The organism is Rhodococcus sp. CH91 (assembly GCF_022554085.1).
Taxonomy (GTDB): domain Bacteria; phylum Actinomycetota; class Actinomycetes; order Mycobacteriales; family Mycobacteriaceae; genus Rhodococcus.
This window is the reverse complement of record NZ_JAKFYR010000013.1, coordinates 1-108,225: the sequence shown is the minus strand read 5'-3', so window position 1 is coordinate 108,225 and position 108,225 is coordinate 1. Positions and strand designations below refer to the sequence as shown.

The following is a 108,225-nucleotide window of genomic DNA, read 5'->3' as shown; positions in this document are numbered from 1 at the left end:
GGTGTGGGAGAGTAGGACACCGCCGAACACCCGTTCCGAAAAGGGACCCACGACAGTGGGTCCCTTTTCGTGTTTCTGCAGCCGGAAATGCAGCGGCAGCAAGTGCATTCGAGCGCCCGATGCGCTGCTTCCCGGCACTGTGCAATCCACCGGGAAGCAGCGGAAGACTACGGGCGCGGCGCCTTGGGCCGCGCGACCGGCCGCGGCAGCGCGCGAGTCAATCGCGGAGCCCAGCCGTGTGACGGCCAGCGTTTGAGGCCGAGACGATCCGGTGTGAGGCGGGTATTGACGAACGTCCTCTCGAGTTCGTCGTCGGCTTCTCCGATGAAGCGGTACAGAATCGTTCCGCCGTTCTCCTCCGTGCGAGCGGCCGCCTCCCACCCGGTGGCGCGATAGACCGCCCGCACGATGTTGTCTGCCACCACGACGATGGGCAGCCCGTCGATGGCGCGAGCCGCCGCTCCCGCCGGCCAGGCCTTGGAGGCGAGTTCACGCACCGCGGCAGGGGACGCCTTCTTCGCTTCGTTGATGCGCAGCACCACACACGGTGTCGGCAATTCGGGAGCAGGCGAGGCGGAATACTGACGCACGAGTTCGGCGATCGGAATCGCTGTGCGGTCGGCCTCGGACTCCTCCGTCGCTCCGGCGAGGTTGGTGAGAACCGCTTCGCCCCGATGCGGTTCGGTCAACCCGAGCGCGGCGATGACGGCTTCGGCTGTGACCACAGCGGTGTGCTCGGCGTCGGATTTCGGATGCAGCCCGTCGGCGACGACGAAATGCTCCACGGCGTAACCGGACTCGTAGACGGTTCGGATGCGCTGCAGAGCCGCCTCGGTCTCGGGAGTCGACAGTGGTGCCTTCTCGCCGGCTTCCGTGAGTTTCCCGGTCTCGCCGAGAGCGGTCCACACCAGAGTGAAGATCCGGTTTCCTCGTCCGGCACCCACGTAGAAGATGCTCCGGTCCCGAGGATCGAGCAGTGCGTAGACATACGCGCCGAGCTGGTCGCAGATGTTCTTCGGAAGCAGTTTCGGAGTGGGTGCACGGTCGTCGACCTGATTCACGAGGGCGCGCAGGACTGTCAGACGGAGCGCCACCGGCACCCTGCCGGCCGACCCGTCGAACAGCTCGCGGTTCGCTGCATCCACGGAGCCGAAGGTGCGTCCGATATGACGAGCGAGTGCGCCGAGCGCATGGGTGAACTCCGCAAGTCTCTGGCGTGGATCGTCCGCGGTGTCCGGCAGCTCGTTGCTGGTCAGGAACATCTGGATCTCGGGAGATTCCAGCAGAGTTTGGGCAATGTTCGGAGGAACTGTCCACACTGTGCGCATAGAGCGACTCTAGGCCACACAGCAGGTCGGGGCGTCGGTCCGCGCAGGCGCCGCGCCGCCGAATGTGCTCGGCGAACGCGACCGGGACGCCGAGCGGGATAAGGTCCGATCCATGACAGCGGTGACGACCCGTACCCATTCTCGGTTGCTGCGGGACGCTGCCTCGTCCGGGCAGGTCGAAGCGCTGCTGATCCTCGCGGTCGCCACCATTCTGATCACGCGCCTGTACCTGCACGTGACCGGTTATCCGCAGGTCGGCGGGGCCGTCCTGCATGTCGCTCACGTGCTCTGGGGCGGTCTGCTCATGGTGGCGGCGTTGATGATGTCGTTGACCTTCCTCGGACGAGCACCGCGCCGGATCGCGGTGGTCCTCGGTGGCATCGGTTTCGGTTTGTTCCTCGACGAGGTCGGCAAATTCGTCACGAAGACGAACGACTACTTCTTCCGTCCGTCGGTGGCGATCATGTACGTCGTGGTCGTGCTGCTGCTCGTGGCCAACCGCACGGTGCATCGTCGTCAGGGGCTTTCGCCCGACGAGTACCTGGCGAACGCGGCGGCGACCGCGACGGACGGGTTGGTGCACGGACTGACATCGACCGATCGGGATCAGGCTCGGGTCCAGCTCGACCGTGCGCGTGAGGGTGGGGTCGATCCCGAGGCCGTCGAGCAGATCGGAATCCTGCTGGATCGGTGTCGAGAGGCGCCCCCGCGACTGTCGGCGATCTCGCTTCGCTTGCCCGAGCAGTTGCGTGGTGAGCACAGCGTCCGGGTGGCGGCGGTTCTGCTGACGGTGTTCTCCGTCGGGATCCTCGTCAATGCTGCAGTCACTCTGGAAGGCGATCTTGCCGAGCGGTCGAGCGATGTCACGACGGTGATCCAGCTCGTCGGCTCCGCCGCCACGGTGCTGCTCTGCGTGGCCGGCACGGTGGGACTGTGGCGGGGCCGGCAGTGGGCGGTCCGCGCTTTGCGTGGCGCCGCTCTGATCACGGTGTTCTTCGTCGACGTCCTGGAATTCGCGGTCCGGGAGTTCGGCGCGCTGATCAACGTCGCCGTCGGTGCGGCGGCGTTGTCGGTCTTCTCCCACCATCTGCGCCGGGTCTCCCGGCGCGAGACGCCGGCCGACACGGCATAGACGTCAGGGGTGAATCACGGCACCGCTGCCCCCTGTGTGGGCTTCGTCGCTTAACGTATAGATCGTGAGCATCTCAGCCTCGGACGCCACCGGTTCCGCGTCGACCTGGCCCGCGCTCCTCACGTGGCGTGCGGTCGACGTACCTCGGATGGAGTCGGTACGAGTACAGCTTTCCGGCCGGCGGATCAAAGCCGCCGGACGCATCGTGGCTGCGGCGTGCGCAGACCATCCGGCATTCAGTGCGTCGTACGACCTGGTGACCGACGAGAACGGTGTCACGCGTCGACTGTCGGTACGCACGACACTTGCGTCGGGTGAGCGGCACATGTCTCTCACCAGGTCGGAAGAGGGCATCTGGATGTCCGACAACGGCATCAACCACCAGCGGTCCACCTTCGGTGGGGCGCTCGACGTGGATGTGGTGTTCAGCCCCTTCTTCAACGCGCTGCCGATCCGCCGATACGACCTGCAAGCCGGTGCGGACGATGTGGAGGTGCCTGTCGTCTACGTCGATCTCGTCGACCTGAGCTTCCAGGAGGCCACGATCGTCTACAGCAGCGCTTCCGACGGTATCCACGTGCTCTCGCCGCGTTCGTCGTCGTCGGTGACCGTCGACGGCGACGGTTTCGTCCTCGAGTATCGGGGTCTGGCCTCGCGAATCTAGGGCTGCCCGGAGCCCTCCACGGCGAGGGCCACGGCGAGCGCAGCCGATTCGGCGGGGTGACTGCCGTGCCCGTGGGTACCGCCGGTCAGTCCGACGACCTGCAGACCGACCGGCCTCGAACCTCCGTCCGGCGCCGGCACGGACAGCGCCGGAACTCCGAGCACGCTGAACGGAATGCACTTCTGCAACAGGGGCCCGCGGAGTTCGGCGGGATCACTCGTCAGAGGTGCTGAGCGCATGCCGGTCGTGACGGTGAGCAGCGCATCCAGTTTCTCGACGGTCCGCAAGCGGTGCACGACGTCGTGCCGCAGCTTCGTCACCGCTCTGGCCGCCCGGATGTACTCGTGTGCGGGCCGGTCGCGCTGCGCGGCGAGCAGTGCGGCCGTCGGGGGCTGATAACGGTCCGGATCGGCTTCGAACCACGCACGATGCGTCTCGTACGCTTCCGACCCGGTGACCACGGGATACAGCTCGAGCATGTCGTCGGTCTCGGGCAACTCCACGTCGACGACGCGGGCACCGAGGTCGGCCAGGGTGCGGCACGCCGTCTCGACCGCCTCGGCGAAACCGGGGTCGGACTGTTCCCAGATGCCGCCGCGCAGGCGCCCGATGCGGAGTTCGGAGACGGGGGTGCGGAGATGTGCGATACCGGGAAGTGCGCCCCAGGCGAGCGAGGCATCCAGGGCGTCCGCCACGAGCAGGCCGACGTGGTCGAAGGTGGTCGACAGCGGGAACACGCCCTGTTCCGGTAGCGCTCCGAAGCCGGGCTTGAATCCGACGATCCCGCACAGCGCGGCCGGAGTCCGCACGCTGCAGCCGGTGTCGGTGCCGAGCGCGACCGGCACGACACCTCGCGCGACCAGCACGGCCGATCCCGAGGACGAACCGCCGCTGATCAGATCGGGATCGTGGGGGTGTGCGGCAGGGCCGGACGCATTGACCAGCCCCGTGGGTCCGTAGGCGAACTCGTGGAGGTGGGTCTTCGCCACCACGACGGCACCTGCCTCCCGGAGCTTCTCGACGATGCGGGCGTCGCGGCGTGCTGCCGGGGCGGATTCGAGTACTGCACTACCGCATCGGGTGGGCATCCCGGCGACGTCGATGTTGTCCTTCACGGCGACGGCCACACCGTGCAGCGGCCCGATCCAGTTCCCTGCCGCGAGCTGCTCGTCGGCCGCTGCCGCTGCCTCGAGCGCTGCCTCGTCGTTCCGGGCGGCGACGGCGTTCTCCCAGGGCGTACCGGTCAGTGCGTCGAGGTCGGCGAGGACCGAACGGACATGCTCGGTGGAGGTCGTCCGGCCGGTGGTCAGGGCCGACGCCGTATCGCGCAGGTTCATCGCGTCCACACTCCACCGCGGCGTCCGGCTTCACGGAAGGCCGTGATCCAGCCGTCGTCGCCGGGTTGCGTCCCGCTGATGGGCTCGCGGCGCCGCTGCTCGTAGCGCGCCCGAGCTGCATGGCCGGCGCGGGTGAGATCGGACGTGCTGCCGTCGGCAAGGTGCTCCCGGGCCACCCTCAGTACGTCGAGAGTCTCGTCGAGGGTGACGAGCAGAGCGTCGGCGTTGCCCTCGCACATCGCGTCCACCAGGGCCGGGGCAGTCGCCGCGACCCGCGTGCCGTCCCGGAACGATCCGGCGGCGAGACCGAGCGCGAGATCGCCGCCTCCGGCGCCCGACAAGGCCAGTGCTTCGGCGAGCAGGTGGGGGAGATGCGACACTCGCGCCACTGCCGCGTCGTGTTCCGCCGATTCGGCGGGCACGACGACGGACCCGCAGTCGAGGGCGAGATCGGCGACCTGCCGCCACACCTCGGGATCGGTGCCGTCGTCGACAGTGACCACCCACACGGCGTCGCGGAAAAGTTCGGCGGTCCCGGCCGACCAGCCGGATTCGGCGGTGCCGGCCATGGGATGACCGCCCACGAAACGTCGCGACAGTCCGTGCGCAGCGACGGCAGCCGCGACCTGTGCCTTGACGCTCACCACGTCGGTGAGCGCGACCTCGGGTGCGTGCTCTGCCACCGCCTCGAGAATGCTGCCGACCGCCGGCATCGGCACCGCGATCACCACGAGGGCGTCGGAGGCGGCGGCCCGGCGCAGGGTCGCCGTCAGATCGGTGGACGCGTCGAAACCGTCGGCGACGGCAGCATCGACGACCTGCGAGGAGCGGTTGTAGCCCCAGGCTGGGCGACCGGTCGCCACGGCTGCGCGCAACAGGGAACCACCGATCAGACCGAGGCCGAGGACACAGACAGGCGGGGATGAGACGGCTGAGGACACCACATCAGGTTGGCATATCCCGTGCTGGGCTTCATTCACCGGACGCGGCAGACTACCGTTGCGCTCATGGCTGCACAGCGTGTAGGGAACAAGAGCCCTTCCGTGAATTCGAGCGGGAACCCCGCAGGTAGTTCGAGCGACGACCTCGACGGTTTCGCCGTCGCCGTGACGCGTGAGGAAGGTCGTTGGAAGTGCCGGGCGTTGTCCGGTACCGCACTGACGAGTCTCGACACCGCGGTGACGGAGCTGAGGGAGTTGAGAAGTTCCGGCGCGGTGTTCGGCTTGCTGAACGTGGACGACGAGTTCTTCGTCGTCGTGCGCCCCGCACCTGCGGGAACGCGACTGCTCCTGTCCGATGCGACGATGGCCGTCGACTACGACATCGCCGCCGACGTCCTCGATGCGCTGAACGTCGAGATCCCCGACATCGATCCGGACGAGCTGGACGAGATCGAGCCGTGGGAGGAGGGCGATCTCGGCATCCTGGCCGATATGGGTCTGCCGGAGCCCGTGCTGTCGGTGATCCTGTCGGAGACCGATCTGTATCCGGACGAACAACTCGAGGAGATCGCGCAACGTCTCGGTTTCGACGATGTGCTCGGTAAGACCCTCGACAGTCTCCGTTAGATGGGTCTGCGCGACGACGAGGAACTGATCCGGGTCGCGCTGGAGGCCGCCGCTGCCGCGCCTGCCGGTGATGTGCCGGTGGGCGCGGTGGTGTTCGCGGCCGACGGCACCGAGATCGCGCGGGCGGCGAATTCGCGGGAGGCCACCGGCGATCCGACCGCCCACGCAGAGGTGCTCGCCCTGCGTGCGGCCGCGCAGGTGTACGGGGACGGATGGCGTCTCGAGGGTGCGACCCTCGCCGTCACCCTCGAGCCGTGCACGATGTGCGCGGGTGCGCTGGTGCTCTCCCGGGTCTCACGCGTGGTCTTCGGCGCGTGGGAGCCGAAGACGGGGGCCGTCGGGTCGTTGTGGGACGTCGTGCGGGATCGTCGGCTCACTCACCGCCCGGAAGTGCGCGGGGGTGTGCTCGAAGCCGAGTGCGCCGCGGTGCTCGAAGTCTTCTTCCGAGACCGGCGCGGTTCGGCGACAGAGCTGTGAACAGGCGATTTCAGGATGGGGGATCCGATCCGCTAAAGTCGTCAACGGTGGCGTGACCGAGCGGCCGAAGGAGCGCGCCTCGAAAGCGCGTGACGGGTAACCCCCGTCCGTGGGTTCAAATCCCACCGCCACCGCCAGAAAGCCCCTCACCTGTTCAGACAGGTGAGGGGCTTTTTTGTCGGTGGGGTTGGTTCGAGCGCCAGCTTCGGGCACACATTGGGCACTTACGTGCGCGTACCGGGTGGGGGCTCGGCTACCACGATCCGGATCACTCTCGAGCAGGTCCGCGAAGGGTCGGTCGCGTGCCGGCGTTGGTTTCTCTTGTAGACCGGCGTGCCGCGGTAACGCCAAGGCGAGATATGACGAATTTAGATAGAGATATGTCCAGAATGCCTCGAATGTCCCTATGTAGGTGGGGGTGCCTGGCGACGAGTTCGAAAGCGATGAGTACATGGTGAACAAGTTTGGTTTGCGGGCGAGTTTGCTCTTCGCTGCAGTTCTAGTCGTGACTGGTTGTTCGAGCAATGGTTCCGCGATCCGTGAAGCGGCGTACCTCGACCAACTCGATGCAGCGAGAGGTAGTTATTCGGATGCCACTCTGATTACTGCAGGCCGAGAGGTTTGCGCGGACGTCGCCGATGGGAACGGTGATGCAGCTTTCGCGGGGCTTACCGAGCAGGTAGGCCTGGTGAACATGATGCGAGTAATGTCCGCCGCTTTCACTGAGCTCTGTCCTGATGTGGTGCCCGATGAGATGCAGGGCACCTTGAACGAACTGCAGAAGTCCGTCCGAGATCTCGATCAGTCTCTTCACGATTTCGGCGCCAAGTACGGAAGTTGAGGTTCGCGACAACTCGGTTGTCGCCGATGTTCTAAGTCCAGTCCCACCATCGGCGGACAAGCCCGACCGGTTCAGAAAATGGGGCGAATTCTTGCACCGTTAATCCTGGGTCGAGGGGGGTGTCGGCACCCATAGGGCTTTCTCGTTCGGCGAGCCACCCGCCCCCGCCGGTCGCTTCGGCCGGTCAGGCCGCGAGCATCTCCGCGACGGGCCGCCGCGGTGTGGCGGAGAGGGGCGTCGAGTTCTCGGGCCTCCAGCCGACCCGGATCATGGCCTGCGGATACGCGCAGTCGTGGAGCAGCCCGCTGCGAATTTCCTGCCGTGTCTCGGCGATGCCCAACGCCTCGGTCTGGACACTGGTGGCCAGACCCAGATGCGTGGCGGTGAGCAGAAGTGCGCTGACCGCTTCACCTGCCCGCAACTGGGCCCGCCGGTCGTCGTGCGGAGTGCCGAGTACGAGCCACTGTGCGCCGTCGGGCCGATCCGCCGGTTCCTCGAGCGCAGGGTCGGCGAAGCTGCGCACCGGTACGTTGCCGGCGAGCGGTGCAGTGGGAACGTTGCGCGAAGGGACGCCGTCGGTGATCCGATTACGTCCGCTCCAGGCCATGATTTCGCCCTGATAACCAGGATCGGTCTCGTGCAGGCCCGCGGCGCGAAGCATCGGCGCGGCGAGCAGGGGCAACATAGGAGCGGGTACCTGCCGGATGACCGCTCCGAAGGAGCCGACCTGGGTCGCGAGCGAGCGCATATGGCCGACCGGTATCGACTGAGGTACATAGTGACGCCGATCGGTGCGGCGCAGCGGGATGGCGGCCGCCTGGTCGATCCGGGATTCGCTCGGGTGCTGCCGAACGGTGCGAACCGTGGCCAGATGATCGGGAGCGGAACGGTCCGGAAAGTACTCGACGGTGGAGGCCCACCCCGAGGCGGACAGTGCGACGCGCAGGTGATGCAGCGTCGCACCGCAGCTCACAAGGAGGGAGCGCCGGGTGGAGTCGGTCACGGAGAGCTGACGGCGGGTATCGGCGAAGAGTTCGATCCCGGCGGTGGTCGGGCGCCATATCCACGGCTGCGTGTTGTGTATCGAAGGCGCTCGGACGGCCATCTCGAAGGCGTTTTCGAGGGCCTCGAGGTCAGGGGCCACATATGTCATCGACGGTCCTCCCCCCACGTGACTGCCGCTCGCTGTGGGGGTCGTGAGACGTCGAGAGGAGGCCGGACTCGGCGGCGGCGATGAAGGAGCGAACAACGCCCACCCTGCATCTGTCCGAGGCAGGAAATCGATTCGACCGCGGCCGGCGCCGGAGCCACCGGACGCCATCTCAGAGGGGTGGGGGCCACACCGACGGCGCGCTGTAATTCTCCGGTGATTACGCGCTGGCTCCATTGTGCTCGCTCTCCCCGCGTCCGGGAATGCGTTGAGAGGTTCGCCACGTGGCATTCGTGGTCATCCCTCACATTCCGGGCAGGTGAGGGCAGTTCGTCCCCGGGACCTCCGGATCAGGGACGCAGCAGCGCCTTGATCGCACGCCGCTCGTCCATCGCCCGGTAACCCTCGTCCGCCCGCTCCAGCGGCAGGTCGAGGTCGAACACCTTTCCCGGGTCGATCTCCCGATTCGGGATCAGTTCGATCAGGTGGGGCAGGAAGCGCCGCACGGGCGCCGGGCCTCCGTGCAGATGCACCTCGGCGAAGAAGAGTTCGTCTCCGGGCAGTTGTACGCCGTGGGACACCCCGACATATCCGACGTATCCGCCCGGCCGGGTGGACCGGATCGCCTGCATCATCGACTCCTGCGTGCCCACCGCTTCGACCACCGAATGCGCACCGAGACCGTTCGTCAGTTCCTTCACCCGCGCCACACCGGCGTCGCCACGTTCGGCGACGATGTCGGTGGCGCCGAACTCGCGCGCCAGGGCCTGCCGGTCGCTGTGGCGACTCATGGCGATGACGCGTTCGGCGCCGAGTTGCCGGGCGGCCAGGACCGCGAGAAGACCCACTGCGCCGTCACCCACGACGGCGACTGTTCTGCCCGGACCCGCGTCGGCGGCGACAGCACCGAACCAGCCGGTTCCGAGGACGTCGGACGCGGCAAGAAGTCCGGGGATCAGGTCGTCGTCGGGCATCGCGGGCGTGGCGACGAGAGTGCCGTCCGCCAGCGGGATCCTCGCGAACCCGGCCTGTGTACCGATGGCACCCATCGGTCTGGCGTCCACGCAGCGGGACTGATAGCCGGCACGGCAGACGTCACAGGTGTTGTCGGAGGCGAAGAAGGACCCGACGACGAAGTCGCCGACCTGCAGGGTTGCCACCTCGCTGCCGATCTCCCGGACCACTCCCACATATTCGTGGCCCATCGGGGCCGGACCGTGGACGTCCTCGACTCCTCGATAGGGCCACAGATCGGAACCGCACACGCAGGTCGCGTTGACCTCGATGATCGCGTCGGTGGGTTCGACCAGCACGGGATCGGGACGCTCCTCCACGCGCACGTCGCCGGGGGCGTGGATGATCACTCCGCGCATGAGGGGTCCTTTCTCCGGGAGGCTTGCTCGTCGATGGGAGGCATGCTCGTCGATCAGAGTTCGCGCCAGCCCCCGTCGTTCATGTCGTGTCCGTGCGCGGCCATGAGCATCAAGCCGCCGTCGACGGGGATCGAGCGGCCCGTCAGGTACGACGAGCGGGGGGAGGCGAGGAACGCGATGACGGAGGCGACCTCGTTGACGTGTCCGGGCCGTCCCGTGGGGTTGCCCGGTCGTTCCTCGTGGAAGGCTTCCGATTCGTCCATCCCCGTCATGGGTGTGGCGATCTCACCGGGAGCTACCGAATTGACGGTGATGCCGTATCTCGCCCATTCGAGTGCGAGGCACTGCGTGAGCATGCCGAGTCCGGCCTTCGCGGTGCAGTAGGCGGACGCGCCGAAACGAGGAATGTGCTCGTGGACGCTGGTGACGTTGACGATCCGGCCGCCCTTGCCGGAGGCAATCATGTGACGCGCGGCCTGTTGCGAACACAGGAAGGGACCGTCGAGGTCGGTTGCGAGCATCTCGCGCCACCGGTCGTAGGAGAGGTCGAGCGCCTCGTCGCGGTGGCCGGTGCCGGCATTGTTGACGAGTACTCCCAGTCCTCCGAGCCTGCCGGCGAGATCGTCGATCACCTCGGCGGTGTCCGGGCTCGTCAGATCCTGCCGGGCCACGAAACAGCGCCCACCGCGCTGTTCGATCGCGGCGCGTGTGTCCTCGGCCCCGGCCTCGTCGCTGTGGAAGGTGATGCCGACGTCGAAACCTTCGGCAGCGAGCAGTTCGGCGGTCGCCTTGCCCATGCCGGAATCGGCGCCGGTGACGATGGCGAGTCTGTCGTGAGCGGGGGTGGTCATGGACTGTGGTTACCCGCGGATCGGGGCGGCACACTGACCGTATGGAGTTGTTGCTGCTCGCGGATACCCACGTTCCCGCTCGTGCGCGCGATCTTCCCCCTCGGGTGTGGGAGGAGGTCGAGCGTGCCGACGTCGTCGTGCACGCGGGGGACTGGGTCGACGTCGCCCTGCTCGATGCGCTCGAGGAACGGTCGAGACGGCTGGTCGCGTGCTGGGGCAACAACGACGGTCCGCTCCTGCGCGACCGGTTGCCGGAGGTCGCGCGCGTCACGCTCGGGGGTGTGCGTCTGGCGGTCGTGCACGAGACCGGGGCGTCGGCGGGCCGGGACCGGCGAATGGCCGCGGCCTGTCCCGATACCGACGTTCTGGTCTTCGGCCACTCCCACATTCCCTGGGACTCGACCGCGCCGGGCGGGTTGCGCCTGCTCAATCCGGGTTCTCCGACGGACCGGCGCCGGCAACCGCACTGCACGTACATGACGGCGACGATCGAGGGCGGGACGTTGCGTGACGTCGAGTTGCGCCGGCTCGGTTGATCAGTCGCCCGCGCCGGTCAACCTCTTCACCACTTCGAGGAGTTCGTCGACGGCCTCCGGTGGTGTCGCGTTGGTCTCACCCGACATCGCGGCGCCGTAGTAGAGCCCGTCTCCGATGAGCATCACAGCACGGGCGGCAGCGGGATCGGTGACCTCGTCTGCGAGCGCGTCGAGCCAGCCTCGATGGATGCGCCGCAGGGCTTGCCGTGCCCGGGGGTTCGCGGTCTGGCTCAGGCGGGTGGTGGCGACGATCGCCCGGTCGAGCGGGGTGTCGGCGAAGACCGAGGTACGGATGTAGTAGGCCGTCGGTCCTTCGGGTGCTGCGCGCATCAGTTCGGCGTCGTCGGCTGCGAGTGTCTCGAGGTGTTCGGCGAGGCCGTCGACGAGGGCGTCCTTGGACGGGAAGTGGTAGAGCAGCCCGCCTTTGGACACACCCGCCGCCGCGGCGACGGCGTCGAGCGTGGCGGCGCGCTCACCCTGCTCGAGCAGGATCGTCACGAACGCCTCGAGGAGTTTGGCGCGGGCGGAGGGGGCAGGCACGCGTCCGATCGTACGGGCGCCGTTACTGTACCGTCCAGCTGGTATAGTAACGGGGGTTCGTCTCCGACTCCCGAAAGTTCGATACCCGTGGCGACAACCGTGCCTACCTCGGAACTCAGTGCGACAGCGCCCAAGGCCGGCGGTCGCGACTGGGCTGCACTCGCGGTGCTGATGCTCCCGGTGCTGCTCGTCTCGGTCGACAACACCGTCCTCTCCTTCGCCCTGCCCGAAATCTCGGCTGCACTGCAGCCCACCGGCGCGCAGCAGTTGTGGATCATCGACATCTATCCACTGGTGCTCGCGGGCCTGCTGGTGGCGATGGGCAGCCTCGGTGACCGCATCGGGCGTCGCCGGTTGCTGCTCGTCGGCGCGACCGGCTTCGCCGCCGTGTCGGTGGCTGCGGCCTATGCGCCCACCGCGGAGTTGCTCGTGACCGCTCGCGGTGTGCTGGGCTTCTTCGGAGCCATGCTCATGCCGTCGACACTGTCGTTGCTGCGCAACATCTTCCACGACGCCGCGCAACGCCGCCTCGCCATCGCCGTCTGGGCCTCGTGCTTCGCGGCGGGCGCCGCGCTGGGGCCGATCGTGGGTGGGTTCCTTCTCGAACATGCCTGGTGGGGTTCGGTCTTCCTGCTTGCGGTGCCGGTGCTGATCCCTCTCCTGGTGCTCGCCCCGATTTTCGTTCCCGAATCGAAGGATCCGAATCCGGGGCGCATCGACGTGGTGAGTATCGCGTTGTCGATGCTCGCGCTCGCTCCGATCGTCTTCGCGATCAAGAAGACTGCCGAAGGGGGCATCGGCATCGGAGTGCTCGTCCCGGCCGTGATCGGCGTGGTGGCGCTCGTGGCCTTCGTGCGGCGGCAGCTCCGGCGACCCGACCCGATGCTCGACGTCCGCCTGTTCCGTGTCCCCACCTTCTCCGGCGCCGTCGCGGTGAACCTGCTCTCGGTGGTCTCCCTCGTCGGCTTCCTCTTCTTCGTGTCCCAGCATCTCCAGCTGGTGATCGGGCAGAGCCCGATGCAGGCCGGTCTGAGCCTGGTGCCGGGACTGGCCGTGATGGTGGTGGCCGGCATGTCGGTGGTCGCGCTCGTGCGATGGGTGCAACCGTCGTCGATCATCGTCTCGGCACTGCTGTTATCGGCGATCGGATATGCACTGGTGTTCCTGCTCGCATCGCCGTCGGCGCTCACGCCGATCATCGTGGCGTTCGCCGTCCTCGGAGCGGGCATCGGTGCGGCCGAGACGTTGTCGAACGACCTCATCGTCTCGAGCGTCCCTCCGGCGAAGGCGGGTGCGGCCTCGGCGGTGTCGGAGACGGCCTACGAGATGGGCGCGGTCCTCGGCACGGCCGTTCTCGGCTCGGTGCTGTCCGCGTCCTACAGCGCGCACCTCACGCTTCCGTCCGGGCTCAGCATCTCCCAGGCCGAGGCCGCCCGTGAGACGCTCGGCGGCGCCCACGCCGTGGCGCAGGACCTTCCCGCCGACCGCGCCGACGCTCTGATCGCGGCCGCAGGCTCGGCGTTCGACAGTGGTGTCACCATCACATCCGGTATCGGGGTGGTGCTCATGGTCGTCTCCGCCGTGGTGGCCTGGCGCACGTTGCGAGAGCGTCGGAGCGAGGCGTCCCCCGAGAGAGCCCCGATCGTTTAAATTTGCAGCATGCGCAAACTCGTGTGGGCGCTCGTCGCCGTCGTGGTCGTCGCGTTGCTCGGCTTCTTCGTCGCGCCATGGATGTACGGGACGTTCATCGCGGAGGACGATGCTCCCGCCGCGTCCGTGTCCACCGAGGGTGCCCAAGCCGCGAGCGGGACACTCGACGGTCGGTGGGTCGTCGTCCCCGGTATCGAGCCCAATCGCACCGCCGCGGGCTACACCGTGCACGAGATCCTGCGTGGCGCCGATGTCACCGTGGTCGGCAGCACGGATCAGGTCTCCGGTTCCGCGACCGTCACGGACGGGACTCTCACCGCCGCGGAGGTGGTAGTTCAGGTGGACGGCATCACCACCGACAGCGGTCAGCGCGACAACCAGTTCCGCACCCGGGTGATGGACACCGCCCTCTACCCGACGGCGACATTCGTGCTCACCGAACCCGTGGAGCTGACGTCCCTTCCCGAGGACGGCTCCACGGGCACCGTGACGGCGACCGGCACTCTCACCCTGCGCGATCAGGAAAGGCCGGTGAGCGTCGACGTCGAGGTGCTGCGCACCGCCGACCGTCTCGTCGCATCCGGCAGCATCCCGACCACCTGGTCGGACTACGGAATCGAGGCGCCGAATCTGGGATTCGTGACGGTCGACGATGCGGGGAGCATCGACTTCCTCGTCACGCTCGAGCAGAGCTGACGGCCTCCGTACCGGTCTCGCCGGCAGCCGCCGGCCGCGGCGACCAGCCGGGAGGACCGAAGGCGTAGCCGAGCTTGTCGCGCAGGCGGCCGGCCGCGCGCCAGTCGCGGGCGATCGCACGGTACTCGTGGGTCTGCAGATCCCAGATGTTGTACGTACCGACCGGCGTGGTCAGGCCGTAGGTGGGACGGTGCTCTTCGGCCTTGAAGGTGCCGAACATCCGATCCCAGACGATGAGGATGCCCGCGTAGTTGCGGTCGAGATAGTCGGCATCCGAGCCGTGGTGCACCCGGTGGTGCGAGGGGGTGTTGAACACGAACTCGATCGGCCGGGGGAGTTTCCCGACTCGTTCGGTGTGCACGAAGAACTGGTAGACGAGGCTGACGGAGAACCCGACGAAGACCATCCAGGGTGGGATGCCGATGAGCGGAAGCGGCAGCCACATGACGATCTCGCCGCTGTTGTTCCACTTCTGGCGCAGCGCCGTGGCGTAGTTGAAGTACTCGCTCGAATGGTGCGCCTGGTGGGTGGCCCACACCAGCCGCACCCGATGCGCCATGCGGTGGTACCAGTACCAGAGGAAATCGATGCCCACCAGCAGGACGACCCAGGTGTACCAGGCGTCGGCCGGGAGGTGCCAGGGTGCGACGTAGACCCACAGCGCCGAATAGCCGACGAGGGCCAGGACCTTCCACGCCGCGCTGGTGGCGATGGAGACCAGCCCCATCGACAGGCTCGCCCGCGCGTCGCGCATCTCGTATCCGCCACGGGGCGGGCGCACCCGACCGTCGGGGCCGGGCTCGGCGTGCTCGAGTGCGCGAGCGGCGACCCATTCCAGGATCAGGAAGGTCAGGAAGGCCGGAATCGCCAGGGCCACCGGATCGTGGAGCGGTTCGAGCAGTGACTCCCACGACCGCACCAGGGTCTCCCGCATCGCGACACCCTTTCGGTAAGTGTGAACAGTGGTCCACCCTACCTGTGCTGTGGCCTGCATCACCAGAGCCGGAGCGGTGGCGGCGTCGATACCGGGCGTCGCGGGTTGCTGGTAGGAATTGAGCGTCCCGTCGGCAGTTGCGAGAGGCCTGGCATGCACATCACCGCGAGGGTCGACTACGCCGTGCGGACCATGCTCGAACTCGCGGCGATCGACGACGGACGCCCGGCGAAGGCGGAGGCTCTCGCGACGGCACAGACCATCCCGCACAAGTTCCTGGAGGCCGTGCTCGCCGACCTCCGCCGAGGCGGGCTGGTGAACAGCAGGCGAGGGCCCGAAGGCGGTTACTGGCTCGCCCGTCCGGCGGCCGAGATCTCCATCGCGGATGTCATCCGCGCGGTCGAGGGCCCACTCGCCTCGGTGCGCGGGGAGCGGCCCGAGGATGTCGCCTACCACGGAGTGGCGGAGACGTTGCAGAACGTGTGGATCGCAGTGCGGGTGAATCTGCGGGCCGTCCTCGAGGAAGTCACACTCGCCGACGTCGTCTCGGGTGAACTTCCCGGCGCTGTGGAGGAGCTCACGAAGGATGCGGGCGCCTGGGAGCGTCGCCGCGTGTGAGACCGGGTACCCGACAGGGTCGTATGTGGGCTATTTCATAATTTTGCAGAACTCTGCAAACTTGCACGACTCTGCAATTTCGGTACCTTCGAAGGAGTGACGACAGCTCCCGGCCTTCGCGACCGCAAGAAGGCAGCCACCCGCGCGGCCCTCGCTGCGGCCACTGCGGAACTGGCACGCGAACACGGTCTGCACACCGTGACGGCGGACGCGATCGCCGCACGCGCAGGCGTTTCCACCCGCACCTTCCACAACTACTTCGCAAGCAAGGAAGATGCAGTCCTCGTCTATCTCGAGAGCAGGGTCGAGGAATGGCTCGATCTGCTGCGTGATCGTCCCGCCGGCGAACACATCATGGATTCGTTGCTCACGGTGGCGCTGGAGATAGTCCGGAACACCGACTGGCCGTTCGACGAGATCGTCGCGTGCATCACGCTGCTCGAGGAGAGCAACGTGCTGCTGTCCCGGCAGATCGAGGTCGAGCGCCGTTCGTCGCAATTGCTCGTTGAGATCATCGCCGAGCGCACGGGTACCGATCCGGCTTCGGACGTGTACCCCTCGCTGCTGAACTACGCGGCGATGGGGGCGATGCGTGCGGCGATGGAGACCTACATGTGCGGAAGCACCGACAGGCCCGTCGAAGACCTCATCCGCGACGCCTTCACCCACCTCCGGCGCGGCTTCCCGTAGCCCGGGAACCGGCAGCACAGGACTCGGCCGTCCCCGACAGCCGAACCCCCGAACAGAGTTTTCCGAAAGAAAGGGTGCCTCGTGGCGACCTACCTGTACCGGCTGGGCAAGTTCGCCCACAGACGCAAGGGCGCGGTGCTGTCCTTCTGGATCGCGCTGCTCGTCCTGTTCGGGGTCGGTGCCGCGACTCTGTCCGGGCCCACCACCGATGCCTTCACGCTTCCGGGCACTCCGGCACAGAAGACCCAGGACCTGATGGCCGAACGGTTCCCCTCGGCCCAGGATCCGATGAACGGCCTCAGCGCGCGCTACGTCTTCGCGGCGCCCGACGGGCAGACGCTCGACGAACCCGCCAACATGGCTGCGATGGACGAGGTCCTCGCGGCGGTGCGCGGCATCGACCGTGTCTCGCCGCCCGCCAAGGTCGACCCCGCCACGGCGGCCCCGGAGGAGCAGGCGGGCGCACTCGTCAACCCGGTCCTCGCCGATGCCGGCCTCGTCGAACAGATGAAGGCCGTCGCCGCACAGCAGGGCACCCCCGAAGAAGCCGCTCTCGCCGACGCGGCGGCCCTGTCGCCGCTGAGCCCCGACCGGACCGTCGGCTTCGTCACCGTTCCGTTCGACGGTGAGATCACCGACGTCGATCAGGCGCTGCGCGATCAGATCCGCGACGCCGCCGAGATCGCCCGCGATGCGGGCCTGACCGTCGAGATCAGCGGTACCGCCGCCGCCGAGATGACCATGCCCGGTGGCACCGCCGAGCTCATCGGCATCGGCATCGCCGCCATCGTGCTCACCTTGACCTTCGGTTCGCTCGTCGCCGCCGGGCTTCCGCTGATCACCGCACTCGTCGGTGTCGGCATCGGCAGCCTCGGCATCACCATCGCCACGGGCTTCGCCGACCTCAGCTCGATGACCCCGACGCTGGCGATCATGATCGGCCTGGCCGTGGCGATCGACTACTCCCTGTTCATCGTGTCCCGCTTCCGGCACGAACTCACCATCACCTCGGATCGCGGCGAGGCCGCCGGACGCGCCGTGGGCACCGCCGGTTCCGCGGTCGTCTTCGCGGGCCTGACGGTCATCATCGCTCTCATGGCGCTGAGCGTCGTCGGTATCCCGTTCCTGTCGGTCATGGGTTACGCCGCCGCGTTCACTGTGCTCATGGCCGTGCTGATCGCGGTGTCGCTGCTGCCCGCCGTGCTCGGACTGTTCGGCGAGAAGGTCTTCGCCGGCCGTATCCCGTTCCTGAACAAGCGCGAGCACGGGGAGGACAATCCCGGAGCGGGTGCCAAGTTCGTGGGCGTCATCACACGCCGCCCGCTGATCCCGCTCATCGGCGGCGTGGTCGTTCTCGGCGCTCTCGCCCTGCCTGCCACCGGCCTGCAGCTGGCGCTGCCCTCGGAAGCCACCGCGGATCCCGCCACCAGCGCCCGTAAGGCCTACGAACTGGTCGACGACGGGTTCGGTCCCGGCCGCAACGGCCCGCTGGTGGTCGTCGCCGACGCCCGGGACGCCGATGTGGAGTCGCCGGTCGCCTTCGGTGCGGTCGTCGACGCCCTGTACGAGCACGACGAGGTCGTCAACGCCCAGATCGTCGCCGTGAACGAGGAGGGCGACACCGCCCAGATCCTCGTGACACCGCGCAGCGGCCCGACCGATCCCGCGACGATGGATCTCGTCCAGAGCATCCGTGACGACGAAGCCCCGCTGAACGAGGAGTTCGGCCTGTCCTACGGCGTGACCGGCCAGACCGCACTGGAAGGCGACGTCTCCGACAGCCTGCAGAGCGCTCTCGCGCCGTATCTCGCGGTCGTCGTCGGTCTCGCCTTCATCCTCCTGATGCTGGTCTTCCGATCGATCCTGGTTCCGCTCACCGCGACCCTGGGCTTCCTGCTCAGCGTCCTGGCGACCTTCGGCGCGACCGTGGCCGTCTTCCAGGACGGCTGGGGCGGTCTGATCTCCAACCCGCAGCCCATCGTGAGCTTCATGCCGATCATCCTCATCGGCGTCGTCTTCGGTCTCGCGATGGACTACCAGGTGTTCCTGGTGACGCGCATGCGCGAGGACTACGTGCACGGCGCGAGCGCGCTGGACGCCGTGCGCAGCGGCTTCGCCCACGGCGCACGCGTGGTGAGCGCAGCGGCGATCATCATGATCTCCGTGTTCGCGGCGTTCATCGCCGAGCCCGACTCGCTGATCAAGTCGATCGGTTTCGCGCTCGCCGCGGCCGTCTTCTTCGACGCCTTCATCGTCCGCATGGTGATCATCCCGTCGGTGATGGCGCTGCTCGGCGACAAGGCGTGGTGGTTGCCGAAGTGGCTCGACAAGATCCTTCCGAACGTCGACGTCGAGGGCGAGAAGCTCACCCGCGAACTCGCCACCACCGAATCGACACCGGAATCGGCACGCGTGTGACGATTCACCGGGCGGCCGCGCACCTCGCCGGGTGCGTGGCCGCCCGCCTGTCCGCGGACGTCCCCGCACGGAGGCGCAGGTAGCGTAATGCCCATGTTGCTACGGCTGTTGCGCCGCTTCCTGGCGCCCTACCGGGGCGCCCTCGTGGCAGTGGTGCTCCTGCAGCTGGTCGCCACCGGAGGCATGCTGCTGCTCCCGAGCCTCAACGCCGACATCATCGATCACGGCGTCGCCGCCGGCGATATCGACTACATCATGCGGACCGGCCTGATCATGCTCGCGATCAGCGCCGTCGAGATCGGTGCGGCGATCGGCGCGGTCTACTTCGCGGCGCGGGCCGCGATGGGTTTCGGCCGCGACGTGCGATTGGCGATGGTCCGTGGGGTCGGACGGTTCTCGGCGCGAGAGTTCGGTACCTTCGGTGCGCCCTCGCTGATCACCCGGAACACCAACGACGTGCAGCAGGTCCAGATGCTCGTCCTCATGACCTGCACCATCGTGGTCACTTCCCCGATCATGGGGATCGGCGGTGTGATCATGGCGTTGCGCGAGGATCCGGGAACCTCGCTCGTGCTGGTCGTCGCGGTTCCGGTACTGATCCTGACGATGGTCACGCTCATCGCGCTGATGCTGCCCGGCTTCCGGGTCATGCAGAAGCGCATCGACTCCGTCAACCGGGTGCTGCGTGAACAGATCACCGGTATCCGCGTCATCCGGGCGTTCGTCCGGGACGAGACCGAGCGTGGCCGCTTCGACCGGGCCAACGACGATCTGACCGCGACCGCCCTGCGCGTCGGTCGTGTGAACTCCGTGCTGTACCCGGCGGTGCTCCTCATCTCGAACGTGAGCACCGTGGCGGTCGTGTGGGTGGGCGGGCACCGCATCGACGCCGGCGAGATGCAGATCGGTTCGATCACCGCGATGATCACCTACATCGCCCAGATCCTCATGGCCGTGCTCATGACGTCGTTCGTCGCGATCATGGCGCCCCGCGCGGCGGTGTGTGCGGAACGCATCCTCGAGGTTCTCGACACCGAGCCGACGGTGGCCACGCCCGCCGAGCCCGTCCGCGCCCTCCCCCCGCGCGTCACCCTCGAACTGCGCGACGCCGGCTTCTCCTATCCGGGTGCCGATGCGCCCGTGCTGAGCGGGGTGTCCTTCCGGGCCGATCCCGGGACCACGACCGCGATCATCGGCGGCACCGGTTCGGGGAAGAGCACCCTGATGCGGCTCGTGCCGCGCCTGATCGACGTCACCGCCGGCCAGGTCCTCGTCGCCGGTGTCGACGTCCGGGCCCTCGACACCGCTGTGCTGCGTTCGCGTATCGCCGTGGTCCCGCAGAAGGCCTATCTGTTCTCCGGCACCATCGCCGACAACCTCCGCTACGGACGCGCCGACGCCACCGACGACGAGTTGTGGCACGCGCTCGAGATCGCGCAGGCCGCGGACTTCGTCAGCAAGACCGAGGACGGTTTGAACACCGTCCTGTCCCAGGGCGGGACCACCGTCTCCGGCGGTCAGCGGCAGCGACTCGCGATCGCGCGGGCCCTCGTCCGCCGGCCGGCCATCTATCTGTTCGACGACGCCTTCTCCGCACTCGACCCGGCCACCGATGCGCGGTTGCGCGCCGCTCTCGAACCCGAGACACGCGACGCGTGTGTCCTCATCGTCGCCCAGCGGGTGTCCACGGTGCAGGATGCCGACCGCATCGTCGTCCTCGACAACGGCATCATGGTCGACTCCGGGACGCATCTGGGGCTGCTGGGCCGGTGCCGGACGTATTCGGAGATCGTCGAGTCGCAGAGGATGGCCACGGTATGACGACTCCCGAAGCCGCCTCACCGTCGCGCCTGCGCACGATCCGCAGGGTTCTCGGTCTGCTGCATCCGCACCGCTACGCGGTGTACTCGGTGCTCCTCGCTGCCTTCCTGGGTGTCGTGAGCATGTCGATCGCACCCTTCGTTCTCGGCCGTGGCACCGACGTCGTCTTCAACGGTTTCGTGGGGATGCAGCTCCCGGACGGCCTGTCCAAGGAACAGGCGGTCGCGGGCTTGCGGGCCGACGGGCGCGACCAGTTCGCCGACATGGTCTCGGGTATGAACGTGGTGCCGGGCATGGGCATCGACTTCCCGGCGCTGACCCGGATCCTCGTCATCGCGCTCGCGCTCTATCTCCTCTCGTCCGGCCTGATCTGGGTCGCGGCCTACGGCCTCAACGAGATCGTGCAGCGTGTCGTGCGCGACATGCGGTCGCGGGTCGAACGCAAGATCCACCGGCTGCCGCTGCGGTATTTCGACACCCATTCGCGCGGCGACCTCCTCAGCCGCGTCACCAACGACATCGACAACGTCTCGGCGGGCATGCAGGAGTCCATCTCCCAGCTCGTCCTCGCCGTGCTGACGCTCCTCGGCCTCGTGGTGATGATGCTGTTCATCTCGCCGATGCTCGCGCTCGTCGCGATACTCACGGTCCCGGCATCGGTGGTGGCGACGATGCTGGTCGCGCGCCGCTCGCGCAAGCACTTCGCCGCGCAGTGGGAGACCACCGGCAAGCTCAACGGCCAGATCGAGGAATCGTTCACCGGGCACGAGCTCATCACCGCCTACGGACGGACGGAGGAGGTGCAGCGTCGCTTCACGGAGACCAACGAGTCGCTGTACCAGGCCTCCTACCGGGCGCAGTTCGTGTCGGGACTGGTGATGCCCTTCGTGACCTTCCTCGGCAATGTGGGCTACGTGGTGATCGCGGTTCTCGGTGGTCTGCGGATCGCCTCGGGAACCGCGACGCTCGGTGAGATCCAGGCGATGATCCAGTACTCCCGGCAGCTCGTGCAGCCGCTCGCCCAGATCGGCGCGATGGTGAACCTGCTGCAGTCGGCGTCGGCGTCGGCCGAGCGGGTGTTCGCGGTGCTCGACGAACCGGAGGAAGAACCGGAGGCTCCGGCACCGACGATGCCGTGGAGCCGGCACGGACTCGTCGAATTCGAGAACGTCTCGTTCTCCTACACGCCCGAGCGGCCCCTCATCGAGAACCTGTCGTTGCGGGCCGAACCCGGCCAGATGATCGCGATCGTCGGGCCCACGGGCGCGGGCAAGACCACGCTGATCAATCTGATCCTGCGGTTCTACGAGGTCGACGAGGGCAGGATCCTCGTCGACGGCGTCGACATCCGGTCCATGTCCCGCGACGAACTGCGTTCACGCATCGGCATCGTCCTGCAGGACACCTGGCTGTTCGGCGGGACCATCCGCGAGAACATCGCGTACGGCAATCCGCACGCCACGGAGAACCAGATCATGTCGGCGGCCCGCATGAGTTACGTCGACCGGTTCGTCCGGGCGCTTCCGGACGGATACGACACCGTCATCGACGAGGAGAACGACGGGAGTCTCAGTGCCGGTGAGCGCCAGCTCATCACGATCGCGCGCGCGTTCGTGTCCAAGCCGTCGATCCTCATCCTCGACGAGGCGACGAGTTCGGTGGACACCCGCACCGAACTGCTCGTCCAGCAGGCGACCGCCCGATTGCGCGACGACCGCACCAGCTTCGTCATCGCGCACCGGCTGTCCACCATCCGGAACGCCGACCGCATCGTCGTGATGGAGGAGGGGCGCATCGTCGAGCAGGGCACCCACGAGGGGCTGCTCGAAGCGGCCGGGGCGTACGCACGCCTGTACGACGCGCAGTTCAAGGCGCTCGTGGAGTGAGCGGGGAGCGGCCGGTGGTCAGGTCAGTGCAGCACTTCACGCGCGGTGCGGCGCACTGCGTCGGTCAGGGCGTCGAGCACGGGTGAGTCCAGTCGCCATCGCTGCCAGTACAGCGGCACGTCGAGCGGATCGTCCGGCGCGAGGCTCACGAGATCCGTTGTGCCCGTGATCATCGCGTCGGGAAGCATGGCCCAGCCCAGGCCGAGGCGCGCGGCCTCGACGAACTCGAGTGCACCCGGAACGTAGTTGCGTGGCGGATCGAGGCGCCGCCGCGTCCGTCGCCGGACGAAACGGTCCTGCATGTCGTCCTTCCGGTCGAAGGTGAGCATGGGTGCGTCCTTCAGTTCCGCGGCGGTCATCCCCTCCGGGAACCACCGGGCAGCGAAGTCCACGCTCGCCATCGCGTGATAACGCATGGCACCCAACCTCTCCGAGGTGCAGCCCTGGACCGGCTCGGGAACGGAGGTCACCGCCGCCATCGCGGTGCCGTTGCGCAGCAGCTCCGTGGAATGGAACTCGTCCTCGCGATGCAGTTCGAACAGCGCCCGGTGGCGGACGGGCATGCGGGCGAGCGCTCGCAGCGTCCAGGTGGACATCGAATCCGCGTTGACCACCAGCGGAACGGTGGTGTAGCTCTCGCCGTCCGCGCCGGAGCCGAGCTCTTCCGAGGTGTCCTGTTCGAGCCGGGCGACCTGACGCGCGAGCCGCTGCACGACCTCGCCGGCCGGTGTCGCGCTGACGGGCCGGGTGCGCCGGAGCAGGACCTGACCGACATGCTGCTCGAGCGACTTGATGCGCTGGCTCACTGCCGAGGGCGTGACACGCAGCACCGCCGCGGCGCCCTCGAAGCTTCCCTCGTCCAATACCGCTGTGAAAGTGCGAAGTTGAGCGAAGTCGACGTCCATATGAAGAAACTCTAATGCAGGTTAAGGAAAATCAACTTTCCTTGTTCACGCGGGCTTCCTAGCGTGGTCGTCATGTCCCTCATCGCTGCCGGATTCTTCACAGGTCTGTCCCTCATCGTCGCCATCGGCGCGCAGAACGCCTTCGTGCTGCGCATGGCCATCGCGCGACGGCATGTGCTGCCTGTGATCACCGTGTGCGTGGTGTCGGACGCGCTGCTCATCACCGCCGGTATCGCAGGCATCGCGACGATCCTCGACCACGCGCCGGGCGCGATCGACGTGATCCGCTGGGCAGGAGCGATCTTCCTGATCGGCTACGGGCTCTTCGCGGCACGTCGCGCACTGAGGCCGTCGGCACTGTCCGCGGCACCGGGTGGTGCCGTCACCATCGGTGCCGCGCTCGTGACCTGTCTGACCCTCACCTGGCTCAATCCGCACACCTATCTCGACACCGTGCTCATGCTCGGGTCGGTGGCCAACCACTACGGCAATCCCGGCCGGTGGTGGTTCGGTGCCGGGGCGATCGTCGCGAGCGTCGTCTGGTTCGCAGCGCTGGGCTGGGGCGCCCGCTACCTGCGTGCATGGTTCGCCAAGCCCGCCTCGTGGCGCATCCTCGACGGCGGGGTGGCGGTACTCATGCTCGGACTCGGTGCGGGACTGATCACCTCGGCGTGATCGGCGGGCACGTCGTCACGTCTGCTCGACCGGTACGGGTTCAGGTTCGAGGTGGCTGAACACCACGACTCCGGGCAGGGTCTCGGCGAGATCCGCTTCGATCCGGTCGAGCAGGTCGTGCCCTCGGCGGACCGTCAGATCGCCGGGCACCCGCACGGTGAGGTAGACGAATCGCTGGCGACCCGACTCCCGGGTTCTCGGGGGCAGGATGTCCACCCGGCCCGGCTCCCGGTAGCGGTCGAGGACGGCGTTCACCGCGCGCACGTCCTCCGGGGGCAGCACCGCATCGAGCATGCCCACCACCGCCTGCCGCACCAGGCCGAATCCGATCCGCAGGATGTTCAGCGCCACCAGGATCGCCACGATCGGGTCGAGCACGTCCCAGCCGGACAACGCCACCAGTGCCACACCGACGAGCACGCCGACGGACGTCCACACATCGGTGAGCAGATGTTTTCCGTCGGCGACCAGCGTGATCGACCGATAGCGGCGTCCCTGCCGGATCAGAAGCAGTCCCACCACGAGATTGAGCAGCGACGACCCGGCCGACAGGAAGAGACCGAATCCCACCTCGGTCACCGGCTGCGGTGAGATCAGTCGTTCGATCGAGGTCCACAGAATCGCCGTCGCAGCGGCGAACACCATGGTTCCCTCGACCGCGGCGGAGAGATATTCGGCCTTCCCGTGCCCGAAGTCGTGGTTGGCGTCGGCGGGCTTCGCGGCGAGGCGCAGCGCGGCGAGGCCGACGAGGGCCGCCACGAGGTTGACGCCGGATTCGAGGGCGTCCGACAGCAGACCCACCGATCCGGTGATCCACGCCGCCGCTGCCTTCAACAGCATCGTCGTGAGCGCCGCCGCCACCGACAGCAGCATGAACCGCATCAACATGCGGTGCTGCGACGACGTCGCCACGACTCAGTGCTTGACGAGGACGAGTCGCATCCCGGTGATCTCGGTGGCCGTCAACTCGACATAGTCGTACTTGGCAGTCGGAACCCAGGGCATCAGTCCGAGAGCATCGATCCGTGCCTCGTCCCCGAAACTCCGGATGAGCCGAGCGCGGCCGTGGACGACGACGCTCCACGCCGAGTCCTCATGGATCTCGTCGACCTCGAACGCCACCGTCGCGTGCACCACCAGTTCCGAGAGCTTGCTGCCCGCACCACTGCGGAAGTACACCCTGTGCTCGTCCGTCACGTAGTTGACGGGGTAGATCTCGGGCCGTCCCTCCACGACGGTGACGAGACGGCCCAGCTTGCCCGTCCGGAGCAGCTCCCAGCACTGCTCCTCGTCGAGCGGAACGACAGGATCGTCGGTGTTCGGGTTCTCGGTCATAGGGATCCGCTCCTTCGAGTCTGCGCCACGTCCAGCACATCACGAACAGGCTTCCGGCGCAGTGGAACGCTTCGGCGGTTACGGTGAGTTCGGAACATCGCCGAGTGAGGAGGGCCGATGTCCGCACAGGCTCCCGCGACGACCGCGCCTTGGCACATCCGTGAAGCGGCCGAAGTGGCCGATGCTCTCGCCGTCGATCCCGGACGCGGTCTGAGCGCGGACGAGGTCGAGAGGCGCCGTGCCGAATACGGACCCAACCTGCTCGACGAGGCCCCACGGGCGCCGGCCTGGCGACGGGTGGTGTCGTTGCTCGCGGACAAGATGACCCTCGTGCTCGTCGTGGCGGCAGTGGTCAGTGCCACCGTCTCGCGCGAGTGGGAGACGCCGGTCGTCATCTTCGCCGTGATCGCACTCAACACCGTGCTCAACTACGTGCAGGAATCCCGCGCCGAGAGCAGCCTGCAGGCCCTGAAGAACATGTCGGTGTCCACCAGTCGCGTCCTGCGCGACGGGCGCGGAACCGAAGTGCCCCGTGCCGAACTCGTTCCCGGCGACGTCGTGCTCATGGAAGCCGGGGACACCGTGCCGGCGGACGGGCGGCTCGTGACCGCCGTCCGGTTGCAGGTCGCCGAAGCCGCGCTCACCGGTGAATCCCAGCCGGTCGACAAACAGGTCGATGTCGTCGACGACCCGGACGCCCCGCTCGGCGACCGGTCGGACATGCTGTTCATGAACACCGAGGTCACCCGCGGGCGTGCGGCGATGATCGTCACCGGAACGGGCATGCGCACCGAAATGGGTGCGATCGCCACACTTCTCGGATCTGCCGGTACGGAGCAGACCCCCCTGCAGCGCCGGATCGGCCAGCTCGCTCAGACGCTGACGTTCATCGCGATCGGGACGGTCGCGGTGGTCTTCGTCCTCGGTCTCCTGCGGGGTCAGACGTGGTCCGAACTGCTCGTCACCGCCGTGTCGCTCGCGGTCGCGACGATCCCCGAAGGCCTCACGGCCGTGGTGGCCTTCACCCTGGCCATGGGAGCGTCGCGTCTCGCCGCCCGGGGCGCGATCGTCAAGCGGCTCGCGGCGGTGGAGACGCTGGGCAGCACCACGCACATCTGCACCGACAAGACCGGGACCCTCACGCTCAACGAGATGACGGTGCAGCGCCTGCTCGTCGCCGGTCGCACCTTCCGGGTCACCGGCACCGGTTACGGGACCGAGGGCAAGATCCTCGTCGGAGACGGCCTGCCCACACCGGACTTCACGGACGCGCTGCTCGGTATGAGCCTGTGCAACGACGCGACCGTACGGAACGGCACGCTCGTCGGCGACCCCACCGAAGGCGCCCTCGTGGTGCTCGCCGAGAAGGGCGGTATCGATGTCGACGGCGCCCGGGCCGCGCTGAACCGGATCGCGGAGGTGCCGTTCGACTCGGACTACAAGTACATGGCCACCTTCCATGTGCTTCCGGACGGCGGATATCGCGTTTTCGCGAAGGGGGCGCCCGGCGTGCTCCTCGAACGCGCCTCGTCGTATGCCGGGTCCGGTGGTCCGGTGCCACTCGACGACGACGCCCGGACGCGGCTCCGGCAAGCCGTGGAAGATCTCGCATCGGAGGGCCTGCGCACCCTGATGATCGCCGGTCGCGATCTCGACGTCGTTCCCCGCGGTGACGCGGAGGCATTGCAGGAGAAGGTATCCGAGCTGACGATCTACGCGATCGTCGGAATCGTCGACCCGCCGCGGGTCGAAGCCGAGGACGCCATCGCGGTCGCGCACGAGGCGGGGATCTCGGTGCACATGATCACCGGCGATCATCTCGTCACCGCTTCGGCGATCGCGAACGAACTCGGCATCCGCGGCTCGGCGGCCTCCGGCGCCGAGATCGACAAGATGACCGATGAGGAACTGCGGGTGCGGGCGAAGGAACTCGGCGTCCTCGCCCGGGTGTCCCCGGAACACAAGATCAGATTCGTGGAGGCGTTGCAGGCCGGCGGGCAGGTCGTCGCGATGACGGGCGACGGCGTCAACGACGCTCCCGCCCTGGAACAATCGGATATCGGTGTGGCCATGGGGATCACCGGCACGGACGTCTCCAAGGGCGCCGCGGACATGATCCTCACCGACGACAACTTCGCCACCATCGTCGCCGCGGTGTCCGGCGGACGCGGGATCTACGACAACATCGTCAAATTCGTGAAGTTCCAGTTGACGACCGCCTGGGGATTCGTCCTGATCTTCCTCACGGCGGGCGTACTGGGCCTGGCGGGAGGGGCGCCCTTCAGTGCGCTCCAGATCCTCTGGGTGAACATCATCATGGACGGGCCACCGGCACTGGCGCTCGGCATCGATCCGACCGAACCGGACGCCATGAAACGACCGCCGCGTCCGGCGAAGGAAGCCCTGCTCGAACGTTCCCGCGTCCAGCGCATCCTCGGGCTCGGCGTGGTGATGACGGTGGGCACGATCGCGGTCCTGCACTTCGGGCCGGAACTGTTCCCCGACAGCGCATCCGACCCGTTGTTCGCCACCACGCTGGCGTTCACGACGTTCGTCTTCTACCAGGTCTTCAACCTGTTCAACGTGCGCTCGGATCTCGGCTCGGTGTTCTCGGCGCAGACCTTGACCAACCACACCATCTGGATCGCCATCGTCGCCGTCGTCGTCCTGCAGATCTGTGTCGTGCAACTCGGCGCCCTGCAGGGAATCATGGACACCACCTCGCTCACGTCCGAGCAGTGGCTGCTGGCGATCGCCGTCGGCTCGTCGGTGCTGTGGGTGGACGAGGCCGGTAAGTTCGTCGGCCGTCGGCTGGCAGCGCGCAGAGCCGAACGGGCACCGGCGACGACCGCCCTGACCTGACCGCGCCGGGAATGGCGTAACTCACGTCGTCTCCGGGGAGAAGTGCGACGCGGGCTGCCCGAGAATGGACACTGCCCACGCGCCGCTCACCGAGCGCGCCCTCGTCCCGGGCCCCACCACGATCGGTTCCGGGAGCATCGACGATCGAAGGTTCCTCACCGATGACCACCACGGCTTCCGGCCGCCCGACAGACGATGCTGCCCGCGGCACGTCCGGACATCCCGCGCGCACCCTGGTGATGTGGGCGCTCGCACTCGGAGGGTTCGGTATCGGAACCACCGAGTTCGTCGCCATGGGATTGCTCCCCGAGATCGCGGCCGACGTGGGGGTGTCCGAACCCACCGCGGGACACGTGGTGTCCGCTTACGCCGCCGGAGTCGTCGTCGGCGCTCCGCTCATCGCCGCGATCGCCGCGCGCGTACCGCGCAAGACACTGCTCGTCGCGCTGATGGTGGCGTTCACACTGGGGAACGCGGCCACCGTGCTCGCCCCCGGCTACGGCTTCCTCGTCGCCTCCCGGTTCGTCGCCGGTCTTCCGCACGGCGCGTATTTCGGAGTTGCCGCACTGGTCGCGGCGCATCTGGCCGGTCCCGGCCGTCGCGCACGGGCGGTGGCGCTGGTGATGATGGGCCTCTCGGTCGCGAACGTCGTCGGCGTGCCCGCCGCATCGTGGCTCGGAATGGCGCTGGGCTGGCGCGCGGCATTCGTGCTGGTCGCGGTGATCGGCGCCCTCACGGTCGCGGCGCTCGCCGCGTGGGTGCCGTCACTGTCGATACCGACCACCAGCGTGCGCGTCGAACTCGGTGCTCTGAAGAGCAGTACGGTGTGGCTGACGCTCGCGGTGGCCGTCATCGGCTTCGGTGGCGTCTTCGCGGTGTACACCTACATCAGCACCACGCTCACCGACGTCGCCGGTGTTCCGAAATCGCTCGTGCCGGTCGCGCTCATGCTCTTCGGCGTCGGGATGGTCGTCGGAAACGCCGTCGGTGGCCGCATTGCCGACCGCGCCGTGATCCCCGGTGTCTTCACCTCGGTCACCGCGCTCGCCGTGCTGCTCGCCGTCTTCGTCGCCGCGGCCCACAATCCCTGGACGGCATTCGTCATGGTGTTCGGTCTGGGTGTCGGCTGCGCTGCCGTGGGACCGGCTCTGCAGGTGCGGTTGATGGATGTCGCCGAGGACGCCCAGACACTCGCGGCATCGCTCCACCACGCGGCGTTCAATCTCGCCAATGCGTTCGGTGCGTGGATCGGCGGGGTCGTGATCGCGGCCGGGCTCGGCTACACCGCACCGGCCGCCGTCGGGGTGCTGCTGGCGCTGGCCGGCGTCGCCGTGTTCGCGGTCTCGGTGCGCCGGCGTGACGCAGCCCCCGCTCGCCCACGTGATTGGATACGCAGGTGACCGATCCCAGCATTCCGGCCCCGCCCGATCCTTTCTTCACCGTCGGAGCGCGTCTCGACAACGGACTCGGCCGCACTGGCACGATCCACACCCCGCACGGGGACATCCGGACGCCGGCCTTCATCCCGGTGGGCACGAAGGCGACCGTCAAGGCCGTGCTGCCCGAGACGATGGCAGAACTCGGCGCGCAGGCATTGCTCGCCAACGCCTACCACCTCTACCTGCAGCCCGGCTCGGACATCGTCGACGAGGCCGGCGGGCTCGGCCAGTTCATGAACTGGCCCGGCCCGACCTTCACCGACAGCGGCGGGTTCCAGGTCATGTCGCTCGGAGCCGGTTTCAAGAAGGTCATCGCGATGGAGGCCGTGGGCGTACAGAACGACGATGTCATCGCGAAGGGCAAGGAACGCCTCGCACACGTCGACGACGACGGCGTGACCTTCAAATCGCATCTCGACGGGTCGCGGCACCGGTTCACTCCCGAGGTGTCGATGCGGATCCAGCACGAGCTCGGCGCCGACATCATGTTCGCCTTCGACGAGCTCACCACCTTGATGAACACGCGCGGCTATCAGGAACGCTCTCTCGAGCGGACGCAGGCGTGGGCGGTGCGGTGCATCGCCGAGCACGAGAAGCTCACTGCCGCGCGGGCCCACCGCCCCTATCAGGCATTGTTCGGAGTCGTTCAGGGCGCCCAGTACGAGGATCTGCGCCGGCAGGCCTGCCGCGGTCTCGAATCGATCGTCGGGGAGACCGGGCGGGGATTCGACGGTTACGGCATCGGCGGCGCGCTCGAGAAGCACAATCTCGGCACGATCGTGCGGTGGTGCACCGAGGAGCTGCCCGAGCACAAGCCGCGGCATCTTCTCGGCATCAGCGAACCCGACGACGTCTTCGTCGCTGTCGAGCACGGCGTCGACACCTTCGACTGCGTCAATCCGTCGCGTGTCGCGCGCAACGCTGCGATCTACCGGCCGGACGGCCGGTTCAACATCAACACGAGCCGCTACCGCCGGGACTTCACGCCGATCGACGAGAACTGCGATTGCTACACCTGCGCGAATTACACGCGGGCGTACATCCACCACCTGTTCAAGGCGAAGGAGATGCTCGCCTCGACACTGTGCACGATCCACAACGAGCGCTTCACGGTGCGACTGGTCGACGACATCCGGACGAGCATCGAGAACGGCACCTTCGCGGACTTCAAGGCCGAGACACTGGGCCGGTTCTACGCGGGCCGGCGTCAGGCGTAGGTGGGTTCACGCTTCTTGACGTACGCGATCACACGGTAGGTCACGGGCAGCACCACGATCTCGACCAGCGTCTTCCACAGGAAGCCGACGAGCACGAAGTTGACGAAGTCGCTCCAGGTCGTGATGCCGATGGCGCCCGCGGCGATCGAGCAGAAGATGAGGGTGTCGGCGAACTCTCCGACGACGGTCGAGCCGATCAGACGCGCCCACAGATGCTTCTCCCGGGTGCGTTCCTTGATGCGGACGAGGACGTACGAGTTGAGCAACTGCCCGACGGCGTATCCGGCGAGACCGGCGAGCAGCATCCGCGGCACCACACCGAGCACGTTCTCGAAGGATTCCTGACCGGCGTAGAACTCGGCCGGGGGAAGCTGCTGGGTGAGCCAGAAACACAGTGCGGAGAGCGCGACCGCACCGAATCCGTAGAACACGGCACGGCGGGTCGCGGCGAATCCGTACACCTCGCTGAGGACGTCACCGAGGATGTAGGCCAGGGGGAACAGGAAGAAACCACCGTCGGTGACGACCGGCAGGATCTGCAGCGGCCCGAGCACGAGTTCGGAATCGGCGAAGAAGGCGATGCCCTTCGTCGCGGAGATGTTGGAGATCATCAGCACCGCGGTGAACAGGACGACGATCCCCGTGTACGGGCTGCGGCCCACGCGCGCGAAGGTGGCGTGGTCGGCGGGGGCGGGGGAGGGCTTCGGTCCGTGCTCGGTCACCCGGACATCCAAACATCCTGCCGTGACGATCACGAAGTTGCGAACGGTCCGTACGCTGCGAATCCCCACATACGACGAGGGCCCCGTCCCGATGAGGACGGAGCCCGTGAACGCACGGGGATCAGGACTTGCGCACCTGTGTGCCCCCCGCGAACTTGTCGTGGAAACCCTGCTTGCCGCCGTCCTGCTCGATGGTGACCGCGATGCCGATCCATGCGGCGAGCGACAGCAGACTTGCGAGAAAGCCCAGCACCGGAATGCCGGTGAGGATCTGCAACGCGATGAACGCGTTGCGCTTGGCCGCTTGCTCGAGAGTGGGGTGACCCCCGCCGGGAGCGACCACCGACAGGCCGAGGAGCTTCTTGCCGAAGGTCGCGCCCTGGGTGGATTCGAGATACGTCCAGTAGCCGAACGCGACGACACCTGTGACAACCGTCATGAAGAAGCTCACGAAGCCGCTTCCGCCGCTCGCGAGAAGCATCACGAAGGTCAGGATCACCATCGGGATGCCCACGATCAGGGTGTCGATGATGCGTGCGCCGAGGCGGGGCAGCAGCTCACCGGGAGCTCCGCCGCCGAAGTTCGACTCCGGTCCGGGGTAACCGGGAGCGCCACCGATGGGCGCGCCGTACTGCGAGGACCCGTACTGGGGCCCGCCGTACTGCGGTGCGCCGTGCTGGGGCGATCCGTACTGCGGGGACCCGTACTGGGGTGCTCCGTACTGGTTGCCCTGCGCGCCGTACTGGGGAGTTCCGTGCTGAGGTGCGCCGTATTCGGGCGAGCCGTACTGGGGGAACTGGCGGGTGTAATCGGGCGGTGTCTCCCCGTACGAGGGGGAACCGCCGGGATAGCCGCCCGGTGCTCGCGGGTCCTGCGGAGGGGGTGGGTAGCCACCTGTGGTCACTTATGTCTCCCTTGTCGCGATCGGCATGGCAACGCGCCACGGTACAGCTTTCCGTGGCGCGTCGGTACATGCCGCCGCGGGGGCGGCGATCCGGTCAGGCGGCTACGGGGCCACCCGTGGTGACCCGATATGCATAGGTGACGGCGATGATCGAGACCGGTACGGAGACCAGGAGACCGACCAGACACAGCAGGGTGCCGGCGATGTTGATGCCCAGCAGTGCGAGAGCGAGCAGGAACAAGGTGCCTGCATTCGACCGGACGGCGTTGATGCTCGACTTGATCGCGGTGATCGCATCCTGATTGCGGTCGATGACGAACTGCATCGTCCACCACGTGAAGAATGCGAAAGCCAGGCCGGGCAGGATGCACAGCACGAAACCGATCGAGGTGCCGATGGCCACGAGAAGACCGGCGACGATGACCGCACCGATCGGGCCGACCTGGAGGAAGGTACCGAAAGCGGGCCGCTGCCCGTCGACCTCGCTCAGGGCGCCGCGCACGAAGGCCGCCTGGATCAGATAGCCCACGATGGCCGAGACGATGCTTCCGACGAAGTTCAGCAGGGTGAAGTCGGTCGTCTCCGTCGTGATGTCGATTCCGCCGTCGAATCCGTTGAAGATGCCGCTGATCAGACCTTGCACGAGGAATGCGATGAGCATGAAGACGATCCACACGCCGGGATTCCCGCGGAACTTCGACCAGCCGTAGGAGATCGCGTCCCCGACGGTCAACCGGTTCGTCGCCGGCCCGCCGATGCCTCCCGCGCCGTAGTCTCCGGGCGGCGGCGGATAGTTCCCGCCCGGAGGCGGGGGTGGGTAGCTCCCCGGTGGGGGATAGTCGCCCGGCGGGGGATAGTTCCCACCCGAGGGCGGCGGATAGCTGCCGGGCGGCGGGTAGTTTCCGGGCGGCGGATAGCTGCCGCCGGGCGGTGGCGGGTAGTTGCCGGGCGGTGGAAACCCACCCGGGTTCTTCGGATCCTGATTCGGGTCGTAACCACCGGTGGTCATGGCTGCCTCTCCTCGCCGGGACCGGACACCTCCGCGAGAGTACGTCCGCAGCGCACGCTCTGCACCCTCTACAGGCGCATCGTGTCCTATCGGATGCAGCCTCAGGAACCCTCGAACACCCAGGGTTCGCGGGGTAGGCGTGCAGGATCCCAGCGGTCGAGCAGCAACGCCGGGGAGACCGGCTCGCCGGGATCCGCCAGCCGCAGCGAGACCGCGATCGTGCCGAGCACGTCGGCGGTCGTGTGACCGAGCGCGAGCTGATCGGCGAGCGTGACCGCACCGTCCCGCTTGGCCAGCCGCTTGCCGTCGTGGTTGAGGGCGAGCGGCACGTGCGCGTAGACGACTCCCGGCAGGCCGAGAAGCTCGGCGAGACAGGCCTGTCGCGGAGCGGAGGTGAGCAGATCGTCGCCGCGCACCACCTGGTCGATCCCCTGCTCGGCGTCGTCGACGACGACGGCGAGGTTGTATGCCGGGGTGCCGTCGTTGCGGCGCAGCACGAGGTCGTCGACGATTCCGGTGAAATCACCGTGCAGCACGTCGTGGATCGTGTACCACTCCTCGGTCGCGCGCAGCCGGATTGCCGGCGCCCGTCCCGCGGCCCTGCGTTCGGCTCGTTCGGCGTCGGTGAGATCGCGGCAGGTGCCCGGATATGCGCCCGCGGGAGCGTGGGGGGCGGAGGTGGCCTCGAGGATCTCGCGGCGGGTGCAGTAACACTCGTAGGTCAGGCCGGCCTCGTCGAGACGAGCGATCGCCTCGTCGTACAGGCGGCGACGCCGGGACTGGTGGACCACCCGGCCGTCCCAGTCGAGTCCGAGAGCCGCGAGATCCGCGAGCTGGCGTTGCTCCGCGCCGGGACGGACTCGGTCGAGATCTTCGACTCGCAGCAGAAAACGCCGGCCCGTCGACCGCGCGAACAGCCATGCCAGGACCGCGGTGCGCAGATTGCCGAGATGCAGATCGCCGGATGGGCTCGGTGCGAAGCGGCCCGCTCCTGCATCGTCCTCGTCCGAAAGTGACACCTGTGCACTCTAGCGAGCGGTCCGGGGAAGCACTGCTCGCCGGACGCGCCCCCGATCTCGTCAGTGCACGTCGGCGCCGTCGAGGACGAGCCGGACCTGGGTGTGCAGAGCGTGGGTGAGATATTCGCGCGGGTAGAGATCGGGGCTCGACGCCGCATCGAGGGCGAGGCCGTGGACCGCGGAGAGCAGCAATGCCGCCCGGGTCTCCGCGTCGGGCGTGCCCGTGCGGATCAATACGCGTGCGATGCCGGTGCGGATCGTGAACAAGGTCGCCGTGCGGATGGCGCTCAGTGTGGGGGAGGTGACCGCCCGCACGGTGAACGCCGACATCACGTGGACCTCGCTGTCGCGCTCGTCGTCGAGGGGGAGCAGTTGACTCAGTGCCGAGAACAGGGTGCGTGCGGGATCGATGTCCGGATCGACGTTGGTCAGACGGGTCAGCACCCGGTCCGACAAGGTACGGAAGGAGTACGCGAGCATCTCGTCCTTGGTGGGGAAATGATGTTGCACCGCACCGATCGAGACCCCCGCTTCGTTCGCGACCTCCCGCACGCTCGCGGCGTCGAGACCATTGCGCGCGGCCACATCGAAGAGTGCCGCTGCGAGCCTGGTGGGGCTGGTGGTGGCATAGGGGCGCGTGCGCATGGATGCACCGTAGCCGAGCGGACTCCCGTACAGATGTACGGGGAGCGCGGGATCACACCCCGCCGGTGGTCTCGTGATCGGGGAGGAACTGCACCGTCACCGTCAGGATGGCGGCGAACGCTGCGGCGACCCCCAGCGCGTGCAGATCGAGGATGTGGTGGGCGAGTGCCCCGAGGACCGCGCCGGCCATCAGCCCTCCCCACAGACCCAGATACGGCAGCCAACTCCATCGCGGGCCTCCGAAGAACGCCGCCGCGACCCGCTGACCGATCTTCACGAGTGCGCCCGTCATGTAGGTGAGGGCGATGCTGGTCTCACCGTGTCGCCGGAACACCGAGTTCTCCGCCCCCATCGCAAGGGTCATAGTGACGATGGCGAGCGGTGTCCATCCCACGAAGGCGCCCACGGCGCCGACGGTCAGCAACGCCGTCACGACAGCGAGAACCGCGGTCTTGCCGGCACGTCCGTCACTGCCGGCCAGGTGCGCCACCACGCTGCCGAGGATCACTCCGAGTACGAAAAGTGCGATCACACCGCCGATCAGGGCGGCCGTCCTCCAATCGGCATTCGCCACCCCGACCGCGAGACGCGTGGAGTTGCCGCTCATGAACGACACGAATACTCCGCTGAGCGTGATGAAACCGAGCGCATCGACGAAGCCGGCGAGAGAGGCCAGAGCGATCGCGAGTCCTTGCAACTGCCTGCCGTAACCGACCACACCATGATGGTAGAACCGCGCGGAGCGGCGAGGGTCGTGACACGAGCCACGCGAGTACTTACGTCCTGTAACGAGGTGGTGTCACGACCGCGATGACACGGGGGGAGTCGAACCGGCTCCCCCGTTCTCAGGAGTCTCGCCGATGTCCTTGCCCCGCATGTCGTCCCGGCTGTCCTTACTCGTCGTCGCGACTGCCGTGGGCGTGACCCTCGCCGGTTGCCGGGCGGTCGCCGAGGACGCACCCGTCGCGCCCGCGGCATCGACCGAGCAATCCACGACGACCCGGATCGAACCGTCCCCGAGCACGACGTCGTCCACCGCGGCCGCCCCGACCACCACGGCCTCGCCGGCGCCTCGTCCCGGAGGGCAGGCATCCTCGGCGGATCCGTCGGCCGCCCTGGCCCGACTGGCGACCCTCCCGATCAAGGGACGCGCGCCCAAGACCGGTTACGGCCGGGATCTGTTCGGGCAGGCCTGGAGCGACGCGGTGTCGGTGGAATTCGGGCGCAACGGCTGCGATACCCGCAACGACATCCTGCGGCGCGATCTCGTCGACATCGTCTACAAGCCGGGTACCCGCGAGTGTGTGGTGGAGTCGGGCACGCTCCACGATCAGTACACGGGTGCGACCATCCCGTTCACTCGAGGGCAGGACACGTCGACGGCAGTGCAGATCGACCATGTGGTCGCCTTGTCGGATGCGTGGCAGAAGGGCGCACAGCAACTCGACCCCGGTACCCGGGCCGATTTCGCCAACGACCCGCGCAACCTCCAGGCCGTGGACGGGCCGACCAATCAGCAGAAGAGCGACGGTGATGCCGCCACCTGGCTGCCACCGAATCGCGCCTATCGCTGCACCTACGTCGCACGGCAGATCGAGGTCAAGTCCATCTACGGCCTGTGGGTGACGCAGGCCGAACACGACGCGATGGTCCGGGTTCTCACCGAATGCGGTGGTTCAGGGGTTCCGGCCGGCACGCCTGCACCCGCGCCCGCGCCCGCGCCTGCCACGACCACACCGACTCCCGCTCCTGCTCCCGCCCCGGCGCCTGCACCTGCCCCCGCCCCGGCGCCTGCCCCCGCTCCGGTGCCGGCGGCACCCGCCCAGTCCGCCCCGGCGGGGGTGTACTTCGAGAACTGCTCGGCCGCCCGGGCTGCGGGAGCGGCGCCGTTGTACGCCGGTCAGCCCGGCTACCGCCCGAAGATGGACCGGGACGGTGACGGGGTCGCCTGCGAGTAAGGGGCCCGGCGTGAGCTCCCCGTCAGCCGAAGCGGTCGGTGAGAGTGCGGCGCATGCGGTGGAGTTCGCGGAGCCGGGCGGTCTGCTTCTCGGCTTCCGCATCGAAGGTGCGCGCCCGGTCCACGGCCCCCGCGCGGTGTTCGGCCCGAGCCTTGCGCCGAGTCGTCTCCAGGGCTGCGGAGACATCGTCGATCTCCCGGTCGAGCATGTCCACCCAGACCGAGGCCTGCTCGCGGTCGGCATTGCCGGCGCGTGTGACGTCGTCGTCCGCGTTCACGAGAAGAATCGTGCCCGAGTCCCGGCGTGTATGCGAACGAACGCGCCGGGCCGCGATGTGCCGGAGAAACAGGAAAGCCCGTGGGACGCTGCAGCATCCCACGGGCTTCCGTGGCGGAGGATAGGGGATTTGAACCCCTGAGGGCGTTAACCCAACCCGCGTTCCAGGCGAGCGCCATAGGCCACTAGGCGAATCCTCCGTGGGGAAGCATACCGAATGGCGGCACCAAACTGCCAAACGAGCAGGTCGCTCCGCGATTCCGGGCGTCCCCAGGGGGCGGGTTGGCCGCTGAGGGGCATGGTCCTCTACACTTGCCGATGGATCCCGCGCGGCGCGCATCCTGTGAACTCCCCCAGGGCCGGAAGGCAGCAAGGGTCAACGGGCTCTGCCGGGTGCGCGGGGTCCTCTTAGACTCCGCCGATGCCCGTGTCGCCGTGCACGGTGAAAGGTCCCTCCGCATGCCTACGCAAACCCAGTACGGGTTGATGAGCCATGAGGAACTCGTTGCAGAGCACGAGCGCCGCTCCGCCGACTACGAGCGTCTGAAGTCGGAGAAGCTGACGCTGGACCTGACCCGCGGCAAGCCCTCACCCGAGCAGCTCGACCTCTCCGCGGAGTTGCTGTCGCTGCCCGGCCGCGACGACTTCCGCGACGGCAACGGCACCGACACCCGCAACTACGGTGGTCTGACGGGGCTGCCCGAGCTCCGTGCGATCTTCGCCGAACTGCTGAACATCCCCGTCGAGAACCTCCTCGCCGGCAACAACGCGAGCCTCGAGATCATGCACGACCTGGTCGTGTGGTCGCTGCTGCACGGAACCACCGACTCGCCGCGCCCGTGGTCGCAGGAGCCGGTCGTCAAGTTCCTGTGCCCCGCGCCCGGTTACGACCGGCATTTCGCGATCACCGAGTCGCTGGGAATCGAGATGATTCCGGTACCGCTGCGGGAGGACGGCCCCGACGTGCGACTGATCGCCGACCTCGTCGCGAACGATCCGCAGATCAAGGGCATGTGGGCCGTGCCCACCTACTCGAATCCCACCGGGGCGGTCTACTCCGAAGAGGTCGCCCGCGAGTTGGTGTCGATGCCGACAGCCGCTCCGGACTTCCGTATCTTCTGGGACAACGCCTACGCGGTGCATCCGCTGACCGAGCATCTCGCACCCGCGATCGACATCCTCGGTCTTGCGGCGCAGGCCGGTCATCCCAACCGGGTGTTCACCTTCGCGTCCACCTCGAAGATCACTTTCGCCGGCTCCGGTGTGAGCTTCTTCGGAAGTTCCGCCGAGAACCTCGCCTGGTACCAGAAGCATCTGGGCATCAAGACCATCGGCCCCGACAAGGTCAACCAGCTGCGTCATCTGCGTTTCTTCGGGGACGCCGAGGGCGTACGCGCCCACATGGCCGAGCACCGCAAGATCCTCGCACCGAAGTTCGCTCTGGTCCGACGCATCCTCGAGGACCGCCTCGGCGAGTCGAAGGTCGCATCGTGGACCGATCCCGAGGGCGGCTACTTCATCAGTCTCGACGTCGTCGAGGGCACGGCCGCCCGCGTCATCGCCCTGGCGAAGGATGCCGGCATCGCGCTCACGGGTGCCGGGTCGGCCTTCCCGTACAAGAAGGACCCGGAAGACAAGAACATCCGCCTCGCACCGAGCTTCCCGTCGCTGGACGAGCTCGAGAAGGCGATGGACGGTGTCGCGACCTGCGTGCTGCTCGCCGCGACGGAGAAGGCTCTCGCCGAGCGGTAGGCCTCGGCCCGAAGGCTCCTTTGCTCCCACCCTGTGGACAACGTTGTGCACAACACGTGGATGAGCGGTGGACAAACTCGGTCCGCCCTGTTCAGGGCGTCGTGGTGTGGCGGCGTCCCCGAGCGACAGGCATGATCGTCTCCATGTCATCGACGTTGAACCTGGTCGGCGATCCGGAAGCCGACGCCCTGCTGGCCGGCGATCCGCTGGCGCTCCTCATCGGCATGCTGCTCGACCAGCAGGTGGCGATGGAAGTGGCGTTCGCGGGGCCGAAGAAGCTGGCCGAGCGGCTCGGCGGTCTCGACGCGCACCGGATCGCGGACGCCGATCCCGACGACTTCGTCGCGGTATGCGCCCGGCAACCGGCCGTCCACCGCTTCCCCAAGTCGATGGCACAGCGCATCCAGGCGCTGTGCGCGGCGATCGTCGAGAACTACGACGGTGACGCGGCGGCATTGTGGACCTCCGGCGGGCCGGACGGCAGGGAGGTGCTGCGCAGACTGAAGACACTGCCCGGATTCGGCGACCAGAAGGCCCGCATCTTCCTGGCGCTGCTCGGCAAACAGATCGGTGTGCGACCCGAGGGCTGGCGGGAGGCGGCCGGCGACTACGGGCAGGAAGGTGCACGGCGGTCGATCGCCGACGTCGTCGACGAGCAGTCGCTGCAGGAAGTACGCGAGTTCAAGAGGTCGGCGAAGGCCGCGGCCACAGCGGCGAAGAAATAGGTATGCGGCGCGTCCTCGCGGTGTGCTGCGCTGCCGTCGCGTGCGTCTCCGGTTCTGTGGGAGTGGCCTCGGCCGGTGGCGGTGACGATCGGCTCGTCCTTCGTCCGGGTGACGGGATCACGTTCTCCGCGGAGCCGACACCGGGCTGGTGCTCGGTGGCCGCTGTCGGGCACGACGACGCGGGCAGACTCGTCGCGATCACGGCGGGCCACTGCTACCGGACGGGGACGTCACCGATCTGGAAGGTCGACGAACAGCACCGAGGCCCGATCGGTGTCGAAACCGATGTCGCGAGTACGGGTTCGGTGGATCCGCTCGGATTCCCCACCGACGAGAAGGCCGACTACGCGGTGGTTCTCCTCGACGAGACGCGGGTGCGGGGATCCAACACGTCCGTGCCGAACGACCGCGGTGAGCGCGTGGTCCTCGAATCGATCGCGGCCTTCGGTGAGGGCGAGCAGCCGGTCGGGACGCACTGTGCGGCGGGACGCAGCACCTCGGTGGCCTGTGCGACCGGCGACGTGCGGGTGGACGAGAACCTGATGTCGTCGCCGCTGCTCATGCGGCCGGGCGACTCCGGCGGGCCGCTCGTGCGCGCCGAGACCGGTGAGTGGCTGGGATTGTCGGTGGGTTACCGGTTTCCGCAGGCACCTGTGTCGGACGATCCCGGTCCGTTCGGCCGGGTTCCCGACACCCGGTTCGCCGTCTACCAGCGTGCCGACCGGATCCTCGCGGAGATCGACGCGCGCGGCGGGATCGGCGCGGGGTTCTGTCTCGTCGACACCCCCTAGCCCCTCCCGCCGCGGCCGAATTTCAGAGTGCGTCGAAACGCGGAATCAGATGTTCCGCAACGTTCTTCGCCTCGTCGATGAGTGGCCATCCGGCGAGGATCAGAGAGGTCAGCCCGGTCGCGTCGCGTAGGGTCCGCACGTGTCCGGTGATCTCGTCGGGCTCCCCGACGTAGTAGACGGCCGACGATCCCGTGCCGAAGATGTCCAGCGGCGACCACGCCGTGATGCCCGCGTACAGGCCGTCGCCGATGTAGAGGTCCTCCGGTTCGGGCAGTGAGCCGGCGTTGATCGTGTCGACCCAGCCCTGTCGCTGTGCGTCGCGCGCGGTGAAGGTCTTCAGATCCTGCTTTCCGTGGGTGCGGCGGCGGACGGCCCTGTCGAGTACGTCCTGGATCTGCTCGATGCCGGCCTTCTCGAACAGCGAGCGGAACCGCTCGATCGCTTCGTCGCGGTTCGGGCGCACGATCACGCCGGACAGCGCGCCGAAGTCGGTGTACTCGCGTCCCTCTACCTTTGCGGACTCTCGTGCCGCGGTGAACTTCTCGTCGACGAACGCGTTCTCGCGCAGCATGATCAGGTAGGCGTCGAGCACCTTCCCGGCGTTCTGCAGGCCGGCGGGGGAGTCGCCGGTTCCCCACAGCGGTACCGTGTGATCCGCCGGTGCGTCGATGCGGAGTGGGGTGTTGGGGAAGTTCGACTCGGTGCCCTCGGCATAGATTCGACGGAAGTCGTCCCAGTACTTCTCGCCGAGTTCGTACCGCCGGTCGTGCTCCACGTTCATGTCGTACTTGGTGAGGATGTTCTCCCGGCCGTTGACCGAGTTGATCATCAGGCGGCCACCGCTGAACGCGTCGAAGGTCAGGGCCTTCTCGGCGAGCAACCGGGCGGGTGTCATGTTGGCGTAGATCGCGACGAGGAACTTCATCCGGGTCGTGTGCGCCGCAGCCCAGGTTGCCGAGATGAACGGGTCGTTCGGCCAGGTGGCGACGAGTGCGCCCTCGAAACCGCCTTCGTCGATGGTCTTGGCGAGTTCTATCTGACGCTGTCCGTCCACCGGATACAACCCGTCCGGGCTCCAGGGGTAGTCGCCGTCGGCCTGGGTGAGATACCAGAAAGTCTTGATGGGCATTACTTCGTGTCCTCCGTCGGAAGGTCGAGCGGTTCGAGTCGGGCACGTGCCCGCAGTGTGTCGGCGTCGACGGCGTAGAGCGCATCGAGATAGGCGACCGCGAACGAGCCCGGGCCGCTGGAGTTCTCCTCGGCGATCTCGGCGGCGACCGCGACGTGGGCATGCGCCGTGGCGACTCCGATCAGCGGGGTGGCGGCCACCGCGAGATAGGCCGCGACCAGCCCGCCGAGCGAGCATCCGGTCGAGGTCACGCGCGGCAGCATCGCGCTCCCACCGGCGATACGCAGTCCGACGATCGCGCCGTCGCGGTCGCGGCCGACCAGATGGTCGACCGGTCCCGAGGCCGATACGGCCTGTGCGCGATCGAGCAGGGCCAGAGCGGCCGGAACGGCGGCAGCGGCCTCGTCGGCGCTGTCGACGCCACGCGTGTCACCGCCGAGGCCGGCCAGCGCGATGATCTCGGAGGCGTTGCCGCGGATCGCGGTGGGGCGGTGGTGCAGGAGATCGGCGGCGAGGGAGGTGCGCCAGGCCAGGCCACCCACGCCCACCGGATCGAGGACCCACGGGGTACCGGCCTCGTGCGCTGCTTCCGCGGCGCGGGTGAAGGCGGCCGCGGTTCCGTCGTCGGGGGTGCCGAGATTGACGAGCACCCCGCCGGCGATGCGCGCGAAGTCCCCGGCTTCGTGGGCATTGTCGATGTGGGCGTTGCTGGCGCCGGCGGCGAGCAGCACGTTGGTGAGGAAGTTGGCGGAGACGATGTTGGTGAGCGACTGCACGAGCGGTACCCGAGCGCGGAGCGCATCGAGGGTGGCTGCGAGATCGTCGACGGTGGGGGGCGTGGTCACGGTGGATCCTGTCGGGAGAAGAGCGTCGGGACGAAGCGGGTCAGGATCGCGGACATCGCATCATGCGCCGGCCTTCCCGTTCTCGAGGGTGCGCATCGGCAGGGCGGGATCGGCGGTCCACTCCTCGAGGGAACCGTCGTAGACGGCGAGATCGTCGTGCCCCGCCCGCACGAGTGCCAGTGCGAGCAGACATGCGGAGACGCCGCCTCCGCAGTACAGGATCAGGGGTCGTGGCGCCTCGGCGAGCGCGGCGTCGCTCAGTTCGGCCACCTGCCGGGCGGGACGGAGGAGGCCGTCGGCGAGCATGCTCTTCGCGGGTAGGTTCCGGCTGCCGGCGATGTGCCCGCGGCGCGCGTAACGGGTGGTGGCGGTCCCGGCGAACTGTTCGGGGTCGAGTGCGCAGACCAGAGTGCCCGGTGCGTCTCCGGACACCACGGCGAGCACGTCGTCGCGGTCGCGCCACAATCCCCGGTCGGTCAGCCCGGTCCGGGGCGTGACGGCGCGGCGTTCGGTGGCGTCACCGGATTCCACGGGCAGTCGCAGGGCGGCCCAGCGTGCGAATCCGCCCTCGAGCACCCGCGCCGCGATGCCGATGTCGCGCAGCATCCACCACAACCGGGACGCCCAGGTCATGCCGCCGTCGTCGTAGATCACGAGGTCGGTGTCGGGGGTGGCACCCAGGTCGGCCAGGGCGGCCGCGAGGTCGTCCGGCGTGGGACGGGAGAAGTGCAGGCCGGTGCCCGGGGCGCTGAAGCCGCCGAGCAGATCGGCGTGGACGGAGCCCGGGAGGTGCGCCTCACGCCAGGTGGCGTATCCGGATTCGGGCCGGTAGTCACCGTCGAAGCGAGGTTTGGGGAAGGACACCGTGGCGTGCAGGATCGTGTACGCGCCGGGGTCGAGGGCGAGCTCCTCGGCGCTGATCAGCACCGTCTCGTCTCGGGATACCGCCTCGGTCACGCGTTCGGTCCTCTCGTCGTGTTCGCGAACCGACGCTAAACGACGAACAACGTATACGCAAGTATGCGAACGTGGACGATGGCATAATCGGCGCACGTATCGCCACGCCGATCGGAGGGTGCAGATGACCGAGCAGGATGCTGCGGCAGAGTTGGAGAGCTCGCTCCTCGTCGAACCGCCGACCGGGCGCGACGACCAGACCTCCAAGCAGTACTTCCGCCTGCGCTCGGACATCCTCGCGGGGAAGTTCCCCCGCGGTGCCGCCCTGCACGAGACCCAGCTCAGCGAAACCTACGGAGCGTCGCGCACCCCGATCCGCGAAGCGCTGAACTGGCTTGCGCACGACGGACTGCTCGAACGGGCGAGCCGCGGCTTCCGGGTGCGTTCGGGGACTCCCGAGGACGTGATCGAGATCTATGCGGCGCGCGTCGCGCTCGAGTCGGAGGCGGCGGGTGCGGCAGCGATCCGGCACACGGACCTCGATATGGCCCGGCTCGAGCGACTGCACGATTCGTGCTGCTCCGCCGCGGACGACGCCGCAGTGCGCGTCGGCAACTTCCGGTTCCACGAAGCCCTGTGGCAGGCCGCGCACAACACGACGATCACGACACTGCTGGTGCGGCTGACCACCCAGCTACGGATCTACGATTCCGGTCCGCCGTCCAATTACGGCGAACCCGACCTGCTCAACGACGAACACGCGCAGATCCTCGATGCACTCCGGGCGCGGAACGAGACCGCGGCCCGGGAGCACATGCGCGCGCATCTCGAGCGCAGCCGCGAGCAGCGTATCCGCCTGTTCGCCCGCGGCTGAGCTGTTCTCACTCCTCGCCGGGCGTCTCGGTGTCGCCTGCGAGGATCCGGTACAGGGATTTCTTCGCCTCGGTCAGGACCGCGTGTGCGGCGGTGACCTCGGCGTCGGAACCGCTCATCGCCACCGAACGTGCCGCGCCCTGGAGTTCGCGGAGGGCGAGCCGCAGGTCGGGCGTGCCCGACTCCCGGTCGTGGCCGGCGAACGGGTCGCTCGACTCGTTCTGCGGGTCCTCGAGGAAGGCGCGGCCGAGGTCGGTCAGTGAAGCCAGTTTCCGTCCACCCTCCTTCTCGACCGTGACGAGTCCCTCGTCCTCGAGCTGGGAGATCGTGGGGTAGATCGCCCCCGGGCTCGGGCGCCAGGCGCCGCCCGTTCGTTCGGCGATCGCCTCCATGAGCTGGTAGCCGTGCATCGGCTCCGTGGCGAGCAGGCGCAGGACCGCCGCGCGGACGTCGCCGCGTTGCGCTCGGCCGCCTCGGCCTCGCGGTCCGCCACCTCGGTGCGGGTGCGGGCCGTACTCGTCGCGGGGCCCGTGATGCCCCCTGCGGTGCGGTCCGTCCGCCCGGAACGGGCCGCCGGGGAGATTCCGATCGTGTCCTCCGCGGCGAGGTCCGCGGTGATGTTCATGGGTTCGCATGTGCGTTCTCCTTTTCTGTCGATATTCTCACGATAGAACGCGATATATCGTTAATGCAAGGGTGGGTTCGGCCACAGGGCCGGCGAATCCGGGCCGTACCGGGCGTGGACGGTGGGGTACGTGGCCCGGGTGGGCCGACCTCCTTGCATGTCGGCCACCGCCGGTACGCTCGGCCCGTGGCTCTGTACCGGAAGTATCGACCTGCGACCTTCGCTGAGGTGGTGGGCCAGGAGCACGTCACCGTGCCCCTCAGCACGGCACTCGACACGGGCCGCATCAACCACGCCTACCTCTTCTCGGGGCCCCGTGGGTGCGGCAAGACCTCCTCGGCCCGTATTCTCGCCCGCTCGCTCAACTGCGAGAGCGGCCCCACATCGACCCCGTGCGGGACATGCCGGTCCTGCCTGTCGCTGGGGCCGGGTGGTGGGGGCAACCTCGACGTCACCGAACTCGACGCCGCGAGCCACGGTGGTGTGGACGACACCCGCGAACTGCGCGACCGCGCGTTCTACGCACCTGCCGAATCGCGCTACCGCATCTTCATCATCGACGAGGCGCACATGGTCACCACGCAGGGTTTCAACGCCCTGCTCAAGATCGTGGAGGAGCCGCCGGAGCATCTCATCTTCGTCTTCGCGACCACCGAACCCGAGAAGGTGCTGCCCACCATCCGGTCACGCACGCACCACTATCCGTTCCGGCTGCTCGCACCCACCGCGATGCGGGGTCTGCTCGAACAGATCTGCGGGCAGGAGAACGTGCCGGTCGAGGATGCCGTCTATCCGCTGGTCATCCGCGCCGGCGGCGGTTCTCCCCGCGACTCGCTGTCGGTGATGGATCAGCTCCTCGCCGGTGCCGGTCCGGAAGGCGTCACCTACGACCGAGCCCTGTCGCTGCTCGGTGTCACCGACGTCGCCCTCATCGACGAAGCGGTCGATTCGCTCGCAGCGGGCGACGGTGCGGCACTGTTCGGCACCGTCGAGAAGGTCATGGACGCCGGGCACGACCCGCGTCGTTTCGCCGTCGATCTCCTCGAGCGCCTCCGCGATCTCATCCTCGTGAAATCGGTCCCCGACGCCGCCGAGCGCGGCCTCGTCGACGCGCCCGGCGACGTGCTCGAACGGATGCGCGACGAAGCGACCCGCCTCGGCCCTGCCACCCTCACCCGCTATGCCGAGATCGTGCACGCGGGGCTGGGGGAGATGCGTGGAGCCACGTCGCCGCGGCTGTTGCTCGAAGTGATGTGTGCGCGCATGTTGCTCCCCGCCGCTTCCGAAGCGGAAACCGCTGTGCTGCAACGACTCGAACGTCTCGAACAGGGGATCGTCGCTGCGCCCGGTGGCGCGGTCTCGAGGCCGGCGCCGAGTGCTGCGGCACCGGCCGCGCCGCCCATCTCGCCCGACGAACCTGCGGCTCGTTTCCAGCGGCCCTCCCGACGTCGCGCCGAGGAGGCGCCTCCCGTCGCGCCCGTGCACGAGGAAGCTCCGGCTCCGCAGCCCCCTGCTACCCCGCAACCCTCTGCCGCCCCGCAGCCACCTGCGCCGGAACCTCCCGTCGAGTCGGACGCTTCACGGCCGCAGAGCGCTCCTGCGATCGAAGAGGTTGCCGTGCAGGAAGTTCCACCTCCCGCACCGGAGGTTGTGCGCGTCGAGGAGCGGGCGGCGCCCGTCGAGGAGCAGTCTGCACCGCCCATCGAACCCGCCATCCCGGCCGCCGCGGGCCCCGACGCCGCCCAGATGCGTGGCGTGTGGTCGGAAGTGCGCACGAAGGTCCGCGAGCGCAGTCGTACCGTGGAGGTCATGCTCTCGGGCGCCACCGTGCGCTCGGTCGAGGGCAGCCGGGTCGTGCTCGTCCACGATTCCGCTCCGCTGGCCAAAAGGCTCGCCGATCCGCGTAACGCCGCAGTGATCGCCGACGCGCTGCACGCGGTGTTCGGTGCGGAATTCGAGGTCACCTGCGTCCACGGCTCGGCCGCCGAAGCGCCCGTGAAGACCCAGGCACCGGAGAAGAACTCGCGTCCGTCGGGTCAGCCACGTTTCTCCCGCCCGAGTCAGGCCAAGAACGTCCCGCCGGCCGCGCCCGCCGAAACCCCCGCTGCACCGCAACGGCAGGCGGCTACCGTGGCCCCGACGTTCACCCGTCCCTCGGTCGAGAGCGCCGACGACATCCCGCCGCCCGAAGCGCCCGACCTGCCGGACGACCCGGGGCCGGATCCCGTCTACGACGATCCGACACCGCCCGATCCGTCGCAGATGACGGAGGCGGACGTCGAGGAGATGTTCGCCGAGGCCGCTACGCCCGGTGATCCGTCGACACGCCGCGATCCGGAGGACGTCGCGATCGAACTGCTCAAGGACATGCTGGGCGCGAAGCCGCTCGACGAGAAGTAGCCGGCGATTCGCACCTGCTGCGGCCGGGTATCGCCTCTGTATGAATCTGCACGAACTTCTGCGCGCCGTCGAATCCTTCGACGCGGTGGATCGACCCGCCGAGCGCGTCGCGCAGCGCATACGACGAGTCCTCGACGGCTCTGCCGTCGATCGCCTGCTCCGCGGTTCCTGGCTCGGGCACCCCGTCCATCCTCTGCTCGTCACCCTCCCGATCGGGTCGTGGGTGTCCGCAGCGGTGCTGGACGCCGTGCCCGGGCAGCGGGAGGCATCCCGGAAACTCGTCGCCCTCGGACTGGCCGCGACCGTTCCGACCGTGGTCACCGGCTGGGCCGACTTCTCCGCCCTCGATGTTCCCCAGCGCCGGGTCGGGGCGGTGCACGCCGTGTCCAACGCGATCGGGGCGGTATGTCTCGCGACCTCGTATCGGGAGCGCCGCGCCCGCCGTGACCGGGCGGGGACGGTGTGGACACTCCTCGGTCTCGGTGCCGTCGGCGTGGGTGGTGCTCTCGGCGGTCACCTCTCCTACGCCCTGGGCGGTGGAGTGTATCGCTGGCAGCGACCCTCCGAGAGCATCGATCTCGCAGCCGAACTCGAGAACGTCGCGTTGCGGAACTGAACCGTTCGCGGTCAGGTGGTGAGGACGGCGGTCAGCGCGATTTCGAGGGGCGCCGCACCGGGCAGGGTGTGGACACCCACAGCGGTGCGAGCGGGCAAGGCGTCCGGCCCGAGTTCGCGCTCGATCACGGCCGACGCGCCGTCCGCGACCACCGACAGGTCGGTGAAGCCGGGTGCGGTGGCGATGTAGACGATCATCTCGACGGGCCGGAAGGTCGTTCCGTCCCGGAGCGTCGAGCGGATCGCCGCCAGCGCGTTGTCCACGGCCAGCGCGGCTGCCGTGCGCGCCTCGTCGACGGTGACCTCGGCGCCGACTCGTCCGGTGAGGATCAGGGTGCCGTCGCGCCGCGGTGTCATCCCTGCCGTGCGGACGGTGTCGCCGGCCAGAACCGCGGGCACGTACCGGCCCTGGGGGCGAGGTGCAATCGTGGGTGCAGCACTGTGATCAGACACCGAGAGCGATTCCTTCCTGTCGCGGGTCGCTGCCTCCGCGCAGCACCCCGTCCTCGTCGAGCGAGATCACCTGAGCGCTCCCGTCGGCGCTCAGCGGTTCGAGTACTTCCACGCGGTGGCCCAGCTCGGTCAGCGCGTGGGGCACACCCTCTGCCACATCCGCTTCGATGCGCAGCACGGTGGGTTCGCCGAGCACGTTCGCATCCGATCCGGGGAAGACGGTGAACCGCGGCGCCGATACCGCCTCCTGAGGGTCTAGACCGTGATCGAGCAGGTGGGACAGCAACTGCATGTTCCACTGCACCTGGCCGTCGCCACCGGGGGTGTTGCCCACATGCCGCAACTCGCCCGCCGCATCGGTGACGATCCACGCGTTGAGGGTGTGCAGGGGTTTCCGGCGCGGCGCTATCTCGTTCGGGTGGCCTTCGATCAGATAGGCACCGCGGCCGAGTCGGTTGTTGAGCACGATTCCCGTGCCCGGGACGGTGAGTTTCGCACCGAAGGTGAACGCCAGCGAATGGATGAACGAGACCGCTCGCCCGTCCGCGTCCACCGCGACGAAGGACGTCGTGTCCCCGCCTGCCACAGCGAACGTCCCCACCGGCGCACGCTCGGTGATCCGGGCGTGCCCGGCGGCGATGTTGGTGTCGTCGAGCACCCGGGTGACGCCGTCGTTGTCCGATGCGCACCAGCGGAGCCTGTCCTCGAAGGCGAGGCCGGCTGCGCGGGCCATCCGGTCGATCGCCGCTGCTCCGAGCACGGGATGCGTCCGGAGCGTTCCGTCGCACAGGGCTGCCTGGTGCAGCACCATCCACCCCGGTGTGGGGAGCGGGGTCTGGTGCACCGTGTGCCCCGAGTACGTGCCGGTCAGTGCGGCTTCCGCCTCCACCGACGCCCCGGCCTGCCATTCGTCACCCGAGAACGGTGCCCCGCCCTCCTGCAGGGCATCCACGCACCGCTCGGCGAGTGTGCCGGTGTAGAAGGCGTGCGGATCGTGGGCCAGAGATCGGATCGTGCGGGCGAGGTCGGGTTGGGCGAGCACTTCGCCGACGCGGGGAAGCCGGCCGCCCGGAGCGAACACCGAGGCCAGCCCGGCGTCGGTGCGGATCGCCTGCAGTGCCGTCTGCACGTCCGTGCGGGTCTTCGCCGAACACGGCAGCCCGCGTTCGGCGATGCGCACGGCGGGTGCCCACAGGTCGGGCAGTGGCCTGCTCGCCCCGTGCCGGTGCAGTTCCGCGAGCGCGGCGGGCGCACCCGGCACGGTCACGGCGAGAGCGCCGTCGAGGGGAATCGCACCCAGTCCCCGGTCACGGTAGAAGCCCGGTGTGCCGCCGTCGGGTCCGTAACCACTGCCGTTGACCGTCCAGACGGACCCGTCCGGCTCGCGCACCACCGCGAACGCATCACCGCCGATCCCGCACTGCCCGGGCAGCGTCAGCCAGGTGATCGCCGCCATCGTCAGGGCCGCGTCCACCGCGTTGCCACCCTCGGCCAGGACGCGCGCCCCGGCCTGGCTCGCGAGCGGATGACTCGACGCGACCATGCCGCCGGTCGCGAGCGTGGCCGGTCGAGTGGTGCGCCGCCTCATGCCGATCGCATCCGGCGCCGGCGCGGGCCCTCCGGAGGCTCGGCCGGATCGATCCCGACGAAGATCTCGCCGTCGCGCTCCTCGCACGGGTACGTCTTGATCGGTTCGGTCGCCGGAGGGCAGATCGGTTCGCCGGTCTCCAGATCGAATGCGCTTCCGTGGCAGGAACATCCGATGCCGTCCTGGACCAGCTTGCCCGACGAGAGCAGGCAGTCCAGATGCGAGCAGTAGTTGGACGTCGCATACGCCTTGCCGTCCAGTCGGGAAATGGCGAACTCGTAGTCGTCCGCATAGAACCGGCGGACGATGCCTTCGGGCACCTGCCCGGATCGGGCCACTCGCTTGAACTCCATGGTCTTTCCTCCAGGCATGTGTGAGGTCTGCTCGACGATCAGGCGTCGGGGGAGAGGTAGACGGTCTTCTCGGATTGGTAGAACTGCATCAGTGTGGGGCCGGCCTGTTCCTTGAACGTCTGGGTGCTCGACTGCTTGTAACCGCCGAACGGTGCGTTCATGGCCATTCCGGTCGTGGGCTGATTGACCTTCACGAGTCCGGTCCGGGATCCGGCGACGAAACGATGTGCGTCGGCGAGGCTTCTCGTGACGACGGAGGCGCTGAGGCCGAAGGCGGTGTCGTTCGCCAGGGCGAGGGCCTCGTCGAAGGAGGCGGCTCGTTGGAAGGCCAGGACCGGGCCGAAGATCTCGTCGGTCAGCAGGCGCATCCCCGGAGCGGTGTCCGCGAACACGGTGGGCCGCACGAAGAATCCGTTGCGCAGTTCCTCGTCGTCGCACCGCACGCCGCCGCACACGAGGCGTGCGCCCTCGTCCGTGCCGATGGCGACGTACTCGAGGAACTTGTCGAGCTGCCCGCGACTCGCGAGCGGCCCCAGATCGACCTTCGCACCCGAACCGGGGCCCACCCGCAGTGCGCGGGTGCGCTCGGCGACCTTCTCGAGCAGCGCATCGTGGATCGCGTCCACGGCGACGACCCGGCTGGTGCCGGTGCAGGCCTGGCCCGACAGTCCGAATGCGCCCTTGACGACGAGCGCGGCCGCGGCGTCGAGGTCCGCGTCGGCGAGGACCACCACCGGGTTCTTCCCACCCATTTCGAGCTGGACGCGCCGGTCGGGGCCGACGCTGCGGTGGATGGCCCGCCCGACCTCGGTCGATCCTGTGAACGTGACCGCCGCGACCCGCTCGTCGGCGGCCACCGCGGCACCGGCCTTGCCGTCGCCGTGGACGAGAGCGACGGCTCCGGGTGGCAGACCGCCGGCCAGCAGCGCTTCGACGAGCCGCTGCCCCATCAGCGGGGTGATCTCGGACGGCTTGAACAGCACGGTGTTGCCGGCGGCCAGCGCGGGCCCGAGCTTGCGGGAGGGAATGTTGAGGGGGAAGTTCCACGGCGTGATCGCCCCGACGACCCCGATCGGTTCGCGCAGGGTGTAGATCGTCGTCGAACCGGGGGAGGGGAAGGTCGCACCGGTGGAGCGCAGCGCTTCACCCGCGTAGAACCGCAGGTTCATGGGCGTGCGGCTCACCTCCATCGACGCTTCGGCCCGGGTCTTGCCTTCCTCGCGGACGAGTTCGTCGACGAGTTCGGCCGAGTGTGCGGCGAGATGCTCGGCCGCCGCTTCGAGAATCGCGGCCCGGCGCTCCGGCGGGGTGGACGCCCAGTCGGGCGCGGCCTTGTCGAGTGCGTCGACGGCGTTGCGGACGTCGAGTGCATCGGAATCCGGGAAGGTGCCGATCAGGTCGGATTCGTCGGCGGGATTGCGCCGTTCGAAGACGGCTCCGGAAGCCGCCGGTACCCAGTCTCCGTCGATGTGGTTCAGACCGATGATCGTCATGCCGGCTCGACCTCCTCGTACATCTCCCACAGATCGGTGTCCTCGTCGGCGAGCAGCGCCGCGTCGACTCTGCGTCCGACGAGTTCGCGCGCCGCCATGATGTCCTCGCCGCGGTCCATCGCGAAGGCGGCGGCCAGTACGTCTCCCGCGAGATAGAAGACGGAGAACTCTCCACTGTCGGTATCGCCGCGGACGACGAGTTCTGTTGTTCCGGAGGCTGATCCGGCGAACTGGATATTGGTGTCGTATTGATCCGACCAGAACCAGTGCGGGTCGTCGGAGAGCGACTGCCGGCCGACGATCGTGTCGGCGACGACGGCCGCCTGCCGGTTCGCATTGTCGAAGTGCTCGACGCGGACGTGCCGGCCTTCCCGCGGGGAGAATCGCTTCGCGACATCACCTGCCGCGTAGATGTTCTCGACCGAGGTACGTCCGGTGGAATCGACCACGACCCCACCGTCGACGGTCAGTCCGCTCGTCGTCGCGATGTCGGTGTTGGGCACGATGCCGATACCGACCACCACGGCGTCGGCGTCGATGATGTCACCACCGGTGGTCGTGATCCGGACGCCGCTCTCGGAGGTGGTCACCGAGGCGACACCGGTGCCGGTGCGCAGGTCCACTCCGTTGCGGCGGTGCAGATCGGCGCAGTAGCGTCCGACCTGCTCGCCGAGGATGCCCCCGAGCAGGTGGCCCGCCTGCTCGACGACCGTCACCGTCACACCGAGTGAGCGTGCGGTGGCGGCGATCTCCAGCCCGATGAAGCCTCCGCCGACGATCGCGAGAGTCGATCCCGGGGTCAGCCGTGCCGCGAGTGCGGTCGCGTCGTCGAGCGTGCGCAGGTAGTGCACGAGATCGGGGCGGGATCCGGTGGTGGGGAGGGTGCGGGGGCGTCCACCCGTCGCGAGGACGATCGCGTCGGCCGCGATCTCGCCACCGTCGAACTCGACGGTGCGGCGCGCGGTGTCGATGCGTTGCACCTGCACACCGGTACGGATGTCGATGTCGTTGGCGTCGAGCCACTTCGGCGTCAGCAGAGCCAGGGATCCGACTCCTTCGCGACCGGCGAGGAACTCCTTGGACAGAGGCGGGCGCTGATAGGGTGCGTACGGCTCGTCGCCGAGCAGGACGATGCGTCCGTCGAAGCCGCGCCGGCGCAGTGTACGTGCGGCGACGGCCGCCACCTGGCCGGCACCGACTGTGACCACGGTGCGAACGGTCATGCCGTGCACTCCTTTCCGGAGGCGGGACGTGGGGTGGGATCGATGTGGACGGTCTCGTCGCGTACCAGGACGGGATAGACCGGCTGGCAGAGGTCCTGGTCCTCTTCGTATCCGGTTTCGAGATCGAAGCGCCACTGGTGGCCGGGGCAGATGACACGTCCGTGCAGGAGCGTGCCTTTCGCGAGGGAACGGTCCTGGTGGATGCACAGGTCGGCGAAGGCGTAGATGCGGTCGTTCGCATGGAACAGTGCGATCGCGAGGCCGTCGACCTCCACGCGGAGCTTGCGGCGGCGGGTCACCTCTTTCACCGTGGCGACGGCGACCCAGGCCGGGGACTCCGTTGCGGCGCCGGTGCCGGTGGTCCCGCTGCCCATGATTTCGGTGGACATGCTTCTCCTTCGCTCGTGTGCGGCGGGGGAGCGGAAATCTCGCTCGATTTCGGCTCCCCCGCAACGGATCAGGCGGACGCCAGCTCCAGATCGGGAGCGACGTAGGTGTCGTACAGGCCCTTGGTGTACGAGTAGCGCATCTCCGCTCCCCAGCGGACGAGCTGCAGGCAGCGCTGCTGCAGTTCGGGAGTGTCCGCGCAGTCCAGGACGATCTGGTAACCGCGTTCACCGTGCACCACATCGGAGGTGATGTGCAGGTCGAAGAACTCGATCTCGTCCTCGGTGAATCCGTACACCTCGCGCAGCGGGACGATCTGCTTCTTGTAGATGCTCGGCACCTGCGATTCGAGGCCCACGACCAGCGCTGCGGTGGCGACGACGAAGTGTTCCCGCTGGGACACCGCGTAGCACCACGCCTGCAGTCCGCGGGTGACGGCATTCATGTTGTTCGGATCCTCGACGCGTTCCTTGGTGGTTCCGCACGCCTCGGCGAACTTGATGAGCAGGTCGGTGTGCCGGATGTCGGCCAGTTCCTCCTCGTACATGTTCTGGAGGGTGAAGTCCTTGGCGTCGGTGTAGTGATCGGGCGTATTGGAATAGATGTTCGCCAGATAGTCGGCGAAGGGCCCGACGTAGTGGTAGTGGTTCTCGGCCCAGCGGGCGAAGTGGTGCTTCTCGAGTTTGCCCTCGGCCCATGCCTTGCTGAAGGATGCGTTCTTCGCCTCGCGTCCCTTGATGGCGTCTTCGAGTGCGGCGCGGAACTCGTCGCGTCCGAGCAGTTCGGTCATGATGATGCCTTTCGATGAGGAGGTTCGTGCGGAACGGATCAGGCGTTGATCGAGGAGGTGAGGGCTTCGAATTCGGCGATCATGGCGGCGCCGACCGCCTTGTCCTGCTCGCCGTTGCCCCCACTGATGCCGACGGCCCCGACGATCTGTCCGTCGTAGACGAGCGGGAAGCCACCGACGAAGATCGCGAACTTGCCGGGGAGCATGTGGCTGATGCCGAATGCCTCGTTGCCGGGCAGTGCCGGCCCGTTCGGGCCCTCGTTGAACAGGTGCGTCGCCCGCTCGTGGCCGGCAGCGGTGAACGCCTTGGCCATGGCGATCTCGACGCCGGTGAGACGCGCGCCGGGAAGCCGGTGCAGAGCAATCACATTCGCGCTCTCGTCGCAGACACACAGGGTCTGCTTGACGCCGATCTCCTCGGCCTTGGCGCGGCCGGCGGCGAGCAGGGGGAGCGCGTCGTCGAGGGTGATGCGGTGGATTCGATGCATTGGTCTCCACTTTCGAGGTCGGATGGGGGACGCTGTCGATTCGCTGCGCCGGGGCCGGAGGAAGTGGTGCGACCGGCGTGGGCTCATTTCTAACAGGGCGGGCGACGGATGGGGACGGTCATGATCACCGTCGTTTCGGACCTCGGATGTACACAGTGCACATGTGCGAGGGACTCATGACTCTGGTAACTGATGTAGAAAGTGCACACCGCCAGGGTGTCGGTGGACCCGTCTCGTGCGGGGCCGCCGCCGACGCTCCCGAGGGAAGCAGGTCCCTATGGAACCGAGTCCACGCCTGACCGTCCGAGGGTTGCTCGACGAACCGCTCATGGCCGGCGCCCGGGTGGTGCGCCGGGAGGTGGAGCTCGACAGAGCACTCACCTGGGTGCTGCCGTTCGGCGAGGTCATCGGCCGATTCGACGATCTGACGGCCGTTGCCGTCTACATACGGCCGGAATCGCTCGCCGAGGGCGCGCACGCCCTGCCGTCGCTCGCCGCCCGCGACGCAGCAGCACTGCTCGTGGACGGCGCGGTACCCGCCGGAATGGCGTGGCCCCCGGGGCTCGTCGTGATCGAACTCGACCTGCCCGTCGGATTCGCGGCACTGAACCGCCTGCTCGCCGAACGGTCGCTGATGCAGGAAGTCCACGTCATGCGCTATTCCGCGCACGTGCACTCGACGCTCGCCGGTCTGCTGCACCGCGGTGCGGGACTGACCCTGCTGGTCAAGGAGGTCGCCGCCCTCGCCCAGCATCCCGCGGTGGCGCTCGACGCGCGCGGTCACGCCGTGGCCTTCCACGGAGTGAATGCGGTCCAGGCGGAAGAGATCTCGGAGGTGCTGCACAAGCAGTTGTCGACCGCGACCGCCGCCGATCGTCACGCCCACCACGACACCCGCGTGGTACAGGAGATCGTGGGCGGCACGCACTGGACATGCACGGCGAGCATCATCCGGCTCGGCAAACGATTCGAGGGCTGGGTCGTGGTACTCGCCTCGGGAGCGTGTCCGGGCCCGCACGAACTGGCGCAGCACGCGGTCGTCACCGACCAGGCCACAGCGATCATCGGTTCGGAGATGCTGCGGCAACGCAGCGTCGACGAGGCCGAGGAACGGGCTCGTGGCGATTTCGTCCAGGCACTGGTGCACGGGAGCTTCACGAGTGCGCACGACATGCAGGCTCGTGCCGAGTACCACGACATCGACCTCACGTCGACATTCGCGGTGTTCGTGGCCCCCGGTTACGGCGAGAATCCCGTGCGCTCCGGTGGTGAGGAGGCGGGCGGCCTGTTGCGGCTGGCCCGATACGCGGCCAGCGTCCTGCCCCATCCGTCGGTACGTTCGTATGTCACCGTGATCGGTGACGTCCTGGTGGTGGTGCGTTCGCTCCGGTACCGCGACCCGCGCGACATCGAGCTCGAGATCAGCGAGTATGCGGATGCGGTCTCGCAGGATCTGTCCCGCCGGCGGGTACGCCCGGTGCCTGTGGCACACGGTGCTCCCGCCGTCGGAGCAGACCAGATCCGGGAGAGTTACCGCCAGGCCCGCGTGGCGCTCGGGATCGGGCAGCGGCTCGGGATGTCGGGATCGGTGGCCTACCGGGATCTGCGGGGTTACGGGGTGCTCGAGCTGGTCGCCGACACCGACCGCAGCCGCCGGTTCGTCGGGGATGTGCTCGGAGCGCTCAAGCCCGGGACCGATCTGTACGACACGCTGCTGGCGTATCTCTCCGCCGGCGGAAACGTCAATGCGGCGGCGCGGGAGTTGTCGGTGCACCGCAACACGATGCTGTCGAAGATCGACCGGATCTCCCGTGCGATGGCGATGGATGTCCGACTGCCCGAGAACCAGTTCACCGCGTGGCTCGCCATCAGGCTCGAACTTCTCGATCGCCTGCGCACCTCGGTGGAGAACGAGATCAACTATCGCTGAGGGCGGTCGAGCGGGACTCCGATCCGGTGTGCTCCTCCGGATCCGAACCGAGGAACGACGCGGCCAGACCCGCGCCCACGACCACGGCACACACCACGAAGAGCGGCCCGACGGTCCACGTCCCGAATGCCACCGTCACCCACGCCGCCCCGACGGCGGAGCCGCCGAAACGGACGAGATTGAACATCCCCAGCCCCGTCCCGCGTTCGCCCGCGGGAGAACGCGTCGATCCTGCGGCAGCGGGTGTCTGTACCGCGGCGATACCGGCGCCGGTCACGGCCAGGATCGCCGCGACCAGCCACAGTCGCGGCCGGTCCGCAGCGAGCACGACGGCGAGCGCGATCTGACCGAACAGCAGGATCACCAGACCTGCGCGCAGCATCCGCCGCCCGCCCACGCGATCGACGGTGCGGCCGACGAGCGGCGCGAGGGCGGCCATGACCGCGGGAAGAGCGAACAGGATCGCACCGGCCGTGGCGGTGGTCGCGCCCGTGGAGTGCAGGCGCAGTGGGACGGCCAGCAAGGCCGCACCCAGGCAGAACATCTGGGCGAACGCGGCGACCGCACTTCGTGCGAATCGGCTCTCGACCAGCAGTCGTACTTCGACGAACGGCTCGGTCGCACGACGGCAGTGCACGACGAACCCGACGAGGACGGCCACCGACACCGCCAGCACGATGCCCGCGGCGGACGGGGGAACGCCTGCCTGCCCGAACATGCTCAATCCCAGTACGATCCCGGCGGAACCGGCGGTGAGCGTGACCGCACCCGGCACGTCGAGGTTCATCGGCCGCCCGGGAAAGACCGGGATCCAGCGCAGGGTCCCGGCGAGGCCGACGAGAGCGATCGGAATCATCGGGACGAAGACCCACCGCCAGCCCCATTGTCCCGCAACGAAACCGCCCAGCGTCGGGCCGATCGCCTGGCCGAGTCCGTTCACGGTGGCCCACGCGCCCACCGCGCGTGCGCGCCGGCGGGCACCGAACAGCCAGGCGATCAATCCCATGACGGCCGGCGCGAAGGCCGCGGCGGCGAGCCCTCCGAGTGCCCTCCAGGCCACGAGGATCTCGAGGGTCGGTGCCGTCGCAGCCCCGGCCGCGCAGATCGCGGTGCCGAGCAGGGCTCCGCAGTAGACACGGCGCCGACCGTAACGATCACCGATGTACCCCGCGAGGGGCATCGACGCGGCGAACGTCAGAAGGAAACCCACGGCGAGCAGCGCGCCGTCTTCCAGGCTCGCATCGAAATGGGAAAGTATTTGCGGTAGAGGAACATTGAGAATGTTGTTGCTCAGCGTCCCGACCAGGGTCCCGGCGAGCAGGGCCGACAGCGCCAGAGGAGTGCCCGTGTCGGTCTCGGCGACGGGCGCTGCCGGAACATCGGTGCGAGTGGTCATCGAACTCCCCGGAACCTCGGAATCTGGCGGCACGGTTCGTGCCGTCGACCCACTGTCGCACTGCGACACCGCCGGATGCATCGCCGTCCCGCGGACAACATGCACACCGATCACGTGCGATCCGGTGCAGGGTGCACATTCACCGATCGTCCGGGGCCGGCGCCGGGCGCGCGACACATGTTCGTAGCAATTTGTCACATCCGATCGAGCTGACGACACGAAATCGCAAAAGAAGAACACAGTGCACAGCTAGCGTGACGGTCACTGTGCACGGTTCTCGTTGACCGGGCACGACGCGATACGGAAAGTTCCTCCACTACATCGAGTTCCGAAAGTCACCGTCTGCGAAACAGCCCGACTCGTTCCACCTCCTGTCGAAGGAAGCGCCTTGGACGTACAACTCACCGCCGCGCACTGGGTCTATCTGGCCGGCATCCTCGTCATCCTGGTCACCATGGCCCTGCGCAAGAACATCGTCGTTCCGGCAGTCGTCGCCACGTTCCTGACCGCCCTGACGTTCTCGGGCAGCATCGTCACGGGACTGTCCTCCATCTTCAACGCGAGCCTCGTCGCGGCGAAGGAACTGTTCAACATCTTCCTCATCATCGCGATGGTCACGGCCATGCTCGGCGCGCTGCGCCAACTCGGCGCCGACCGGATGATGGTCGCCCCCTTCCGGCGCGTCATGCGCGCGGGCACCAGCAGCTTCCTCGTCCTCGCCGCCGTCACCTACGTGATCTCGCTGTTCTTCTGGCCCACCCCGGCCGTGCCCCTCGTCGGCGCGGTGCTCATCCCCGTCGCGATCCGTGCCGGCATGTCCCCGCTGTCGGTGGGCATGGTCATCGCGATCTGCGGTCAGGGTATGGCGCTGTCGTCGGACTACATCATCAAGGTCGCCCCGGGCATCTCGGCGGCAGCGGCAGGCGTCGAAGCGGATGCCGTGGCCGACAAGGCTCTGGTCCTCTCGCTGATCGTCGGCGGCACGGCTTTGGTGATCACCTATCTGGTGCAGAAACGACATTGGCGGACGCCGTCCCCCGATCTGCTCGTCGAATGGGAGGCGGAGGCCGACCGCGGAATCGGCGACGCCCGTGGCGGCGGCGCTCCGTCGGGCGGTGGTGACAGCGGTTCCCGCACTCCGCGTCCGGAACCGGCCGGTGGCCCTCTCGGGGGTGGCGAACAGACGGCTGCAGCCACAGCGGTGCTCGTCGCTCCGTCGGATCCTGTCGCCGACCCCTCCGATCGTCACGATGCCGAGGCGGAGAAGGAGCGCCGCGGTACCGCGAAAGCATTCGCGATGCTCGTGCCGCTGGCCTATCTCGCCTTCATCGTCTACCTGATGCTGGGTAAGTTCACCGAGGTCGTGCCCCCTCTACAGGGCGGGGAAGCCGCCGCGATCGTCGGCGGGATCGCGGCCCTCATCCTGTTCGCCGCGGCCGCCTCGACCGACCGGGCGAGTTTCCTCGAGACCACTTCCGACCATCTCGTCGACGGCCTGGTCTTCGCGTTCAAGGCGATGGGCTGCGTGCTGCCGATCGCCGGCTTCTTCTTCATCGGCAACCCGGATTTCGCGGGTCCGATCCTCGGCCTGTCCGCCGATGCCGCGGGGCCGGCGATCCTGTTCGATCTCGTGACCTCGGTTCAGGCGCACCTGCCACAGAACGCCTTCGTCACCTCGTTCGGGATTCTGCTCATCGGCGTGGTCGCCGGGCTCGACGGCTCCGGCTTCAGTGGCCTCCCGCTCACCGGTGCGCTCTCGGGGGCACTCGGCCCCGCCGTCGACGTCGATCCGTCGACTCTCGCGGCGATCGGCCAGATGGGCAACATCTGGTCGGGTGGTGGCGTCATCATCGCCTGGTCCTCGCTGGTCGCCGTGGCCGGCTTCGCCCGGGTGCCCGTGCTGGATCTCGCCCGGAAGTGCTTCCTGCCGGTGATGGCCGGACTGGTCCTCTCCACCGTCTTCGCGGTACTCGTGTTCTGATGACGGACAGCTCCCGAATCCGGGCCGGCACAACACTCGATCGAGACCACCGACGGGTCAGCTCGGCCGGTCGCCACCGCTGTCGGCGGGAGCGTCTGCGGGTACTCGCGCCGCCACCGCGGGGGACGGCGAGAGGGGCGGATTCGAGGTGGTCGTGGGATCGACGACGAGAACGGGGACGGGACAGTGGGCGGTGAGATGTTCGGCGACGTTGCCGAGCATGCGGGTGGACATGCCGCGCCCCCGCTTGCCCACCACCAGGGTGTCGGCGCCGTGCTCCTGAGCGAACCATCGCAGACACGGCCCGGGCGGTCCGGCGAGCACGGCGTAACCGACCGCGACGTCCCCCACGGTGGCCGCGGCGTCGGCCAGTTTCCGTTTCACCTGGTCGAGTACGGCCGAGTCCGGATCGGTTCCGTCGTCGTAGGAGACCACGGCCACGAGCTCGATCACGGCTCCGGCAGATCCGAACAGGTGGAGCGCCGACTTCAGGGCATGGCGGGCTTCCGTCGAGCCGTCGTAACCGACCATCACACGAAGGCTGCCGGCATCGGAGGCATCGGCTCCCCATCGGGCGACCGGCACCGTTTCCACCGGGCGGGGTGTGCGTTCGATGCGTTCGAAGGCGATGGGCACGAACAACGGCCCGAGAATCACCGCGATGAGGGTCCAGCGGGGGTCGTGTCCGCGCCGGGCCATCCACAGACCGGTGACCAGTCCGGACAGCACCCACACGGCGACGAAGACGGCAAAGACGGTCCAGTTCACATTCTTCTCCTCGGAGGCGGCCCCGTACGGGAACGTTCGGAGACGGACGGGTCGGTCATCACTGCTGATAGACGTCGGGGATCCCGTCGCCGTCCTCGTCTCTCTGCTCGGCGGCGGTGATCGCGCGGTAGGTGCGGTTGCGGGCGACGAGCACGATCGCGGCGAGCACGGCACTGAGCAACGACCCGCACAGCACCGCGACCTTCACGTGGTCGGCGGCCTCCGTCCCCGGCCCGTAGGCGAGATCGCCGATGAGCAGCGACACCGTGAAGCCGATTCCCCCGAGCAGGGAGACTCCGAGCACGTCGACCCACCGCAGTTCGTCGTCCAGCCGGGCGCGGGTGAACCGCGCCACCAGATAGCTGACTCCGAAGATGCCGGTGACCTTGCCGAGCACGAGACCTGCGATCACCCCGATGGAGATGGGGTCGGTGAGTGCGTTGCTCAGGCCGGTGATCCCGCCGACGGTGACACCGGCCGCGAAGAACGCGAACACCGGCACCGCGAAGCCCGCGGACAACGGCCGGACCCGGTGTTCGATGTGCTCGGCGACCGGGATCGAGGTGTTGCCGACCCGACGGGCGACGGGTACGGCGAAACCGAGCAGCACCCCGGCGATGGTGGCGTGCACACCCGACTCGTGTACCAGCCACCAGGTGAGGACGGCCAGGGGAATCAGCAGCCACCATCGACCTGCCCCGCGTTGCAACGCGATGCCGAAGGCCAGCAGCGGAAGTAGCGCCGCACCCAGATACAGCAGGTTCAGTTCGTCGGTGTAGAAGACGGCGATCACGGTCACCGCGAGCAGATCGTCGACGACCGCCAGGGTGAGGAGGAAGGTGCGCAGGGCCGACGGAAGGTGGCTGCCGATCACGGCGAGGATCGCCACCGCGAATGCGATATCGGTGGCGGTGGGCACCGCCCAGCCGTTCAGCGCCTCCGCGCCGCCGCGAAGATTGACGGCCACGAAGATCACGGCCGGAACCACCATTCCGCCGAGTGCCGCGGTCACCGGCATCGCGGCGCGCCGCAGATCCCGGAGACTGCCTTCGACGAACTCGCGTTTGAGTTCGACGCCGACGACGAAGAAGAACACCGCCAGCAGCCCGTCGGCTGCCCACGCGCCGAGCGTCAGATCCAGGTGCAGGGCAGACGGGCCGACAGTGGTGTCCCGCAACGCGTGGTAGGACTCGGACCAGGCGGTGTTGGCCCAGATCAAGGCCGCGAGCGCGCCGATCAGCAGCAGCACGCCACCGACGGTTTCCTTGCGGAGAATCTCCGCGACGCGGCGGGATTCCTCCCACGATCCGCGGGACAGGAACGGGCGGCCGGAGAAGATACTCGACATCACATGTCCTCGAAATCGTGACCGGCGGCCGGTCGCCCGGGTCGCTGAACGGACGTCGCCCGTGGGAACCTCGTGCGCCCGACGAGGGCGATGATCACTCGGCGAAGTTCGAGCGGAAGCGTCGCGTTCACTGCGTCGGCGGTGCGTCGTGGTGTCCGGGACGGGTGAAGACAAGACAGATCGGCACACTCACGATGGTCCTCCGGGTCGACTACGACATCACGTACTTCGCCGACCAGACTTCCCGGCACACCGAATGCGACCCTATCGCATCGTCGCGTCCGTTCCCGGAGAACACCCGGCCGCTGTGCACCTCACTCCGCGCAGGAAGGACATACGAGGACGTGGGAGCCCGCCCGGGAGATGGTGTGAACGACACCTCGGTGGGTAGCCGAGGTATATGAGTGTCGACACGACCGACCATGTCGTCGACGGTGCTGCCACGGCGCGAGCCCACGGTGTCTTCAATGTCGTCGGGGGATTGTGGCCGCTGGTGCATCGCCGTAGTTTCGAGGCGATCTTCGGACGCAAACAGGACCGCTGGCTGCAGTACACCGTTGCGGGACTGCTCACCGGCAACGGTGTGGTGCAGTTGCTCGCGGCCGACACCGCCGAGGGCCGGCGGCATGCCCGTCGTGTCGGCGTGGTGACTGCGACGACTCTGCTCGCCATCGATCTGATCTACGTCCCCTCCGGCCGCATTCCCAAGACCTACCTGCTCGACGCGGCGATGGAAGCCGGTTGGCTGGCTGCGTGGGCGCGCTTCCGGTAGGGCCGAGGGCTCGAGCTCTGCGAACGATCGTCTGTCATCGACCCTCGTCCGAACGTCTCGGGCCCGGGGCCCGGCGCGCTATCTCGAGAGACAGCCGGCGGGTATTCCGTTCGACAGTGGCAGTGACGGGACCGGCCACCAACACGACCGAACTCACCGTCTCCGAAGGAGATGCACATGTCCACTCGCTCTCCGGTTTCCGTGCTCGGTTTGGGGCCGATGGGCCAGGCAATGGCTCGGACCCTGCTGCACGCCGGGCACCCGGTCACAGTCTGGAACCGCACTCCCCGTCGCGCCGAAGGCGTTGTGGCGGCCGGGGCACGCCGTGCAGCGACGCCGTCCGAGGCTCTGGCGGCCGGTGACCCGACCATCCTCAGCCTGACCGACTACCGGGCGATGCGGGACGTTCTCGGTGGCACGACAGCGTCTCTGCCCGGCCGCACCCTGGTCAATCTGAGCTCCGACACTCCGGACCGCACCCGCGACGCCGCGGCATGGGCCGCTGTGCACGGGGCGGCGTTCCTCGCCGGTGGTGTCATGGTGCCGGCACCGCTGGTCGGCACCGAGGCCGCGTATGTGTACTACAGCGGCCCCGAGGACGTGATGGAGCGGCACAGCGGGACACTCGCGGCGATCGGGACGCCGCGCTACCTCGGAGAGGATCCCGGACTGGCCCAACTGATGTACCTGGCCAACCTCGACGTGTTCCTCACTGCCTTGTCTTCACTGGCGCATGCTGTTGCACTGCTGCAGTCGGCAGGGCTGAACGCGAGTGATGCCCTCCCGGAGCTGATGCCGACCCTGGCCGGCATACCGGCCATGCTGGCGACGGGTGAGAGCCCGGCTGCGCAGATCGACGCCGGCGAACACCCGGGGGATCTCAGCACCGTGACCATGATGGGCGCGACTGCCGACCACATCGTCGAGGCGAGCGAGAAGGCCGGCGTCGATCTCGCCCTGCCCCGCGCGGTCCAGCGCCATTACCTCCGAGCGATCGGGGACGGTCACGGGGGTGACAACTGGACTCGGATCATCGACGGCATCCGTACCCCCTACGAGGGCGCGTGAGCACGTTCATCGGCGCACGATCAGTACAGGACCGGCGATCTCGGGATGCATCCGGGCAAGTGCGGACGGGTCAGTACGCTGCGTTGGCTCCGTATTCGGCCTGAGGGCGGATGAAGCCGTCGAATTCCAGCTGTTCGACCAGCCCCGACAGGGAGAACGACATCATCTCGACGTACTGCTCGGCGCTTCGCGCAGCCTGAATGTTCCAGTCCACGTTCAGCCGGTCCACCGCATACGTCGCATCGTCGGTGGAGAAACCGTCGAATTCGAGTTGATCGATCAGCCCGCTGCGGGAGAAGGCGATCATGTCGATGTACTGCTGGGCGGAGCGGGCGGCGTTGCGTTGACCGGAGGTGCTCTGCGGCTGGGCCGGAGCGGGGGCGACCGCGGGAGCGAGGGTAGCGGCGGCCGGTGCCGGTGACGGCGACAAGGACGCGAATGCTCATGCCGGAATGATCCGGCTTGCCCTACTTTTCGTTACCGGAACAAGAGATCGGATCCGCAGGGCTGCCCGCCCGAGGTCAGCGCACTACAGTTCGAACAGTGAGAATTGCGCTGCGTGCGCGTCGGTTTCGAGGTCCTGTCGGTAGCGGTCGGCCATCGCGCGGGCGACGGTCTCGTCGCAGCCGAGTTCACGGCCGATATCGCTCCACGTGTGGCCATCGTGATGCATCCGCCACGCCGTGTGATGCAACTGTTCGTCGAATTCCATGTGTTGTTCCCTTCGTGCGCGAAGCCGATCGGGGACCACTGTCGGGATGAGAACGTTGCAGGGCACGTTAACCCCGTGCGGGGGAGTGACGGTGGAGGCGCGCCGATCCGCGAGTGGGAACTATCGGCACCCTCCGGGAGCGACTTCGTGGGCATCTCGTCATCACACGGTGCCGTCCGTCGCGGCTCACTATCATTTCCCCATGGCGATTCAGCGGTTGCACGCACTCGGACTCGCCTTGGGGCCGGTGCTCTTCGCGCTCTCGCCGATCTTCTGGACCGACGGCCACTACGGCATTGCCGGTGGCATCCTGATCGCTGTATCGATGGTTCCCTGGGTCTACGGTCTGATCGGGGAGTACGAGAGACTACGCAGGCCGCTACCCGTCGTCGCCGGGTTGTGGCTGCTTCTCCTGCTGGTCGGAATGTTCGGGAGTATCGCTTTCGGACTGCAAGGATTCTTCGAGGGTGTCTTCGGTGTCACGCACCGCGCCGCCTTGAATGCCTTCGAGGACTATCCGCCCATCAGCGTCGTCCTGCTGGTAGCGGGACCGATCTTCCCGCTCGCCATCGGAGTTCTCGGAATCCTGTACTGGTTCACGGATTCGGCACCACGATGGGCGTCGATACTGCTGTGCATCGCCGCTGTGGCGTTTCCTCTGGCGCGAGTTGTGCGTCTCGAATGGGTCGCGATCGTCGCCGATGTGATCATGGTCGTCGCATTCTGGTATCTGGCCTGGATCCGCTGGCGGCGGGCCGGCCGGATGTTCGACGAGATACGAGTCGCATCGCACGAGTGAAACCGGTGCCGAGTTCGTCTGCGCGAGGGTGGACGACCTCCGGGGGTGCCCGGCGATTCGGGACACCGGTCCCTTCCGGCCGGGACACCGGGCACCGGATCGTTCCCTTCACGGCGCACGGGCGCCGGTCGACCGAAGGGACCGCGATGAACACACTCGGCACAGAGACCGAACCGCTCACGACACTCACCTCGGACCACGCCGGGCCCGGCTCGATCTGGGCATGGGCAGGAGCCGCGGCCGGGCTGACCGGCATCGTCGGCATCCAGGCGAGCATGGCGATGGGGGCGGCGTACAACGAGCAGACCGCCGGCGACGCGGTGGCGATCATGACCGAATTCGCCGGGCAACGCACCGCCATGCTGGTGATGCATCTGACGCTGATGGTCTCCACCGCACTTCTTCTCGTATTCGCAGCCGGTCTGCAGCGACGCCTGCGGGCGGGCGTGCCGGAATACGGCCTCACGCCCACGGTCGCGGCTTTCGGGCTCGTGCTGACCTCGGTCGCGACTCTCATGGGGACCGGGCTCGACACCGAATTGCTCTTCGGACTCGGGAACACCGACCGGATGGTTCCGGAGGTGGCGGTGTTCGCCTCGCACTGGATGGGCACCATCCCGTGGCTGTGGGTCGGCGCGGGAGTGAGCGGTGTCGCGGTCGCGGTGGCGGCACTGCGGCACCGTGCGGCGCCTCGATGGATGGGTTGGGCCGGTGTCGTTCTCGGAGGAGCGACACTGCTTCTGGGTGTTTCCCCGCTGCAGTACATGGCCGGTTTCACCGGTCCCGTCTGGGTGCTGGTGACGGGCCTGGGATTTGCTCTCGCGGATCGGCGATCTCGTTAGATCCGCGACGGACAGTCCGGCGGTGCATACTCACCGCATCAGGGACACCGACGCGACGAACGGGACGGCGGGTACCGGAGCTCCGGTACCCGCCGCCGTGGTGGCCGTGACGTCCTGGTTCCTTGCCGTCACGGCCGTCGTCGTGTTTCTCGCGGCCCGCCCCGAGCTCGATTCCGATCAGTTGTTCTTTCTCGTGGATGTGGTCGGTGCCGCCGTCTACGGGACGGTCGCCGGTGTGATCCTCGCGCGCAGTGTGCAGGCCGTTCCGATCCTGCTCGCCGTCGCATCGATCGGTGTGGGTCTTGCCGCTCTCTCGTACAGCTGGACCCGGCTCGCCGCAATGCGACCCGACCTGCCCGTCGGAATCCTCGGACCACTGCAGAACACCGCCTGGATCCCGGGAACTCTCGCGTTGTTCCTCGTGGTGCCGTGGCTCGTGCGGGACCGTGCGAGCGACACGGTCGTTCGTGCGGGTGTCGTCGCCGGAACCGTCGCGACCGCGTGGTTCTTCTGGGCACGCACGTTCACCGACATCGCCGATGTGTGGTTCGTCGGTCCCGTGGTGGCTGTCGGTTTCGCCACGGCCGCCCGCGTGGCGTGGCACCGCCGTCGCGGGCCGGTGGATGAACGGTCCGGGACGGGATGGCTCGCACTCGGTGGCGCGCTGATGACGGCGTCGTACATCCCGCTGGCGGTACCGGATGTGCCGTGGATGCTCACGCCCCTGCTCCACCTCGTGACGCAGGCGTTCTACCCGGTCGCCATCCTCGCAGTCGTACTGCGGCAACGGCTGTGGGGCATCGACCTCGCGGTCGGCCGCGCGGCACTCGCCGGCAGCCTCACCGCCGTGCTCGTCACCTGCTATCTCGCGGTGACGGTGGTGATCTCACTGGTCCTGCCCAACGAATCCGTCTTCGCGCAGGCGGTTGCCGCCACCGCTGTCGCCCTGGCCGTGCAACCGGCGCGTGTGTGGCTCGGCCGGCGGGTGCACCGCCTCGTCTACGGCGACGGTGTCGATCCGGTACGCGCGGTGCGGATCCTCGGTCGGCACTTCGCCGGTGCCGATTCGCCCGACCTGTTGTTGGGTGAACTCGCGGCCGGTATCGGTACCGCCCTGCGCCTCGAATCGGTGGAAGTGCGCCGCGGAGACGAGGTGCTCGCACGGTGGGGGGTCGCTTCGGGGCCCGTCGACGTGGTGCCGGTCGGTTCCGGTCCGGCCACCCTCGTCGTCTCGGCGCCCCCGGGCGAAACCCTCGGCGCACGCAGCCGACGGGCGCTCATCGAACTCGCGACGGTCGTGGAGGCGGGTCTCGTGGTGCTGCGGTCCGCCGAAGAGCTCGAGGAGGCCCGGCGCCGGCTCACCGAGGTCCGGCTCGAGGAACGTCGCACCGTCCGCCGCGAACTGCACGACGGGCTCGGCCCGTCACTCGCAGGGGTGCGGCTCGGTCTGCAGGGCGCACGCAATCTCGTCACGACGGATCCGGATGCCGCGGCGGAGCTGGTCGACGAGCTGCTCCGCGAACTCGACCGGCAGGTGGACGGTGTTCGTGAGCTGTCGCGCAGCCTCCTGCCACCGGTACTCGACGAACTCGGCCTCACCGCCGCGCTCGACGAACTCGTGATCACGCATGCCCGAGCCGGATTCCGGGTCGATCTGCAGGCGGACCTTCCCGCCGGGATGTCCGGACCGGTCGCGTGGGCCGCCTACGGCATCGCGTCCGAAGCGGTCATCAACGCGCGGCGGCATTCCGGTGCCGCCGAGTGCACGGTGCGGGTCGCGGCGGACGACGGCGTGCTCGCTCTCGAGATCGCCGACGACGGAACGGGGCTCGCCGCCGAAGCGCGTGTCGGCGTGGGCACGCAGAGCATGCGCGAACGAGCCCGGGAGGTCGGCGGAACCGTCGGTATCGAATCCGGCGACCCGCACGGAGTCGTGGTACGCGCGCGACTACCCTGGCACGAATCATGATCGACAACAGGGGGATACGCGTTGCGGTCGTCGATGACCATCCCGTCTTCCGGCTCGGTATGACGGCGTTGCTCGGCACCCTCGACGGGATCGAGGTGGTGTGTCAGGCCAGTTCGGCACGCGAGGCGCTCGAGGTCGTGACCGCGGACGTCGATGTGGTGCTCATGGACATCGAACTCGGTGACGGTTCGGGGATCGACGCCACTCGCACTATCGTCCGGCAGTCGCCGGGCACACGGATCCTCATGGTCACGATGCACGAGGACGAGGACATCCTGGTCGCGTCCATCCGTGCCGGCGCATCCGGTTATCTCGTCAAGGGGGCGGATCCGTCGGGGGTCGAACGTGCGATCCGGGCGGTCGCGGACGGGGAGATGATCGTCGGCGCCGCTGTGGCGGCGAAAGCGCTTGCGGCGGTGGCTGCGTCTCGTAACACGTCTGCGGCATTCCCGGATCTGACCGACCGTGAACGGGAAATTCTGGACCTCGTGGCGCGCGGACTCGACAACTCCGCGATCTCCCGCAGACTGGTACTCAGCCAGAAGACGGTACGGAACTACGTGTCGAACATTCTGGGCAAGATCGGTGCGTCCGACCGGGCGACGGCGATCGTGCGGGCGCGGGATGCGGGACTGGGAATCGACTGAGATGCCGTTCAGGCCGTCACCGTCGTGACGAACGACATCCGGTCGCCCCGATAGAGCGAGCGGCGGTGTTCGATCGGGACGTCGTTCTCGTCGTAGGAGATCCGGTCGAGCAACAGCATGGGAGTGCGGGTGTCGGCATCGAGCAGCGCCGCTTCGCGTGCGTCGGGGAGCGTGGTCTCGATTCTCTCGACGGCGCGCGCGAAGGTGATCCCGCGGTCGCGGATCGCAGCGTAGAGCGAGGACGCCGGGTCCAATGTCCGGCGGAGATCCGGGAAGCGCCGGGCGGGAAGCCGGGTGCGTTCGAGCCCGACGCGTACCTCGTCGGTGAGCAGGATTCGTTCGAGTTCGAGGACAGGATCTCCGGTTTCGAGCCCGAGGTGGGCGGCGAGTTCGTCGTCGGCGACGAGTTCGGTCCACGCGACGAGCACTCGCCCCGCGCTCCGCCCTTCGAGGAGTGCGGCTTCGGTGTAGGAGCCGATGACGAGTGGCTGGACGATCTTGGGACCGGCGACGACGGTGCTGCGTCCGCGGCGTTCGATCCGGCCGTCGACGAGCAGTTCCCGTAGTGCCTGCCGCACGGTTTCGCGGGCCACGTCGAATCGGGTGGCGAGCTCACGTTCGGACGGCACGTGATCTCCCACGGTGAGCTGATCGAGGAGGCACTCGACCTGGCGACGCACGACCTGGTGCTTGAGGGTCCGCGCTTCACGAACGACGGTGGACACTCCTACAGCGTAACCGAATTCCGGTCTATACCAACTGTTCACCGTCTGTTTGCCGAGACGCTCACTGCTGGTCTAGACCATGAGTCAGCGTGGGGGCATGCGAATCCTGATCATCGGTGGTGGCATCCTCGGCACAGCTCACGCCGACGCTGCCGTCCGTCGCGGACACGACGTCCTGCATCTCGAGCGCGAACCCGAGGCGCGTGGCGCGACCGTGCGCAATTTCGGGCTCGTGTGGGTGTCCGGCCGCACACGAGGCGAACTCGACGCCACCCTCCGGTCCCGCGAGTTGTGGGAGGACCTCGGCGCCCGGGTTCCCGGCGTCGGCTTCCGGGCGAACGGCTCGCTGACCCTCCTGCGCACCGATGCCGAGATCGCCGTCGCCGAGGACGCGGTCGCCCGCGACGATGCCGAACGGCGAGGTTTCACCCTGCTCGGCGCAGACGACGCACGTCGCCTCAACCCGGCACTGCGTGGAAAGTTCCTCGCCGCACTGCACTGCAGCACCGATGCCACCGTCGAATCCCGCATCGCACTCCCGGCGATCCGGCAACATCTCACCACTTCCGGTCGCTATCGGTTCCTTCCCTCCACCGAGGCCCGGGATGTCACCCGCACCCCGCACGGGACCGTCCGCGTGCGCGACGATCACGGCGCCGTGCACGAGGTCGATCTCGTCCTCGTCTGCCCCGGTGCGACACTCGGCGGCCTGGCCCGCGACCTCGCCGGAGATCTACCCCTGCGCCGGGTCCGGCTGCAGATGATGCAGACCGCGCCGCTCGGTGAACCGCTCACCACCTCGATCGCCGACGGCGACAGCCTGCGCTACTACCCGGGATTCGCCGGTACCGCCCTCGACGGGCTCATCGCGAGCGAAGAACAGCGGCCGGTCGCGGCGCGGCACCGGATGCAGTTGCTGTGCGTCCAGCGGCTGCACGGCGGCCTGACCATCGGCGACACCCACGCCTACGACGAGCCGTTCGACTTCGACGTCGACGAGGAACCCTACGACCATCTCACTGCCGTCACGGAAGAACTCCTCGGTCGCCGTCTGCCGCCCGTCGTCCGGCGCTGGGCAGGGGTCTACAGCCAGTGCGTCGACCCGACGGCGCTCGTGCACCGCGCGAAGGCCGACGAGGACGTGTGGGTGATCGCGGGTCCGGGCGGCCGCGGCATGACGCTCGGACCCTGTCTCGGCGAAGAGACCGCCGAACTTCTCGGACTCTGAACAACTTCCACGAACCCATCGGAGCATCGATCATGACCACCATCCGACTCGCCGTGCTCGACATGGCAGGTACCACCGTCGCGGACGACGGTCTCGTCGTCCGCGCTTTCGACGAGGCGGCCACGGCCGTGGGACTCCCCGGGAGCGGACCCGAACGAGACGACGCACGCCGATACGTACTCGACACCATGGGGCAGTCGAAGATCGTCGTCTTCCGCGCACTGTTCGGCAGCGACGAACGTGCCAGGGTCGCCAACGAGGCGTTCGAACGCGCCTACGAGCGCTTCGTCGACGCCGGAGACGTCACCGCGATTCCGGGTGCGGAGAAAGCGATCACACTCCTGCGCGAGGCGAACATCGCGGTCGCGCTGACGACCGGGTTCAGCCGGTCCACCCAGGACCGGCTTCTCGCTGCTCTGGGATGGACCGACCTCGCGGACCTCGCGCTGACGCCCGCCGACGCCGGTCGTGGCCGGCCGTATCCGGACATGATCCTCACCGCACTGCTTCGCACCGGAACGGACGACGTGCGTGAGGTCGCGGTGGTGGGCGACACCGCGGGCGATGTGCTCTCGGGCCGTCGGGCCGGCGCATCGGTCGTCGCCGGAACGCTCACCGGAGCGCACGACGAGGCGACGCTCCGCGACGCGGGCGCAACCCACATCCTGGGCTCGATCGCCGACCTGCCGGCACTGATCCTCACCTGACTCCCGACACGAAGGACACCCCCATGCGTTCCCTGTCGTATCGCCGCACTGTCGTCTCGGCCGGTCTCGCCGCCGGCCTCACACTCGCTCTGACCGCCTGCGGAGGGAGTTCGGAGAGCGAAACCCTCACCGATCGAGGTTTTCCCGAAACCCTCACGCTCGGTGCGATTCCCGCCGAGAACTCCTCCGACCTGAAATCCAGCTACGAGCCGTTGCTGAAGATGCTCGAGGACGAGACCGGCTCCACCGTCGAGTTCGTCCAGGCGTCCGACTACGCGGGTGTGGTCGAAGGCATGATCGCCGACAACGTCGATCTCGCCTTCTTCGGACCGTTCGCGTATGTCGTCGCGCAGATCAACGGTGCCGACACCACCCCGCTCGGGGCCGTCGTGCAGGATCCGGGCACCGAGCCCGGTTACCGCTCCTACGGTCTGACACGGTCCGGCAACTCCGAGATCGGCAGCATCGAGGATTTCGCCGGTAAGGACGTGTGTTTCGTCGATCCCGGTTCGACGTCCGGATTCCTGTACCCCTCGGCGGGTCTCATCGAGGCCGGGGTCGTCGACTCCGGTACCGAGCAGGATCTCGTGGCCGGTCTGACCCCCGTCTACGCGGGCGGCCACGACGCGTCCGCGCTGGCGATCGCGGCGGGGGACTGCGACGCCGGATTCGCCTTCGACAGCATGGTCGACAAGACCATGATCGAGAGTGGTGACCTCGAGGAAGGCGAGCTGAAGAAGGTCTGGGAATCCGAGACGATCGCCGGATCACTGTTCGTCGCCGACAACTCGCTCGGCAACGAGGTCGTCGAGAAGCTCGGCACCATCCTGACGGAGAAGGGCAACGCCGACTACCTGCGTGCGCACGGCTACTGCGACGGCGAATGCCGGATCACCGACGAGCGTGCCTGGGGTGTCGTGCCCGCGAGCGATGCCGACTACGACGGTGTCCGTCACGTCTGCGAGGTCACCGGATCCGAGAAGTGCAAGGGCTGACCATGATCACCGATCCCACCCACCAGGTCGCCGGTGACGACCTCGTCGTCTCGGCCCGCGGCGTCACCAAGAAATTCGGTGCCACCACGGCACTGTCCGGCGTCGACCTCGATGTGCACCGCAGTGAGCTCGTCGTCCTGCTGGGCCTGTCGGGCTCGGGGAAGTCGACCTTCCTGCGCTGCCTGAACGGCCTGCACTCCGTCACCGAGGGCAGCATCGAGCTCTCCGGGACACGCGTCGACCTCGCGTCGCGCCGCGACCTGCGATCGCTGAGACGGGGGGTCGGATTCGTCTTCCAGCAGTTCAACCTCGTCGGACGCCTGAGCTGCCTCGAGAACGTACTCGTCGGCGGTCTCGGCAGGTTGTCGCTGCCCCGCTACGGTGCGCTCAGCTACCCGAAGGCCATGCGCACCGAGGCACGGGAACATCTCGACCGGGTCGGGCTCGCCGACCTCGCCGATCGCCGTGCCGACACGCTCTCCGGCGGCCAGCAGCAGCGCGTCGCCATCGCCCGGACCCTCATGCAGCGGCCCGCGGTGCTGCTCGCCGACGAACCCGTCGCCTCCCTCGACCCGGAGAACGCCGGAGTGGTCATGGACCTGCTGTTCCGGGTGTGCATGGAGGACAAGCTCACGGTCGTGTGCACGCTCCACCAGGTCGATCTCGCGCTCGGCTGGGCGCACCGCATCGTCGGACTGCGGGAGGGACGCAAGGTGCTGGACCGGCCGGCGGTCGGATTGTCCCGGGACGAAGCCATGGAGATCTACCAGCGCGTCGAACCCGTCGCCGATCCACTCGGAGCCCGGTCGCCATGAGCCTCCTCGCCCCGTCCCGCGCGGAGACGAGTGCTCACGGCACCCACTTGGCTCGCCGACGCGCGATCACCGCCGGATGGATCGTCGTCGCGATCACGGTGTTCGGCTCCGCCGCCTATATCGACTTCGCTCCCGCGACGCTGCTCGACGGGTTCGACGCGACCGCCGGGCTCATCGAACGCATGCTGCCTCCGCGGCTCGACGACCCGGGCCGGATCGGCGTGCTCGCCCTCGAAACACTGCTCATGGCGGTCCTGGGCACCGTCCTGGCGGCGATCGTGTCCGTACCGCTGGCATTCACGGCGGCGCGCAACACGACACCGCACCCGGTGCTGTACCGCGCCTCCCGCGCGATCATCACGTTCTGCCGCGCCATGCCCGACCTGCTGTTCGCGGTGTTGTTCGTCCGCGCTCTCGGTATCGGTGTCCTGCCGGGTGTGCTCGCGTTGGCGCTCCACTCGATCGGCATGCTCGGCAAGCTGTTCGCCGACGCGATCGAGCAGACCGACGCCGGCCCGCGGGAAGCCGTACGCAGCACCGGAGCCGGGTACTTCCGCGAAATGATCAATGCGGTTCTGCCGCAGGTCGTTCCGTCCTGGGCCGCCAACTTCGTCTACCGGATCGACATCAATCTGCGGACCTCCGTCGTCCTCGGCTTCGTCGGAGCCGGCGGAATCGGGTTCGCGCTGCAGGACGCGCTGCGAGGGCTGGTCTATCCGCGCGCACTGGGAATCGTGTGCGTGATCCTGGTGATCATCGCCGCGATGGAAGTCGTCGCCGTTCTCCTCCGGCGTGCCCTGCTCACTCCGTCCACGAACGCACCTGGACGCGAAAGGATCTCGCGCGTCGCCTTCTCCGGAACCGTCGTCGGTGCCAGCCTGCTCGCGCTGATCACGCTCCGCATCGACCCGCTCGATCTGGTCACGTGGATCGGACCGTCCCTGGAGGTCTTCACGCGGCTCGTCCCACCGGACTTCACCGCGGTGGGGCCGGATCTCGTCGACGCGGTGCTGCAGACCCTCGCGATCGGCGCGGTCGCCACCGCCGTCGGCGCGGTGCTCTCGCTTCCGTTCGGCATCCTGGCAGCGAGCAACCTGTCACCGCATCCCACCGTCTATGCGGCTGCTCGGAGCGTGATCCTCGTCGTCCGCGCGATCCCCGAACTCATCCTCGCGGTGGTCTTCGTGGCCGCCATCGGGCTCGGTCCCGTCGCCGGGGCGTGCGCGCTCGCCGTCGGATCCGTCGGATTCCTCGGCAAACTCGTCGCCGATGCCGCCGAGGAGATCGACACCGGTCCGCTCGATGCGGTCCGTGCCGTCGGTGGTGGATGGTGGAAGACCCTCTTCGCCGCCGTGATCCCCCAGATGGTCCCGTCGGTCGTCGGATCGACGCTCTACCTGCTCGACGTCAACATCCGCACCTCGACCGTGCTCGGGGTCGTCGGTGCAGGTGGTGTGGGATTCCTTCTGTTCGAGGCGGTCCGGACGCTGAACTTCGAGTTCGCAGGCGCGATCGTGCTCATCGTGTTCGCTGTCGTCTACGCCATCGAAAGGGTGTCGGGATGGATCCGCTCGAAGGTCGTGTGAGCCGCACAGCGGTGTGGACGGGGACGGGCATCGAGATACGGGACGTGCCGATACCGGCACTCGGCCACCGCGAACTGCTCGTGCGTGTCGACCTCGCCACGGTGTGCGGGAGCGACCTGCACACCCTGTCCGGGCGGCGCTCCGGGCCGGTGCCCTCGGTGCTCGGGCACGAAGGAGTCGGGCAGATCGTCGCGGCCGGCCCGCACGCCGTCGCGGCCGTGGGGGAGCGGATCGTGTGGAGCGTGACGTGCGCGTGCCACGACTGCGATCGGTGCCGGGCCGGGCGCACCGCCAAGTGCCGCTCGGTGACGAAGGTCGGGCACGAACCGTTCACCGGGCCGTGGCCGTTGTCGGGAACCTACTCCCGGTACATCGTTCTGCCCGCAGGTGCGACGATCGTGCCCGTTCCGGATGCGCTGCCCGACGTCGTCGCCGCTCCGGCGTCGTGCGCGACCGCGACGGCTGCCGCCGCGATCGGTGTCGCGGGTGATCTCGCCGGCCGGCGGGTCGTGGTGTGCGGCGCGGGGATGCTCGGCATCGCCGCCGTGGCCATGTGTGCGGAGGCCGGCGCCGACGTGTCGATCGTGGACGTCGCCCCGGAGCGCGCGGCCCGCGCCGAGCGGTTCGGGGCGGTCGCGGACGACAGCGGTCCCGTCGACGTCGCCCTCGACTTCTCGGGTTCGGCGGAGGCGATCGCCTCGCTCGTGCCACGCCTCGACGTGGGCGGTCACCTCGTCCTGGCGGGATCGGTCGCACCCGGCCCCGCCGTCGCTGTGGACCCGGAGGCGATCGTGCGGGGATGGCTCACGATCAGCGGTGTCCACAACTACGAACCTGCCCACCTGCACGCCGCCGTGGCATTTCTCACCCGCACGGTCGCCGTCTATCCCTGGGACGAACTCGTCGAGGACCCCGTCCCGCTCGAGGCACTGGAGCAGGTCGCACGCCCCGGACCGGCGCTGCGTGCGGCCGTGAGGCCGTAGACACCGAGCGGGGCAGGTTCGGTTCGGTCACGGACACCGATCGCTTCGGTCCTTACCGCTGTGGGGCGTCCGCTCCTAACGTAGGGGAGGTTGGGCACGGCGGCCCTCTGCAGGGCCGTGGGTGCCGTCGCTCCGCAAGCACGGGAAGGAACCTGCGCACTGTGACCACCGAGGCATTCATCTATGAAGCCATCCGAACACCACGCGGCCGAGGCAAGAAGACGGGCTCGCTGCACTCCGTCAAGCCGATCTCCCTGGTTACGGGCCTGATCGACGAGCTGCGTGTCCGCTTCCCCGACCTCGACGAGAACCGGATCTCCGACCTGATCCTCGGTGTCGTGGGCCCCGTCGGTGATCAGGGTGCCGACATCGCCCGCACCGCCGTCACCATCGCCAACCTGCCCGTCACCACCGGTGGCGTCCAGATCAACCGCTTCTGCGCGTCCGGCCTCGAGGCCGTCAACATGGCTGCGCAGAAGGTCCGCTCCGGCTGGGACGAGCTCGTTCTCGCCGGTGGCGTCGAGTCCATGTCGCGTGTCCCCATGGGTTCCGACGGTGGCGCGTGGATGCTCGATCCCGCCACCAACTACGACAGCTACCTGGTGCCCCAGGGCATCTCTGCCGACCTCATCGCGACCATCGAGGGCTTCACCCGCGAGGACGTCGACGCCTACGCACTGCGCTCGCAGCAGCTCGCGGCCGCAGCCTGGTCCGGCGGTTACTTCTCCAAGTCGGTCGTCCCGGTCAAGGACCAGAACGGTCTGACGATCCTCGATCACGACGAGCACATGCGCCCCGACACCACCCTCGAGGGCCTGGCCAAGCTGCAGCCGTCGTTCGCGACCGTCGGTGAGATGGGCGGCTTCGACGCCGTGGCGCAGCAGAAGTACCACTTCGTCGAGAAGATCAACCACGTCCACCACGGCGGCAACAGCTCGGGCATCGTCGACGGCGCGGCACTCGTGCTCGTCGGTTCCGAGCAGGCCGGCAAGGATCTCGGCCTGACCCCGCGTGCCCGCGTCGTCGCCACGGCCACCTCCGGTGCCGACTCGACGATCATGCTCACCGGCCCCACACCGGCCGCGCACAAGGTTCTCGCCGCGGCGGGCCTGACGGTCGACGACATCGACCTGTTCGAGATCAACGAGGCGTTCGCCTCCGTCGTCCTGAAGTTCCAGAAGGACCTGAACATCCCGGACGAGAAGCTCAACGTCAACGGCGGCGCCATCGCGATGGGCCACCCGCTCGGCGCCACCGGCGCCATGATCACCGGCACGATGATCGACGAGCTCGAGCGCCGCGGAGCCAAGCGCGCCCTCGTCACCCTGTGCATCGGTGGCGGCATGGGTGTGGCCACCATCATCGAGCGCGTCTGACACCGGAAGGAATTCGAAAAACAGTGAGCGACAACATGATTTCCTGGGAGAAGGACGCCGACGGCATCGTCGTGCTGACCCTCGACGACCCCAACCAGGGCGCCAACACGATGAACGAGCTGTACAAGGCGTCGATGAAGGCCACCGTCGACCGCCTGTACGAGGAGCAGGACTCCATCACCGGTGTGGTGATCACCTCCGCGAAGAAGACCTTCTTCGCCGGCGGCGATCTGCGCAACATCATCGAGATCGGCCCCGACGACGCGCAGGCCGCGTTCGACGAGGTCCAGGGCATCAAGGCCGACCTGCGTCGCCTCGAGACCCTCGGTAAGCCCGTCGTCGCCGCCATCAACGGTGCCGCCCTCGGCGGTGGCCTCGAGATCGCTCTCGCGACCCATCACCGGATCGCGGCCGACGTCAAGGGTGTCCAGATCGGCCTGCCCGAGGCCAGCCTGGGCCTGCTCCCCGGTGGCGGCGGTATCACCCGCACCGTGCGCCTGCTCGGCATCCAGACGGCTCTGCTCTCGGTTCTGCTGCAGGGCAACAAGTACAACGCCGTCAAGGCCAAGGAGATCGGCCTGATCCACGACGTCGTGGGCAGCGTCGAGGAACTCGTCCCGGCCGCCAAGGAATGGATCAAGGCCAACCCCGAGGGCGGCGTCCAGCCGTGGGATGTCAAGGGCTACAAGATCCCCGGCGGCACCCCCTCCAGCCCGGCGTTCGCTGCGAACCTCCCGGCCTTCCCCGCGAACCTGCGCAAGCAGATCAAGGGTGCTCCGATGCCGGCTCCGCGCGCCATCATGGCCGCCGCCGTCGAGGGCTCGCAGGTGGACTTCGACAACGCCTCGACCATCGAGTCGCGGTACTTCGTCGAGCTCGCCACCGGCCAGGTCGCGAAGAACATGATCCAGGCGTTCTTCTTCGACATGCAGTCCATCAACTCGGGTGCCTCGCGTCCGAAGGACGTGCCCAAGCGTGAGATCAAGAAGGTCGGCGTTCTCGGTGCAGGCATGATGGGCGCCGGTATCGCATACGTCTCCGCCCGCGCCGGTTTCGAGGTCGTCCTCAAGGACGTCACTCTCGAGGCCGCCGAGCGTGGCAAGAACTACTCGGAGAAGATCGAGGCCAAGGCACTCTCGCGTGGCAAGACCACCGAGGAGAAGTCGAAGGCTCTCCTCGACCGCATCACGCCGACCGCCGACGCGGCCGACTTCGCCGGTGTCGACTTCGTCATCGAGGCCGTCTTCGAGAACACCGAGCTCAAGCACAAGGTCTTCCAGGAGATCGAGGACATCGTCGATCCCGACGCGCTGCTCGGCTCGAACACCTCGACGCTGCCGATCACCGGTCTCGCGACCGGCGTCAAGCGTCCCGAGGACTTCATCGGTATCCACTTCTTCTCGCCGGTCGACAAGATGCCGCTCGTCGAGATCATCAAGGGTGAGAAGACCTCCGACGAGGCGCTGGCCCGGGTGTTCGATTACACGCTCGCGATCCGCAAGACCCCGATCGTCGTCAACGACAGCCGCGGTTTCTTCACCTCGCGCGTGATCGGCACCTTCGTGAACGAGGCCATCGCCATGCTCGGCGAGGGCATCGAGCCCGCGACGATCGAGCAGGCCGGCTCGCAGGCCGGTTACCCGGCACCGCCGCTGCAGCTGACCGACGAGCTGAACATGAAGCTCATGCAGAAGATCGCGAAGGAGACCGAGGAGGCCGCCAAGCAGGGCGACACCAAGCTCGGCGCCACGCGGCATCCCGCGCTCGACGTGGTGGACTGGATGATCGAGCAGGGCCGCCCCGGCCGTCTCGAGAAGGCCGGTTTCTACGAGTACGACGAGAACGGCAAGCGTCTCGGCATCTGGCAGGGCGTGCGCGACCACTACAAGACCCGGGCGACGCTCGACGTGCCGCTGCAGGATCTGATCGACCGTATGCTCTTCGCCGAGGCGATCGAGACCCAGAAGTGCTTCGACGAGGGTGTTCTCGAGACCACCGCCGACGCCAACATAGGCTCGATCCTCGGTATCGGCTTCCCGGCCTGGACCGGTGGCGTCGCCCAGTTCGTCACCGGTTACCCGGGTGGCAAGGAAGGCTTCGTCAAGCGCGCCGAGGAGCTCGCGGCCAAGTACGGCGAGCGCTTCACCCCGCCGGCATCGCTGCGTAGCTGACACCCACGGTTCGACGAAGGGCTCCCGACGCATCCTGCGTCGGGAGCCCTTCCCGTTCGGCTGGTGAGAGCAGCTCGTCCTCTAGGCGACCCACCAGGGGCGCAGAGGAACTGCGGGAGCCTTGTCCTTGGCGAGCTTGACGCCGAGCACTTGGTGCAACTGCACGACATTGCGTTCGAAACCGAGACGGGAGCCGGCCATGTACAGCCCCCACAACCGGGCGGTGCCCTCACCGACTTCGGCGACGCAGGCATCCCAGTGCTTCTCGAGGTATTCGCACCAGCCCTTCAATGTCAGGGCGTAGTGTTCCCGGAGGTTCTCCTCGTGCACGACTTCGAAACCGACGTCCTGGGCTTCGGTGATGATCCGGCCGGAACCGGTGAGCTCCCCGTCGGGGAAGACATACCGGTCGATGAAGCCCCCGGCCTTGACCCGGCCTCGGTTCGTCGGACGGGTGATGCAGTGGTTGAGCAGCAGACCACCGTCGCGGAGCTTGTCGTGCAGGAAGCCGAAATAGGCGGGATAGTTGGCGACACCGATGTGTTCGGTCAATCCGATCGACGAGATCGCGTCGAACCCCCCTTCGGGCACGTCGCGATAGTCCGAATGCCGGATCTCGGCCAGATCGCTCAGGCCTTCCTCGACGATGGCCTTCTGCGCCCATTCCGCCTGCTCTCGTGAGAGCGTCACGCCGAGCGCCTTCACGCCGCGCCGTGCGGCATAGCGCACCATCCCGCCCCAGCCGCAGCCGATGTCGAGCAGCCGATCGCCCGGCCGCAGCCGCAACTTCTCGAACACCAGGCGGTACTTGTTCTCCTGGGCGTCTTCGAGGCTCTGGCTCTCGGAGTCGAAGACCGCACAGGTGTACGTCATCGACGGTCCGAGCACGTACTCGTAGAACTCGTTCGACACGTCGTAGTGGTGGTGGATGACCTCGGCGTCGCGCGCCTTCGAGTGCCTCAGACCTTCGGCGATCCGGCGCCAGCGCGGCAGATGCTCCTGCGGCGGCGGCGCGATCGGCTTGAGGAGTTCGGTCCCGAGCGACCGTGCGATGTGGGCGAGTACGCGGGCCGGTGGGCGTTCGAAGTGGAGGTCGCCGAGCGCCGCGAGGAGCGCGTACGGGTTGCCCGGGTGTACTCCGTCGGTCTGCAGGTCGCCCGAGATGTACGCCCGCGCCATGCCGAGATCGCCGGGAGCCGTCGCGATGTACGTCGCCCCCTTCGGGGTGGCGAGATGCAGTCCGTAAGGGGAAGTCTCGGGACCGGCGGACGAACCGTCGTATGCGGTGAACCTCAACGGCATCTCGCCACCGGTGACGATCTCGACGATCTGTGCGAGCGTGAGCTTTTCCTCGGCGGACCGGGTCCGCTCGGTCTTCAACAGGGTCATTTGCGTTGCACCGCCTTCGAGAAGAGGTCCAGTAGACGGGACCGCGGGTCGTATTTCTTCTTCAGCTCGGGGTACGTGCCCCCGCCGTAGTACAACTTCTCGAATTCGTCCCGGGAATAGAACGAATCCGAGTAGAGCGACTTGTGTCCGTCGAGTTCGGCGACCTTCTGCTCGATCAGCCGGTTGGCTGCGCCATCCTCGGCGCCGGGCACGACGGGAACCGACGACCAGAACCCGACGTTGACGTAGGTGCGTTTGGGTTCGAGCGGATACAGCGGCCACGGCCGCTCGGCATCCCACGACGCGGCGTGCCGTCCGTCCGATGACGATCCTGTGTCGCGCAACTTCAAGGGGCACAACCAGATCGGCTCGATCGGAATCTCCTCGAGAAACCACTCGACGAATTCCTGCGTCCGTTCGAGCGGCACCTCGATGTCCTGCACGACCCGCTCGCGGGGCGGATTGCCCTTGCGTGCCTCGAGGCGATCGGCCACCGAGTACTTGTGGTCGAGGGCGATGAGTTTCCAGTAGAAGCTGCTGCGCAGCAGCCGTTTCGGCCATATACGGCGGATCCGGGGATTCTGTGCGCCGAACGCCCGGGAGCACCAGAACCAATCGGTGTCCCAGCGCCAGAGATAGTCGCGGATCGTGAGCCGGTCGTGCTTGGGATGATTGACCGAGACGTGCTGGATCGACCGGTAGTAGATGTCCTGCCCGGTGTAGTCGCTCACGGGCCCCGGCTCGGAGGTCCGGGTCCCGAGCGTCAGATAGCTCTCACCCGGGGAGAAGACCACCCCGTCCAGATAATCCACCGGCACACCCGCCCAGACACGGGTGTCGACGATCCGGGCGAGAGCGTTCTGCAGTTCGGTGATCGTGTCGAACCGCAGATGGCGCAACCGGACGTACGGCTGCACCGGCTCGAGTTCGATACGCAGTCGAGTCGCGTACCCCAGGGATCCGTAGGAATTGGGGAATCCGCGGAACAGGTCGGCGTGCTCGCCGTCCTGTCGTGCGGTGACGATCTCGCCGCCTCCGGTGAGGATGTCCATCTCCAGTACGGATTCGTGGGGCAGGCCGTTGCGGAAGGACGTGGATTCGATGCCGAGTCCGGTGACGGCGCCGCCCAGCGTGATGGTCTTGAGCTGCGGTACGACGAGCGGGGCGAGGCCGTAGGGCAGCGTCGCATCGACGAGATCCTCATAGGTGCACATGCCGGCGACATCGGCGGTGCGCGACTGCGGGTCGACGGAGATGACACCGCCGAGACCGGAGACGTCGAGCCCCGGTGTGTTCACCGCGGCGCGGGCGCGGAAGAGATTCGAGGTCTTCTTCGCGAGCCGCACAGGGGCGTCGTCCGGAATCGCGCGGTACGAGCTCAGCAGTCGCTCGACACCCTCCCGGTGAACAGCATCCCCGTACGGGCCCTTCACACCTGACGATCTCGGCATCTGCATTCGACTCCTCGGAGCGGCGCATCGTTGGCACGTCCACAATAGACCCGGCGGTCGTGTCCGTCCCGGGACCGACAAGGCAGGATGGGACGAGGCGTATCGGACACATTCGGGCTCGGAGAAGGCAGAGGGAGTAGTTCCATGGCACAGGTCAGCGCAAGCAGTTCGATCCAGTTGACGGCCGCCCCGGAGGCGGTGATCACCGCGCTGGCCGATTACGAGACCGTGCGGCCGCGCATCCTGACCGAGCACTACCGCGACTATCGAGTCGTTTCCGGTGGGCGCGGGGAGGGCACGGTGGTGCACTGGATCCTGCAGGCCACCCAGAAGCGTCAGCGCGATGTGCAGGCCACGGTGTCGGTGAAGGGCAGTACTCTCACCGAGACCGACGCGAACTCGTCGCTCGTGACCACGTGGAGTGTGGTGCCGAACGGGACGGGCTCGACGGTCGTCGTCCTGACGCAGTGGACGGGCGCCGGGGGTGTGAAGGGCTTCTTCGAGAAGACGTTCGCACCGCTGGGCCTGAAGAAGATCCAGCAGCAGATGCTCGAGAATCTGAAGAAGGAGATCGGCTGACATCGCCGGTCGCGTCGGCCACGATCCTCATCGAAGGCCGGCAAGCATCCCGAACAGTCGCGTCGACCGCGGTGCGCGGAGACTAGGCTGGCAAACAACGTGCAGAAAGGACGTGTCCGTGCAACCCGGTGGAATGCCCGACATGCAGCAACTCCTTGCCCAGGCCCAGCAGATGCAGCAGCAGCTCGTCGCGGCGCAGAACGAGATGGCGCAGGCCGAGGTCACCGGCCAGGCCGGCGGTGGTCTCGTCACGGCGACGGTGAAGGGCACGGGTGAGGTCGTATCCGTGAACATCGATCCGAAGGTCGTCGACCCGGACGACGTCGAGACCCTGCAGGATCTCGTGGTCGGTGCGATCGCCGATGCGTCGGCGAAGGCACAGGAGATCGCAGCCGAGAAGCTCGGACCGCTCGCGGGCGGCCTCGGTGGCGGAATCCCCGGCCTGCCCGGTTTCTAGAGGTCGGCCTTGTACGAAGGACCGGTACAGGACCTCATCGACGAACTGGGCAAACTTCCGGGCGTCGGCCCGAAGAGTGCGCAACGCATCGCGTTCCACCTGCTGTCGGTCGAGCCGCCCGACATCGATCGCCTGCAGGCGGCGTTGCAGAAGATCCGCGACGGCGTGCAGTTCTGTGAGGTGTGCGGGACCGTCTCGGACCAGCAGCGGTGCCGCATCTGCTCCGATCCCCGACGCGACCGCACGGTGATCTGTGTGGTCGAGGAACCCAAGGACGTGCAGGCGATCGAACGCACCCGTGAGTTCCGGGGGCGCTACCACGTGCTCGGTGGTGCGCTCGACCCGCTCAACGGCGTCGGACCCGATCAGCTGCGCATCCGGGAACTTCTCACCCGGATCGGCAATCAGGAGGACGGCGTCGACGTCTCCGAGGTGATCATCGCGACCGACCCGAACACCGAGGGCGAGGCGACGGCCACCTATCTCGTGCGGATGCTCCGGGACTTCCCGGGCCTGAGCGTGACCCGCCTGGCGTCGGGTCTGCCGATGGGCGGTGACCTCGAGTTCGCCGACGAGCTGACTCTCGGTCGCGCGCTGTCGGGTAGACGGGCGATGTGACGGTGCGCGGCGGGGACCCGGCCGATCGGGGTGAGCCCGAGAGGCGTCGCCGGACCTCGGAGGAGACGAGGCAACTGATCCTCGACGCCGCCGGGAAGGCGTTCGCGACGCGTCCCTACCGCGACATCACCCTCAAGGACATCGCCGAGGAAGCGGGCGTCAGCGCCCCGTTGATCATCAAGTATTTCGGGTCCAAGGAGCAGTTGTACGAGGAACTCGTCGACTTCCAGTACGGCGCCCAGGTGCTGTTCGACGGGCCGCTGGAGAGCCTGGGGGAGCGGATGGTGGCGATGCTCGCCCGTCCGCTCGAGCCCTACAAGCCGTTGTCGATGAACATCCTCTTCATGAGCGGGGGCAGCGAGGAGAGCAACCGCATGCTCCGTGACAACTACTCGACGCAGATGATCGACGCGCTCGCGGCCCGGCTCTCCGGCCCGGACGCCCGCCTGCGGGCGGAGCTGGCGATGTCGGCGGTGATGGGTCTTGCGATCATGCGGCGACGCATGATGCAGGAACGAGCGACCGGCACGATCGACGAGGTGGTGGCGCTGTACGCGCCGTTGGTGCAGGCCTTGCTCGACGGGGACACTACTTCGCACAGCGAATGAGATCCATCACTCCTCTTGAGGGTAAACAGCCGTTCACCTAATGTGGGTGAACGGCTGTTTACCTATGAGGAGGGAGGGTGCCGGTGTCGATTTCGCTCCCTCTGCGCCTGCACGTACCGGGTAGATCGTCCAGTTCCGCCCCGGCGCATCCTGGCGGCCGGGCAGCAGAGAAGACGCCACGCGACCTCCGGCATCTCGTCTTCCCCGTCCTCGCAGTGGGCGCAGTCTTCCAGGCCATCATGCAGACCGTCATGGTGCCGCTCCTGCCGAGCATGCCGGAATTCACCGGCGCAGGCCCCACTGCAGTCTCGTGGCTGGTGACGAGCACCCTCCTCGTCGGAGCGGTGATGACGCCGATCTTCGGCCGTCTCGCCGACATGATCGGCAAGAAGAGGATGCTCCTCATCGCGTTCTCGCTCATGACGCTCGGTTCGATCGTCTGCGCCTCGACCTCCGACATCGGCCTGCTCATCCTCGCCCGTGGACTGCAGGGTGCCGGTGCGGCGGTGCTGCCGATCGGCATGGCGGTCCTGCGCGAGGTACTGCCGCGTGACCGGGTGGATCGATCGATCGCGGTGCTCAGTTCGACCCTCGGGATCGGCACCGCGATCGGCATCCCGTTCGCGGCCGCCATCGTCCAGTTCGCGGATTGGCATCTGCTCTTCTGGATCACCGCCGCCATCGGGGCCGGTGTGGCACTCGCAGCGTGGTTCGTCATCCCGGAATCGCGCACTCGTACCGGAGGCCGCTTCGACACCGTGGGAGCGGCAGGCCTGTCGGCCGCGCTCGTGTGCCTGCTCGTGCCCATCACCCAGGGCAGCACGTGGGGCTGGACGAGTCCCGCGGTGCTCCTGACGTTCGCGGCATCGGTGGTGCTGTTCGCGCTCTGGGGCGTGCAGCAGCTGCGCAACCGCAACCCCCTCGTCGACCTCCGTGTCTCGGTGCGCCGATCCGTTCTCGCCCCGCACCTGTCGGCGCTACTCGTCGGATTCGCCTTCTACGGCAACACCCTCATCACGACACAGTTGCTGCAGGCCTCGTCCGAACACGGCGCCGGATACGATCTGACCATCCTCCAGGCCGCGGCATGCCAGCTCGCCGCCAGCGTTGCGATGATGATCTTCGCGATCGTGGCCTCCCGCATCACCGAGCGCTTCGGCCCCAAGGTCACGATCATGACGGGGGCGGTCTTCCTGCTCGCCGGCTACTGTGTCCACGCCGTGCCCGCCAAGCCGCTGTGGATCGTGGTGGCCGCGATCTTCGTCGCGGCGATCGGGACGTCGCTCGTGTACTGCACGCTGCCGGTACTGCTGCTCGGAGCCGTGCCGCTGTCGCAGAACGCGGCCGCCAACGGCGTCAACGTTCTGCTCCGCACCGTGGGCAGCACGGTGTGCAGCGCGGTGGTCGCCTCCGTGCTCGCGGCCCACACCCTCGGAGGTGGACTCGGGATCGGGACCGCCGGATTCGTCATGGCCTATCTGGTGTGTGCGGGATGCGCCGTGATCGTGTTCGTCTCCGGCTTCGCGCTGCCCTCCCGTCAGGCCATGCGTCCCGTCGCCGAGTGACCCCTTCCGGTACTCCGCCGCCGCGACAGTTCCGGCCCCGCGCCCCGGTCGTGAACCGGAGTGCGGGGCCGAATCTCCTGTCCCCCCAGGTATCGGGTGCGGTCGTCAGTGCTCCACACCGAGATCGCTCGGACGGTATCCGAGGGGGTAACCCGGATACGTCCGATTCGTCGCGTTACCGGCCGAGAGCGACACCCGCCGCTTCGGCAGGCGCCGCACGAAGGCGGACCGTGCTCGCAGCGCCCCCTCGGTGATCGCCGTCATCTGCGGCGAACTCTTGGGGAAACCGAACGCCGAGGCCATACGGTCGTCGATGAGTGCGAAGACGACCTTCTCGATGCCCCTGCTCAGCACCTGCGGATACCACGACTGGAACAGTCTCAGCGTGTAGGTGCCGATCGCGTGGTTGTCGTCGGTGTAGGTGAACTTCTCGCGCTCGTACTCGAGCTTGAAGCGATGGAACTCCTGGAACGACTCCGGGATGTCCTTGATGCCCATGCGGATACCGACCTGGCGATAGAAGTGGAACGACGCCAGCCGCTCGTTCGGGTGCAGGCGGCGCCAGCCGTAACGGTCGATCCAGTCGAGCGGGTCGTAGATGAAGGTCGACAGCACGTACAGCATGTCGTCGTTGTCGATCGAGTACTTGCCGTGCATCCGGTTGATGGTGCGCAGCGACTCCCGGCCGCGTTCGGCGTCGTATCCGTGCTCGACGAGTTCGGCCATGAGCAGCGCGGTGTCGTCGTACCGCTTCTGCGGCCGCTTCTCGAACTCCCCGGTACGGGCCAGCAACTCCGAGACGGTCGGGACGCAGTACGTGCGGAAGAGTGCGAACTCGAGCGATCGCTGGTAGTCCCACGGGAACTCGTAACCGGCGGTGATGCGCACGATGTCCTGGTGCTGCGTGACCGGGTCGAGCTCTTCGATGACCTTGACCCAGCCCATCCGGCCCCGTTTCGGGCGCGGATCCCGGTTCGGGGGAGGGAACGAGGCGGCCTTCTCGACACGTGCCTCGGGAGCGGCGACGACGGCCGGCTTGCGGCTGCGGATGCGCGGGGGAGTGGTCGTCATCGCGTCACCTTCCGTGCATGTACTTGAGCATGAGCTGCGAGATCTTCAGGTCGCGCTCCGGACGTTCGAGGCTCATGAGCTTGAGCGGCGAGCTGAACTTGGCGACGGTGACGGACTTGGGCCGGCTGAACTCGCGCAGGCCGTCGGCGCCGTGGATCCGGCCGAAGCCGGACTCTCCGATGCCACCGAACGGCAGTGACGCGATGGCGGCGAAGCCGAGCACCGAGTTGACCGACACCATGCCGTTGCGCAGACGCTCCGCGAGCTGACGGCCCTTCTTCTTGTCGCGCGTGAAGATCGACGCACCGAGCCCGTAGGTGGTGCCGTTGGCGCGTTCGACGGCCTCGTCGAGATCGCGGACCCTGTTGACGACGACCGTCGGGCCGAAGGTCTCCTCGCACACCGCGCTCGAGGTCTCGGGCACATCGGTGAGGATCACGGGTTCGATGACCCGCTCCTGCACCGACTCGATCCCGCCGAGCACGGCCGTGCCACCGGAGGCGAGCGCGTCCTCGATGTGGCTGCGCACGATGTCGACCTGACGGGGGAGCGTCATGGGGCCGTAGGCCGAGTTCTCGTCGCCGCCCGGTTCGGCGCGCCGGACGGTCGCGGTGAGCTTGTCGAGGAACTCGCGGTAGACCGGATCCTCGACGTAGATGCGTTCGACACCCGCGCAGGTCTGGCCGGCGTTGCCGAAGGCGCCGAAGGCGGCGAACTCGACGGCTTCGTCGATGTTCGCGTCGGCCGCGACGATCATCGCGTCCTTGCCGCCGCACTCGGCGACGAGCGGGGTGAGCGACTCGGCGCACACCGCCATGACCTTGCGGGCGGTGGGGCCGGAACCGGTGAACGCGACCTTGTCGACGCCCGAGCGGACGAGCGCGGCACCCGTCTCGCCCAGGCCGGTGATCACCTGGAAGACGGGCTGGGTGGGAGCGATCGAATTCCACTTGTCCTCGAGCCACTTCGCGACACCCGGAGTGAGTTCGCTCGGCTTGAACACGACGGCGTTGCCGGCTGCGAGGGAGTAGGCGATCGACCCCATCGGGGTGTAGACCGGGTAGTTCCAGGGGCCGATCACGCCGATGACGCCGAGCGGCTTGTATTCGAGGGTGGCGGCCTGATTGAAGCTCGCGATGCCCGAGGGGACCTTTCGCGGCTTGAGAACCTTCTTCGCGTTCTTGGCGGCCCAGTCGAGATGCTCGACGGCGAGCATCACTTCGAGGAAGGCGTCGCCGAAGGGCTTGCCGGTCTCCTTGGACACCACCGATGCGAGCGAGGTGGCATCGGATGCGATGGCTTTCTTGAACTCGAGCAGCCACTCGCGGCGACCGCGGAACTCCTGCGCCTCCCACCACCGAGCGGCGACGCGGGCCCGCTCGACGGCAGCACGCACGGCTGCTTCGTCGGCGATCGGATACTCGGCGATCACCTCCCCGTTGCGGGGATCGAGGCTGGCGAAGGTGTCGCTGGTCGCCGCCACGGATGCCTTGTCCGAGGGCTTCTTCGCCTTCTTCGGACTGGTGAGGTTCTGGGTCATGTTCGACACTTCCTGGTGGACCACATCACATATATTTGATGTGATAACTGTAGTGGACATCACATTAGGCGCTCGCGGGTCGATTGGACAACCCCCGTGCGCAGTTGTCCGGATTCCTACAGGAGACACGATGGCGGCACCGACACACACCCCGGGGATCGCGACGGATCGTGCTGCGGCACCCCGACGTTCGGAAGGCCCGATGCGGCGCCGTCCGCAGCTTTCCGACGAGGTGGCAGGCCATCTTCGCGCGTCGATCATGTCCGGTGCGTTGCGTCCCGGGGATTTCATCCGGCTCGACGAGACCGCCGTCGAGCTCGGCGTGAGCGTCACTCCCGTGCGGGAGGCCTTGCTGACGCTGCGCGGTGAAGGAATGGTGGAATCCGCTCCGAACCGGGGGTATCGCGTCTCGCCGCTCACACGCGGCGACATCGACGACATCTTCTGGCTGCAGGGGCAGATCGCCGTCGAGCTCGCGCTCCGGGCGGTCGATCGGGCCACGCCGGCCGATCTCGCACGGCTCACCGAGCTCAACGAGCGGCTGCGCATGCTCGTCGTCCTCCCGGGCGGGGTGACGCCCGACGTCGAACGGATCGCCGATGCGGAGTTCGACTTCCATCGCGAACTCAACCGCGTGGCCGACAGTCCGAAACTGGCGTGGTTCCTCAACACCGCCTCGCGCACGATTCCGTATCGTCTCTACGCCCGCGACGTGGAATGGGGCACGCTGGCCGTTCGGTCGCACACGAAATTGATCGAGGCGATCGGTGCGCAGGACCACTGCGAGGTGATCTCGCAGACGCTCGTCCAGTTCGAGGACGCTGCCGCACGCCTGGTCGCCCATCGGAAGAAGACCGGCGCCGACCTCCCGGAGGGATAGGCACTTGCCTATCTGAGTACGGGTGTGCACAATTCGAAGGACAGTGCTGCATCCGTACTTTCACCGTCAGGAGATCTCCCATGACGACCCACGCCGAAGACCTCGCATCGAGCGCCGCCGCGCCCGACTCGGGTGCCGAGCTCGAGGAGCGCGACCCGGGCGTCGCGGTGTCCTCTGCGGCAGGATCGGTCGACCTGGCCGATTTCGTCGGTGAGTCGATGCTCCTGCTCGGCGCCGGCGCGACCGTGCTCCTGCAACTCGCCTCCCCCGGCGTGGGGCACGGCGTCGCCGATCACAGCACCACACTCCAGCGTCCCCTGGACCGGCTGCGCACCACGATGACCTACGTCTACGCCGTCACCCTCGGTACCCCGGAGGAGAAGAAGCAGATCGTCCGGATGGTCAACAAAGCGCACGTCCCGGTGCGTTCCGAGACCTACAACGCCTTCGATCCCGAGCTCCAATTGTGGGTCGCGGCAACGCTGTACCGCAACGGCGTCGAGATGTACCAGCGGATGTTCGGGCCGCTCACCGATGCCGACATCGAACGGCTCTACCACCAGTCCGCCGTCTACGGCAATGCCCTGCAGGTCAAGGAGGACATGTGGCCCCGCACGCGTGAGGAGTTCGACGAGTACTGGGACGAGATGATCTCGACCTTCGAGGTCGACGCCGAGGTGCGTTCCTTCACGCGCAACCTGCTCACCGGCGGCGATTCCCCACTGCCCGTCCGGGCGCTCATGCCCTTGCAGCGCTTCATGACCATCGGCCTACTCCCGCAGCGCATGCGCGACGAGTTCGCCCTGCCCTGGACCCCACGCGACCAGCGCCGGTTCGACCTGTTCTGGAAGGTCGTGCCGCCGATCTACCGCGCGGTCCCCAAGCCGATCCGTCAGCTCTCGGCCACCTATTACCTGCGCGACATGCGTCGCCGGATGAAGGCGCACGGGCGAGTCATCTGACGCCCCACGCACGACGACGTGGCCGGATCCGAGGTCCGGCCACGTCCGTGTCCTGCGCCGATCCGATCACACGGCGGTGTCTCGTTCGAGACCGAACCAGTAATGCTCACCGCCGTCGAACACCAACGGACCCTTGCCGTTCATCACCCCGATCACGGTGTTGTCTTCGACCTTCTTGAAATGGTCGAAGACGGGCATTCCGTCGTAGACCATCGTCGCCGTCACCTCGCCGCGGAAGACGACCTCCCACAGACTCGCCTCGCCCCTGCCGGTCTTCTTGTCGGAGAACAGTTGTCCGTCCTCGTCGTAGCACACGAGCGGCTGCACCTCGGACGCGGAGACGAAAGTCTTCCCGTACCAGCGGGACTTGCCGAGCAGGTCGTGGGTCCGGTGGCCGGTGTCGAAACTGAATCCGCGCCACCGGTATCCGACGAGGTCCTCGATGCGGGCAGGAGTGAGCCGGTCCCAGAGGGAATCGAGCTCACGAGGATCGATCCGATCGGTACGAGCACGCAGGTCCGAGAGTCGCTGGACGATGTCCATGTGTTCCCCTAGATGTCGAAGGTGAGTACTGCCTTGACGACCTCGCCGGAGGTGACGGCCGACAGGGCGTCGTCGAGTTTCGTGAAGTCGAAGGTCTGCACGAGTTCGTCGACGGGAAAACGCCCGTCGCGCCACAGTGCAGCCAGTTCGGGAAGGAACCGCTGGGGATCGGCGTCGCCCTCGATGACCCCGGTCAGGGTGCGACCGGACAGCAGATGGGTCTGGTCGACGGAGACGGGATTACGACCGGCCCTCAAGCCGAGCGTGGCACACACTCCGGGGCTGGCGAGAGCCGACAGCGCTTGCCGGATGACGGCTTCGGTGCCCACGGACTCGACGGCGTAGTCGGCACCACCGCCCGTGAGCCGGCGTACGCGGCGTCCGATGTCCTGCTCGTCGTGAGGCGAGAGCACTTCGGTGGCACCCAGTCTCCGCGCGAGGTCGTGCCTGCGCGGGTTGGGGTCGACGCCGACGACGGTCGCGCACTCGGCGATACGCGCCGCCATGATCGCCGCCATCCCCACGGCGCCGAGCCCGAATACGACGACGGACGAACCGGATTCGGGCCGCAGTACCCGCAGTACGGTTCCGGCGCCTGTCGCGATACCGCACCCCAGCGGACCCGCGATCGTCACCGGAACGTCCGCCGGTAACCGCACGGCATTGCGTTCGGTGGCTACGACCAGCGACGAGAACGACGACTGCCCGAACCAGTTGCCGTGCACCGGAGCACCGGCGGCATCGCGGAGGACGGTCGTCCCATCGTTCCGCACACCGCCGTAGTTGAGCGGGGCGAAATGTGTGCAGTAGGCGTGTCGGCCCCGTGCGCAGTTGCGGCACGTCCGGCACGAATCGAACCCCAGAACGACCCGATCCCCGACCGCGAGATCCGTCACGGCCGAACCGACTTCGTCGACCACTCCGGCACCTTCGTGACCGAGCACAGCAGGAGTGGGAATGGGAACACCTCCCGCCGCGGCGGTGAGATCGGTGTGACAGATACCCACCCCGTGGATTCGCACGAGCACTTCGTCGTCGCGCAGTTCGGGGACGGTCACCTTTTCGAGGCGCAGGGGGGAGCCGTACTCGCGGAGTACCGCCGCGGTGGCGGTGCGTGTCATCGCGTCTGCCCCTGCGCTCCGGCCTCTCCGAGCAGCACCGCGAGCATCAGTTGCTGCATCCGGCGTTGCCGGGACTCGGTGGGCAGGAAGCGCAGGAGACTTCCCGTGTCGAGGACGAGGTTGAGGGCGCCGTGGACGAGGAAACGACATTCGACGGCGGACAGTTCGGGCCGCAATTCGCCGACGAGGCGGGCCCACTCCTCGATGTTGAGTCGCTGGATGTTCCGCAGATCGCTGCGGTGGTGCGCGGGAAGATTGCCGACCTCCGCGAAATAGACCGACATCAGTTCACTGTGCTCGAACGACAGACGCACGTAGACGTCGGTGAGAACGTCGAGAGCCTGCGCCGGGGTGGTCGATTCGGCGAGTGCCTCCGCGACGATCATCGCGACGCGATCGCCGGCCCGGTGGAAGGCGGCCGCGAGCAGGTCGGCCTTGCTCGGGAAGTGCCGATAGACACCGGAGGCGTTGATACCTGCTGCCGCGCCGATCTCCTCGATGCTCACCTCGTGATAGCCGCGTGCATCGAACAGGAGGACGGCTTCGTGGAGCAGGACCTCGCGTTTGTTCGCCACCGGTAGGCCCCGTCGTTCGGGGAGCTGTGTGGGCTCGCCGACGTCGGGTACGAGTTCGGTCGCCGCGACCGCCCGGCACGCCTCGAGCAGCAACTGCTGCAGGCGCCGGTTGGACAGTGGCGCCCGGTGGGTCGTGATCGATCCGATGACGCTGAGCATCGCACTGCTCAGGAGCACGTAGTCGGCGTCGGCGAGGTCGGGGCGCAACCGGGCGAGAGTGCGGGCGAGATGACGGTTCAGTGCCTTCATCTTCGTGCGGATCTCGCCGCGGTCCTCGTCGGTGAGATAGCGACGTTCCCAGCGGTACAACCCGCCCGTACGGCGGTTGTCGATCGTGGTGCGAACGAGGGCGAGCAGTTTGCGGTCGAGTTCCCCGGCAGGATCGAGCGGTGCCCTCCCGCCGCTGCCCTCGCCCTGCACACCGTGCTCGTCGAACTCGGCCAAAGCGCTTCCGAGAGCATCGGCCAGGGTGACCACGGCGTGGTGGAACAGTGCGTACTTGTTCGGGAAGTGCCGGTAGAGGGCCGGGCCCGAGATACCGACGGCCGTGGCGATCTCGTCGATGCTCACACCGTGGTAGCCGCGTTCGCTGAAGGCCTCGGCCGCGACCGCGGCGATCTGCGCCTTGCGGTTCTTCGGCCGGCGCCGCACGGCGGGGGCAGGGGACTCGGTTCTCGTGACCGTTCGAGCCCCGACCTGCGCTTGTTCGGGCACCGTGCCTCCTCGTCCTGGGTCCTGCCGCGGGTCGTGATGTCGCAGCGGATGTTCGTCGGACTCAAAGGTAACAGCCGCACCCTCCGTGCAGAAACACTACTTTCGAGTAAGAAAGGGTAAAACTGCAGGACAGAACGTATTGACAAACCAGGACCCAGCCAGCAAAGTTAACACCAATTCTTCAACCGCGTCACCGCTGATCACATGCGGAACCGTCTCGACGGCGGCACTTTTCGAAGGACCCAGGAGGACTCGTGAGAACCCGATTCACCGAGATGTTCGGGGTGGAGCATCCCATCGTCCAGGGCGGCATGATGTGGGTCGGCCGAGCCGAACTCGTGGCCGCCGTGGCCGAGGCGGGGGCGCTCGGCTTCATCACCGCACTGACCCAGCCCACGCCGGAGGATCTCGTACGCGAGATCGAGCGGACCCGCGAACTCACCGACAAGCCGTTCGGTGTCAACCTCACGATCCTGCCCTCGATCAATCCTCCGCCGTACGCCGAGTACCGTCAGGCGATCGTCGACTCCGGCGTGAAGATCGTCGAGACCGCCGGGTTCAACCCGGCCGACCACCTCCCGCATTTCAAGGACGCCGGTATCAAGGTGATCCACAAGTGCACGAGTGTGCGTCACGCGGTCAAGGCCGAACGGATCGGGGTCGACGCGGTGAGCATCGACGGATTCGAGTGTGCAGGGCATCCGGGAGAGGACGATGTTCCGGGCCTGATCCTGATCCCCGCTGCGACGAGCAAACTCACGATCCCGGTCATCGCCTCGGGTGGCATCGCGGATTCCAGGGGGCTCGTCGCGGCGCTCGCCCTCGGGGCCGAGGGAGTGAACATGGGTACACGCTTCATGTGCACCGTCGAATCGCCCGTGGCGCAGGAGGTCAAGGAACAGATCGTTCGCAATACCGAACTCGATACCGAGCTCATCTTCCGCACGCTGCGCAACACCGCGCGCGTCGCCTCCAACGCGGTCAGCGAAGAGGTCGTCGACATCGAGTCGCGCGGAGCCGAATTCGGCGACATCGCGCACCTCGTCGCCGGCGCTCGAGGACGCAAGGTGTTCGAGGACGGCGACATCGACGCCGGCATCTGGACGGCCGGGCAGAGCCAGGGGCTGATCCACGACATCCCGACCGTCGCGGACCTCGTCGAACGCATGGTCACCGAGGCCGAGGCCGTCATCACCGGCCGCCTGAACGACATCGTCGGTGCCGACCGGACGGTGCGGGCATGACCGCGAGTACGACGGAGAGTCTGCGCTCCGAACTCTCGGACGGCATTCTGCGGCTGACCATCACACGGCCGAGGCGGATGAACGCCATCGACCTGTCGACGATGAAGGCTCTCGACGACGCGGTGAAGAAAGCCGGGGAGGACGATCGCGTCCGCACGATCGTCGTCACCGGTGAGGGATCTGCCTTCTGCACGGGCGCGGATCTGGCCGCGGGAGCGGCGGACCCTCGGGATCCCGGTGTCGTGATGGACACCGCCAACGACCTGGTGCGCACCATTGCGTCCGTCCCGGTGCCCGTGATCGCTGCCGTCAACGGCCCTGCGGCGGGTGTCGGTGTCTCGATCGCGCTCGCCGCCGACCTGACATATGCGGCCGAGAGTGCCTATTTCCTGCTGGCCTTCGTGAACATCGGACTCATGCCCGACGGGGGAGCGAGTCTTCTCGTGCCCGCGGCGATCGGCCGGGCTCGGGCGGCCGAGATGGCACTGCTCGGCGAACGTGTCTCCGCTGCCGATGCCGACCGCTTCGGATTGGTGGCGCGCACACTGCCCGATGCGGAACTCGCCGCGCACGTCGACGCGATCGCGGCGCGAACCGCGGCCGGCCCGCGACGTGCACTGGAGTTGACGAAGCGTGCCCTCAACGCCTCGACGCTGGCCGCACTCGACGCCGCGCTCGCGCGCGAGAAGGAAGGCCAGGTCGAACTTCTCGGCTCACCGGACTTCGCGGAGGGTGCCATGGCGATGCTCGAGAAACGCCCCGCCCGTTTCGCCTGAGGGCGGCCTCCGCCGGGATTGACAATGCACTTCCCGGGCGGGAGCCGATGCCCGGCCCTGTCGCCGGAGCATGCGCTCCCGTCCGGTGAATTCCATGCTCGAGCACCATTTACGGCGCTCGCCGACGCATCGACGTCTCGTGACCACGCCGTGACGATCTGATGCGCGAATCGCGGAATCTTCGTTAACAAAACCTCTGGCCTAAACCTACCCGGGCCTGTAATGTGCCTCACACATCGACGGCTCGGCACCGGCCGTGTCCGCACTCCTGCCCCGTCACGAGAGGATCATCGATGGTTCCCCCCTCTGTCGTTTCCGAAGCGGTCGGTAACGAAGCCGCCCGCTTCCGTAGCAACAACTGGAACAATCAGCTGGCTCGTCACGCCCTGATGATTCCCGAGCGCACGGCATTCCGGTTCCGCGGTGAGAGCATCACCTGGTCGCAGCTGGACACGCGTGTCGAGAAGCTCGCAGATGCGCTCTCGCGCCGTGGTATCGGCTTCGGCGACCGCGTGATCATCCTGATGCTCAACCGGCCCGAGTACATCGAGATCGTGCTCGCCGCCAATGCCCTCGGCGCGATCGCGGTGCCGGTGAACTTCCGTCTCACGGCACCCGAAGTGGCGTTCCTCGTGTCGGATTCCGGCGCGAAGGCGATCGTCGCGGAGGGCCCTCTCGTTCCGCTCGCCGATGCCGCGCGTGCCCAGGCCGAGGGGCTCGAACTCTCCATCACGGTCGGGGTCGATCCGCAGGGCGACTCCCTCGCGTACGAGGCGCTCGTCGCCGAAGAGGGCGAACCGCACCCGCATGCGCCGATCCCGAACGACACCCCGGCCCTCATCATGTACACCTCCGGCACGACGGGCCGGCCCAAGGGCGCAGTGCTCACCCATTCCAACCTGGAAGCCCAATCGCTCACCTGTATCCGCGCCTTCCGGTTGTTCGACGAATCCGGCATCGGTTTCTGTGCGTCGCCGATGTTCCACATCGCGGCCCTCGGCTCGATCGCCCCGAGCCTGATGCTCGGTACGCCCACGGTGATCCATCCGGTCGGTGCGTTCGATCCGAACGAACTGCTCGACGTCCTCGAAGCCGAGAACGTCACCAGTCTGTTCCTCGTCCCGGTGCAGTGGCAGGCGATGTGCGCGGCACAGCAGGCGAATCCCCGGAAACTGAAGCTGCGCAACATCTCCTGGGGAGCCGCTCCGAGCTCGGACACCATCCTGCAGGCCATGGCGGAGACCTTCCCCGACGCCTTCAACGTGGCGGTCTTCGGGCAGACCGAGATGTCGCCCATCACATGCGTTCTCGACGGTGACGACGCCATCCGCAAGCTCGGTTCCGTGGGCCGGGTCATCCCCACCATCCAAGCGCGCGTCGTCGACGACGAGATGAACGACGTCGCACCCGGTGAGGTCGGCGAGATCGTCTATCGAGGCCCCACGATGATGCGCGAGTACTGGAACAACCCCACGGCCACGAGCGAGGCGTTCTACGGCGGGTGGTTCCACTCCGGCGACCTCGTGCGCGTCGACGACGAAGGTTTCGTCTACGTCGTGGACCGCAAGAAGGACATGATCATCTCGGGTGGAGAGAACATCTACTGCGCCGAGGTCGAGAACGTGCTCTTCGGACATTCCAAGGTGCTCGAAGCCGCGGTCATCGGCCGCCCGGACTCGAAGTGGGGCGAGGTGCCCGTCGCCGTCGTCGCGCTGAAGCCCGGCCACGACGACCTCAGCATCGAGGAACTGCAGCCCTATCTGAACGAGCACCTCGCTCGGTACAAGCATCCCAAGGAAATCGTGATCGTCGAGGCCCTGCCGCGCAACGCCAGCGGCAAGGTCGTCAAGGGTGAGCTCCGCGGCGGTCTGCCTGCCGTCACTCAGGGCTGATCTCGCGCGCAACATCGCGCGATGGGGACCGGACCGGGGCAATCGCGTAGGAGGGGTGGCCGGTGACGTTCGAACTGCCCAAGGCGAAAGGGCCGGTACACGACCTGGCCATCCAGGTCGGCGCACTCGTCGGCTTCTCTCTCGAAACCCTCGTGGCCGCGGTCCGGGTCCTCGTCCGGCGTCGCCTGTCACTGGGCGAGACGATCACTCAGGCGCTGTTCATCGCAAAGGTGTGCAGCGGACCGGCCCTGCTGCTCATGCTGCCCGTCGGTGTGCTGATCGCGGTGTCGGTCGGCTCACTGGCGGGCCAGCTCGGCGCGGGCGCCTATTCCGGGGCGATCGTCTCGTTCGTCGTCGTCGGGCAGGCTGCGGCGCTGGTGTGTGCGCTCATGCTCGCCGGGGTCGGCGGATCGGCGATCTGCGCCGATCTCGGCTCACGGACGATCCGTGAGGAGATCGAGGCGATGGAGGTGATGGGACTCGACGTCATCGAGCGGCTCGTCGTCCCGCGCCTGCTCGCCTCGGTTCTCGTCTCGCTCATGCTGTGTTCGCTGGTGACCCTCGTCGGTGTCACCGCGTGCTATCTCTACGAGATCTACCTGAACGACGGTTCGGGGGGTGCGTTCCTGCGGACGCTCGGCGAATACGGGCGCTTGTCCGATTTCGCCACCGCCATGGTCAAATCCGCGTGCTTCGGCATCACCTCCGCGCTCATCGCGTCCTTCAAGGGACTGCACGCGAAGGGAGGACCGAGCGGCGTCGCCGATGCCGTCAACGAAGGTGTGGTGCTCGCGTTCGTCATGGTCTTCGTCGTCAATACCGTGCTGTCCCAGCTCTACACGGTCATGGTTCCGGCGGTCGGTACGTACTGATGATCTCCTACACCACTTTCGAACGTGCGCGCTCGGCCACTCGCAGGCCGGTCGCCGCCACCGTCGACGGCTTCGCGGCGATCGGCCGCCACGTCGTCTTCGGATGCAAGGCGATCGCCGGCGTCCCCACCGCCCTCCGACGGTATTTCAAGCACGTCATGTTCCACATCGGTGACGTGAGTTTCGGCTACGCCTCTCTGCTCGCCGGCGGCGGAACGATCGGCATCGTGTTCGCGATGTCCGCCGTCGCGGCGATGATGGTCGGCGTCGAGACCCAGCGCGGACTCGAACTGATCGGCATGACATCGCTGTCGGGCATGCTCTCGGCCATCGCCAACACCCGCGAACTCGCTCCCGTCGTCGCCTCCATCGCTCTCGCCGCCAAAGTGGGAACCGGCTTCACCGCTCAGCTCGGCGCGATGCGCATCTCCGACGAGATCGACGCACTCGACGCGATGGCGGTGCGCTCCATCCCGTTCCTCGCGAGCACGCGGCTCGTCGCCTCCGCGGTGTGCGTGATCCCGATCTACATGGTCGGCCTGCTCGCCTCGTACGTGGCCACACGTCTGATCGTCGTGAACTTCCAGGGCAACTCGGCCGGAACGTACGACTACTACTTCCATCTCGCGCTCTCGCCGTCGGATCTGTGGTACTCGCTCACGAAGGCCGTGGTGTTCGCCATGATCGTCGCGGTCGTCCACTGCTCCTACGGTTTCTACGCCTCCGGCGGACCCGAGGGGGTGGGGCGTGCAGCCGGACGAGCGCTGCGGACGAGCATTCTCGCGATCGGTGTCACCGACGTCGTACTGACCTTCGCCCTGTGGGGGCTCGTCCCGACCATCCCGGGGGTCGGCTTGTCATGACCGCCGGCTACCAGCAACCACCGCCCGTGGCCTCCCGGACGAGGCCGGGGCGCGTGAACCGTGCGGCCGGTCCCGGTCGCGCCACTCTCGCGGTGATCGGTCTGATCTCGACCGTGGTCATCGTCGTCTCCGGTGCCCTGCTCGTGGCCTCCGGATCCGACATGCTCTCGCGCGATCCGGAGATCACCGCGAATCTGCCCGCCTCCGCGGGGCTGATCTACGGTGCCGCCGGTGTGCAGTATCAGGGTGTCCACGTCGGAAGCATGTCCGCCATGGACGCGGGCGTCACCGCCTCGCGGGTGACGATGAAACTCGACCCCGAGGCGCTCGCCGAGATTCCCGCCGCGGTGAGTGTGCGGGTCGTGCCCCGCACACTGTTCGGGGACGTCTTCCTCGAACTCGTGCCGCCGGAGAATCCCGAATACGGTCCCAGGCTCGCGGCAGGTACCGAGATCCCTGCCGACACCTCGGCCGAAGCAGCTCAACTCGCGAATCTCTACTACCGGGCCGCCGATCTCATGGAACAGTTGCGGCCCGAACAACTCGCGGTCGCTCTCGACGCGATGAGCCAGGCACTGCAAGGACGTGGCGCCGCTCTCGGCGAGACCATCGACCGGATCGCCGTGTTGTCGGAAGATCTGGGGCCGCTCGTCGATGCCGGCATCGCCGCTGCACCCCAGGTTGCCGCTGTCACCGAGTCGATGTCCGCGGCCACCGACGACGTCATCGCCGTGATGCGCAACGCATCCGAACTGTCGCAGATCGCGCTCGGCAACGAGGACGGTATCCGCCGTCTGCTGACGGGCGGGGCGTCGCTCGGGCAGCAGAGCGCAGACCTGTTCGCCGCCAACACCGGAAACATCATCTCGGTGGTCCGCAACGGTGCTCCGGTTCTCGGTGCGTTCGCAGCCGACACCCCCGGTCTCGACGACACCCTGCGGTATCTGTCGATCTTCGGCGATGCGGGCGGGCGCGTCTTCCAGACGGGGCATTTCGACATCACCGCCGCGGTGGACTTCTCCGATCCCATGCCGTACACCTCGGCGGACTGTCCTCGCTACGGGCCGTTGGCCGGGTCCAACTGCGGTGATCCGGTACGGACCTCGCCCGCGACCGGCGGGCGGATCGTCGCTGCGAACGCCGAGCGCGGTCCGCTCGGCTTTCTCGAGCAGATCGCCAGGGGAGCGGATCCGGACGATCCGGCATCGCGGGATGCCGGCCCGTCGACCGCCGCCTCGACCCTGCTCGCACCGTTCGTCCGTGGAGCGGAGGTGAGTATTCCGTGAGGGCACCGACGTGGCCGGCCCTGCGTTTGACGGCGTTCTGTGTCCTCGGTGTGCTGGCGGCGGTCGTCGTCGGCAACACTCTCGACCGGCCGGTACGTGGGGCGACGCGCGAGTACGCGGCCGAGTTCACCGATGTGGAAGGTTTGACTCCGGGCAGTGACGTGACGCTCGCGGGTGTGCGCGTCGGGCGGGTCGCCGATGTGCGTTTCCAGCCGCAGGACGACGGAACCTCCCGCGCCCGTGTCGAATTCGAGATCGAATCGGTCCACGCGCTGACCACCGACGTGACCGCGAAGATCAACTACGGCGACATGATCGGAGTGCGCTACGTCGCTCTCCGCCTGCCGGAGAACTCGGCCGGGCGTGCGCTCGAGGAGGGGGCGACGATTCCGGTCGAGCGGACGCAGCCACCGGTGGATCTCACCGCTCTCGTGAACGGATTCAAGCCGCTGTTCGAGGCGATGGACCCGGCCCGGGTCAACTCCCTCGCCCTCTCCGTTGTCGACGCCTTCCAGGGGCAGGGAGGCACGCTCGAATCGCTTCTGCTGCACGTCGCTGCAGTGAGCACCGACATCGTCGACCAGGAGCAGGTGTTCAACGAGGTCATCGCGAATCTCGAACAACTCGCCACGGTCGTCGACCGGCGGAACGAGGACGTCGCGTCGCTGATCTCCGGGCTGGGTGTCGTGAGCGAAGCCCTCGCAGGCGATTCCGCCAGGCTGGCGACACTGGTCGACCGGGGTGCTTCGTCGGTCCGTGCGACCGCCGCGCTCATGTCCGGGGGTGCCGCGCCGCTCGGAACCGCGGTTTCCGACCTGCGCACGATGACCGATGCGTGGATCCCGCAGACCGACCACTTCGACCGGGCGATGGCGAATCTGCCGCAGTTGGCCGACAGCATCAACCGGGTCGGCGATTACGGTGGCTGGCTCAACCTCTACATGTGCAACTTCACCGTCATGGCCGATGGTTTCGAGGCGAATCTCTTCGGTTCGGCGTACACGGAGGTGTGCAAGTGAACGTCGTGCGGAAATCGAAGGATGCGGTCGCGGCGATCTTCTCGGGACGCCACGACCGCAATGCCGATCCGATCGCGCTCGGCATCGTCGGCATGGTGCTCGTCGCGGTGATCATGCTCGTCGCGGTCTCCCTTCCGCGAGTGAGTTATCTGATCCGTACCGGCTCGTACACAGCAGAGTTCGCGAACGCCGCCGGATTGGCGCCGAACGATCCGGTCTATGTCGCCGGTGTTCCGGCCGGACGCGTCGAGACCATGGAACTCGCCGGCGACCGCGTTCTCGTGAAGTTCCGGGTCGACCGGGGGCAGGATCTCGGCGACCGCACCGCCGCGGAAGTCAAGCTCAGGACGATCCTCGGCAAGCGGTATCTGTCCGTCACCCCGGCAGGCGCGGGTGAACTCACGGACGATCGCATTCCCCTGTCCCGCACCACGGTTCCGTACAGTCTCGACGAGCTGACGACCGACGCCCAGCGGATCGCGGAGGGCCTCGACGTCGACGCGCTCGAGGCCATGATGAAGACCCTTACCGAGACGATGCCGACGAATTCCGAGCAGGTCTCCGACGCCCTCGCCGGTGTCGAGGCCACCTCCCGGATGATCGTCCGCAACGACGAGCGGATCACCTCGCTGCTCCGGTCGGCGAAGTCGCTGAGTTCGATCGTCGGTGAGCAGAGCGAGGATGTTGCCCGGCTGGTGGGCAACAGTACGGCGGTCGTGTCGATCCTCGCGGCCCGGAAGGAAGCGCTCGTACTGCTCGTCGACGACCTGCGGCAGTTGCTCACCACGGCGGAGAGTTTCCTCGCCGACAACTCGGCCGACATCGACGCCCTGCTCGTGAATCTCGAATCGGTGACGGGAACGCTCGAGGACAATGCCGCCAACATCGACCAGGTGCTCGCGAAGTTCCCGGCGGCCCTGCGGGCAGCGGCCGACGCATCCGGTAACGGCAACTGGGTCGATGTGCACGCACCGGCCGGCCCGCTCCCCGACAACTTCCTGTGCTCCGTCGGAGTGATGGAGGGGTGCAATTGAGTACCACCGCGAAGACCTGGACCATCCGTGGATTCGTGATCGTCGTCGTGCTCGCGCTCTGCGCGGCCGGGCTCTGGTACGTGGTGGGCCCGGACCGCACTCGCACGATCGTGGCGCAGTTCGCGTCGGTCAACGGCATCTATCCCGGCAGCAGCGTCGCGGTGCTCGGTATGCCGGTGGGCACGGTCGAGGAGGTGAAACCCGCCGGTCGCGTCGTCGAGGTACGCATGAGCATTCCTCGCGACATCGTCCTGCCGGCGGAAGTGTCGGCCTTCGTGATGAATCCGTCCGTCATCAGCGACCGTTTCGTCGAGCTCGGGCCGGCCTACCGGGAGGGACCGACCTTCGAGGACGGTCACGTCATCCCCGTCGAACGTAGTCACGCCCCGATCAACTGGGACGAGCTGCTCGAGAACGTCGATGTGCTGGCCACCGCACTCGGTCCGGAGGGCGGGGAGATCGGCCGCACGCTGGAGGTCGCCGCCGACGCGACCGACGGGATGGGCGAGGAGATGAATCGTGCCATCACAGCACTGAGCCAGGCCACCTCGGTGGTGGGCGTGAAGTCCGAGGACATCGGGCAGGTCGTCGACGATCTCGCCGTCGCCCTGGCAGCGATCGAGTCCCGCGAAGGCGACCTGTCCGAACTCGTCCGGGGAATGGGGGAACTCGGGGAAGAACTGCAGCGGCAGAATCTCGACGTCGCCGGGCCGGTCGATCAGCTCGCGGCGATCCTCGACCGGCTCGACGTTCTGCTCGCCGACCGCGGAGGCGACATCGACCGGATCATGGCGAACGCCCGCACACTGACCGACACCTTCGCCGCGCACGAGGTGGGCTTCGCCGAGATCTTCGATGTTCTGCCGCTCACCGCACAGAACATCGACAACGCGATCGGCGAGAACGGACGTGCCCGGATCCGTCTGAGCGTGTCGACACAGATCGGCCAGTTCCCCCGGGCGCGAGAACTGTGCGAACGCGAGCCACTGCCGCTGTGTACGGGAGCGGGATTCACCAATCCGATCACGGTGCCCTTCGACCTGGCCGACCCGTTGCAGGATCTCGTTCCGGAATCGCTCGACCGGGCGCTGAATCAGGGAGGGACGCGGTGACTGCGCCCGCCCGTCTGCGTGCGGCCACTCTCTTGACCTGCCTCGCGGCACTGACGAGTGGGTGCGGCCTGAGCCTGCAGGAACTACCGCTCGGCCGCAGTGGCCCCGGCGACACCTACGAGGTGACGGCGGTCTTCGACAGTGCCGACCGGATCGATCCCGGCGCCGAGGTGCGGGCGGGCCAGGCCGTCGTCGGCCGGGTGCGTTCGCTGAGCACCGACGGCGGTCGCGCCTATGTCCGGCTGAGCATGTCGGCCGCCGTGCAGTTCCCCGAGAACGTCGGCGCATCGGTCCGGTTGCCGTCGGCGCTCGGCAGTCCGTTCGTCCGGATCGACCTGCCCGAGGATCCCTCGCCGGGGCTGTTGACGGATGGCGACAGTATCGAGCGGACGGAAGTCGGCCCCGACGTCGAGACCACCTTCGCGATGCTCGGACAGATCGTCAACGGCAGTGGGCTCGACCAGATGCGCACCATCACCACCGAACTCGACGACGCCTTCGGAGGGCGCGGCGAGAAGATCCGCGATATGCTCGTCCGCTTGGACACCACCATGGCGTTGGCCGACGAGAACAGCGAGAGCTTCGAACGGACGCTCGCCGCAGCCGATTCCGTCACCGAGAGGCTGGCACAGCAGCAGGAGGTGCTCGACCGCAGCATCGTCGACAGTGCCCGGATGGTGGAACTGCTCGCGGCGCAGCAGCAGGATCTCGCAACACTGGTCGCGAGCACGGCCACAGTGGTCGAGTCGGTCGACACCGTGATGGCCGAACAGCAGTCGGCCATCGGTGGCAGCATCGACGATCTCGCGCAGATCACCGCCGGCATCAGGGATTTCAACAACACCGTGGAAGCGGCTCTGGTGAACGTGAACAAGTTCGTGGACGGCTTCAACAGGTCGGTGCGCGGCGACTATCTGCTGTTCGACGGTGCGCTCGACATCCCCGGCGCCATCGATCTGCTCCTCACCGGCGGGATGCCGCTCGACGGCGGCCCTCCGGTCGAGTTGCCGCAGGCCGACGTCGCGGCCGGCCTCGCCGAACTCCTTCTCGGAGGTGTGCGATGAAGCGCGCCGTGCTCGTCCAGGTGATCGTCTTCGTCGCCCTCGGCATCGTCACCACCGTGGTCGGTGTCCGGTACGTGCTCGGGCCGCAGAGCCTCGGCGGCGCGACCCACCTGCACGCTCACCTCGAGGATGCACGGGGTATCGGATCCGGCACCTCGGTGACCTACCGCGGTGTCCAGGTGGGAGAGGTCGCTTCACTGTCGGTCGCCCCTGGCGGGCGGGGATCCGACGCCGTCCTCTCCATCGATCCGGGGGTGCAGATCCCTGCGGGGAGCACCGGGCGGGTCGTCACCGCGACGGCGATCGGCATCCTGAGCGTCGACATCGAACCCGATACCGACCAGGGGCCGTTCCTCGGCGACGGCGACGCGCTGCTCGTCCCGGCCGAGGACCAGGGGTTGCGCCTCGATCAGTTGCTCGTCGACATGACGGCGCTCGTGGAGAGCCTGGACGCGGAGTCGATCGTGACTCTCGGCGAGACGTGGGGAACGGCGCTGGACGGCACCGGACCGGAACTGCAGGCACTGCTCGAGAATGCCGACGCGCTCTCGCGCATGGTGGCCGATCGTGCCCCGGCCATCGCGTCCCTGCTCGACGAGGGTCTCGGTCTCGTCGATGCGATGGCCGACAACGCGGGCACCTTCCCGGGATCGATGCGGGCGGTGCGAGACGTCTCCGACCAACTGGTGGGCAGCAGGGATTCGCTCGTCTACCTGGTGGACCGGTCACCCGAGGCGCTCGCGCGGACCGAGGAACTGTTCGCCGCGACGCGCGACGACTTCGGCGTCCTGCTGACGAATCTCGTCACGGTCGGGGAGGTGATCGGACCTCGCGCCCCGTCGCTGAGTGCCGGACTCGACGCGCTGCCCGCGGCGATGAAGGACCTGACCAGCGTCGTCGAAGGGGATCGCGGCAACTTCGCACTCGTCGCCACGCAGGGGCCGGTCTGCTACTACGACACGCAGCGCCGCATGATCGGCGACGAGAGTCCTCGCGAGGCGAATCTGTCGCTCTACTGCCCACCCGGTGAGGACGTCGGTCAGCGCGGTGCGTACACGGCGCCGAGACCGGACGCGACGGGACTGGCGAACTACACCACTCCGGGCAAGGTCACCGGTCCGGACATGGCCGACGATCCCCTGCTCATCCCGACCGGAGTGGAAGCGTTGAACTATTGGCAGAAGCTGTTGGAAGGACTGGGCGGATGACACCCACCGATGTGCCGACCGAGAACGATGCCGAGGAGACCGACGCCGGTTCGGCAGGCTCTCCACCGGAGGTCCCCCGGGATGCGCCGGCTCGTGGGGGCGCGGCCGGGTGGATCACCCTCGCGGTGATCGCGATACTGCTCGCCGCCACCGCGTTCTTCGGCTTCCGGTGGTGGCAGGCCGAGCAGGACGCCGCGCTGCGGGAGGAGGCCGTCGCCGAGGCGCGTGAATACGCCGTCGTCCTCGGGACATACGACTATCGTTCCTTCGACGACAATCTCGCCGCGGTGACCGCGAACTCCACCGAGGAGTTCGCCGCCAGATACGACAGTGTGGCCGGCGACCTGCGCGGACTCGTCGAGAACGGTGAGGGTACGTCGACGGCGCGAGCGGATCATGCCGGGCTCGAGAGTTTCGACGGCGAGGTCGCCACGGTGCTGGTCTTCCTCGACCAGGACGTGAAGAACGTCGTGGTACCGGAAGGGCGTACCGACGCCACCCGCTTCCTCATCACCCTGAAGCGGATCGACGGCCGCTGGTTGCTCGACGGAGCCGACGCGCGCTGATCCTCGAAGATCGGCGTTGCACATCTCGAGAATCAGACTATCTTTTTCGGAAAGTCTTATTGTCGCGAGAGGTTCTTCGAATGACGTTGCGGTTCATCTTCCACTACCCGGAGATCAACGGGCCCGAGGGTGACGTGCTCGATCCCGGGCCCGTCCGGGATGTGGCCGTCGCCGCCGAGAAAGCGGGATTCGACGCGTTCGCGTTCAGCGAGCATCCTGCGCCCGGTGCCCGATGGCTCTCGGCCGGAGGGCACCAGACCCTCGACCCGTTCGTCGCACTCGGATATGTCGCCGGGGCGACCGAGCGGCTGCGTCTGCTGACCTACCTGGCGGTCGCGCCCTACCGGAATCCGATGCTCCTCGCCAAGGCTGCGGCCAGCCTGGACAAGCTCTCGGGCGGGCGTTTCACGCTCGGTCTCGGAGTGGGTTACCAGAAGAGCGAGTTCCACGCGCTCGGCGTCGATTTCGACGAACGCAACGCCCTCTTCGACGAAGCGCTCGACGTGCTTCCGCTCCATTGGCGCGGTGAGCCTTTCGATTACCGGGGCCGCCACTTCAGTGCCCGCGACATCATCGCCCGGCCTCGGCCGGTGCAGGATCCGATACCCATCTGGATCGGCGGGAATTCGAAGCTCACGCGGCGGCGGGTCGCACAGCGTGCGCAGGGATGGATGCCGATGTCGGGAGGCGGGCAACTCAGTGCCACCGCTCGTACCCGCACGCTCGGCCCCCTCGAAGAACTGGGGGAGCAGATCGCCGACGTCCGATCCGGCGCACTCGCTGCGGGCCGCACGGACCGGATCGACGTCGTGTATTCCTACGGCACCGAACTCATGTCGTCGACCGCAGGACCCGACCGGCACCGCGAGGTGTTCGCCGAGCTGGAGAAGGCCGGGGTCGACTGGGTGTCCGTCTCGTGCCGTATCGAGGGCCTGTCGGCCACAGTCGATTTCCTCGAGTCGTTCGGCTCGACCTATCTGTCGTGAAGGAGCCCGCAATGGGGTGGTTCGAGGAACGCGCGGGGCTCGCCGGGGCGGTTGCCGTGATCACGGGTGGCGCAGGTGGGCTCGGGGAGTCGATCGTCCGGGACCTCGCGGCCAACGGCGTGCGCCCGGCCGTTCTGGATATCGACGCGGATGCCGCCGAAGCGCTCCGCTCCGATCTCGCCGCCGCGGGAACCGAGTGTCTCGTGCACTGCGGCGACGTCCGCGATCCTGCCGTCCTGGCCGGCCTGTTCGACGCGGTGGACGAACGGTGGGGACGCGTCGACATCCTGGTGAACATCGTCGGCGGCACCTTCCGGTCGCCCTTCGTCGACACCTCGCCGAAAGGCTGGGATGCCCTCGTGCGTACCAACCTGTCCCACGTGCTGCAGGCGTGCTCGCTCGCAGTTCCCCGGATGCGGGAGGGCGGACGCGGCGGGAGCATCGTGAACATCACGACGATCGAGGCGCACTGGGCGGATTCAACCGGTCGTCGCAACACCCCTGACCAG

104 protein-coding genes, 2 tRNA genes and 1 other RNA gene are annotated in these 108,225 nt (G+C 67.7%); 63 read left to right on the top strand and 44 right to left on the bottom strand.

Annotated features, from left to right (window positions below):
- Positions 1–167: 167 nt before the first annotated feature.
- Positions 168–1,328 carry a GIY-YIG nuclease family protein gene (locus MOM01_RS20725; protein WP_241387322.1) on the bottom strand — a complete coding sequence of 387 codons (1,161 nt, stop codon included), beginning with the start codon at positions 1,326–1,328 and terminating at the stop codon, positions 168–170.
- A 112-nt stretch (positions 1,329–1,440) separates the two neighbouring features.
- Here MOM01_RS20725 and MOM01_RS20720 point away from each other — a divergent pair, with 112 nt between their 5' ends.
- Both MOM01_RS20720 and MOM01_RS20715 read left to right on the top strand, forming a co-directional pair.
- Positions 1,441–2,460, top strand: a complete 1,020-nt coding sequence (locus MOM01_RS20720) for a hypothetical protein (protein WP_241387321.1) — start codon at positions 1,441–1,443, stop codon at positions 2,458–2,460.
- Between the two features lie 64 nt (positions 2,461–2,524).
- On the top strand, positions 2,525–3,124 hold the full coding sequence (locus MOM01_RS20715; RefSeq protein WP_308197021.1) for a putative glycolipid-binding domain-containing protein: 600 nt from the start codon (positions 2,525–2,527) through the stop codon (positions 3,122–3,124).
- Here the strand turns inward: MOM01_RS20715 and MOM01_RS20710 are convergent.
- Together MOM01_RS20710 and MOM01_RS20705 are read right to left on the bottom strand one after the other, a co-directional pair.
- Entirely contained in the window at positions 3,121–4,470 is a 1,350-nt protein-coding gene (locus tag MOM01_RS20710; RefSeq protein WP_241387320.1) for an amidase, read from the bottom strand. The two genes, MOM01_RS20715 and MOM01_RS20710, sit on opposite strands and share 4 nt — an antisense overlap.
- The gene (locus tag MOM01_RS20705; protein ID WP_374112350.1) at positions 4,458–5,420 is read right to left on the bottom strand and encodes a prephenate dehydrogenase; all 963 of its coding nucleotides are present in this window, start codon (positions 5,418–5,420) and stop codon (positions 4,458–4,460) included. The genes MOM01_RS20710 and MOM01_RS20705 overlap by 13 nt, the downstream gene beginning before the upstream one ends.
- A 48-nt stretch (positions 5,421–5,468) precedes the next feature.
- On the opposite strand from MOM01_RS20705, the gene MOM01_RS20700 reads away from it, so the two are divergent.
- The 4 genes from MOM01_RS20700 to MOM01_RS20685 all read left to right on the top strand — a co-directional run bounded on the left by MOM01_RS20700 (position 5,469) and on the right by MOM01_RS20685 (position 7,347).
- Entirely contained in the window at positions 5,469–6,029 is a 561-nt protein-coding gene (locus tag MOM01_RS20700; RefSeq protein WP_241387318.1) for a tRNA adenosine deaminase-associated protein, read from the top strand.
- Positions 6,030–6,506, top strand: a complete 477-nt coding sequence (locus MOM01_RS20695) for a nucleoside deaminase (protein WP_241387317.1) — start codon at positions 6,030–6,032, stop codon at positions 6,504–6,506.
- Positions 6,507–6,552: 46 nt separating this feature from the next.
- A tRNA-Ser gene (locus MOM01_RS20690) sits at positions 6,553–6,643 on the top strand.
- 281 nt (positions 6,644–6,924) lie between these two features.
- Positions 6,925–7,347, top strand: a complete 423-nt coding sequence (locus MOM01_RS20685; protein ID WP_241387316.1) for a DUF732 domain-containing protein — start codon at positions 6,925–6,927, stop codon at positions 7,345–7,347.
- Positions 7,348–7,531: 184 nt separating this feature from the next.
- On the opposite strand, the gene MOM01_RS20680 is transcribed toward MOM01_RS20685, so the two are convergent.
- The 3 genes from MOM01_RS20680 to MOM01_RS20670 form a co-directional block, all read right to left on the bottom strand.
- Entirely contained in the window at positions 7,532–8,500 is a 969-nt protein-coding gene (locus MOM01_RS20680) for an Acg family FMN-binding oxidoreductase (protein ID WP_241387315.1), read from the bottom strand.
- 347 nt (positions 8,501–8,847) lie between these two features.
- Positions 8,848–9,870 (bottom strand): zinc-dependent alcohol dehydrogenase family protein, encoded by a 1,023-nt coding sequence (locus MOM01_RS20675; protein WP_241387314.1) that lies wholly within the window; start codon positions 9,868–9,870, stop codon positions 8,848–8,850.
- 53 nt (positions 9,871–9,923) lie between these two features.
- Positions 9,924–10,721 carry an SDR family oxidoreductase gene (locus MOM01_RS20670; protein ID WP_241387313.1) on the bottom strand — a complete coding sequence of 266 codons (798 nt, stop codon included), beginning with the start codon at positions 10,719–10,721 and terminating at the stop codon, positions 9,924–9,926.
- A gap of 41 nt (positions 10,722–10,762) precedes the next feature.
- Between MOM01_RS20670 and MOM01_RS20665 the strand changes: the two genes are divergently transcribed.
- A complete protein-coding gene (locus tag MOM01_RS20665; RefSeq protein WP_241387312.1) occupies positions 10,763–11,257 on the top strand; it encodes a metallophosphoesterase family protein in 495 nt (164 codons plus the stop codon).
- Here the strand turns inward: MOM01_RS20665 and MOM01_RS20660 are convergent, their stop codons facing one another.
- Positions 11,258–11,797, bottom strand: coding sequence for a TetR/AcrR family transcriptional regulator (locus MOM01_RS20660; protein ID WP_241387311.1), 540 nt, complete (start codon positions 11,795–11,797; stop codon positions 11,258–11,260).
- Positions 11,798–11,896: 99 nt separating this feature from the next.
- On the opposite strand from MOM01_RS20660, the gene MOM01_RS20655 reads away from it, so the two are divergent.
- Both MOM01_RS20655 and MOM01_RS20650 read left to right on the top strand, forming a co-directional pair.
- On the top strand, positions 11,897–13,447 hold the full coding sequence (locus MOM01_RS20655; protein ID WP_374112349.1) for an MFS transporter: 1,551 nt from the start codon (positions 11,897–11,899) through the stop codon (positions 13,445–13,447).
- A 9-nt stretch (positions 13,448–13,456) separates the two neighbouring features.
- Entirely contained in the window at positions 13,457–14,143 is a 687-nt protein-coding gene (locus MOM01_RS20650; protein WP_241387310.1) for a YceI family protein, read from the top strand.
- Here MOM01_RS20650 and MOM01_RS20645 read toward each other — a convergent pair.
- Positions 14,124–15,077, bottom strand: coding sequence for a sterol desaturase family protein (locus MOM01_RS20645; protein WP_241387309.1), 954 nt, complete (start codon positions 15,075–15,077; stop codon positions 14,124–14,126). The genes MOM01_RS20650 and MOM01_RS20645 overlap by 20 nt on opposite strands.
- Positions 15,078–15,230: 153 nt before the next feature.
- Here MOM01_RS20645 and MOM01_RS20640 point away from each other — a divergent pair, with 153 nt between their 5' ends.
- The 5 genes from MOM01_RS20640 (at position 15,231) to MOM01_RS20620 (ending at position 22,510) form a co-directional block, all read left to right on the top strand.
- Positions 15,231–15,695 carry an RrF2 family transcriptional regulator gene (locus tag MOM01_RS20640; RefSeq protein ID WP_241387308.1) on the top strand — a complete coding sequence of 155 codons (465 nt, stop codon included), beginning with the start codon at positions 15,231–15,233 and terminating at the stop codon, positions 15,693–15,695.
- Positions 15,696–15,791: 96 nt separating this feature from the next.
- Positions 15,792–16,385, top strand: a complete 594-nt coding sequence (locus MOM01_RS20635; RefSeq protein WP_241387307.1) for a TetR/AcrR family transcriptional regulator — start codon at positions 15,792–15,794, stop codon at positions 16,383–16,385.
- Positions 16,386–16,466: 81 nt separating this feature from the next.
- Positions 16,467–18,803, top strand: coding sequence for an MMPL family transporter (locus MOM01_RS20630; protein WP_241387306.1), 2,337 nt, complete (start codon positions 16,467–16,469; stop codon positions 18,801–18,803).
- Positions 18,804–18,896: 93 nt separating this feature from the next.
- A complete protein-coding gene (locus MOM01_RS20625) occupies positions 18,897–20,624 on the top strand; it encodes an ABC transporter ATP-binding protein (protein ID WP_241387305.1) in 1,728 nt (575 codons plus the stop codon).
- The gene (locus tag MOM01_RS20620) at positions 20,621–22,510 is read left to right on the top strand and encodes an ABC transporter ATP-binding protein (RefSeq protein WP_241387304.1); all 1,890 of its coding nucleotides are present in this window, start codon (positions 20,621–20,623) and stop codon (positions 22,508–22,510) included. The genes MOM01_RS20625 and MOM01_RS20620 overlap by 4 nt, the downstream gene beginning before the upstream one ends.
- Before the next feature lie 23 nt (positions 22,511–22,533).
- Here MOM01_RS20620 and MOM01_RS20615 read toward each other — a convergent pair whose 3' ends face one another.
- Positions 22,534–23,415, bottom strand: coding sequence for a LysR family transcriptional regulator ArgP (locus MOM01_RS20615; protein ID WP_241387303.1), 882 nt, complete (start codon positions 23,413–23,415; stop codon positions 22,534–22,536).
- A gap of 72 nt (positions 23,416–23,487) precedes the next feature.
- Between MOM01_RS20615 and MOM01_RS20610 the strand changes: the two genes are divergently transcribed.
- The gene (locus tag MOM01_RS20610) at positions 23,488–24,090 is read left to right on the top strand and encodes a LysE/ArgO family amino acid transporter (protein ID WP_241387302.1); all 603 of its coding nucleotides are present in this window, start codon (positions 23,488–23,490) and stop codon (positions 24,088–24,090) included.
- A gap of 15 nt (positions 24,091–24,105) precedes the next feature.
- On the opposite strand, the gene MOM01_RS20605 is transcribed toward MOM01_RS20610, so the two are convergent.
- Positions 24,106–24,972, bottom strand: coding sequence for a cation diffusion facilitator family transporter (locus tag MOM01_RS20605; RefSeq protein ID WP_241387329.1), 867 nt, complete (start codon positions 24,970–24,972; stop codon positions 24,106–24,108).
- A gap of 33 nt (positions 24,973–25,005) precedes the next feature.
- The gene (locus tag MOM01_RS20600; protein ID WP_241387301.1) at positions 25,006–25,425 is read right to left on the bottom strand and encodes a pyridoxamine 5'-phosphate oxidase family protein; all 420 of its coding nucleotides are present in this window, start codon (positions 25,423–25,425) and stop codon (positions 25,006–25,008) included.
- A gap of 117 nt (positions 25,426–25,542) precedes the next feature.
- On the opposite strand from MOM01_RS20600, the gene MOM01_RS20595 reads away from it, so the two are divergent.
- The 3 genes from MOM01_RS20595 to tgt all read left to right on the top strand — a co-directional run bounded on the left by MOM01_RS20595 (position 25,543) and on the right by tgt (position 30,943).
- Entirely contained in the window at positions 25,543–28,287 is a 2,745-nt protein-coding gene (locus MOM01_RS20595; protein WP_241387300.1) for a calcium-translocating P-type ATPase, PMCA-type, read from the top strand.
- Positions 28,288–28,448: 161 nt separating this feature from the next.
- Positions 28,449–29,687, top strand: coding sequence for an MFS transporter (locus MOM01_RS20590; protein WP_241387299.1), 1,239 nt, complete (start codon positions 28,449–28,451; stop codon positions 29,685–29,687).
- A complete protein-coding gene (gene tgt / locus MOM01_RS20585; RefSeq protein WP_241387298.1) occupies positions 29,684–30,943 on the top strand; it encodes a tRNA guanosine(34) transglycosylase Tgt in 1,260 nt (419 codons plus the stop codon). Before MOM01_RS20590 ends, tgt begins: the two co-directional genes overlap by 4 nt.
- Here tgt and MOM01_RS20580 read toward each other — a convergent pair.
- The 6 genes from MOM01_RS20580 to MOM01_RS20555 form a co-directional block, all read right to left on the bottom strand.
- On the bottom strand, positions 30,934–31,665 hold the full coding sequence (locus MOM01_RS20580; RefSeq protein WP_241387297.1) for a queuosine precursor transporter: 732 nt from the start codon (positions 31,663–31,665) through the stop codon (positions 30,934–30,936). The genes tgt and MOM01_RS20580 overlap by 10 nt on opposite strands.
- A gap of 121 nt (positions 31,666–31,786) precedes the next feature.
- Entirely contained in the window at positions 31,787–32,569 is a 783-nt protein-coding gene (locus MOM01_RS23375) for an RDD family protein (RefSeq protein ID WP_308197020.1), read from the bottom strand.
- A 94-nt stretch (positions 32,570–32,663) separates the two neighbouring features.
- Positions 32,664–33,578 carry a hypothetical protein gene (locus tag MOM01_RS20570; protein ID WP_241387296.1) on the bottom strand — a complete coding sequence of 305 codons (915 nt, stop codon included), beginning with the start codon at positions 33,576–33,578 and terminating at the stop codon, positions 32,664–32,666.
- 101 nt (positions 33,579–33,679) lie between these two features.
- Positions 33,680–34,597: a tRNA glutamyl-Q(34) synthetase GluQRS gene (gene gluQRS / locus MOM01_RS20565; protein ID WP_241387295.1), complete on the bottom strand. Its 918-nt coding sequence runs from the start codon at positions 34,595–34,597 to the stop codon at positions 33,680–33,682.
- A 60-nt stretch (positions 34,598–34,657) separates the two neighbouring features.
- Entirely contained in the window at positions 34,658–35,242 is a 585-nt protein-coding gene (locus tag MOM01_RS20560; RefSeq protein ID WP_241387294.1) for a TetR/AcrR family transcriptional regulator, read from the bottom strand.
- Positions 35,243–35,294: 52 nt separating this feature from the next.
- The gene (locus MOM01_RS20555) at positions 35,295–35,960 is read right to left on the bottom strand and encodes a YoaK family protein (RefSeq protein ID WP_241387293.1); all 666 of its coding nucleotides are present in this window, start codon (positions 35,958–35,960) and stop codon (positions 35,295–35,297) included.
- Positions 35,961–36,102: 142 nt separating this feature from the next.
- Here MOM01_RS20555 and MOM01_RS20550 point away from each other — a divergent pair, with 142 nt between their 5' ends.
- Positions 36,103–37,200, top strand: coding sequence for a GmrSD restriction endonuclease domain-containing protein (locus tag MOM01_RS20550; RefSeq protein ID WP_241387292.1), 1,098 nt, complete (start codon positions 36,103–36,105; stop codon positions 37,198–37,200).
- A 22-nt stretch (positions 37,201–37,222) separates the two neighbouring features.
- Here the strand turns inward: MOM01_RS20550 and MOM01_RS20545 are convergent, their stop codons facing one another.
- Positions 37,223–37,477, bottom strand: coding sequence for a hypothetical protein (locus MOM01_RS20545; RefSeq protein WP_241387291.1), 255 nt, complete (start codon positions 37,475–37,477; stop codon positions 37,223–37,225).
- Between the two features lie 111 nt (positions 37,478–37,588).
- A tRNA-Ser gene (locus tag MOM01_RS20540) sits at positions 37,589–37,676 on the bottom strand.
- A gap of 117 nt (positions 37,677–37,793) precedes the next feature.
- Between MOM01_RS20540 and ffs the strand changes: the two genes are divergently transcribed.
- The 4 genes from ffs to MOM01_RS20520 all read left to right on the top strand — a co-directional run bounded on the left by ffs (position 37,794) and on the right by MOM01_RS20520 (position 40,744).
- Positions 37,794–37,888, top strand: an RNA gene (ffs, locus tag MOM01_RS20535) — signal recognition particle sRNA small type.
- A 47-nt stretch (positions 37,889–37,935) separates the two neighbouring features.
- Positions 37,936–39,228, top strand: coding sequence for an aminotransferase class I/II-fold pyridoxal phosphate-dependent enzyme (locus MOM01_RS20530; protein ID WP_277610034.1), 1,293 nt, complete (start codon positions 37,936–37,938; stop codon positions 39,226–39,228).
- Between the two features lie 143 nt (positions 39,229–39,371).
- Positions 39,372–39,953, top strand: coding sequence for an HhH-GPD-type base excision DNA repair protein (locus MOM01_RS20525; RefSeq protein WP_241387290.1), 582 nt, complete (start codon positions 39,372–39,374; stop codon positions 39,951–39,953).
- A gap of 2 nt (positions 39,954–39,955) precedes the next feature.
- Positions 39,956–40,744: a trypsin-like peptidase domain-containing protein gene (locus MOM01_RS20520; RefSeq protein WP_241387289.1), complete on the top strand. Its 789-nt coding sequence runs from the start codon at positions 39,956–39,958 to the stop codon at positions 40,742–40,744.
- A 22-nt stretch (positions 40,745–40,766) separates the two neighbouring features.
- On the opposite strand, the gene MOM01_RS20515 is transcribed toward MOM01_RS20520, so the two are convergent.
- Genes MOM01_RS20515 through MOM01_RS20505 form a run of 3 tightly spaced genes read right to left on the bottom strand, consistent with a single transcriptional unit; the run spans position 40,767 to position 43,675 of the window.
- Entirely contained in the window at positions 40,767–41,873 is a 1,107-nt protein-coding gene (locus tag MOM01_RS20515; RefSeq protein ID WP_241387288.1) for an LLM class flavin-dependent oxidoreductase, read from the bottom strand.
- The gene (gene thiM, locus MOM01_RS20510) at positions 41,873–42,718 is read right to left on the bottom strand and encodes a hydroxyethylthiazole kinase (RefSeq protein WP_241387287.1); all 846 of its coding nucleotides are present in this window, start codon (positions 42,716–42,718) and stop codon (positions 41,873–41,875) included. Before thiM ends, MOM01_RS20515 begins: the two co-directional genes overlap by 1 nt.
- A 60-nt stretch (positions 42,719–42,778) precedes the next feature.
- Positions 42,779–43,675, bottom strand: a complete 897-nt coding sequence (locus MOM01_RS20505) for a sulfurtransferase (RefSeq protein WP_241387286.1) — start codon at positions 43,673–43,675, stop codon at positions 42,779–42,781.
- Between the two features lie 124 nt (positions 43,676–43,799).
- On the opposite strand from MOM01_RS20505, the gene MOM01_RS20500 reads away from it, so the two are divergent.
- Positions 43,800–44,489 (top strand): GntR family transcriptional regulator, encoded by a 690-nt coding sequence (locus MOM01_RS20500; RefSeq protein ID WP_241387285.1) that lies wholly within the window; start codon positions 43,800–43,802, stop codon positions 44,487–44,489.
- A 7-nt stretch (positions 44,490–44,496) separates the two neighbouring features.
- On the opposite strand, the gene MOM01_RS20495 is transcribed toward MOM01_RS20500, so the two are convergent.
- Positions 44,497–45,123 carry a PadR family transcriptional regulator gene (locus MOM01_RS20495; RefSeq protein WP_241387284.1) on the bottom strand — a complete coding sequence of 209 codons (627 nt, stop codon included), beginning with the start codon at positions 45,121–45,123 and terminating at the stop codon, positions 44,497–44,499.
- Between the two features lie 176 nt (positions 45,124–45,299).
- Here MOM01_RS20495 and MOM01_RS20490 point away from each other — a divergent pair, with 176 nt between their 5' ends.
- Both MOM01_RS20490 and MOM01_RS20485 read left to right on the top strand, forming a co-directional pair.
- Positions 45,300–47,513 carry a DNA polymerase III subunit gamma and tau gene (locus MOM01_RS20490; RefSeq protein ID WP_241387283.1) on the top strand — a complete coding sequence of 738 codons (2,214 nt, stop codon included), beginning with the start codon at positions 45,300–45,302 and terminating at the stop codon, positions 47,511–47,513.
- 40 nt (positions 47,514–47,553) lie between these two features.
- The gene (locus MOM01_RS20485) at positions 47,554–48,129 is read left to right on the top strand and encodes a DUF2231 domain-containing protein (RefSeq protein WP_241387282.1); all 576 of its coding nucleotides are present in this window, start codon (positions 47,554–47,556) and stop codon (positions 48,127–48,129) included.
- Positions 48,130–48,140: 11 nt separating this feature from the next.
- Here the strand turns inward: MOM01_RS20485 and MOM01_RS20480 are convergent, their stop codons facing one another.
- From MOM01_RS20480 to MOM01_RS20445, 8 genes are all read right to left on the bottom strand, one after another.
- Positions 48,141–48,581 (bottom strand): RidA family protein, encoded by a 441-nt coding sequence (locus MOM01_RS20480; RefSeq protein ID WP_241387281.1) that lies wholly within the window; start codon positions 48,579–48,581, stop codon positions 48,141–48,143.
- Entirely contained in the window at positions 48,574–50,169 is a 1,596-nt protein-coding gene (locus MOM01_RS20475; RefSeq protein WP_241387280.1) for a gamma-glutamyltransferase family protein, read from the bottom strand. The genes MOM01_RS20480 and MOM01_RS20475 overlap by 8 nt, the downstream gene beginning before the upstream one ends.
- Positions 50,166–50,522: a Rieske (2Fe-2S) protein gene (locus tag MOM01_RS20470; protein ID WP_241387279.1), complete on the bottom strand. Its 357-nt coding sequence runs from the start codon at positions 50,520–50,522 to the stop codon at positions 50,166–50,168. Before MOM01_RS20470 ends, MOM01_RS20475 begins: the two co-directional genes overlap by 4 nt.
- A 38-nt stretch (positions 50,523–50,560) precedes the next feature.
- Positions 50,561–52,015 (bottom strand): aldehyde dehydrogenase family protein, encoded by a 1,455-nt coding sequence (locus tag MOM01_RS20465; protein ID WP_241387278.1) that lies wholly within the window; start codon positions 52,013–52,015, stop codon positions 50,561–50,563.
- Entirely contained in the window at positions 52,012–53,238 is a 1,227-nt protein-coding gene (locus MOM01_RS20460) for an NAD(P)/FAD-dependent oxidoreductase (RefSeq protein ID WP_241387277.1), read from the bottom strand. The genes MOM01_RS20465 and MOM01_RS20460 overlap by 4 nt, the downstream gene beginning before the upstream one ends.
- Entirely contained in the window at positions 53,235–53,612 is a 378-nt protein-coding gene (locus MOM01_RS20455) for a Rieske (2Fe-2S) protein (RefSeq protein WP_241387326.1), read from the bottom strand. Before MOM01_RS20455 ends, MOM01_RS20460 begins: the two co-directional genes overlap by 4 nt.
- A gap of 83 nt (positions 53,613–53,695) precedes the next feature.
- On the bottom strand, positions 53,696–54,415 hold the full coding sequence (locus MOM01_RS20450; protein ID WP_241387276.1) for a TenA family transcriptional regulator: 720 nt from the start codon (positions 54,413–54,415) through the stop codon (positions 53,696–53,698).
- A 38-nt stretch (positions 54,416–54,453) separates the two neighbouring features.
- The gene (locus tag MOM01_RS20445; RefSeq protein ID WP_241387275.1) at positions 54,454–54,903 is read right to left on the bottom strand and encodes a GlcG/HbpS family heme-binding protein; all 450 of its coding nucleotides are present in this window, start codon (positions 54,901–54,903) and stop codon (positions 54,454–54,456) included.
- 277 nt (positions 54,904–55,180) lie between these two features.
- Between MOM01_RS20445 and MOM01_RS20440 the strand changes: the two genes are divergently transcribed.
- Entirely contained in the window at positions 55,181–56,833 is a 1,653-nt protein-coding gene (locus MOM01_RS20440; RefSeq protein ID WP_241387274.1) for a PucR family transcriptional regulator, read from the top strand.
- Here the strand turns inward: MOM01_RS20440 and MOM01_RS20435 are convergent.
- Positions 56,820–58,229 (bottom strand): MFS transporter, encoded by a 1,410-nt coding sequence (locus MOM01_RS20435; protein ID WP_241387273.1) that lies wholly within the window; start codon positions 58,227–58,229, stop codon positions 56,820–56,822. The genes MOM01_RS20440 and MOM01_RS20435 overlap by 14 nt on opposite strands.
- 388 nt (positions 58,230–58,617) lie before the next feature.
- Here MOM01_RS20435 and MOM01_RS20430 point away from each other — a divergent pair, with 388 nt between their 5' ends.
- Positions 58,618–60,210: a hypothetical protein gene (locus MOM01_RS20430; RefSeq protein WP_241387272.1), complete on the top strand. Its 1,593-nt coding sequence runs from the start codon at positions 58,618–58,620 to the stop codon at positions 60,208–60,210.
- A 57-nt stretch (positions 60,211–60,267) separates the two neighbouring features.
- On the opposite strand, the gene MOM01_RS20425 is transcribed toward MOM01_RS20430, so the two are convergent.
- Entirely contained in the window at positions 60,268–60,978 is a 711-nt protein-coding gene (locus MOM01_RS20425) for a universal stress protein (RefSeq protein WP_241387271.1), read from the bottom strand.
- A 58-nt stretch (positions 60,979–61,036) separates the two neighbouring features.
- Positions 61,037–62,326 carry a Na+/H+ antiporter NhaA gene (gene nhaA, locus MOM01_RS20420; protein WP_241387270.1) on the bottom strand — a complete coding sequence of 430 codons (1,290 nt, stop codon included), beginning with the start codon at positions 62,324–62,326 and terminating at the stop codon, positions 61,037–61,039.
- A gap of 400 nt (positions 62,327–62,726) precedes the next feature.
- On the opposite strand from nhaA, the gene MOM01_RS20415 reads away from it, so the two are divergent.
- Both MOM01_RS20415 and MOM01_RS20410 read left to right on the top strand, forming a co-directional pair.
- Positions 62,727–63,098 carry a hypothetical protein gene (locus tag MOM01_RS20415; protein WP_241387269.1) on the top strand — a complete coding sequence of 124 codons (372 nt, stop codon included), beginning with the start codon at positions 62,727–62,729 and terminating at the stop codon, positions 63,096–63,098.
- A 177-nt stretch (positions 63,099–63,275) separates the two neighbouring features.
- On the top strand, positions 63,276–64,166 hold the full coding sequence (locus MOM01_RS20410; RefSeq protein ID WP_241387268.1) for an NAD(P)-dependent oxidoreductase: 891 nt from the start codon (positions 63,276–63,278) through the stop codon (positions 64,164–64,166).
- A 70-nt stretch (positions 64,167–64,236) separates the two neighbouring features.
- Here the strand turns inward: MOM01_RS20410 and MOM01_RS20405 are convergent, their stop codons facing one another.
- Both MOM01_RS20405 and MOM01_RS20400 read right to left on the bottom strand, forming a co-directional pair.
- On the bottom strand, positions 64,237–64,596 hold the full coding sequence (locus MOM01_RS20405) for an Ltp family lipoprotein (RefSeq protein ID WP_241387267.1): 360 nt from the start codon (positions 64,594–64,596) through the stop codon (positions 64,237–64,239).
- A gap of 99 nt (positions 64,597–64,695) precedes the next feature.
- A complete protein-coding gene (locus tag MOM01_RS20400) occupies positions 64,696–64,878 on the bottom strand; it encodes a hypothetical protein (protein WP_241387266.1) in 183 nt (60 codons plus the stop codon).
- A 202-nt stretch (positions 64,879–65,080) separates the two neighbouring features.
- Between MOM01_RS20400 and MOM01_RS20395 the strand changes: the two genes are divergently transcribed.
- The 4 genes from MOM01_RS20395 (at position 65,081) to MOM01_RS20380 (ending at position 69,135) form a co-directional block, all read left to right on the top strand.
- Positions 65,081–65,677, top strand: coding sequence for a hypothetical protein (locus MOM01_RS20395; protein WP_241387265.1), 597 nt, complete (start codon positions 65,081–65,083; stop codon positions 65,675–65,677).
- Between the two features lie 146 nt (positions 65,678–65,823).
- Complete coding sequence (locus MOM01_RS20390; RefSeq protein WP_241387264.1) at positions 65,824–66,519, top strand: hypothetical protein; 696 nt, start codon at positions 65,824–65,826, stop codon at positions 66,517–66,519.
- A gap of 22 nt (positions 66,520–66,541) precedes the next feature.
- Positions 66,542–68,488 (top strand): sensor histidine kinase, encoded by a 1,947-nt coding sequence (locus MOM01_RS20385; protein ID WP_374112348.1) that lies wholly within the window; start codon positions 66,542–66,544, stop codon positions 68,486–68,488.
- Positions 68,485–69,135, top strand: coding sequence for a response regulator transcription factor (locus MOM01_RS20380; RefSeq protein ID WP_241387263.1), 651 nt, complete (start codon positions 68,485–68,487; stop codon positions 69,133–69,135). Before MOM01_RS20385 ends, MOM01_RS20380 begins: the two co-directional genes overlap by 4 nt.
- A gap of 8 nt (positions 69,136–69,143) precedes the next feature.
- On the opposite strand, the gene MOM01_RS20375 is transcribed toward MOM01_RS20380, so the two are convergent.
- The gene (locus MOM01_RS20375) at positions 69,144–69,860 is read right to left on the bottom strand and encodes a GntR family transcriptional regulator (RefSeq protein ID WP_241387262.1); all 717 of its coding nucleotides are present in this window, start codon (positions 69,858–69,860) and stop codon (positions 69,144–69,146) included.
- A gap of 97 nt (positions 69,861–69,957) precedes the next feature.
- Between MOM01_RS20375 and MOM01_RS20370 the strand changes: the two genes are divergently transcribed.
- From MOM01_RS20370 to MOM01_RS20335, 8 genes are all read left to right on the top strand, one after another.
- A complete protein-coding gene (locus tag MOM01_RS20370; RefSeq protein WP_241387261.1) occupies positions 69,958–71,088 on the top strand; it encodes a TIGR03364 family FAD-dependent oxidoreductase in 1,131 nt (376 codons plus the stop codon).
- Positions 71,089–71,120: 32 nt separating this feature from the next.
- Positions 71,121–71,795 (top strand): phosphonatase-like hydrolase, encoded by a 675-nt coding sequence (locus MOM01_RS20365; protein WP_241387260.1) that lies wholly within the window; start codon positions 71,121–71,123, stop codon positions 71,793–71,795.
- A gap of 23 nt (positions 71,796–71,818) precedes the next feature.
- Positions 71,819–72,790, top strand: coding sequence for a phosphate/phosphite/phosphonate ABC transporter substrate-binding protein (locus MOM01_RS20360; RefSeq protein ID WP_241387259.1), 972 nt, complete (start codon positions 71,819–71,821; stop codon positions 72,788–72,790).
- Positions 72,791–72,792: 2 nt separating this feature from the next.
- Positions 72,793–73,605 carry a phosphonate ABC transporter ATP-binding protein gene (gene phnC / locus MOM01_RS20355; RefSeq protein WP_241387258.1) on the top strand — a complete coding sequence of 271 codons (813 nt, stop codon included), beginning with the start codon at positions 72,793–72,795 and terminating at the stop codon, positions 73,603–73,605.
- Positions 73,602–75,191, top strand: coding sequence for a phosphonate ABC transporter, permease protein PhnE (gene phnE, locus MOM01_RS20350; RefSeq protein WP_241387257.1), 1,590 nt, complete (start codon positions 73,602–73,604; stop codon positions 75,189–75,191). Before phnC ends, phnE begins: the two co-directional genes overlap by 4 nt.
- The gene (locus MOM01_RS20345; RefSeq protein ID WP_241387256.1) at positions 75,167–76,174 is read left to right on the top strand and encodes a zinc-binding dehydrogenase; all 1,008 of its coding nucleotides are present in this window, start codon (positions 75,167–75,169) and stop codon (positions 76,172–76,174) included. Before phnE ends, MOM01_RS20345 begins: the two co-directional genes overlap by 25 nt.
- Positions 76,175–76,335: 161 nt before the next feature.
- Entirely contained in the window at positions 76,336–77,550 is a 1,215-nt protein-coding gene (locus MOM01_RS20340; RefSeq protein WP_241387255.1) for an acetyl-CoA C-acetyltransferase, read from the top strand.
- Between the two features lie 23 nt (positions 77,551–77,573).
- Positions 77,574–79,721, top strand: coding sequence for a 3-hydroxyacyl-CoA dehydrogenase NAD-binding domain-containing protein (locus MOM01_RS20335; RefSeq protein WP_241387254.1), 2,148 nt, complete (start codon positions 77,574–77,576; stop codon positions 79,719–79,721).
- An 81-nt stretch (positions 79,722–79,802) separates the two neighbouring features.
- On the opposite strand, the gene MOM01_RS20330 is transcribed toward MOM01_RS20335, so the two are convergent.
- Together MOM01_RS20330 and MOM01_RS20325 are read right to left on the bottom strand one after the other, a co-directional pair.
- Positions 79,803–81,110, bottom strand: a complete 1,308-nt coding sequence (locus MOM01_RS20330; protein ID WP_241387253.1) for a class I SAM-dependent methyltransferase — start codon at positions 81,108–81,110, stop codon at positions 79,803–79,805.
- Positions 81,107–82,567 (bottom strand): FAD-binding oxidoreductase, encoded by a 1,461-nt coding sequence (locus MOM01_RS20325; protein ID WP_241387252.1) that lies wholly within the window; start codon positions 82,565–82,567, stop codon positions 81,107–81,109. The genes MOM01_RS20330 and MOM01_RS20325 overlap by 4 nt, the downstream gene beginning before the upstream one ends.
- Positions 82,568–82,705: 138 nt before the next feature.
- Here MOM01_RS20325 and MOM01_RS20320 point away from each other — a divergent pair, with 138 nt between their 5' ends.
- The 5 genes from MOM01_RS20320 (at position 82,706) to MOM01_RS20300 (ending at position 86,388) form a co-directional block, all read left to right on the top strand.
- Positions 82,706–83,140, top strand: a complete 435-nt coding sequence (locus MOM01_RS20320; protein ID WP_241387251.1) for an SRPBCC family protein — start codon at positions 82,706–82,708, stop codon at positions 83,138–83,140.
- Between the two features lie 133 nt (positions 83,141–83,273).
- The gene (locus tag MOM01_RS20315; RefSeq protein ID WP_241387324.1) at positions 83,274–83,597 is read left to right on the top strand and encodes a YbaB/EbfC family nucleoid-associated protein; all 324 of its coding nucleotides are present in this window, start codon (positions 83,274–83,276) and stop codon (positions 83,595–83,597) included.
- 9 nt (positions 83,598–83,606) lie between these two features.
- Positions 83,607–84,215: a recombination mediator RecR gene (gene recR / locus MOM01_RS20310; RefSeq protein ID WP_241387250.1), complete on the top strand. Its 609-nt coding sequence runs from the start codon at positions 83,607–83,609 to the stop codon at positions 84,213–84,215.
- Positions 84,212–84,823, top strand: coding sequence for a TetR/AcrR family transcriptional regulator (locus tag MOM01_RS20305; protein WP_241387249.1), 612 nt, complete (start codon positions 84,212–84,214; stop codon positions 84,821–84,823). The genes recR and MOM01_RS20305 overlap by 4 nt, the downstream gene beginning before the upstream one ends.
- An 83-nt stretch (positions 84,824–84,906) precedes the next feature.
- Complete coding sequence (locus MOM01_RS20300; protein ID WP_374112347.1) at positions 84,907–86,388, top strand: MFS transporter; 1,482 nt, start codon at positions 84,907–84,909, stop codon at positions 86,386–86,388.
- 105 nt (positions 86,389–86,493) lie between these two features.
- Here MOM01_RS20300 and MOM01_RS20295 read toward each other — a convergent pair whose 3' ends face one another.
- Together MOM01_RS20295 and MOM01_RS20290 are read right to left on the bottom strand one after the other, a co-directional pair.
- Entirely contained in the window at positions 86,494–87,459 is a 966-nt protein-coding gene (locus MOM01_RS20295; protein WP_241387247.1) for an oxygenase MpaB family protein, read from the bottom strand.
- Between the two features lie 4 nt (positions 87,460–87,463).
- Positions 87,464–88,999 (bottom strand): aldehyde dehydrogenase family protein, encoded by a 1,536-nt coding sequence (locus MOM01_RS20290; RefSeq protein WP_241387246.1) that lies wholly within the window; start codon positions 88,997–88,999, stop codon positions 87,464–87,466.
- Between the two features lie 130 nt (positions 89,000–89,129).
- On the opposite strand from MOM01_RS20290, the gene MOM01_RS20285 reads away from it, so the two are divergent.
- Complete coding sequence (locus MOM01_RS20285; RefSeq protein WP_241387245.1) at positions 89,130–89,879, top strand: GntR family transcriptional regulator; 750 nt, start codon at positions 89,130–89,132, stop codon at positions 89,877–89,879.
- Between the two features lie 80 nt (positions 89,880–89,959).
- A complete protein-coding gene (locus MOM01_RS20280; protein ID WP_241387244.1) occupies positions 89,960–90,841 on the top strand; it encodes an oxygenase MpaB family protein in 882 nt (293 codons plus the stop codon).
- A gap of 66 nt (positions 90,842–90,907) precedes the next feature.
- On the opposite strand, the gene MOM01_RS20275 is transcribed toward MOM01_RS20280, so the two are convergent.
- Genes MOM01_RS20275 through MOM01_RS20265 form a run of 3 tightly spaced genes read right to left on the bottom strand, consistent with a single transcriptional unit; the run spans position 90,908 to position 93,794 of the window.
- A complete protein-coding gene (locus tag MOM01_RS20275) occupies positions 90,908–91,384 on the bottom strand; it encodes a DUF4334 domain-containing protein (RefSeq protein WP_241387243.1) in 477 nt (158 codons plus the stop codon).
- A gap of 8 nt (positions 91,385–91,392) precedes the next feature.
- Positions 91,393–92,505 (bottom strand): NAD(P)-dependent alcohol dehydrogenase, encoded by a 1,113-nt coding sequence (locus MOM01_RS20270; protein ID WP_241387242.1) that lies wholly within the window; start codon positions 92,503–92,505, stop codon positions 91,393–91,395.
- A complete protein-coding gene (locus tag MOM01_RS20265) occupies positions 92,502–93,794 on the bottom strand; it encodes a TetR/AcrR family transcriptional regulator (protein ID WP_241387241.1) in 1,293 nt (430 codons plus the stop codon). The genes MOM01_RS20270 and MOM01_RS20265 overlap by 4 nt, the downstream gene beginning before the upstream one ends.
- Before the next feature lie 254 nt (positions 93,795–94,048).
- On the opposite strand from MOM01_RS20265, the gene MOM01_RS20260 reads away from it, so the two are divergent.
- From MOM01_RS20260 to MOM01_RS20195, 14 genes are all read left to right on the top strand, one after another.
- Positions 94,049–95,038: an NAD(P)H-dependent flavin oxidoreductase gene (locus MOM01_RS20260; protein WP_308197019.1), complete on the top strand. Its 990-nt coding sequence runs from the start codon at positions 94,049–94,051 to the stop codon at positions 95,036–95,038.
- Complete coding sequence (locus MOM01_RS20255) at positions 95,035–95,814, top strand: enoyl-CoA hydratase (RefSeq protein WP_241387240.1); 780 nt, start codon at positions 95,035–95,037, stop codon at positions 95,812–95,814. The genes MOM01_RS20260 and MOM01_RS20255 overlap by 4 nt, the downstream gene beginning before the upstream one ends.
- Positions 95,815–96,107: 293 nt before the next feature.
- Complete coding sequence (gene fadD5, locus MOM01_RS20250) at positions 96,108–97,706, top strand: fatty-acid--CoA ligase FadD5 (protein ID WP_241387239.1); 1,599 nt, start codon at positions 96,108–96,110, stop codon at positions 97,704–97,706.
- 62 nt (positions 97,707–97,768) lie between these two features.
- Positions 97,769–98,578 carry an MlaE family ABC transporter permease gene (locus MOM01_RS20245; protein WP_220666915.1) on the top strand — a complete coding sequence of 270 codons (810 nt, stop codon included), beginning with the start codon at positions 97,769–97,771 and terminating at the stop codon, positions 98,576–98,578.
- Positions 98,578–99,441 carry an MlaE family ABC transporter permease gene (locus MOM01_RS20240; protein ID WP_241387238.1) on the top strand — a complete coding sequence of 288 codons (864 nt, stop codon included), beginning with the start codon at positions 98,578–98,580 and terminating at the stop codon, positions 99,439–99,441. Before MOM01_RS20245 ends, MOM01_RS20240 begins: the two co-directional genes overlap by 1 nt.
- 53 nt (positions 99,442–99,494) lie before the next feature.
- Positions 99,495–100,727: an MCE family protein gene (locus tag MOM01_RS20235; protein ID WP_241387237.1), complete on the top strand. Its 1,233-nt coding sequence runs from the start codon at positions 99,495–99,497 to the stop codon at positions 100,725–100,727.
- Positions 100,724–101,746, top strand: a complete 1,023-nt coding sequence (locus tag MOM01_RS20230; RefSeq protein WP_241387236.1) for an MCE family protein — start codon at positions 100,724–100,726, stop codon at positions 101,744–101,746. Before MOM01_RS20235 ends, MOM01_RS20230 begins: the two co-directional genes overlap by 4 nt.
- Positions 101,743–102,780 (top strand): MCE family protein, encoded by a 1,038-nt coding sequence (locus MOM01_RS20225; RefSeq protein WP_241387235.1) that lies wholly within the window; start codon positions 101,743–101,745, stop codon positions 102,778–102,780. The genes MOM01_RS20230 and MOM01_RS20225 overlap by 4 nt, the downstream gene beginning before the upstream one ends.
- Positions 102,777–103,892 carry an MCE family protein gene (locus MOM01_RS20220; RefSeq protein ID WP_241387234.1) on the top strand — a complete coding sequence of 372 codons (1,116 nt, stop codon included), beginning with the start codon at positions 102,777–102,779 and terminating at the stop codon, positions 103,890–103,892. The genes MOM01_RS20225 and MOM01_RS20220 overlap by 4 nt, the downstream gene beginning before the upstream one ends.
- Complete coding sequence (locus tag MOM01_RS20215) at positions 103,889–104,956, top strand: MCE family protein (protein ID WP_241387233.1); 1,068 nt, start codon at positions 103,889–103,891, stop codon at positions 104,954–104,956. The genes MOM01_RS20220 and MOM01_RS20215 overlap by 4 nt, the downstream gene beginning before the upstream one ends.
- Positions 104,953–106,164, top strand: a complete 1,212-nt coding sequence (locus MOM01_RS20210; RefSeq protein WP_241387232.1) for an MlaD family protein — start codon at positions 104,953–104,955, stop codon at positions 106,162–106,164. Before MOM01_RS20215 ends, MOM01_RS20210 begins: the two co-directional genes overlap by 4 nt.
- Positions 106,161–106,730, top strand: a complete 570-nt coding sequence (locus MOM01_RS20205) for a hypothetical protein (RefSeq protein WP_241387231.1) — start codon at positions 106,161–106,163, stop codon at positions 106,728–106,730. Before MOM01_RS20210 ends, MOM01_RS20205 begins: the two co-directional genes overlap by 4 nt.
- 80 nt (positions 106,731–106,810) lie before the next feature.
- On the top strand, positions 106,811–107,716 hold the full coding sequence (locus MOM01_RS20200; RefSeq protein WP_220666911.1) for an LLM class F420-dependent oxidoreductase: 906 nt from the start codon (positions 106,811–106,813) through the stop codon (positions 107,714–107,716).
- Positions 107,717–107,727: 11 nt separating this feature from the next.
- Positions 107,728–108,225, top strand: a 498-nt coding sequence (locus MOM01_RS20195; protein ID WP_241387230.1) for an SDR family NAD(P)-dependent oxidoreductase, incomplete at its 3' end; no start/stop codon positions are given.

Excerpts from the sequence above, each read along its gene's own strand:
- MOM01_RS20605 (WP_241387329.1), bottom strand. The coding sequence starts at position 24,972 with ATGCGGTTCATGCTGCTGTCGGTGGCGGCGGCGCTCACGACGATGCTG.
- phnC (WP_241387258.1), top strand. The coding sequence starts at position 72,793 with ATGATCACCGATCCCACCCACCAGGTCGCCGGTGACGACCTCGTCGTC.
- MOM01_RS20255 (WP_241387240.1), top strand. The coding sequence starts at position 95,035 with ATGACCGCGAGTACGACGGAGAGTCTGCGCTCCGAACTCTCGGACGGC.
- MOM01_RS20645 (WP_241387309.1), bottom strand. The coding sequence starts at position 15,077 with ATGCGGGAGACCCTGGTGCGGTCGTGGGAGTCACTGCTCGAACCGCTC.
- MOM01_RS20600 (WP_241387301.1), bottom strand. The coding sequence starts at position 25,425 with ATGACCGAGAACCCGAACACCGACGATCCTGTCGTTCCGCTCGACGAG.
- MOM01_RS20475 (WP_241387280.1), bottom strand. The coding sequence starts at position 50,169 with ATGAGGCGGCGCACCACTCGACCGGCCACGCTCGCGACCGGCGGCATG.
- MOM01_RS20615 (WP_241387303.1), bottom strand. The coding sequence starts at position 23,415 with ATGGACGTCGACTTCGCTCAACTTCGCACTTTCACAGCGGTATTGGAC.
- MOM01_RS20240 (WP_241387238.1), top strand. The coding sequence starts at position 98,578 with ATGATCTCCTACACCACTTTCGAACGTGCGCGCTCGGCCACTCGCAGG.
- MOM01_RS20270 (WP_241387242.1), bottom strand. The coding sequence starts at position 92,505 with ATGACACGCACCGCCACCGCGGCGGTACTCCGCGAGTACGGCTCCCCC.
- MOM01_RS20680 (WP_241387315.1), bottom strand. The coding sequence starts at position 8,500 with ATGACATATGTGGCCCCTGACCTCGAGGCCCTCGAAAACGCCTTCGAG.
- MOM01_RS20595 (WP_241387300.1), top strand. The coding sequence starts at position 25,543 with ATGTCCGCACAGGCTCCCGCGACGACCGCGCCTTGGCACATCCGTGAA.
- MOM01_RS20210 (WP_241387232.1), top strand. The coding sequence starts at position 104,953 with ATGAAGCGCGCCGTGCTCGTCCAGGTGATCGTCTTCGTCGCCCTCGGC.
- MOM01_RS20280 (WP_241387244.1), top strand. The coding sequence starts at position 89,960 with ATGACGACCCACGCCGAAGACCTCGCATCGAGCGCCGCCGCGCCCGAC.
- MOM01_RS20520 (WP_241387289.1), top strand. The coding sequence starts at position 39,956 with ATGCGGCGCGTCCTCGCGGTGTGCTGCGCTGCCGTCGCGTGCGTCTCC.
- MOM01_RS20640 (WP_241387308.1), top strand. The coding sequence starts at position 15,231 with ATGCACATCACCGCGAGGGTCGACTACGCCGTGCGGACCATGCTCGAA.
- MOM01_RS20650 (WP_241387310.1), top strand. The coding sequence starts at position 13,457 with ATGCGCAAACTCGTGTGGGCGCTCGTCGCCGTCGTGGTCGTCGCGTTG.
- MOM01_RS20610 (WP_241387302.1), top strand. The coding sequence starts at position 23,488 with ATGTCCCTCATCGCTGCCGGATTCTTCACAGGTCTGTCCCTCATCGTC.
- MOM01_RS20445 (WP_241387275.1), bottom strand. The coding sequence starts at position 54,903 with ATGCATCGAATCCACCGCATCACCCTCGACGACGCGCTCCCCCTGCTC.
- MOM01_RS20590 (WP_241387299.1), top strand. The coding sequence starts at position 28,449 with ATGACCACCACGGCTTCCGGCCGCCCGACAGACGATGCTGCCCGCGGC.
- MOM01_RS20470 (WP_241387279.1), bottom strand. The coding sequence starts at position 50,522 with ATGGAGTTCAAGCGAGTGGCCCGATCCGGGCAGGTGCCCGAAGGCATC.
- MOM01_RS20285 (WP_241387245.1), top strand. The coding sequence starts at position 89,130 with ATGGCGGCACCGACACACACCCCGGGGATCGCGACGGATCGTGCTGCG.
- MOM01_RS20625 (WP_241387305.1), top strand. The coding sequence starts at position 18,897 with ATGTTGCTACGGCTGTTGCGCCGCTTCCTGGCGCCCTACCGGGGCGCC.
- MOM01_RS20620 (WP_241387304.1), top strand. The coding sequence starts at position 20,621 with ATGACGACTCCCGAAGCCGCCTCACCGTCGCGCCTGCGCACGATCCGC.
- MOM01_RS20435 (WP_241387273.1), bottom strand. The coding sequence starts at position 58,229 with ATGACCACTCGCACCGATGTTCCGGCAGCGCCCGTCGCCGAGACCGAC.
- MOM01_RS20670 (WP_241387313.1), bottom strand. The coding sequence starts at position 10,721 with ATGACCACCCCCGCTCACGACAGACTCGCCATCGTCACCGGCGCCGAT.
- MOM01_RS20400 (WP_241387266.1), bottom strand. The coding sequence starts at position 64,878 with ATGGAATTCGACGAACAGTTGCATCACACGGCGTGGCGGATGCATCAC.
- MOM01_RS20560 (WP_241387294.1), bottom strand. The coding sequence starts at position 35,242 with ATGCGCACGCGCCCCTATGCCACCACCAGCCCCACCAGGCTCGCAGCG.
- MOM01_RS20530 (WP_277610034.1), top strand. The coding sequence starts at position 37,936 with ATGCCTACGCAAACCCAGTACGGGTTGATGAGCCATGAGGAACTCGTT.
- MOM01_RS20395 (WP_241387265.1), top strand. The coding sequence starts at position 65,081 with ATGGCGATTCAGCGGTTGCACGCACTCGGACTCGCCTTGGGGCCGGTG.
- MOM01_RS20720 (WP_241387321.1), top strand. The coding sequence starts at position 1,441 with ATGACAGCGGTGACGACCCGTACCCATTCTCGGTTGCTGCGGGACGCT.
- MOM01_RS20360 (WP_241387259.1), top strand. The coding sequence starts at position 71,819 with ATGCGTTCCCTGTCGTATCGCCGCACTGTCGTCTCGGCCGGTCTCGCC.
- MOM01_RS20440 (WP_241387274.1), top strand. The coding sequence starts at position 55,181 with ATGGAACCGAGTCCACGCCTGACCGTCCGAGGGTTGCTCGACGAACCG.
- MOM01_RS20290 (WP_241387246.1), bottom strand. The coding sequence starts at position 88,999 with ATGACCCAGAACCTCACCAGTCCGAAGAAGGCGAAGAAGCCCTCGGAC.
- MOM01_RS20460 (WP_241387277.1), bottom strand. The coding sequence starts at position 53,238 with ATGACCGTTCGCACCGTGGTCACAGTCGGTGCCGGCCAGGTGGCGGCC.
- MOM01_RS20700 (WP_241387318.1), top strand. The coding sequence starts at position 5,469 with ATGGCTGCACAGCGTGTAGGGAACAAGAGCCCTTCCGTGAATTCGAGC.
- MOM01_RS20345 (WP_241387256.1), top strand. The coding sequence starts at position 75,167 with ATGGATCCGCTCGAAGGTCGTGTGAGCCGCACAGCGGTGTGGACGGGG.
- MOM01_RS20205 (WP_241387231.1), top strand. The coding sequence starts at position 106,161 with ATGACACCCACCGATGTGCCGACCGAGAACGATGCCGAGGAGACCGAC.
- MOM01_RS20550 (WP_241387292.1), top strand. The coding sequence starts at position 36,103 with ATGTCCTTGCCCCGCATGTCGTCCCGGCTGTCCTTACTCGTCGTCGCG.
- fadD5 (WP_241387239.1), top strand. The coding sequence starts at position 96,108 with ATGGTTCCCCCCTCTGTCGTTTCCGAAGCGGTCGGTAACGAAGCCGCC.
- MOM01_RS20275 (WP_241387243.1), bottom strand. The coding sequence starts at position 91,384 with ATGGACATCGTCCAGCGACTCTCGGACCTGCGTGCTCGTACCGATCGG.
- MOM01_RS20450 (WP_241387276.1), bottom strand. The coding sequence starts at position 54,415 with ATGACCGAACTGCTCGGACGCGACGAGTTCCGCGCCGCACTCGAAGAC.
- MOM01_RS20365 (WP_241387260.1), top strand. The coding sequence starts at position 71,121 with ATGACCACCATCCGACTCGCCGTGCTCGACATGGCAGGTACCACCGTC.
- MOM01_RS20390 (WP_241387264.1), top strand. The coding sequence starts at position 65,824 with ATGAACACACTCGGCACAGAGACCGAACCGCTCACGACACTCACCTCG.
- MOM01_RS20495 (WP_241387284.1), bottom strand. The coding sequence starts at position 45,123 with ATGCGAACCCATGAACATCACCGCGGACCTCGCCGCGGAGGACACGAT.
- MOM01_RS20315 (WP_241387324.1), top strand. The coding sequence starts at position 83,274 with ATGCCCGACATGCAGCAACTCCTTGCCCAGGCCCAGCAGATGCAGCAG.
- MOM01_RS20465 (WP_241387278.1), bottom strand. The coding sequence starts at position 52,015 with ATGACGATCATCGGTCTGAACCACATCGACGGAGACTGGGTACCGGCG.
- MOM01_RS20325 (WP_241387252.1), bottom strand. The coding sequence starts at position 82,567 with ATGCAGATGCCGAGATCGTCAGGTGTGAAGGGCCCGTACGGGGATGCT.
- MOM01_RS20370 (WP_241387261.1), top strand. The coding sequence starts at position 69,958 with ATGCGAATCCTGATCATCGGTGGTGGCATCCTCGGCACAGCTCACGCC.
- MOM01_RS20485 (WP_241387282.1), top strand. The coding sequence starts at position 47,554 with ATGAATCTGCACGAACTTCTGCGCGCCGTCGAATCCTTCGACGCGGTG.
- MOM01_RS20515 (WP_241387288.1), bottom strand. The coding sequence starts at position 41,873 with ATGCCCATCAAGACTTTCTGGTATCTCACCCAGGCCGACGGCGACTAC.
- MOM01_RS20675 (WP_241387314.1), bottom strand. The coding sequence starts at position 9,870 with ATGCGCGGAGTGATCATCCACGCCCCCGGCGACGTGCGCGTGGAGGAG.
- MOM01_RS20320 (WP_241387251.1), top strand. The coding sequence starts at position 82,706 with ATGGCACAGGTCAGCGCAAGCAGTTCGATCCAGTTGACGGCCGCCCCG.
- MOM01_RS20380 (WP_241387263.1), top strand. The coding sequence starts at position 68,485 with ATGATCGACAACAGGGGGATACGCGTTGCGGTCGTCGATGACCATCCC.
- MOM01_RS20665 (WP_241387312.1), top strand. The coding sequence starts at position 10,763 with ATGGAGTTGTTGCTGCTCGCGGATACCCACGTTCCCGCTCGTGCGCGC.
- MOM01_RS20410 (WP_241387268.1), top strand. The coding sequence starts at position 63,276 with ATGTCCACTCGCTCTCCGGTTTCCGTGCTCGGTTTGGGGCCGATGGGC.
- nhaA (WP_241387270.1), bottom strand. The coding sequence starts at position 62,326 with ATGTCGAGTATCTTCTCCGGCCGCCCGTTCCTGTCCCGCGGATCGTGG.
- MOM01_RS20200 (WP_220666911.1), top strand. The coding sequence starts at position 106,811 with ATGACGTTGCGGTTCATCTTCCACTACCCGGAGATCAACGGGCCCGAG.
- MOM01_RS20695 (WP_241387317.1), top strand. The coding sequence starts at position 6,030 with ATGGGTCTGCGCGACGACGAGGAACTGATCCGGGTCGCGCTGGAGGCC.
- MOM01_RS20525 (WP_241387290.1), top strand. The coding sequence starts at position 39,372 with ATGTCATCGACGTTGAACCTGGTCGGCGATCCGGAAGCCGACGCCCTG.
- MOM01_RS20330 (WP_241387253.1), bottom strand. The coding sequence starts at position 81,110 with ATGACCCTGTTGAAGACCGAGCGGACCCGGTCCGCCGAGGAAAAGCTC.
- MOM01_RS20725 (WP_241387322.1), bottom strand. The coding sequence starts at position 1,328 with ATGCGCACAGTGTGGACAGTTCCTCCGAACATTGCCCAAACTCTGCTG.
- MOM01_RS20500 (WP_241387285.1), top strand. The coding sequence starts at position 43,800 with ATGACCGAGCAGGATGCTGCGGCAGAGTTGGAGAGCTCGCTCCTCGTC.
- MOM01_RS20455 (WP_241387326.1), bottom strand. The coding sequence starts at position 53,612 with ATGGGCAGCGGGACCACCGGCACCGGCGCCGCAACGGAGTCCCCGGCC.
- MOM01_RS20415 (WP_241387269.1), top strand. The coding sequence starts at position 62,727 with ATGAGTGTCGACACGACCGACCATGTCGTCGACGGTGCTGCCACGGCG.
- phnE (WP_241387257.1), top strand. The coding sequence starts at position 73,602 with ATGAGCCTCCTCGCCCCGTCCCGCGCGGAGACGAGTGCTCACGGCACC.
- MOM01_RS20570 (WP_241387296.1), bottom strand. The coding sequence starts at position 33,578 with ATGACCACCGGTGGTTACGACCCGAATCAGGATCCGAAGAACCCGGGT.
- MOM01_RS20295 (WP_241387247.1), bottom strand. The coding sequence starts at position 87,459 with ATGACGACCACTCCCCCGCGCATCCGCAGCCGCAAGCCGGCCGTCGTC.